Genomic DNA, 115343 nt, shown 5'->3' with positions numbered 1-115343 from the left:
CCTGCTCGGCATATTCTGGATTTTTTTCAATAAATGGCCATAAGCTTGTCATGACCTCTTCGACAGCTTGTAAAAACTCAGGTTGATGCGGATCACGCGCTTGCACGTAATTCAGGAATTCATTCAGGTTGTTATATTTCAATGCACGGTCCTCAGCATAGTAATGAATTAAATTGGTGCAATACATTTTAAAATGCATCATTTAGCAGCAAAATATTAAATCCCTTTCCATCAATTTTAACAATAGTTATTTTAAATTATTTTATTTATCTTAATTATCATAAACTTATTTTTAGAAAAACTGTCTAACAATCAATAATAGTCATTTATCTTTTCACTTTTATTGATCTATTATTGTGCAATATTGGCGACATTTTAGGTCAATCAAAAAGCCAATAAATTCGTTAAAATCCATTGACCTTACTTAGGTTTTTCTTCATTATCGCATCGTTTTAAGCAAGCTATTTTCCTCTATGAATCCATCTATTTCTCTCATACGCGAGATTGATGCGTTACTACCACAAACACAATGTGGTCTGTGTGGGCACCGTGACGGCTGTCTACCTTACGCAAAGTCCATTGCTGAAGGTGAAGAAGCAAATAAATGTGTTCCTGGTGGACAGCCAGTGGCCGATGCACTGGCACAATTATTAAATCGCCCATTATTACCTGCTGAAACGAGTGTCTGGCCTGTACAGGCGGATGGACGCCCACAACGCATGAAGGCAATTATTCGCGAAGATGAATGCATCGGATGTACAAAATGTATTAATGCCTGCCCAGTAGATGCCATTATTGGTAGTGGTAAGCTCATGCATACAATTTTGACTGATCTATGCACAGGTTGTGAGTTATGTATTCCACCCTGCCCAGTTGACTGTATTGATCTAGTCGAAGACACTCAAGCATTGCCAAGCGAACAGCAACGCATTGCGGAGCAAAATGATTTACGACAACGTTATTACGCGCATATTCAACGTGAAGAAAAACGCCGTATTCACCGCAAAGGCCCTGTTGTACGTGCTGAAATCGATACCCAGCTGTTTGCACAGTTCTCTCAAGCACTTGATGATTTACCTTCAATTCAGCTCATCGAGAAGCCAAAAGAAGCGATTGTAAGTGATGCAAAAACCACAATTGAATTAGCGAAAATTCGTACACAAATTAAAAAGTTGGAAAAGCAGCTCAGTGTTCGAGAAGATGCCAAAAAGCGTCTTCAACTTGATGAACTACAACAGCAACTCATTCAATTACAGGAGGTCTGAATGGCCGTCAAAAATATGACGAAAAAGCAGATTCAAATTTTCTTTGAACGCCTTCGTGAACAAAGACCTTCTCCACAGACCGAATTAAATTATTCATCACCATTTGAATTGCTCATTGCCGTTATGTTATCGGCGCAAGCAACCGACGTTAGTGTCAACAAAGCAACTGATAAGCTCTATCCTGTTGCGAACACTGCTGAAAAAATCTATAACTTAGGCGTAGACGGGTTAAAAGAGTACATTAAAACGATTGGTCTTTATAACGCAAAAGCCGAAAATGTTATCAAGACCTGTAAGATTTTAATGGAGCAGTTTAACGGTGAAGTTCCAAGTGACCGAAAAGATTTGGAAGCTTTGCCAGGTGTAGGCCGCAAAACAGCTAATGTGGTTTTAAATACTGCATTCGGTCAACCGACTATGGCTGTCGATACTCATATTTTCCGTGTTGGAAACAGAACGGGCTTAGCAATAGGTAAAAATGTTCTGGAAGTTGAACATCGCCTAGTAAAAGTCATTCCTAAAGAATTTATTTTAGATGCACATCACTGGCTGATATTACATGGTCGTTACTGCTGTATTGCCCGTAAACCAAAATGTTCAGAGTGTGTGGTTGCTGATGTATGCAACTGGCCGGACCGCTTTGAGTTTGGTGCTCAAAAACAAATTGCGGTTAAAAACATTGAGGCAGAATAAAAGTTGGGTATAGCTTATACCCAATTTAGTTACTTTAAACGCTTTTGCTGTTTTCTTTCTTCTTTCGCTTGTTTTTGTACTTTTCTCAGCATTTTGTAGCTTTGATACAGTAAAAATAACAATAGTGCCAGACTCAGCAATACCACCAAAATCAAAATGATTTTCAAATCATTCTCCTGCACTTAATGAAAGAAAAGAGCCCTCACAAAGAGGGCTCGGTATTACAAATAATATTAAATTATTTGTCTAAGATGTTGAACAAATCTTTTTGTACATCTTCAATTGTACGCAAGCCATCAAGCTTGTCATAAGTTGGCGCATTTTCACCAGAAGCAGCACGACCTTGGTAGAAACCAACCAATTGTTCTGTTTCAGTGTGATAAGACGCTAAACGCTTACGGATTGTTTCTTCTTGGTCATCTGGACGTTGAACAAGATCTTCACCAGTTTCATCATCTTTACCTTCCACTTTAGGTGGATTGTATACAACGTGATAAACACGACCAGAAGCTGGATGCTGACGACGACCAGAAAGACGTTTTACGATTTCTTCATCAGGTACATCAATTTCGATTACATGATCAATGCTGATCCCTTCTTTTTCCAAAGCTTCTGCTTGAGGAATAGTGCGTGGGAAGCCGTCGAAAATACAACCATTCACGCAGTCAGGTTGAGCAATACGTTCTTTTACTAAACCGATAATGAGTTCATCTGAAACTAAACCGCCAGATTCCATCACACTTTTAGCTTTTAAACCTAATTCAGTACCTTCACGAATTGCAGCACGGAGCATATCACCGGTTGAAATTTGTGGGATATTGTAGCGCTTACAGATCAACTGAGCCTGAGTACCTTTGCCTGCCCCAGGTGGTCCGAGTAAGATAATGCGCATAAAAAACATCCTCATTTAAAACAATGAATGTGAGGTCCGGCAGATTTAGTTTCATTGATCTTCAATAGATCCTGCCCGACTTCGAATTATAAGAAAGCCACAAACAAATGTATTGTACCAGCAATAAATCCGGTTACCCCACCTAGTACAATAAGAATCCACTCGTCCTCTTGAAATGCTGGACGTAACAAATTCTGAAACTCTTTTGGTGTTAGTTCACGAATACGCTCTTTAAACATTTGAAAAATCTTCTGTGCCCGGCTTGCATTTAGTGCAGGGTCACATACCGGTCCCATCGTAATTTCAATTGAACGATCAATCAAGTCCGTCTTTAACCTTGCATACTCTCTTGGGCCTAAAGAAAGCTGTAAAGATGTTCGAACAAGTGGAGTTTCCATGATTTCGTTAATATGACGCTTAACAATACGACGCGTTTTGTCCTTGCGTGAACCATACATCATTTCTGTCATAATTGATTTTAACGTAATCAGATCTTCTGTCACTACGCTTGAGAAGACTTCTGAAACTTCTTCTTGACGCTTCATGAAAGCCCCTTGAACATTATAAGTACCAATTCGTAAAACAGGTACAATCCAAGGGAACTTACGATCTTTTGTTAATCTAAATATTTGCGGATAACGAATGTAATGCGGTTCAATCGGGTTAAATACCATCCAGATTGCAATCCAGTTAGTTAAAAAGCCCCAAATAGACGCCCAAAACGGTACTGTCCAATGCCAAGGCACCACAAACCAGACCACCATTTGGAAAACACCAAAGAACATCCCGATTAAAGCACTAATATGCCAAATAAAGTTGATTTCTTTTTGTCCAACTTTTAAAAACATACGTACCATTAAACGGCGATCACCTTCCATTTGGCTCACCACCATTTCACGCATATCAACCAGTGACTCAACGTTCATAGTCAGCTCAGTCACTAATTCTCTGAGTACACCTGGTAATTGCTTATGCGCTTGAGCATAAATACGGCGTTTAATCGAATAAGGTAAATTTTCCCAAAGCACTGCATTACGATCGATCATCACTTCATCAATCAAATGCTCAAGTTCAAATCCGACTTGCTCACCAATAATACGCGCCATGTCTTCAGGGTCCATTGCCTCTAAAAACTCACGCAAAGAACCTAACTTGGATAAAGTATTATCGGTAATAATTCCAGAGATACGTCCAGCTTTACGTGGCACAATACCTTGCCAGCCGACTGGTAAAGGACCTAAATGAAATCCCCAAAACTTGATTGGGTAAAACACCATTTTTAAAGCCATCCACACATGTGCCCATGTGACAAAGGCAGTGACCGGAATGATACTCAAAACGGCCCAAAAATCAGGTCTGTGTAAAAAGGTCTGCCACAATCCGCTGACGTACTCTAACATGTAAGACTCTCGTATTTATTTGTGCTCTGCTTATGGCGAGTTAACGATAAACTGCTTTGTTTTATAAACCAAAACTTAGAGAATAAGAAAATTGAATTTGTGGTTTAGTATCTGCAGCAACATCACCATTCTGGTCCGTTAATTTTTCCGCTGCGCCGATACCCACACTAAACGTACTAATTCTTTCTGAATTCAACAATACATATGCCAAATCGACACCAGCACCTAAACGAGATTTATAATCTCCATCAACCGATTTGCTATCAAGATGTCCAGCGTAAAAGCCAATATAGTAACCATTTTTATCTGTTCCAGTAAGGTAGTACGGATAGCGGAATCCGACTTGTCCTCCAGCAGTTTTATCGCCATTTAAAAATGCACCAACTTTTGCGTAAGCAATTCCATAAGGATTTACCCGCTCACCATTGAGATGTAACAATTTTTGTGTAAAACCGGCGCCTACATTCCAGGTAGATGCTTTATGATCTGCTAATTTTGCTTCTGGAAGAAATGAGTAATCTTGAGCATGTGCCCAACTGCTTACTGTCAAAACTGCAAGTAAGGGATAAATTTTTCTCATTATTTTCTCCATTTTCCCTAATCGTATGGTGAGAACAACCCTATTCTATTGAATGAGAGACTTTAACAGAATTATTTTGCTTCTTATATACAAGACTCTACAATTTTGTTGTCTACAAAGTCAAAAAAGCCAATTTGCCTCTTCACTGAAACTTTGAAAAATATGCGATATTTTAAGTGCGCTTGCGTTAGAATAAGCAGCTATTTTTCTCACCCTATGTCATTAAGTCGATCCGTATGAAACAGCACTTTCCTTTAAAAGATATCCAGCAAGAAAAGCGCATTTATCGAGGTCGTATATTTTTTGCCGTAGGGCTTGTGATTATCTGTTTATTGGTACTAGCCAGCCGATACGCTTATCTACAAATTTTTCATTATGATGAGTTCTCGACGGCATCGGATAAAAACCGTATTCGCCTACAACCCCTTCCACCTGCTCGTGGTTATATTTATGACCGCAATGGGGTTTTACTGGCAGATAACTACCCTGTTTTTACCGCAACATTAAGTAAAGCAGATGTTGAGAACGTTGATACCGTTATTGAACAATTACAGCCTATTTTAGAACTCACTCAAGAAGATGTAGATCGTTTTAAAAGCCGCATTAAAACAGCACGTAAAACTGAACGTGTGGCCATTAAACTGAATTTGACCGAGACAAATATTGCCAAGTTTAGTGAAGTTAAATACAAGTTCCCCGGGGTTAGAATTGAAACCCAAATGACGCGCTATTATCCACATGGTGATTTATTTGCTCACGTGATTGGATATGTTGGCCGTATTAACGATAAAGAATTAAAAAGTATTGATAAAGATTTATATGCTGGAACAAACCTGATTGGTAAAATTGGTGTAGAAAAAAGCTATGAAGATTTACTTCATGGAACACCTGGTTATGAGTCTGTAGAAGCAGATGCTCATAGTAATATTTTGCGTCACCTAGGCCGTAAAGACCCAACTCGTGGTAATGATCTCTACTTATCATTAGATTATGGTTTGCAAGTTGTCGCGTCGCAACAACTCGCTGGTCGACGTGGTGCAATTGTTGCGATAGACCCACGCACTGGTGAAATTCTTGCGTTGGTTTCAAGCCCAAGCTTTAACCCTAACTTATTTGTGACGGGTATTAATCATAAAGATTATAGTTCTCTACGTGACAATATAGATCAGCCTCTTTATAACCGTGCAGTACAAGGTGTATACCCTCCTGGTTCAACCATTAAGCCAATGGAAGCGATGGGCGGTTTACATTATGGAATTGTTGATTGGGCTACTGCTATTTCCGACCCTGGCTATTTCCATTTACCGGGTGACTCACACAAATTCCGTGACTGGAAAAAAACCGGTCATGGCATTGTGAACATGCACAAAGCCATTATCATGTCTTGTGATACCTATTTTTATATTTTGGCTAATCAAATGGGCATCGATCAGATGAACCAATGGATGCGCCAATTTGGCTTTGGCCAAAAAACAGGTGTCGATTTACCAAGTGAAAGTGAAGGCTTATATCCAAATCCTGAATGGAAAATGCGTACACGCAAATCCAAATGGATGAAAGGTGAAACGATTTCAGTCAGTATTGGTCAAGGTGCATTTACCGCAACCCCTTTACAACTTGCCATGGCAACTGCCATTACGGCAAACCACGGCTCGCATGTAGTTCCACATGTTTTACGTGCAACCCATGGTGCAAAACCTTTTACCGTACGTAATGCACCTGATGGAAAAATTAATTTCAATGGTACAGATGAAGATTGGGTAAAAATGCGAGAAGCCATGATTGATGTAATTCAATCAGGTACTGGTCGTGGTATCCGTACACCGCTCTATCAAATTGCCGGAAAAACAGGTACAGCACAGGTTAAAAGTATTGCTCAAGGCAAACGTTATAACGAAGCTGCGCTTAGTGAACGCCAACTTGACCATGGTCTTTTTGTTGGCTTTGCTCCGGCTGATAAACCAGAAATCGCTATTGCAGTTATTTGGGAAAATGGCCGTCATGGTGGTTCAGCAGCCCAACTTGCTAAACCCGTGTTTGATTACTGGTTATTAACCCGTAAGAAAAATCCGATTCGACCAGCCAACCATCAGGTTAATGGTGGCTTGATGACTGCTGGGATTAAACCGGGTGAACTCCCAAGTGGTAATGAAAGTGCCAGCTCTACTCCAGCGACCTCTGCTCCGACTTCCGCAGCAGCCTCTACTCCACAGGCAACACCAACTCGTCCTGCTACAAACGAGGTCGATGAATAATGAAAAATCAATTACGCATTATTGGGGGCGAATGGAAAAGACGAGTTTTACCATTCGCCAGTATTGAAGGATTAAGACCAACTCCCGATCGTGTCCGCGAAACTTTATTTAACTGGCTCATGTGGGACATTCAAAACGCTCATGTTCTCGATATCTGTACAGGTTCTGGGGCATTAGGCTTCGAAGCATTATCGCGCGGTGCTGCATCTGTTTATATGATTGAGCCAGATAAGATGCAGGCACGATTTTTAAAAGATAATATTCAATTGCTCAAAGCACAGAATTGCCATTTAATTAATGCAACTGCTCAACAAGCTCTACCACGCCTAAAAGAACAGTTTGATGTCGTTTTTTTAGACCCTCCTTATAGTCTTAATTTATGGCAAGAGCTTGCTCACTTGGCAGACTCACATATTAAAAATAATGGGTACATTTACGTTGAAGCTGACCGAGATTTATCTCAGCTTTACCTTCCTGCAACATGGCAGCAAATTAAATCAACCAAAGCTGGTACAGTCCATGCAGGGCTTTACCAAAAAGTAAGCGAATAAAAAGGTAGCTTAAAGCTACCTTTTCGCTACAAAGTTTTAATTAACTCAAACCAATCACTGCAACAACTGCTGCACAGGCACCTACAATTTTTTTGCCATATGGCACATAACGTGTAAATACTGCACCGAGTGCAAGCCCACCACAATAGATAAGTGCCATACCAGTAACCATACCGGTTACTAACGCCACGATATGCCCTGCATGTGCTAACTCAACACCATGAGCCATGCCATGAAAACTTGCGAGTAATGCCGCAGCAATAGGCAAAATCCGATTTGATTTTGTCCATAGTGCAATCGCCGTAACAATCAAAGATGCAATAATTCCGTATTCAGCCATACTCGCTGGCACCAAGCCTTCAGCACCTACTAAAAAGCCTATAATTAAAGTAATACTTAAAGTAATGACTCCGGCAATTTTCCACTGTTTAGCTGCTGACCATAACAGGACACCAAAACCTAAAGCCATCACCAAATGATCGAGGCCAGTAAAAGGGTGAATAAAACCTGCCATAAACCCTGAATGTGCATGATCATGTCCCGGATGCGCCATGGCTAATGCGGGCAACATGCTAAGGAGCCCAACGTTCCATTTTTTAATGAAGTTCATAGTTACTCCTTAAGCCTTAAACAGCCCTTGCTTCTCAATAAATTGAATAATTTCTTCAAGCCCATCTTGTGTTTTCATGTTTGAAAATAAAAATGGCTTTTCACCACGCATGCGTTTTGCATCTTGGTCCATGACATCAAGGTTTGCTCCCACCATTGGGGCGAGGTCAGTTTTATTAATAATCAGTAAATCTGACTTGGTAATACCTGGTCCACCTTTACGTGGAATTTTTTCACCACCTGCCACATCAATAACATACAAGGTTAAATCAGAAAGCTCAGGGCTAAATGTCGCAGCTAAATTATCACCACCGCTTTCAATAATAATGAGTTCTAAGCCATCAAATTTTTCGCACAGATCATCAATCGCAGCCAAGTTAATTGAGGCATCTTCACGAATTGCTGTATGCGGGCAACCACCTGTTTCCACACCCACAATACGATCTGGTGACATCGCTTCATTACGGGTTAAAAAGTTTGAGTCTTCTTTGGTATAAATATCATTTGTCACCACTGCCATATTATATTTATCACGCAAGGCACGGCATAAATTAAGCGTAAGTGCTGTTTTACCTGAACCGACTGGTCCGCCAATTCCGACTCGTAATGGACTACGTTCTGTCATGATTTTTATCCTTTTTCCTAAACTTAAGACCTGAATAACCGTGAATATTGAGTTTCGTGTTTCATGCTCAGCATGGCATAGCGCGGCAAAGCACTACTCAATTGCTCATCTTTAAGTTTTAAAGCCTTCTCTACAGCTTGTGGTACTCGCCCATGCAAATGCCATAAAATTCTTTGTCCTGCCATTTGGCCCAATGGGACAGTTTTTACTGCGGCTAAAACCTGATTTTCTAAAACGGTAAAGGTATACGCCGTAAGTACATCCACATCTTTAAGTTCTAAACGACCGCAAAGCTGCGCATAGACAGGCACAAAACCAAACTGCTTTTTAACCTCAACTGTTTTCTTTAAAACATCTTTAATCCATGCATTTAAAGAAAATGCGAGTTGCTGAGATTCGGCCAATAGCTCTTTACTTTCTCGGCTTGCCTTATACAAATGTGCCCAAATTAGAAACTGATCTGGATCATCATAATGTTGCATAAGACGTTTGAGTACAGGTAACTCAAAGCGTACTAAAAGCATTTCAAGCACTTCTTCAAAGTAAGCAATTGCCGAGGATTCATCGTGTATTAAGCCAATATCAATGGCGGTTTCCACACCTTGCGAATAGCAATATGCTCCAACTGGCAATGCCGTAGAAGACAATGTCAGCAGTTGCAGTAATTGCGCAGCATTATGAGTGGACATGGTGTAAAGCTTTGATTGGGCTTAAACGATGATCATGGCTATGCTGTGCATAGGCACCGCTTTCAGGTTCAAACGGATGATCGGTTTCTGTCACAGTAAGCCCCAAACCTTCCACCATTTCTGCAAGCACATGATCAGGCTCAAAATATAAAGCCGTTGGTGTCAGCATTAATGGCACATGTCGGTTACCTAAGTGATAAGCCGCTTTAAGCAAGTCAAATTCAGTCTGAGCAGTGACTTTCATTAGCCGTTCAGGCTTGGCATCAACACGTAATACATCACCCTCTTGCGTTGCAATATATGAACCGCTACGCAAAATGCCGGTACGTGGCAAATCCGCACCAATATCTACGCCACTCGCTAAAGCCGCTCGAAAACGTGATTTTTGGCGGGTATCAAACGTTAGCTCAACCGTTTCAAATGCCTGATCAGGAGAAATATCTTCAAGACGTTGGGTGTAAATTTTCATTTAGCTTTTCTCTCCTTACTTATTTCTTTCATATATAAGGTAATGAGGCAAATCACCTCTATAAATTCATTAAAACAAGAAATAACGTTGTGCCATCGGTAATACGTCAGCAGGTTCACACGTTAGTAATTCACCATCGGCCCGCACCTCGTAAGTCTCAGGATGAACCTGCATAACAGGACAATATGTATTGTGTTTCATATCGGCTTTGGTAATTGAACGCGTGTTTTTACACGGACTAATTAACTTTTTAAGGTTTAGCTTCTCAGCAACTTTTTCATCGATTGCCGCTTGAGATAAAAAGGTAATACAGGTGTTATGCACACCACGTGGATAAGCACCAAACATTGGACGATAATGCACTGGTTGAGGTGTAGGAATTGAAGCATTAATATCACCCATAGGTGCCGCTGCAATCATGCCACCTTTAATGATCATGGAGGGTTTCACGCCAAAAAATGCAGGCTTCCATAACACTAAATCAGCAAGTTTTCCGACTTCAACCGAACCAATTTCATGACTTAAACCATGGGTAATTGCCGGGTTAATTGTATATTTGGCAATGTAGCGTTTAACGCGATTGTTATCATGAAACTCATTGTCACCCTCTAATGGGCCACGTTGTACTTTCATTTTGTGGGCAGTTTGCCAAGTTCGTAAAATCACTTCACCCACACGTCCCATTGCCTGAGAATCAGATGACATCATGGCAATTGCGCCTAAGTCTTGTAAAATATCTTCAGCAGCAATGGTTTCACGGCGAATACGACTTTCTGCAAAAGCAATATCTTCAGCAATTGCAGGGTCTAAATGATGGCAAACCATGAGCATATCTAAATGCTCATCAATGGTATTGATCGTATAAGGTCGTGTTGGGTTGGTCGAAGATGGCAACACATTACTTTGCCCAATTGCTTTTAAAATGTCGGGAGCATGCCCGCCGCCCGCACCTTCGGTATGGTAAGTATGAATCGTACGGCCTTTAAATGCCGCTAGCGTTTCTTCTAAAAAACCACCTTCATTTAAAGTATCCGTATGAATTGCGACCTGTACATCATACTCATCTGCAACGCTCAAACAGTTATCAATAGCCGCGGGTGTTGAACCCCAATCTTCGTGTAGTTTTAACCCAATTACTCCTGCTTTAATTTGCTCGCGAATGGGGTCAGGTAAACTTAAATTCCCTTTACCCAATAGACCAATATTCATAGGCAAATCATCAATCGCCTGCAACATGGTCGCAATATGCCAAGGCCCTGGAGTCACTGTCGTTGCCGAAGTACCTGCTGCTGGTCCTGTCCCACCACCCACCATTGTCGTTGTCCCAGACATCAGCGCGGTTTCAACTTGCTGAGGACAGATCCAGTGAATGTGAGTATCAATACCACCAGCTGTTAAAATTTGTCCTTCACCTGCAATTACTTCTGTCGCAGCACCTAAAGGAATAGTAATGTCGGGTTGAATATCAGGGTTTCCAGCTTTCCCTATTTTCCAGATTCGTCCATTCTTTAAGCCCACATCGGCTTTAACAATTCCCCACCAATCTACAATTAAAGCATTGGTTATGACTGTATCAGCAACCTCATCAGCTAAAAGCTGAGATTGCCCCATCCCATCACGAATAACTTTTCCGCCACCAAATTTAACTTCTTCACCATATGTCGTTAAATCTTGCTCAACTTCAATAAAAAGCGCTGTGTCAGCCAAACGAATACGATCACCAACCGTTGGACCAAACATTTCTGCGTATGCACGACGTGACATTTTCATAACTTATTACTCATCTTTTCATTATTGTTGTTATCTTTAATCCAGCTTGCCCATTACCCGACCAGCAAAACCATATACTTCTCGCTTACCAGCTAAAGCAACAAGCTCTACTTCTCGACTTTGTCCCGGTTCAAAACGTATTGCTGTGCCTGCTGCAATATTTAACCGAAAGCCTTTTGCTACCTCACGATCAAACTGTAAGGCATCGTTTGCTTCATAAAAATGGAAATGCGAACCGACCTGAATAGGCCTGTCGCCAAGATTAGCCACCACAACTTTTAAAGTTTCTCGTCCAACATTTAATTCAATGTCAGTTTCTGGAGTAATAACTTCACCGGGAATCATAAGTATTCCTTTTTATACAATGGGCTGATGAACAGTGACTAATTTCGAACCATCAGGAAAAGTTGCTTCAACCTGTACCTCAGCAATCATTTCCGGTACACCATCCATGACATCTTCACGCTTTAATAAAGTCGTTCCAAAGTGCATAAGTTCACTCACCGTCATACCATCCCGTGCACCTTCAAGTAAGGCTGCAGAAATAAATGCAACAGCTTCCGGATAGTTCAACTTTAAGCCTCGTGCTTTACGACGCTCAGCCACTAAGCCTGCAGTAAAAATGAGTAACTTATCTTTTTCTGTTGGATTGAGTTCCATATCTCTTTCCTAAATAGCATCTAATTTTCTTTAAGCAAAATGCGTGCTCAAAAGCAGCATACCGGTTTTAATCGTTTTTAAAATACGCAATTTAACGTAACTTAAGTTTTCCAAATTCTTGGAAATTCTTCATCTAAATCAAACCAATAACGTCTTAATTTAGCCCGTATAGCTGCGAAAGCGTCATGACATCGTCGTACATCATTTCCTAAAAAACGCGCACACAGTACATCTTCTAATAAGGTCAACGTCACGGGAACATCCATACGCATAATAAGTTCACGGATGAGTTCAATATGTTGCTCTAAATAAAATGAAGAACGGAATTTTTCAGGGGGCACGGCCCAAAAACTGGCCATCACCGCCTGATTATTCATTCCTAAACACGAGCTTAACCAGCGATCGCCTCCCTCAAAATATAAAGTATCGGCAACTAATAACTTGTTTTTGCGCCATAATTTAAACTGGTTGTGATAGCTTCCCTGAACAAAATTCTCAGCCCGAGCCTGCCGCCCCAAGACCAACATATCCCATCCAATAAAACTTGCTGTTTGTTCAAGATGGATATCTGTTTCAGAGTGGGCTAAAGCACCGTCAAAAAGCATTGTTTCTTGCGGCATCCACTCTAAAATAGAATCATCTTTTACATTCAAATAAATATGCTGGAAAGCCTGTTTTCCATTTGTTCTATACCACTTACCCGCTCCCGGTGTGGTAATTACAGCATGTGCCTGCCCTTCTGTTTCAATTTGAAAAGTAAGATGATCACCCCCTGCAATTCCAGCCGGTGGATGAACAATAATGGCATGACAAACCCCAGTTTTTTCGGGCCAGAGCATTTTTTGCACCCGAACGGGGCCATAATGCTTTCTGTGACTCATTATGGTGCGAGAGTTTTCATAACAAAACCCCAGTTCTAACTGGGCATACCAAAATGGTGCTGAAGAAGTCTGAAAATTTTGTTGAATTCGATTCATTTTGGCTCATTTTTGATAATGGCTTTTTTGATAAGCAAAATATGCACCAAAAGCAAAAAGTGGCTATTACAAACTTAGAAACAATTTTTTTATTTTAATGAGTCAAAAAATCATCAATGTCTAACATAAAACCACAGTAAAGCATGGAATTATTTATACAATAGCGCCCATCCTCGCTCTTATAAATTTTTCCCATGAAAATCTTTTTCGTGTTAGTACCGTTTGTATTTTTAACTGGGTGTATTTTTGGCCAATCAAGTGAGGTCAAACGTGCAGAAAAACTTTTAAATAACTTTCAATGTAAAAATATTGAAACAAATGAAATTTCTACAAGTTCAATCAACTCTTATTACCAGCAATCTTTAGCGGTGAGTAAGGAAAAAGCGACCTCTTATGTAGAAAGCTATAAAAATGGTGAAGAATTATTCGCGATGCCCTTAGATGAAGTCGTAGAACAGCAATACCAACTTTATAAAGCAGCGTGCGATTCTTTAGGTGGGGTTTCTGCCCAACCATAAATTCTTAAAAGTATCCATTAAATCACTTTAGTGGATACTTTTAATTCTCAACTAAAATATAAAAAAACATAGCCCCAATCTGTGCAATTTTTACTTACTTTACCTTTTGTTAAAATTAAGCTACATACTAGAGCTTTTATTTTCGATTCCTTTTTCCTAGCCTGTCAGTACTTTATATTTATTTTTTTGAGGTTTTATTCATTATGAAAAAATCATTATTAGCAATTGCACTTATGAGTACTCTTCTTGTCGCATGTAATAAACATGAAAATAAAACAGAAACAACCTCTGATGCATCTACTCCTGTACAAACTGCTCAATCAAATAATAATGAAGCGGTAGATACAGCACATACAGCCGAGAATTCTTTAGATTGGGATGGTAAATATAAAGGTACGCTTCCTTGCGCAGACTGTGAAGGCATCAAAACTGAATTAGAATTAAAAGATGATAAAACTTATGAGCTAACAGAAACCTATCTTGGTAAAGGTGATGCAAACCCATTTGAAACCCATGGTAAGTTTACTTTCGATAAAGACAATACTTCTGTTATTACCTTAGATGATAAAGCTCAAAACCGTAAATTCTTTATTGGTGAAAATACCGCGACCGCTTTAGATATGGAAGGTAAAAAAGTTGAAGGTTCTTTAGCTGAACATTATGTTTTGAAAAAAGAAGATTAATCTATTTTTCAATATAAATAAAAAACCCGCTCAAATGAGCGGGTTTTTTATGAAGTCAATTCTTAGTGAGCTGAGAATTGGTTCATTGTGTTTTTAGCATCGTCACCAGCTTTAAGTGCATTTTCACCAGCGAAGATTTCTTTGTGGTCATCACCGATGTCAGAACCAGCCATTGCTTGGTGTTTCACACATGCGATACCGCCACGGATTTCTTTACGTTGTACGCCAGCAACATAAGCTAACATACCTTGGTCACCGAAGTAACCTTGTGCTAATTCATGAGTAGAAAGAGCAGCAGTGTGGTATGTAGGAAGTGTGATCAAGTGATGGAACACACCAGCTTCACGCGCAGCATCTGCTTGGAAAGTACGGATTTTTTCATCAGCTTCAGCAGCTAATTCAGTATTGTCGTACTCAGCGCTCATTAATTTAGCACGGTCGTAAGCAGATACATCTTTACCTTCTGCAACCCAACGATCGTACGCTTGTTGACGGAAGTTTAAAGTCCAGTTGAATGATGGGCTGTTGTTATAAACAAGCTTCGCATTCGGAACTACTTCTTTTACACGGTTAACCATGTGTGCAATTTCTTGTACGTTTGGAGTCGGAGTTTCGATCCAAAGTAAGTCAGCACCGTTTTGAAGGCTAGTGATACAGTCAAGTACAACACGGTCAATCTGAGTGCCTTCACGGAATTGGTATAGACCAGAAGCTAAACGAGTTGGACGATGTAATTTACCATCACGTTTAATTAAGATCTCATCTTCTTGAGCTTCTGAGATATCAATTTCTTGAGTATCTAAGTAGCTAATATATTTAGATGCGATATCACCTGGCTCTTTAACTACAGGGATCTTCTGAGTTAAGTCAGCGCCTTCAGAGTCAGTACGAGCAACAATAACACCGTCTTCAACACCCATTTCTAAGAATGCATAACGAAGTGCATGGATCTTAGCGATGAAGTCTTCATGTGGAACAGTTACTTTACCAGCTTGGTGACCACATTGTTTTGCATCAGATACTTGGTTTTCGATTTGAAGCGCACAAGCACCAGCTTCAATCATTTTCTTAGCAAGTAAGTAAGTTGCTTCTTCGTTACCGAAACCAGCATCGATGTCTGCAATAATTGGCACAACATGAGTTTCGAAGTTGTCGATTTGAGCTGTGATTTCAGCTACTTTCGCAGAGTCACCAGCTTCTTTTGCTTTATTTAAAGCACGGAACAAGTCATTTAATTCTTTTGCATCAGCCTGACGTAAGAAAGTGTAGATTTCTTCGATCAAAGCAGGTACTGAAGTTTTCTCGTGCATAGATTGGTCAGGAAGTGGACCAAATTCTGAACGAAGAGCAGCAACCATCCAACCAGAAAGGTAGATATAACGTTTGCTTGTCGTACCGAAATACTTTTTGTTAGCAATCATTTTTTGTTGAGCGATGAAACCATGCCAGCAACCTAATGATTGAGTATATTTGCTTGAATCAGCATCGTATTCAGCCATATCACGACGCATAATCGCAGCTGTATACTTAGCAATATCTAAACCTGTTTTGAAACGGTTTTGAAGTTGCATACGAGCAGCATCTTCTGGGCTAATGTCTGCCCAAGTGTTGCCGAATTTTGCTTTTAATTCACGTACTGCATCAATCGCTGTTTGATATGTAGTCATGATATTGTCCTGTATTCATTTTAGGATTTCATCGATCGAAGCCTAGAGTCATGTTATGAAAATTCCCTATGACACCAGCTGCTTCTTCATGTACACAGCTTAGACTTAGCCAATCAATTAATCCAATATCCTTCGTTAATCTTCAGTATTTATTTAAAAAATATACCAATAAATCGATATTATAAGTAAAACTAAAAAACATAACACTTTGTTTATAAAAACAAAATCATCCTAAAGGAGTATAGAATTTTGATTAAAAAACACTCCAAGCTTTATTTTTATACAGTTTTTAAAAATTTTCCATTCATTTTTACTATAAAAAGTCAATTGTAAATTAGGTGAATTTTGCCAATGCAAAATGTCAATCAACATGCTAGAACAGTACTAAATATTAAGAAAATATTTTTGTTCAATAATTATAAAAATAAAAACAGATCAACGATAATAGAATCCAGCATTTGAGATACTTTTTGCCCATACTTAATTTCAACAAAAAATGTCGTTTTTCTCATCATTTTTTCACACAATGTTCTTTAAATATGGCATAATTTGAAACAATTTTAGGGTTTTATTTTCGGTATTTTTTTTATGAATCTGGAGCGGGTAGATCTTAATCTATTAATATATCTTGATGTTCTTCTTCGTGAAAAAAACGTTACTCGCGCAGCCGAACAGCTTGGTGTTACTCAACCTGCCATGAGTAATATTTTACGCCGTTTGCGTAATTTATTTAATGACCCCCTCCTGATCCGCTCATCTGAAGGGATGACACCGACAGAACGTGCACTTGAATTACAACCGCGTATTCGTGATGCTCTTTCTGACCTTTCAATGATTTTGGAACCGCGTACCGAATTCCGCCCTTATACCAGTAATCGCGTTTTCCGTATTATGACTTCTGACTATGCAGAAGCCACCCTAGTCCCTCGTCTTGTTAAAGCCCTCCGCTCAGAAGCGCCAAACGTTGTACTCGATTTTCTTACTCCAAGTGATGTGTCATATAGAGACATGGAACAAGGTAAAGTTGATCTCGCTATTAACCGCTTCAATGAAATCCCGCAAAGCTTCCACCAAGTTTTGGTTTGGCGTGATAGCTTTAGCTGTATTTTAAATGACAAACATCCTGCTGTGACTCATTTAAATCTAAAAAGCTATTTAGATGCTCAACATATTTGGGTATCTAAAACAGGTATGGGTGTTGGCTTTGGGGTAAACCCAGATAAACAAGGTGGCTTGGGCTGGATTGATCAAGCATTAGAACGTATTGGTCAACGCCGCAAAATTTCTGTATTTACGCGTCACTATCAGATGCCGGCATTACTTGCTCAAAATGTTGACTTGATCGCTACTCTTCCAACTCGAATGGCGCGTTTACAAGCACAAAATCCAAAATTAGTTATTAAAGATCCACCGTTTTACATTCCTGAGTTTGAACTTAAAATGGCTTGGTGTCCATTATTGCACCATCACCCAGCTCATCGCTGGTTACGCCAACTCATTCTATTTGTTGCTCGCCAAATGATCGAAGAGGAAAATCGTGAATTCCTAACCAATAATTCACAATTTTCCCACTATTAAATAAGTTTTAATTTAATTGTCTCTTTCAAACATTATCTTTAAGCGCTGAGCAATCAATCTGATTACCTCAGCGCTTTTTTGTGTTAAAACATAGTCATAATAATGATGATCCTCGGGTGATTTGTGAGTCTCTTTCAAAATATCATTATCATCGTACTGCTCATCATCGCAGCAGGCTTTTTATCTTTAACTGAAATTGCTCTAGCTGGTGCCAGAAAAGTAAAGTTAAAGATTTTAGCCGAAGCTGGCGAAGAACGTGCTCAAAAAGTACTTGATTTACAAGAACAATCTGCAGACTTTTTTGCAGCGTCCCAAATTGGCTTAAATGCTGTTGCAATCTTAGGCGGTATATTGGGTGAAGCTGCGTTTCGTCCTTTTTTTGTGAACTTAGTTGACCGTTTCCATGAAGGACCTTGGACGCAAACCATTGGATTTGCCCTATCTTTCACATTGGTAACTTCTTTGTTTATTTTATTCGCCGATTTAATGCCAAAACGCTTGGCAATGATCGCACCTGAAAAAATTGCAATTAGTGTAATTAACCCTATTCAGATTTTTATCAAAATCTGTAAGCCTTTAGCATGGGGAATTAATGCAATTGCCAATTTGCTATTCCGCTTGTTTAAAGTAAATACCACACGCGAAGACAATATTACTTTTGATGATATTTCAGCAGTGATGGATGCAGGTGCTCAAGCAGGTGTACTACAAAAACAAGAACATCACTTTATTGAAAACGTATTTGAGCTTGAAGAACGTACAGTCCCCTCAAGTATGACAACACGTGAAAATGTTGTTTATTTTACGCTTAACGAGCATGAAGATAGCATTCGCCAAAAACTGGCAGAATATCCTTATTCCAAATTTCTGGTTTGTAACGAAAATATTGATCAAGTAATTGGCTATGTAGATGCTAAGGATATTCTTGTACGTATTTTAAATAACCAATCTTTAACCCAGCTCAATGAATCGACTATTCGTACGGTTCTAATGATACCTGATACTTTAACACTATCAGAATTACTCGATCGTTTCCGCTCAACAAAAGAAAAGTTTGCTGTTGTAATTAATGAGTATGCGCTTGTCGTTGGGGTAATTACACTAAGTGATATCATGATTACTGTTATGGGGGATTGGGTTACCCCTATGGAAGAAGAACAGCAAATTATTAAACGTGATAATAATTCTTGGCTGATTGATGGTAGTACACCTATTGAAGATCTTAAGCATGCGCTTGAAATGGATGAACTACCTGATGAAGAGAATTATGAAACATTAGCTGGTTTCATGATGTACCGTTTACGCAAAATTCCTCGTCCAGCCGACTTTGTTGAATTTGGTGGTTATAAATTTGAAGTTGTTGACGTAGACCATTTTAAAATTGATCAGCTATTAGTAACACGTGTATTAGAAAAAAATGATTTACCATCTCCACCTGATGAAAATTGATTTATTTTGGTGCAAAATATCCTGCAAATGCAGGATATTTTTTTGATAAATAATTTATTCCTTTTAAGATAATTATTATTTTTAAATAATTTTATATTAAAAGTTAAATTAATTATCCTAATCACAATTTCAAATATATAAATTAACTCATTCATTAAAATAAAAAAATTAAATTGAATTAAAATAAAATTTTGCACATAAAAGATTTACAGATTCACTTTCGTTATGTAACGTAGGGAGTAGAAGCATTGTAAATGGGTATACTTCTCATTTCAGTATTCAAACAGAATATAATTTTTAAAAATACATGATAATTTCAAACATGATAAAGGTTTTATAAGTATATATAATAAGCACTATACATTATAAATAGACTATACCATTATTATATATGTTCAGTATTTCTTCAAAATATACCTTTCCAAGTGAATATATATTAACCAAATAAACTAAATATATTATTTGTCTTTTTAATAAAAATTCATAAGAATAATCGAGGTCAGAGTTTTTGAATAAACTTGTTCAGTAAAACTAAAGGCAAAGGATTGATTGTATGCTGACATTACTTGGTGTTGGTATGATTTTATGCTTCATGTATTTAATCATGTCCAAACGTTTAAGCCCTATTATTGCTTTAATTCTCATCCCATTTATTTTTTCTCTTATTGCCTGGGGCCTTGGTCACTACTTTGAAAGCTTGAGCCATATTGAGCTTAAAGGTCTCAGTGAAATGATGCTAGATGGCATCAAAAAACTTGCGCCTACTGGCGTAATGCTATTATTTGCAATTTTATATTTTGCCTTAATGATCGATGCAGGTCTTTTCGATCCTCCGGTTAAATGGATTTTGAAAAAAGTTAAAGGTGATCCCCTAAAAATTACATTAGGGACCGTTTTTTTAACTACATTAGTCTCTCTTGATGGCGATGGCTCAACCACTTACATGATTTGCGTGGCAGCCATGCTCCCTCTTTATCAACGCCTCGGTATGAATACACTGATCATGACAGCACTTATGTTGTTATGTAGTGGTGTAATGAACCTGACCCCATGGGGTGGCCCTACTGCGCGTGCAGCAAGTGCACTCCAAGTTGACCCAAGCCATATCTTTGTACCAATGATTCTTCCAATGGTGATTAGTATTGGCTGGTTATTCTTCTTGGCATATTTATATGGTCGCTATGAGCAAAAACGTTTAGGCGTGATTGAGCTTGAAAGTCACCATGGTGATAACATTACAGTTTCAAAAGACCCTGAAGCAACTCGTCCACATTTACGTAAAGTAAATATGGTACTCACCATTCTTCTTATGATTGCATTGATCAAAGGTATTTTACCGATGTCAGTGTTATTCATGCTGGCGTTCTGTATTGCAATGCTCATCAACTACCCTGATGTTGATATGCAGAAAAAGCGTATCGCTATGCACGCAGACAGTATCTTGGCTGTTGTAGGTTTAATTTTTGCTGCAGGTATTTTTACAGGTATTTTATCTGGTACAGGCATGGTTGAAGCCATGTCTAAAGAATTTGTTGCAATGATCCCTACAAGTATGGGGCCATATCTAGCGCCAATTACTGCCCTGGTGAGTATGCCATTGACGTTCTTTATGTCAAATGATGCATTCTTCTATGGTGTATTGCCAATTCTTGCTGAAGCAGCTTCACATTATGGTATTAGCCCAGAAGCGATTGCTCGTGCATCAATTGTAGGTCAGCCAGTGCATTTGTTATCACCTCTCGTTCCATCAACCTACTTGTTATGTGGTCTTGCTAAAGTCGACTTTGCAGACCATCAAAAGTTCACTTTTAAGTGGGCATTTATCACTTGTATGGTGTTAATGGGTACAGCATTAGTGATTGGTGTTTTCCCACTTTTTAGTACGATGTAATTTGCTCTACTATAAAAATAAAAGCCCCTATCGGGGCTTTTATTTTTTATTTATTTACATACTCAATCATGGCGTCTAAGAACGCATGAAAGTGCAAGCTAATATCTTCTTGTAAAATTTTATAGGCATTATCAAATTGCACCATTGGAAAGCCTTCTTTCCAAAATGGGAAAATATTATGCAAGTCATGAGTAACTATTGCATCTTCTCGGACAATTGCTTGTGAAATTTGTGCCAAAACTTGCGCTGTCTCTGCGCCATCAATAGCAAGATAATCAATACCACGCGCTTTTAAAATACGAATTCGATCTTTTTTATAGCGAATTTTTTTAGCTTGACCTGCATTTAAACCTAGTGCAAGAGTAACTGCCTCTACAAACTTCTCTTCAAAATTTGTATTTAGTACCACCAAAGCCTGCTTATGTGCTTCCTGACGCCCTGCTTTTCCCCCGTTACGGATGATCTCATTTGCTTCCGTATCTAGCTTATCTTTTTTCATCGACTGTAAAATGTCTAAAATTTCGATATCGCTTAAAGATTCAGGAGATTGCTCAAACATAGGAGTCTCTATACATACAACTAAAGGCGTATTCTCTCATAAAAGCGATACTAAAGCAGAGTAAAATTTTAAATAGCATATTATCTTGACTATTTTTATAGTCCCAATCTCAGAGACTGCACTCATAAAATCAGTTAATTCTTTGGTTATGATTTTACCATTTGCCAAATTAATTTTACCCTGATAATATTATTTTACCCAGATAAAAATATACGGCTAAAATGAATACTAAAATCACCTATACTGCTTTCACTGGAAGCACGCTTATTGCGAGTGACTCTCTTGTTGAACTTGCAAAGAAACTAAAAGCTCTTCCTAAAACAACAGAAAATATTCTGATTTTTAATGATCAAACAGGTCAACAAATTGATCTTGACCTTTCTGGTTCGGAACAAGAACTTCAACAACGTTATGCTGAACCGGAAGAAATTAAAAAAGTTGGACGACCTAAACTTGGAGTAATTTCGCGTGAAATCACTTTACAGAAAAAACATTGGGATTGGTTAGATCAGCAAAGTGCGAGTGCATCAGCAGTGATTCGCAAGTTAATTGATAAAGAGTTAAATAACCCAAATTCTGAAGGCAATATTATGCTAGCCAAACAAGCCATCGACCGCTTTATGTCTGCTATGTTAGGCAATATGCCAAATTACGAGGAAGCAACACGCGCCTTATATCAAGGTGATCGAGATGTATTTTTAAAAATGATTCAGAGCTATCCTAAAGATTTAAGAGAATATTTAACTTTAAAAGCTCAAAATGTTTTCTAAACTCAATAAAAAAACCCGCTTACGCGGGTTTTTAGAACTTATTTTCAATTTATTAAAGACGAACTAATTCCACAATTTTCTCTACTGCTTCTTCTACCGTTTCAGCAGTTATCTCGGTATCTGTACCATCCACAGAAGTTGTGATAATGACAACACCCGTCTCACGTAATAGAACCAATTGCTCAGCTGTTAAGCTTGTTTTCGCGATCGCAACTACACCTTGCTGAATCAATAAACTTTCTAAAGCTTGAGATTTTTCAATTAACTGTGCAGAAACACCAATAACAGCAGGTTTTTGACCTAAACGAGCAGCACGATCTTCAGCAGTAACAGGATTACTATGAGCCGTCCACTCTACCGCGGCTTCTACCATGCCCGCACCAACAGTTACGTTACTTAAACGGTCAATAAAAATAAATGAACCTGTGTAACGTGAATCTTGATAACGGTCAAACACGACTGGAGCATCAAACTCAACCACAACATCTGCAATCGCATTTAACTCAAGCTCTTCTACTTGAGTGTGTTCGAGCGTATTCACATTTACACGGTAGTTAATATTAGTTACTTTTGCTGGAACAGTTTGTGTACCAATCTTAATATTGTACAACTTACCTTTTACAAGTGGGTGTTCATTCATCCATACCACTGAAGCACGAACACTTCTTGAAATTAATGGTTGCTCGCCTGCACGTACTAAGACATTACCGCGACTAATATCAATTTCATCATTTAACGTTAAGGTGACTGCTTGACCCGCAACTGCCTGCTCAAGGTTACCGTCAAAAGTAACAATTTCCTTAACTGTAGAACGCTTACCAGAAGGCAACGCCACAATCTCGTCACCAACTTTAATTTCACCTAATGCAACTGTACCCGCAAAGCCACGGAAGTCGAGATTTGGACGGTTTACATATTGAACAGGGAAACGGAATTCATGTTTACTTGACTCGCGGTTGATTTCCACAGACTCAAGAATACTCATTAAGGTTTGCCCCTTGTACCAAGGAGTATGAGCTGATGGATTTACAACGTTATCGCCATTTAAAGCAGAAATTGGAACAAATAAAATATTGGCTGGACGGCGATCACCCAATTGGCTCACGAACGCATCATATTCAACCTGAATTTCATTAAAACGTTCAGATGAATATTCAACCAAGTCCATTTTATTAATGGCAACAACAATATTTTTAATTCCAAGCAAACTCGCAATAAACGTATGACGACGAGTTTGAGTTTGTACACCATAGCGCGCATCGATCAGGATGATTGCAAGATCAGCAGTCGATGCACCTGTTGCCATGTTACGAGTGTATTGTTCATGGCCCGGTGTATCAGCAATAATAAACTTACGTTTTTCAGTCGAAAAATAGCGATAAGCAACATCAATGGTAATACCCTGCTCACGCTCAGCCTGCAAACCATCTACAAGTAATGCCAAGTCTGGTGCATCACCTGTTGTGCCCACTTTCTTACTGTCACGTGTTACAGCTTGCAATTGATCTTCATAAATCAATTTTGAATCATAAAGTAAACGACCAATTAAGGTACTTTTACCATCATCTACGTTACCACAAGTCAAAAAGCGCAAAAGGTCTTTTTGTTCATGTTGTTTTAAATACGCCAGAATGTCTTGGCTGATTAAGTCTGATTGATGAGACATTGCTCAAACTCCACAAATTTAGAAACTGTCTTAGAAATAGCCTTCTTGCTTTTTCTTTTCCATTGAGCCTGCTTCATCATGGTCAATCATACGACCTTGACGCTCAGAACTTGTTGCCAACAGCATTTCCTGAATAATTTCTGGCAATGTATCAGCTTCAGACTCAACTGCACCTGTTAATGGATAACAGCCAAGCGTACGGAAACGTACAGACTTCATTTGTGGAACTTCACCCTCTTTTAAGCGCATACGTTCATCATCAACCATGATTAGCGTACCACTACGCTCAACCACAGGACGAACAGCAGAGAAATAAAGAGGAACTATTTGAATATTTTCTAAATAGATATATTGCCAGATATCCAACTCTGTCCAGTTTGATAACGGGAATACACGAATACTTTCGCCTTTGTTCACTTTACCATTGTAAAGGTTCCAAAGTTCAGGACGTTGGTTTTTAGGATCCCAACGATGTTTACTATCACGGAATGAATACACACGCTCTTTCGCACGTGATTTTTCTTCGTCACGGCGCGCCCCACCAAAAGCAGCATCGAACTGATATTTATCCAAAGCCTGTTTTAAAGCTTGGGTTTTCATAATATCCGTATATTTCGAACTGCCATGATCAAATGGGTTGATTCCTGCTTCACGGCCTTCTTTATTCTGATGAACAATTAAATCAAAACCATGTGTTTTTGCCATGTTATCGCGAAACGCGATCATGTCTTTAAACTTCCAGCCCGTATCTACATGTAATAAAGGGAAAGGAAGTTTTGCAGGATAAAATGCCTTCAATGCAAGATGGAGCATCACAGCCGAGTCTTTACCAATTGAGTAAAGCATGACTGGATTTTCAAATTCTGCGGCTACTTCACGGATAATATGAATACTCTCAGCTTCAAGTTGCTTGAGATGTGTAAGTCTTGATTCAGTCATGAACACGCCCTTCTCTATCCATTTTGCCCATAAAATCTAGAAGCGGTATTACACCACCACTTAGAAGACCATGTGGAGGAACGAGTGCCATAACAACTCCAATTTTTCGTGATAAATAGTCCAACCACAAGCCTTTATATGGCTTATAGCATTAGTTATGCATTATAGTGATTTAAAACCGATTCCTTTTGCTTGTTTTTTCATATTGATATTCAAATTCATCATATACATGTAATATGCTGATTCACTTATACAACTTTGTAATCCTAGCTTGTGTAGTCGACTTAAGCAAATCATGTTCTAGTCTTTAGATTTCTTTAAAAACCATAAAAAAAGAGAAGCCTCTGTAGCCTCTCTTTCTTATTATAAGGTTAACTAAAAATTAGAAACCAAACATTTTACGCTCTAGAGGAATTTCCACTCCAATTGATGCACCCGCATCATTACCTTCTAAGTCAGAATCACTTACCCAACCATTAATTTTTAATGGAAGATCAGGTTTGATGTAATGTGTCCAAGTTAGATCAAGCGCTTTAATTTCATCATCTTTAGGGAATGCTTTATTAATTGCCAAGTTAGATTGGTTAACTTTAACCACCATAGCACGACCGCTTAAACGGTTCATCACGTCAAAGCGGATATCACCACCCACAGAATACATTTGTCCATCGCCACCCATCGCATGTCCTAATGGGAAGCCATGTTGATAATAACCATCTTTATAAACATAATGATTATAGGAAATACCCTTCACATCATTATTAGTGCGGGTATCAGCCCATTCTGCATAAAGTTGATATGGCATATTATTATAGCTAGAAGAATAGTCGACTCCTGCTAAATACATTTTTTTAGAAGGAAGTAGTCCAGCTTCATCTTCACCAACATATTGACCATAAATACCAACAGGAGCATTTATAAGAGATTGTAGATTTAAACGAGCATCAAAACCTGCAATTTGGTTAGAACGATCTTCATCAGAATCATACACATTGTCATTCCCTTTAATTGCATTCCACAAAGAATCCCAACTTTCAGAACGTCCTTCACCACCCCATTGTAAAGTACGAGAAGCACCTAGTTCTAAATAGGGTAAAGGTCTTGCAGTTAAACGTAAGCCTAATAATTTCGCATGAGGAACAGCTTTATAATCATCTAATTGGCCTGCAAAAGCTTGATATTGCCAAGGTCCAATCCAAGATAACCATTTTGTCTCAAAAGCATTTTGTACAGCTCTTTGTGCCGTCACGCCATACACAGGACGACTTGCATCGCCTCGGATTAAGCTACCATCATGTCCAGGTCCCCACCATGTTGGAATTTGACCTGCAACAAGCCACTGGTTCCAGAGTTTACCAGCGACATATGAACCCTCAACGTTAACGTCATGCCCACTATCAATTTGAGGGTCTTTTTCTGCGTTTACACGGATTTTTGCATCCCAATTTTCACCACCAGCATTAAACTCTAATGAACCTTGGTACTGCGATTTTTGGTTATCACCAAATGCTTGAGGAATATTTTTGATATCAGTTTCAGCAAAAGCACCCACTTTAACTGTATCGTTATCTGCCTTTAATGCATTGAGAACTGAATTAATAACTTTTTGCTGTGCTGGATGAGTCACTTTAGCTTGAGAGAGAGCTCTTTGAATTTCATCACCACTTAATGGCCAAGTAGAAGTGCTGATGTTAATAACACCTTGTTGATTCAACCAGTTTAAGTCGGTACGTAAATCATCATTATTAAGCACTAAACCTTGTGCAAAAACAGCCGATGAAGCAGTTGCTAATAATGCAATCGAAAGTGTTTTTCTTAAAAACATGTCAGCACAATTCTCAAAGTTATTTATGAGCAACACATTAATTTTTTTATCGCAAATTTGCAATTGTTAAACTGTGCAATTACATTTTTTAACGGTGTTTTAAGTTTTCTATAACTTAAGTATTTTTTATATATAAATAGTTAATAAAAAAGGCAGTATAAACTGCCTTTTTCTGTATTGAAGATTAAATTAACCTTCTTTACGACGCATATGCGGGAACAAAATCACATCACGAATACTTGGTGCATCTGCAAAAAGCATAACCAAACGGTCAATACCAATACCTTCACCCGCTGTTGGAGGTAAACCATATTCAAGTGCTTCAACAAACTCTGCATCGTAATGCATTGCTTCATCATCACCAGCATCTTTTTCAGCAACTTGCGCTTGGAAACGTTCAGCCTGATCAATCGGATCATTTAACTCACTAAAGCCGTTTGCCAATTCACGGCCACCAATAAAGAACTCAAAACGATCAGTAATGTGCGGATTATCATCATTACGGCGAGCAAGTGGAGAAGTCTCTGCTGGGTACTCAGTAATAAAAGTAGGCTGACGAAGTTTAGTCTCAACCGTTTCTTCAAATACGATTGTTTGAAGCTTACCTAAACCAAAACCAGGTTTAACTTCTTCTTTTAATTCCTCACGAATAAATTTTGCAAGGAATTCACGATCGCCTACATTTTCAGGCGTGAACTGCGGATTATTCTCCAAAATCGCATCAAACATAGAGATTTTCTTGAATGGCCCTTTAAAGCTAAACACTTCGCCTTGGTAAGGCACATCAGTCGTACCTAAAATATCAATTGCTAGCTTTTCAAGCATGTTTTCAGTCAAAGCCATCAAGTCTTTATAATCAGCATATGCCTGATAAAACTCGATCATGGTAAATTCAGGGTTATGACGTGTTGACACCCCTTCATTACGGAAGTTACGGTTAATTTCGAACACACGCTCAAAACCACCAACAACTAAACGCTTTAAATAAAGCTCCGGTGCGATACGCAAGAATAATGGCATATCTAAAGCATTATGATGCGTTTCAAACGGACGTGCAGATGCGCCACCCGGAATCACATGCATCATTGGCGTTTCAACTTCCATGAAACGTTCATTGGTTAAAAATGCGCGAATACCTGCAACGACTTTGGCACGAATTTCAAAAGTCTTACGCGTTTCTTCATTAACAATTAAATCAAGATAACGCTTACGATATTTAACTTCTGTGTCGTTCAAACCATGAAATTTATCCGGCAATGGACGAAGCGATTTTGTAAGAAGTTCAAAACCTTCAAGGTGTACATATAAGTCACCTTTGCCCGAACGGCCGATATAACCTTCAGCAGCAATAATATCGCCAAGGTCTAAACCTTTAATAGTTTCGAGCGTATCTTTTGGTAAACCCTTACGGTCAACATATAATTGGATACGACCAGTCATGTCTTGAATCACCATGAAAGAACCACGGTTTAACATGACACGGCCAGCAACTTTTACATAAACATGTTCAGCGCTTTCGATTTGTTCTTTAGACTGATCTTTAAATTGTTCTTGTAAATCAGCAGCGTAATGTTCACGTTTGAATGTATTTGGCCAAGGACTCTTTCCAGTTTCCTTTGCAACATCTTGGATTTGCTTTAATTTGGCATGACGCTGTGCAATTAAATCGTTTTCGGAAATAGTTGGTTCAGAAGTCGATTGAGCGTTTTGTTGCGTCATCTCTGCCTCGGTTAAGTAAAAATGAAGTGGCATAGCTTAACAGATTGCTGAGGTTTTTCGAACGATTTCAATCAAACAAAAACGAAAAAAGTCCAAGCCGTCAATCTGAGTGGACATTGAATGATAAAAATTACTTAGACCAATCGCTAAGTTCATTTTTTTTAGGTTTGAGTAAAATATAAAAAAATCCAAATAACCTCGATTTGAAAAGGCCCTATTTGCCTTTTATTTTATCTATGAGATTGTGTAGTAAATAATGAAAATTCTATTTTTACATGGCTTGGATTCTTCTCGTGAATCAACAAAATTTCATGCCATTTTACATCCTGAAAAATTTTGTATTGATGTTGATTATCGCAACCTAAGTTATGCTTCAGTTAAAGACTTTTATCATCAAGCGATTGAAACAATTAAACCTGATTTGTTAGTCGGTCATAGCCTCGGCGGTTATTGGGCTTTGAAAACTGCTGCTCAACATAAATTAGCTGTTATTGTTGCCAACCCAAGCCTTACACCTAATTTTCGTAATGATTACCCTCATCTTTGTGACGAAGATCTTGACCACTCTAACCCTAAAATGGCCTATTTAGAGTTAGGAGACGAGCAACTTGATATGTATCAAGTACAGGAAAAGCTGTCACCATATATGACAATAGAAACTTATGATGGAGGCCATCATCGTCTTGCTTATCCTTCCCGTCTTAATGATCTCATTACCAAAATTCATAAAAAATATTTTGCTTGAATTGAAGTATGACACATAATTTTCAATTACCTTATTATGTAAAAAGATAACAAATCGAATTACAGAAACTTATTTTTCAGCCATTTGTTTTACAGCTTCAAAGCCTTGAACGAAGCCACTTTTTAACATACCGATGTACTCAGGTAAGGTGGCTAATTCTACTTTTACCGTTGTAGTACCCCCATTTTGACTTAAAAAATATTTTTCTAGCGAACCACTCCAGCCTTTCACCTCTTCACTTTCTAAGTCTTCTTTCCCGTCTTTAATCATTCCTAAATGTTTAAAAATTAGTACTTCAGGCTTTTTCATTTCTTCAATGGTCGAAACCATTCCATTTCCTTCTCCATCTAGAAAATATGTTTTACCACCGACTTTCCAATCTGTGCGCATTGAAGAATCTGGAGCAAAGAATTTCGTCCATGCATTATAGGTCTCACTATTCCAGAGTACGTCCCATACTTTTTCTATAGGGGCATTAATTTCTACTTCATATATTAGAGTTTCCATATTCGACTTCCTTATTCTCCGTTAATTAAGTGTTCCATAAACTTTTCTGTTTTATATAAACATTAATTTATTTGTCCATTTATTAACCAGATTACTTTTTTAAGAACTTTATTTATATAAATGCTTTGCTCTTTTTGTAACCCTTCATATCACTCATCGCCTCCTTGCATGAATAAACTTATAAAAACATATGATTTATTATGTGTTTATGTTGAAGTTTTGCCTAAATAACCATTTATTTGTCTCGATATGCCATTCATCTTTGCTTATGAATGATTAAACTCCCTTATATGCTTTACTTTAAATGTAGAACTGCGTAAAAATTTGATATCCGATCAAAGCGACATTAGTTATTATTGAGCGGATCGTAGTTACATTATTAATAGATGGAATAGTTTTACTGAAAGGCAGCTTTGAGCAAACTTATCAGTGCGGAGAGTCTCATGAAAAAATATCAATGTATCGTTTGTGGATGGATTTACGATGAAGCAGAAGGTTGGCCACAAGACGGCATTGCAGCTGGAACAAAATGGGAAGATATTCCTGATGACTGGACTTGCCCTGATTGCGGCGTTTCAAAAGCTGACTTCGAAATGATCGAAATCTAATGTCTTAAATTAAAAGGCCATGATTTACATGGTCTTTTTTATATATCACCAATCACCGTTTTAAATTAAAAATTCTAATTCTGGAGAAAAAAATGCATCCAATCGTCATTATCGGATCAGGCATGGCGGGTTATACCTTAGCACGTGAATTCCGTAAGCTTAACCCAGAGCAAGAACTTGTGATGATTTGTGCGGATGATGCGGTGAACTATGCAAAACCAACCTTATCCAACGCTTTTGCAGGAAAAAAAGCTCCAGAACAGATTCCATTAGGTGATGCTGCAAAAATGAGTGCCCAACTCAATATGCGTATTGAACCTTTTACTTGGGTGAAAGAAATTTTAGCTGAGCGTCATGAACTTGTTCTAGAAAAAGACGGCGTTATTTCTCAGCAACCCTATTCAAAATTAATTTTAGCTGTCGGTGCTAACCCGATTCGCCTTGCTATTGCTGGTGATGGTAGTGATGACATCCATGTGGTGAACTCACTCATTGACTATCGTTCTTTCCGAGAAAATCTAGCTCAGCGCAAAGATAAACGTGTTGTGATTTTGGGTGCAGGTTTAATTGGTTGTGAATTTGCCAATGACTTACTTCATAGCGAATATGATGTAACAGTAATTGATTTAGCGCCTCAACCATTAGGCCGTTTATTACCTTCACACATTGCTTCAGCATTCCAGCAGAATCTTGAAGAAGCGGGTGTTAAATTTGCATTAGGCACAACCGTTGAAAAAGTCAGTAAAATCAATAACGGTGAAGATTACGCGGTTACATTGGCAAATGGTCAGACTTTGGTTGCTGATATTGTGCTTTCAGCGATTGGCTTACAACCGAATATTTCTCTGGCTCAAAGCGCAAATATTCAAACCAGCCGTGGTGTGATTACCAATAGTTTACTTGAAACCAATCAAGCAGATATTTATGCGATTGGTGACTGTGCGGAAGTTAACGGTACCCTGCTTCCATATGTAATGCCAATTATGCAACAAGCCCGTGCTCTAGCAAAAACATTAAGTGGTCAACAAACAAATGTACATTACCCTGCTATGCCAGTTGCGGTAAAAACTCCGGCTGCACCGCTTACAGTTTTACCGGCACCGGTTGATGTAGATGTAAATTGGGAAACTGAAGAATTCGACGATGGTATGCTTGCCAAAGCAATTGACAATGAAGGAACATTGCGTGGTTTCGTATTGTTAGGTGCAACAGCAGGCAAGCAACGTTTAACTTTAACTAAGCTTGTTCCAGATCTTATTCCTGCCCAAGCATAAGGTTTAAATTGGGAATGCTCATGATCTTGAGTATTCCCTCAAGGAATGAATAACATGAATAGCGCCTTACAATTTAGTATTTCACCGTACACTCCATTTATGCAGGAAACCAAAGTCAATTTAGGCAATGGTATCGAGCTACATGTAGAAGTAGGTGGAAAACCAGAACATCCGACTATTTTGCTGATTATGGGTTTAGGTGCCCAAATGCTATTTTGGCCGGACTTTTTCTGCAAATCACTCATTGATCAAGGTTTTCGTGTTATTCGTTTTGATAACCGTGATATTGGCCTTTCTTCAAAAGTCCGCCATCAAGGTAAACGTTTAAATACCATGAAATTGATGGGACGTTTTGCTTTAGGACTAAGAAATCAGGGGGCGCCTTATACGCTCTATGATATGGCAGATGACGTTTCTATGCTTCTCGACCGTTTAGGAGTAAGCAAAGCACATGTGATTGGTGCCTCAATGGGTGGCATGATTGCCCAGATTCTCGCTGCAAAATATCCGGAAAAAGTAGAAAAATTAGGTTTGATGTTTACCAGTAATAATCAACCGTTTCTACCACCCCCATTCCCTAAGCAACTTTTAAGCTTGATTGGCAAGCCAGAATCACGTGATGAAGAAGGAATTGTGAATCACAGTTTAAAATTATTCCAATTGATTGGTTCTCCTGGTTATATTAACCATATTGAAGCCGTTCAAACTGCAAGAAAACTTTATCAACGTAGCTACTATCCTGCCGGTGTACTTCAACAGTTTTTAGCAATATTATGTACAGGTTCCTTACTGCAACTGGACCGTGAAATTAAGCAACCCACTTTAGTCTTGCATGGCTCTCGTGACCGCTTACTTCCACCGAGTCACGGTAAGGCCGTAGCAAAAGCAATTTCCGGTGCTAAGTTTGAATTAATTGATGGAATGGGGCATGATATCCCTGCCCATTTTATTCCACAGCTTAGCGGTTTATTTGCGCATCATTTTAAATCATCATACTAGGACACTATGGCTGCATTACCCTCACTAAGACAGCTATCATATTTAGTTACGTTGTCGGAAACTTTGCATTTTACTGAAGCAGCACGTCGCTCTTTTGTTACCCAATCGACTTTATCGGGCGGCATTATGGAGCTAGAAAGGCTACTAGGTGGCGTTCTGGTTGAGCGTGACCGTCAGAATGTGCGTTTAACGCCATTAGGTGAGCAAGTTGTTGCTCGAGCCCGTGTATTGCTAGCAGATGCTCAGGATTTAATGCGTTTAAGCCGTGAAATGAGTGAACCATTAACAGGTGATCTTCATTTGGGTGTTATTCCAACAATTGCACCTTTTATCCTGACACGGTTACTTGATGAAGTGCATCAACAATTACCGAAGATTCAGTTGCATTTACATGAAGCTCAAAGTGAGAAGATTGTAGAGCGCCTAGAACATGGTAATTTGGACATGATTGTCCTTGCCCTACCTTTTGACACAAGAAGTTTAAAAGTAGCTGAAATTTCAAAAGAAAATTTATATCTTGTTTGTAGTAAACAAGATACAAATGCACTTCAAGCAAACTCACTTGATGACCTTGACTTATCACGTCTTATTTTGCTTGAAGAAGGCCACTGTTTACGTGATCACGTATTAAGTGCCTGTCCAATTGGTGAACGTAAAAACGATAACCGCTTAAAAGCAAGTTCTCTACCAACATTGGTTGAGATGGTTTCTTCCGATTTAGGCTTTACCCTTTTACCAGAAATTGCAATTGAAAATAGTATGATCAAATTTAATGATCAGATTACTGCAAAACCAATTGAAGACGCACCTAGCCGTACTTTAGCACTTGTTACTCGTAAAAGTACGCCGTTGCAAAGTGAGTTTGATGTTCTTCTGCAAATCATGCAGAAAATTACCACAAACTTACATGAATAAAAAAAAGGAGTCTTTGGACTCCTTTTTATTTTACTGTGCTGTTAGGGAAGCCCATTTAAATACCCAAGCCGATCTCAAATCCAAGCTATCATCTGCAATTATTTTTTCTCGAATAATTTGTGCAATTGCGTAGTCATTGGCAGGGTCGACCATGACCCGTATTCCTTTTGTGGTTGGGCTGGTAACAACTTTATACCCTTTAGCCTGTAATTGGGACTGAATCATATTTGCTTTATTTTGATTAGGTGCCAAAGCAACTTGCACCATCCATTTTTTTTCACCGTTTTCTAAAATTTCTTTCGCGACCGCTGCATCAAGTTGCTTTTTCTTCTCAATATTTTTCTTTTCTTCAATTTTTTTTAACTGATTATCGTCAATTTTCTTTTGTGCTAACAATTCCTCTTGAGTAAGTTTTCTTTTCTGGATCACGATTGTCTTATTTTGTATTTCATTCTTCTTATTTTTCTCTCTAGAAGGATGTATAAAATAAGGATATATCATTTGATCATCAAATTTCTGAAATACAATAATATCTCCATAGCACTTCTGATCCGCATAAGCAGTCACTGGCATTAACCCCAAAAATATTCTAATAAATAAACTTTTAATAAAGCCTTGCATATTATTCACTTACCAAAGTTAAGTATATTTAATGCGGCGTATTAAAGTAGATTTCTTGTGATTTGTATATTTTTAAAATTCAATGTTTTATGTAAAGAATCACATATTTTTCAAACATATTGCCTTAATTCAAATTATTGCCGTTTATCCTACAACCATTTAGAAAAATTAATTAAATTATTATGAAATTCAGTTAATTAAAAAGCCGACATGATGTCGGCTTTTTTAAAAATAATTTTTTATTTAAAAGTTTCTAATAATTCTCTTTGAGCATTATGCAATTTTTCGCCTGCGGCAGGCTGGGCACGTACCCATGTACCATCGCCCTGTAATAACCAAGCTTGCTGATTATCTTGTAAATAATTAAGGAGTCCTTGCTGATAAATACGTTTTTTCAAAGCAGGATCTTCAATTGGGAAGCATGCTTCAACACGATTAAATAAGTTACGATCCATCCAGTCCGCACTTGAACAGTAAATACGAGCATCGCCATTATTACTAAAGTAATAAACTCGAGTATGTTCAAGGAAACGGCCTACAATTGAACGTACCCGAATGTTTTCCGATAAATTTGGTAATCCCGGACGTAAACAGCAAATCGAACGAATAATGAGATCTACCTGCACCCCTGCTTGAGAAGCTTCATATAATTTATTAATAAGCTGAACTTCAGTTAAAGCATTCACTTTGACAATAATTTGGGCTTTACGACCAGCCTTTGCATTGGCAATTTCTTCATCAATAAAGTTAATGAGCTGAGCATGCAGAGTAAAAGGTGCATGGAGTAACTTTTTCAGTTTTGCCATTTTACCCATACCCGTAAGCTCTTGGAAAATACGGTGTACGTCTTCACACAAGTCTTTATCGGTGGTCATTAGACCGTAATCCGTATAAATGCGAGCATTCATAGCATGGTAGTTACCCGTTCCTAAATGGACATAACGCACCAGTTTGTTGTTTTCACGGCGTACCACCATAATCATTTTGGCATGGGTTTTATAACCCACAATACCGTAAACAACGACTGCCCCTGCTTCTTGTAAAACATTAGCCACTTCGATATTCGACTCTTCATCGAAACGGGCACGTAATTCAATTACCGCTGTCACTTCTTTACCATTACGCGCAGCTTCTGCTAAAACTTGAACAATTTCCGAGTCTGCACCACTACGATAAAGTGTCTGTTTAATTGCGAGTACTTGCGGGTCACGTGCTGCTTCACGGAGTAACTGAATAACAGGTGCAAAAGACTCAAATGGGTGATGAAGTAAAATATCCTGCTTTTGCATAGCCGAGAAAATACTCTCGGTCTTTTTAAACACTTTTGGTACGACTGGCGTGTGTGAATCGTAACGCAAATGAGGACGTTTAAAGTTCGAAACCAGACGAGCCAAGTTTACAGGACCATCAACTTTATATAATTGTTCTTCGTTTAAGTCGAACTCTTCAAGTAGATATTCATAAATATGCTGTGGACAATTTTGGGTTACTTCTAAGCGTACTGCACGACCAAATCGGCGTGAACTTAACTCACCTTTTAACGCTTTTGCCAAATCTTCAACGTCTTCATTAAGTGCCAAATCGGCATTACGAGTTACACGGAATTGATAGCAACCAGTTGCAGTCATGCCCGGGAACAAGTCTGAAACATGTTCATGAATAATTGCTGACAACATGACGTGATGTTCTTTACCACCCGTTAACTCATCTGGTAATCGTACAACACGTGGCAATGAACGTGGGGCTGGTACAACAGCCAAATCAATTTGTCGCCCGAACGCATCTTTACCTTCTAAAGTCACAATAAAGTTAAGGCTTTTATTGACTAAACGCGGGAATGGATGGGCTGGATCTAAACTGATTGGAGTTAAAACAGGCGCAACCTGTTCCTGAAAATATTTTTTTACCCAAGCTGATTGAGCTGGTGTTAATTCACCACGACGTAAAAAGCAGATATCTTCTTCACGTAACTTAGGTAAAATTTCTTCGTTTAAAATACGATATTGGCGCTCAATTGCAGCATGAGCAGTTTCAGAGATTTTTTGTAAGACTTGTCTTGGCGTTAAACCGTCCGGGCTTCGACTTTCATTGCCTAGAGCGAATTGCTCCATAACACCTGCCACACGAATTTCAAAAAACTCATCTAAATTACGCGAAAAAATGAGTAAGAAGTTCATTCGTTCCAGTAATGGATGTAAAGGGTCGACGGCCTGTTCCAATACGCGCAAATGAAAGTCAAGAATAGACAATTCACGATTAATATAACGGTCATTATAACTATATTCTGTTGGGGTCGTTGCTGTAATCGCTGTATTCATGTCTAACCTAATCTCTTTCCAACCAAAATCTCTGCAAAATAGTATGCTGCAAAATTATGTCAATTTGATAAAAACTAAAAAAATAACACATCTTTAAGACAGTGTTATTCAGGAATCTGGGTGCTATTCATATAACGTAAAATAACGCGTTTTCTATATTGTAGTTTACGATCATTGCGATGATCTTGATAATATTTCGGATCAGGCAATAACGCGGCTAAAAAAGCAGCTTGTTCGCGCGTTAAGCTTTTGGCACTTTTGCCGTAATAATATTGGGCTGCTGCTTCAACGCCATACAAATTTTTGCCAAATTCAACAGAGTTCATATACACCTCAAGAATTCGACGTTTCGACCACATGCGCTCCATCATCCATGTCGCTACAGTTTCTTGGCCTTTACGAATAAATGAACGTTTATTATATAAGAACAAGTTTTTTGCAAGTTGTTGAGATACGGTAGAACCACCAGCAACAACCTCTCCTTGCTCATTGTTACGCTCTAGCGCAAAACGAATACCATCCCAGTCAAAACCATGATGATGAATAAATTTTGCGTCCTCCCCTGCTAAAATTGCATGTTTGAAATTGTCACTAATATCATCATAGTCAAGCCATTCATGAATGATCGGCTCAGATGGATCTGACCAATAATCAATTCGCATAAACATGGTGGTATCAACTTCATGTGTACGCCACCAAACCAAACTTGAGAAAATCCAGAGTTGAATAAGGAGAATTGCCCCAATAAAAATTAACAACACGCGAACAATAAAGGCTTTCATGTTCGTCTTGATCTCCTGTATTCAACTTTTTTCATGTTACGCTGTAAAGCATGTTCATATATAACAAAAGCATAGCATGACTCAATCTCAGCCTCCGCACATTAATCGTAAACTCAATGTACAAGCTTGGTGGCTGACCGCCCTACTGATCTCGATTAATGTAGGTTTATTCATCTGGCAAATTATATCTGGAGTCGACATTAGTGACCCAGCTATAAAAGATGCACTTCGCTGGGGTGCAGATTTTACACCACTTACTTTTTCTGGGCAGCCAGAACGTCTATTTACCAGCGTGTTTTTTCACTTTGGTATTATTCACCTTATGCTCAACATGGGAGCCTTATATATTTTCGGCAATGTTGCTGAAGTTTTGTTTAGCAGGTCATATTTCATTATTCTGTATCTGCTTGCAGGCGTATTTGGCAGCCTTTTGAGTAGTTATATCAATATTCAAAATGGGTATGAATTATTACAACATTTTGATCAGAGCCTGCTTCCCCATGTAAGTGCCGGAGCATCAGGCGCCATTATGGGATTAGGTACTGCATTAACTGTTCTTTCTTTATTTCCACCTCTGCCACATCAAGTACGTATACTCAATAAAAAAGTATATCTGGTAACAATGGCGATTAACCTTATTTTCGGTTTTATCGCAACAGGTATTAATAATGCTGCACATGTCGGCGGTATGATTATGGGTGCCTTACTCGCATTCATTTGGTATTTAAGCTACCGCACTCAATTTAAAAGCCTCCTAAAATTCTTAGGGTTAGTGGGAGGACTTTTCATGACTGTCGGCTTCTATGTTTACTGTAATCAGCTTAACTCACCATTACTTCCACTTTGGCATGAGGTTTTAATTCAGAACCCAGAAATACTCCCCTAACTTAAATCTGGTTCAGCTCACGTAAACTTTGTAGTGGCGGTAAATTACACAGATAACCGAGTCGATATCGGCCAATCAGAGCGCAAAGCAACATCATGGCAAGTGGTAAAATCAACCATATTTCAATATGCCACTGTAAAGCCATATTCATTTTATAACTTGCAATTGCGCTAATTACCTCGGCAAAACAGCAGGCAACAATGCCTGCTAACAAACCTAAAAAACCAATTTCCAGGCTGAGCATCTGCTTCATTTTATTTTTAGAGAGACCAAATGAACGCAACAAAGCCACTTCCCGACGGCGTTCATCCATTAATAGATTTAAACAAGCAATTAAAACAAGTATTCCAGAAAAGCCAACTAAAGCTGCAAGCACAGTCACGATTTTGACTAGAACGTTCATTAAGCGTTTTACTTCATCTAAAATTCGATCAACATCAATAAAAACCGTATTGGAGAATTGCTGAATCATATGGATCATTTTAGGTTGATCTTGCTTAGGTACATAAAAACTGCCCAAGTAGCTACCAGCATTTTCATCTAAAGTTTTAGGTGAAAAAATAAAGAAAAAATTAGGACTAAAGCTTTCCCACTCAACGCTCCGAAAATTTATAACTTTAGCTTGCAAGCTACCTTCTGGCAGACTAAAAGTAAGCCTGTCACCAATCTGGATTCCTAGACTTTCTGCTGTTTTACTCTCAACTGAAACTTGGCCTACTGCATTAAATTCCGCTTGACCTTTTGTAATGACATTGTCATTTGGTAAAGCACTCGACTGAGTTAAATTTAATTCGCGGCGTAGAGCGTTATTTTGTTTTATAGCTTCTTCTGAAAAAGGAACATCATTTTTGGCAACTAATCGCCCACGAATGTTTGGATATAACGGTGTGCTTTGCCAACCATTTTGTTTCAACTGTTGCTCAAAAGCTTTTAAATCAAATGGTGGTAGGCCATAAACAAACTGGTTTGGTGTTCCCTCTGGTAATTGCTGTTGCCAACGCTCTAATAAATCTGTTCTTAATACACTTAACACGGTAATGAGGCTTAAACCCAAAGCCAGTGCTGTAATTTGTAAGGCACTTTGCGATGCTGAACGAATATAAAAAGACAAACGGGTTTTCATCTTTTTTAAAGCACGAAGCAATAGCCAGACAACGGTGTAAAGTAAAATGCAAAGCAGAATAATCGCTGTTAATACCCAAATGCTGAGCATTAAATTTTCACTTAAAACTAAGCTAAAAATAACAAGACTGGTGATGCCTGCAAAAAACATAAAGAATAATGATTTTCGGGATTTTGCCTGTTCCCGAATAACACGGATGGGAGGAGTATTTAACAACTCCCAAATGCTTGGCAAAATGAATCCAAGTAGCACAATTACACTGGTAAAAATGGCAATTGGTAAGGGACCAAGTAAAAAACCAACCACAGAGAAACTTAACTCTAGTTGTGGAATCAGTTGTAGCATGAGCTCAAGCAAGCCATAGCCCATCATTATTCCTAAGAGACTACCGATCGCAATCGAAATTGCACTGACTACACAAAGTAACCCGATATAGGCCCATAAAATTTGAAACTTACTCGCACCTAAACAACGTATTAAAGCAATGTGATCTTGGTTTTGCTGAACATATCTTTGACTCGTTAAAGCAATGGCGATACCACACAATAAAATTGTTAAAATATTGGCCAATTGCAAAAAGGTATCTAGGTTTTCTAACGGACGTAATAATCTGCTATTTGATTCACTGGCATCGCGTAAACGTAACCCTATGGTTTCTTCCTGTTCATTTGCAGGTTGATGCTGTTGCTTAAATTGCCTTGAAAATGACTGAACCTGTTCAGGCTGACCAGACATTAACAGTCGATAATCGATTCTACTACCAGTTTGAATTGCATGAGTTTTAGCAATATCTGCTTGATGAATAATGACAGTAGGCGAAAAACCAGAAAAACCAAGTTCTTGATTTGAATCTCGCACAATCACGCCACTAAAGCGAAATGCCGCATCTGCAATAGATACCATATCGCCTAGTTTAACTTTAAGTAAATCGGCTGCCCTTTGACTCAACCATACTTCACCTGGTTGGATACCACGCGCTATAGGTTCAATCTCAAGCTTTCCTCTTAATGGGAATGCAGGTTCTATTGCTTTTACATTGACCATGACAAACTGATCTTGAGTATGTGCCATTGAACTAAACATGGTCACATTAGTCTGCTTTAAGCCAAGCTGATCTGCCCTTTTTTGCCATTTTGCGTCTATAGGTTCATTATTCGACAGAACCAAATCGGCTGCTAACATTTGCGCTGCTTGTAGACTTACCGCATTTTTAACTTGGTCATTACTAAACTTAAGAGCGGTGGTTGCACTGATCGCAAGTGAAAGCGCAATAATGAGTAAATATAAGCCCCCGGTACGCAAGCTTTGTAGCAAAAGTGGTTTGAGAAGATTACGCATAATTTAACCACCCTGTACCGTCTTTAGTCGGCCATCATCTAACTCGACATGTCGTTGGCAAAGTGCTGCCAAATTACGATCATGTGTGACCAAAATAAGTGTAGTACCAAGCTCCCGATTTAAATCAAAAAGAAGGGTTTCAATTTCTTGGGCGGTTTGACCATCGAGGTTTCCGGTCGGTTCATCGGCAAAAATAATTTGTGGCTCGGCAATGAGAGCCCGAGCAATTGCCACACGTTGTTGCTCTCCACCGGATAAGACCTTAGGCGTTTGTTCAGCTTGACGGCTTAAGCCTACCCGATGCAACCAATCTAAAGCTTTTTTCTCAGCAATTTTATAATCAAAATCTTTACGTAACCGAAGCGGTAACATCACATTTTCAAGTGCACTTAACTGTGGCAAAAGCTGAAAAGACTGAAATACAAAACCAATATGCTGCATTCGAATTTGAGCGCGCTGCTCTTCTGTTAACTTATGAACCGCCTGACCACATAACCACACCTCACCTTCAAAGGGTTGGTCTAAAGTCGCTAAAATACCCAGTAAAGTTGATTTTCCTGAACCAGAACGTCCTGTAATTGCTACCTGCTCCCCTTCATAAATATCTAAATCAATATTTTTTAAAATCGTAAATTGATTTTGGTTAATCTGAATAGTTTGTGTAACTTGATGGGCAGCAATGATAGGTTGTGGCATGATGTGAACAGTCCTATATATTGAGTATTCGGGTCGAAACACAAATGTATAAATCTTATTTGTTTGGTTCTAAAAGTCTCTTGCTCATCTCATTGAGCATGTTGCCCATGTTCGTCTCGGCAAAAACTATTTTAATTTTAGGAGATAGTATTAGTGCCGGTTATGGAATAGACCCTAAACAAGGTTGGGTACAATTACTACAAAAACGTTTAGACCAACAGTATCCCAAACAACATAAAGTGGTCAATGCAAGTGTGAGTGGGGAAACCACTAGTGGCGCTTTGGCACGATTACCAAAACTTTTACAAACGTATAAACCCGAGGTAGTTGTTATTGAATTAGGCGGGAATGATGGCTTACGTGGTCAACCACCACAAATGATTCAAAAAAATCTGTCTCAGCTCATTCAATTAAGCCAGAAGCAAAAAGCCAAGGTTATTCTTTTTGGTATGAAGATTCCGCCCAATTATGGCACGGCTTATAGCAAAGCATTCGAAAATAGCTACAAAACTGTAAGTCAAAAATATCAGGTGAAATTGCTACCCTTTTTTCTTGATGGCGTCGCTGGGCAAAAACAACTAATGCAAAATGATTTGATTCATCCAAATGCCCAAGCACAATCAAAATTACTGAATTTAGCTTATCCATACATAAAAGGTGCCCTGTAGGCACCTTTTAGTTTTAAATATTTTTATTATGATCAGAAGTCAAAGAAAGTAACTTCACCAGTTTCTAGCGAATATTCAGCACCAACGACAATCAACTCACCTTTTGCAATCAGATTCTCTAATACAGCCGAACCATGACGTAATTGGTTTACCGAAGCAAATACGTTTGAACGCACCGCATGACATGAGAGTTTTTTCAAGTCATTTTTTAAATCAGTCTGCATTAAAATCTCAACTGATGGACGAACACGGTTCACAATCGACATTAAGTTAGAAGATGGCGGGTGCTCAGGGTTCATCAACGTATCAATTGTCGCTTGAATCGCGCCGCAATGACTGTGTCCTAATACAACTACAACCGGACAGTCATAACGTTCTGCCGCGAACTCAACACTACCAACTTGTGAAGGTGCAACAACATTACCAGCAACACGGATTACGAATAAGTCACCAAGACCTTGATCGAATACCATTTCTGCTGGTACACGAGAATCTGAACAGCCCAATACAATTGCAAATGGATTTTGATCCTTTGCCATTTCAGCGCGTTCATGATGTGATAAGGTTTTTGCAAGGGAAGTATTTCCATTTACAAATCGTTGATTACCTGCTTTCAAACGATCTAAAACTTCTTGCGCAGTAGGCATTTTATATTTCCATTGTTTTTTCAAGGTTAGAAATCATTTTAATGTGTCAAAATTTGAATGTCACTGACAAAAAATAAATCCTTTTTCAGGAAAATTTTTTAAAACTTTAATTAGTTTTATAAGGAAGATCACCGCACAATTACCTACTGTTTAGTGAAAAAATAGACATACTTTAGTTTATAGATTGACTATAATTTTCTTGATTCCAAACGTTTGGCAAATGACTCATTGGCAAAGTTTTTCAATAATTTTTCAAACTCGCTTAAGCATCAAGGATGAAATCTATGACAAGGCTGTCCGCCCCAATTAAAGCCTCTATGAAAAAAACTGCTACTGCACTGACTTTGGCTTGTAGCTTATTGTCAGTCATGAGCATTTCTCAAGCGCAGGCAGCCGATAATATTGATGTCAGCTTTCAAACAATATTACAGCAAGAACGTAACTGGGCAGGACTGCAAAGCAAAAGCCTAAAGGTGGGTGATATCACTTGGTCATATAGTGAAGGTGGCTCTAGCACAAAGCCAACTTTACTACTCATTCATGGCCTAGCGGGCAGTCGAGATAACTGGAACCGAGTTGCCCATTATCTCACGACAAATTATCACGTTATTATTCCTGACTTACCGGGCAGTGGCGAAACTATCGTCTCGCACGACTTTGATTATTCAGTTCCAAACTTAGCTGAAAAATTACGTCGCTTTGTTGAAGCCGCCAATTTAAAAGGCCCAATTCATATTGCTGGGCACTCACTCGGCGGATCTATTGCCCTACTCTATGCTGGACAATATCCATTTGAAACCAAAAGTCTATTTTTAGTCGATAGCGGTGGTATTTTCCGTTCTGCCAACACAATTTATCTAAAAGATCCAACCTATCTAAAACAACTTTTAGTCTCTAAAAAAGGTGATTTTAATTATTTATTAAAACAAACCATGTTTAATCCTCCGTTTATTCCGAAAGAGTTCCTGCAAGCTCAAGAAAAACTGATGATTAATCAAGCACCTCAAACCCAGAAACTGGTTGATCAATTGATCGCACTCAATAAAGTCTATACCCCAGATTCTTTTGCCGTACTTACTAAAACGATTGACGCCCCTACACTCATTTTATGGGGTAAACAGGATAAAATTATTAATGTAGAAGTAGCAAACGAGCTAAAACGGCTTTTAAAAAATGCCCAGCCTCCAGTTATCTTAGAAAACGTAGGTCATATGCCAATTTTGGAAGCTGAACAGTTAGTTATCCAACAATACGTACCGTTTTTACTGAAAGTAGAAACAAACCAGTCGTCAAAAACGACAACACCTTAAATAAAACTTCCGACTTGTGAGACCTTATGTCTACCCAACCCATGATTGAAAAACTTATTGAAGCTCATCTAGATTTTTTAGATGAGCAATTTGCTCAGACTCAGGTAATCCAACAAGAGTTTGAGCAGTTTTATCATTGGTTAGGGAGTCGACAATTACAACACCTTTGGACGTTTGAACAAGTTCAACAGCTCATTCAAAAGCAGATTTTAGACACACCCGCTTCGGATTTTCTTATTGAACAGATTGCGGAGCATATCCGCTTTGCACTGATTCATCCTGCAAATGACACAACAACTGTTGAAGATGTTATTCCTGTTTTAACCATTGATCGAATTGCACAATACGTAGCAAGTAAAGAAGAGCACCGTAAAAAACTCATTAAAACAATTGTGAATAACCCTGCCTTTTCTGCACTGTTGACTCAATTGATTCAGCAAACAATGCATGATTATTTAGATGAATCTATGTCAAAACGCGTGCCCGGTGTAGGTCGTTTTATGAAGATGGGCAAATCTGTATTAGAAACAGTAACCGACTCCAATCTTGACGATACCATTAACCATTACTTGCAAAAGAATATTTTAAAACTCAGTCAAATGAGTGAACGTGTTTTAAACCAACATTTTGACAATGATAAGCTCTACCATTTTCAGGCAAATGTTTGGCATAAAGTTAAAACCTCGCCACTTTCTGTTTTAAAAAACTATATAGAAGTTCAAGATTTAACAAAAACTGTTGGCCTAGGACATGAAATCTGGGACCACATTCGTCAAACTGATTATCTAAAACAGCAAGTACATGATGGTATCTATACTTGGTATGTACGTAATCAGGAACGTAATTTTGATTTGTTGCTCCGTGATCTTAATATTGACGAAAATTTAGTGAAGCATGAACTCACCGAATTGCTTGTACCCGTACTACAACAATTAGTCACAACAGGACATTTAAGACGTCGTGCCCGTGTGTACTTAGAGAAGTTTTATTATTCTGAAAAAGCATTAGAGATTTTAAATAATAAAGGCGCTTAAAGCGCCTTTATTATTTTATTGATTAAAAAGAATATTTTAAAGATGCGTAATAAGCTCGACCTGGCTCATTATAAGTTTGGCTAATAGAATTGCTGTCTCTTAAAATTTGTTTATCAAACAGATTACTCACACCAACACGCGTACTAATTTGGTCTGAAAACTTATAACCAACATTAATACCAGCGGTACTATAACTTTTTACCGTACTTGGCTTAAGCGCAGAATTCGCACCTCCTGAACCTATACCGGATTCAAGTCTATTCTCTGCAAATTGACGTGATTTTTGACGACCATATTGAGTAAATACAAAATTTACATCCAATTGATCAGTAATGTCATAATCAAAAATTGAGTTAATTGTATAGATTGGAACTAAAGATAATGGATTCCCAGTTTGCTTGTCTTTCGAGTCCATCATGTAGGTAAAGTTATTAGTCCAGCGAATATCACCGAAATCTAATCCCAAACTTCCTTCAAAACCTTGAATTAAGGCTTTAGGCGTATTTTCCCAACGCAAAATATTCCACTTCGTATTGGTCACAGCTCCTGTATTTGCATTTGTACTTGAGCCATCAACTGTTCCAACAACATGAGTACCCGCAACAATCTTATCTTTATAATCATTACGGAACCAAGTTAAGCTCGCATTCACGATATCTTTTTGGAACTGAATACCGAGCTCTTTGTTTACCGATGTTTCAGGTTTTAAATCACCATTACCTTGTAATAAACAACGCGACTCAATATTAGCAGGGCAGCCATTGCCATTTGTACTTAATAAATACCCTTCGGCATTTTGATACATATTTGGTGCTTTATAAGCTTTTGCTACCCCACCTTTTAAAGTGAAATAATCATTGAGTTTTTGAGTAATATTTAAGCTTGGGCTCCAATTAGAACCAGATTTACTATGGTCATCAAAACGTAAACCTAATACAACATCTGTGCTGTCTGTAACTTTCAGGTTATCTTCAATATATGCAGAAGCAATACGTGACTCCATTTTACTACGATCACCTTTCGCTAATTGATCGCCATAACCTGAACCACTGCTGTCTTTACCTTGAGTTGTCGAGACATTATCTTTAAATCTGTCTTCAACCCATTCGGTACCTACAGTTAATACTTGGGGTAAATAGTATTCAAAAGGAATATTAGCCTCGCCGTTAAAGCGAAGAGTTTCTAAACGCGAAGTGGCTTTATCATCAAGATTATTAATTTTTCCTTCTACACTTCCCGCCAAGCCTTCAGGTAGACGTTTGTTATGGGTCTTATCATATTGAGCAACTAACTTACTCTTACCCCAAGACCAATCACCTTCGTGCGTTAATGCATAGCTATCACGATACATGGTATTGGTTTCTTTACCAATCAGCTGTGAAAGAATCGCATCCGCTTCAGCATTTGCATTTAACTGAGAGTCACCAGAATAAATATTACCTTGTTTGCTAGAAGAAATATCGAGCAAGACAGTTTGCTGGTCTGTTGCCTGCCAAGCTAAACGGCCTGAAATATCTTTATTTTTAACACCTTCACGGCCAGCTGCGGTACTACCAATTGATTTATTAATATCAACATCGTCAGCTTCTGTTTTATTATAATTACCATATAAACGATAAGATAAAACGTCCTTAATTAGTGGCCCACTTACGTTAAAACCAACACGATTTGATGAACCTTCTTTGGAGTCTTCAGGCTGTGAAGTATAAAATTCTACTGAACCATGAGTTTCATTAGTCACTTTTTTAGTAATGATGTTAACTACACCACCCGCAGCACCAGAACCATATCGAGCAGCTGCTGGTCCGCGTAAAACTTCAATCGACTCGATGGCTTCTGCTGGTACCCAGTTTGAGTCGCCTCGTGTATCACGCTCTCCTTTCCAGCCATAACGGACTGAATTACGAGAGTTAATTGGCTTACCATCCACTAAAATAAGCGTGTTTTCAGGGCCCATTCCGCGAATATCAATTTGTCTATTATTACCACGCTGCCCAGTAGCACTATTGCCTGTCAGGTTGACACCTGGCATACGACGTACATAGTCAGAAATATCATTACGAACTGGTAGTTTTTCTAAATCTTCTTTGGTAATAACCGATACACCGAGCGATTGCTTCACTTGCTCTTCTGCTGTTACAAAAATTGTTTCCAATTTCACAGGTTCAGCAGGCTTTTCTAATGTTTGTTCAGCTTGTTCTTGCTCATTTTGTGCAGCAAAAGCCATAGACATCATACTTGCCAGTACTGAAACAGAAAGCACTGACTGGATAATACGCTTCGACATAAGTATTCCCAATATATTGATTTATTAAACATCTCTCATTTTCAGTTTCGCATTGTAACAAAGATAAATAAAATTACAAATGATATTGATAATAATTATCATTATTTATATTAAATAATAAAAAAACCTCATTCCGAGGCTTTTTTATTTCACTTTTCAAATAATTTAATTATTTGAAATAAGCACCTTCTGCTTGTGTATGGTCTGTTTGGTCAACCACACGTTGTAGTTCAGGAATGTGTTCTTTCAAAGTTGTTTCAACACCTTGTTTTAAAGTCACATCAATTGCTGAGCAACCTTGGCAACCGCCACCAAATTTCAATACAGCAGTAAGACCATGTTCAGGGTCATCTTGCACTTCAACTAAGCTACAGTTACCGCCGTGTCCTGCAAGACCCGGGTTAATTTCTGCTTGAAGTACATAGGTAATACGCTCTTCAATTGATGCATCAGGCCCTACGCGCGGCACTTTAGAGTTTGGAGCACGGAAAGTTAACTGACCACCAAAACGATCTTTGTTGTAGTCAATAACAGCGTCTAAAAGATAAGGGATAGACGGCGCATCAATATATGCAGGGAAATCAGGATAGTCCTGTTTATAATCCGTTGGCACCACTTCTTCTGGTGCACTATATGCCATACAGCACTCTGCACGTGGTGTACCCGGATGTTCAACAAAAATTCGAACGCCAATTCCCGGAGTATTTTGCTTCGCCAATAATTCGTGCAAATACTCTTGTGCAGATGGTGTAATCAAAAGGTTCGGAATTTCTTCTGCAACAGCAGTGTTGGTGTTCTCAGTCGACATAACAATATTCCTCAAGCTGATGCCTTTATATTAACCGAAGATGAGGTAGATTTAAAAAAAATCAACTAAATTTGTCGGATTTATACACAACAGGGTTTCAAGTTGTGTTTTTAATGGCATTATTGCCATCAGTATTGATCATTTTTAAATATTTCTTATGTTGCATTTGCCGTTTAATCACACCATTACTCTTATTATTATTACGGTCATTGTGTCTTTACTTGCTTTTAGCAATCAAAATGTCATGAACCGTCTGATCTTCTGGCCGCCTGCAATGCAACGTGGACAATTTGATCGATTCATTACTCATGGTTTTATCCATGCAGATGGTACTCATTTGCTCTTTAATATGATTACCCTGTTTTTCTTTGGTAGCATCATCGAAAGTTTTTATCGCCAATATTTTTATGACATGGGTTTTGTGCTGTTCTATTTAGGCGGATTAATTTTTGCGATCTTGCCAAGCTACCTACAACATAAAAATGATGCAAACTGGGCAAGTCTAGGTGCTTCAGGAGCCGTATCTGCTGTTCTGTTTGCCTATATTTTATTTCAGCCGTGGAAGCTGATTTTTGTATTTTTCATCCCTGTGCCAGCTATTATTTTTGCAGTTCTCTATGTTGCTTATAGTATTTGGGCAGGTAAACGTGGCAATACGCATATTAATCATAGTGCCCATTTATGGGGTGCGGCTTACGGCGTAATTGTAACGATTTTGATTGAGCCAAGAGTGATTCCTCATTTCTTAGATCAACTTACTCGCCTACCTTTTTAAATGCATATTTTTGAGAAAAGCCCAATATGGGCTTTTCTTTTTTTCTCATTTATTTATCAAGATAAATTCTCAGATATTTTTCTGATTTTCTTTGATCAATTCCTTGTTTTGATTGCAAAAACCATCTGATTAAACTCAAGCACAATTCTTTTAATAAATCAGATGATACAATGAAGTACAAAGCTCTTTTATCTAGTCTTTCCATTGCTTTATTTAGCTTATCTTTAGCTGGATGTAACGATAATGATTCACAAGAAACTGCGGTAAGTACACCAAAGCAGCCTAATATTTTATTCATTATGGCCGATGACTTAGGCTATTCAGATTTAGGAGCTTTTGGTGGTGAAATTCATACCCCGAACATTGATAGTTTAGCGCAAGAAGGCCGAATTTTAACTGACTATCACACTGCACCTACATGCTCGCCTACTCGTTCACAACTCATTTCTGGTACTGATCACCACTTGGCAGGCATAGGTGCTATGGCAGAGCTTACCCCTGATCATTTAAAAGGACAGCCTGGCTACGAAGGCTATTTAAATGAACGCTCACTATCGATTGCTCAGGTGCTCAAAGATAATGGTTATCGAACTTATATTAGCGGTAAATGGCATTTGGGATTAACACCTGAAACCAATGCACATGCTAAAGGTTTTGATCATTCATTTACCTTATTACAAGGTTTAGACCACCACTTTAAACAAGCTCCAAGTGCGTTTAAGCGAAATTCAACCTATACCGAAGATGGGCAAATTATTCCTGTTTCAGCATTGCCTAATGACTTTTTCTCGACCAATTATTTTACCGACAAATTACTTAGCTATTTAGAGTCAGGCAAAAATAGTGGCAAACCATTTTTTGCCTATGCAGCCTATACAGCACCCCACTGGCCTATACAAGCGCCAGCAGAATACCGTGAAAAATATCGTGGCGTTTATGACGTTGGTTACGATGCTATCCGTAACGCCCGTATTGCACGCCAAAAACAGCTTGGAATTATTCCAGTAAATTTTGAGGCTGCCGAACCAATTGCAACTCAAAATGCACCACAAAAATATGGGAAATGGGATGAATTAACAGCTGAACAAAAAGCGCTTGAAGCTCGCAAAATGGAAATCTACGCAGGCATGGTAGAAAATCTCGATGCCAATGTAGGCCGAATTATTCAATATCTCAAACAAAATAACCTTTATGACAACACCTTAATTTTCTTTGTTTCTGACAATGGCGCAGAAGGTTTTGTTCGCGGAAGCTATGGCAGTGAATCAGGCTTTGATAATTCTGTAGCAAATGTAGGTACCCCTACTTCTTATCATTACATTGGTCCACGTTGGGCCGAGGTCAGTGCAGCACCTTTCCATTTATGGAAAGATACAGCTGGTGAAGGTGCAACTACCGCTCCTGCTATTGTGAAATTACCAAATCAGAAGAAAGCTGAAGAAACCAATCATAGCTTTGCATCGGTACTCGACGTTTTTCCAACATTATTAGATTATGCTCATATTCCAGTACCTCAAGGGCAATATAAAGGCCGAACCATTAATACGCCAAGCGGTTATTCTTGGAAGTCTGTACTTGAAAATAAATCACAAACGATACGCCCTGCCAATTTCAGTTTTGCCGATGAATTGCATGGTAGTAAATATGCAAAACAGGGTGAATGGAAAATCGCACTTCAAGGTCGCCCTGAATTAGGAACAGGTTCTTGGGAGCTCTATAACATTGCTACTGATCGTGGAGAAAATCATAATGTTGCGCAGCTTTACCCTGCAAAAGTTCAAGAGCTATTAGCGGTTTATCAAAAATACACTGAACAAAATGGCGTACAGGAATATAACGCCAAATGAAATTGAAACTGGTTTTAAGTACTACAATCAGCCTGTTGTTCATCACAGGCTGTAGCAAGTCTGAACATAACGCTGACACTAAAACGATTTTACCAAAGCATGCCATTCAAGCGGCTGCTTTGGGTTCCATTGAACAGTGTAAGAGCTATACCGGACTTCCTACAGGCTGGCTTAAAAATACAACCGCAGGCATGGTATTCATTCCAGATGGACATTTTAATTTTGGTTCTGAAAAAGCTTATCCAGATGAACTTAACTTTGGAAAAAAACAACGGGAAGTTAAAGGTTTCTGGATTGATCAAACTGAAGTCACTGTTGCTCAGTTCGCGAGTTTTGTGAAGGCAACTGGTTATATCACCGATGCTGAAAAACAAAAACAAGCTGCTGTTTTTTCTCCAGACCCACATCATCCTCAGCAATGGTGGCAACTTAAGACAGGATATACATGGAAAACACCAAACGGCAAAAATGGTGCTCTTCCTAATCCTCATGAACCTGTACGCTACGTGACTAAGAATGATGCTGAACATTATGCAGTTTGGCTAGGACGTGATTTACCCACAGAACTTGAATGGGAATATGCCGCTAAAGCAAACTCACCAACTGATACTCCTTTACATCAAGCACCTACCGATGAGCACCAGCACCCACAAGCGAATTACTGGCAAGGTGCATTTCCTTTTGAAAATCTGAACCAAGATCATTTTACTGGTATTGCTCCTGTCGGATGTTTTAAACCTAACGGTTTTAAACTATTCGATATGATTGGAAATGTTTGGGAGTGGACATCATCTCCTTATCAAGGTGCGCATGACCAGCACATGGGTAATTATTCTGCTTTAAGACAACAAGAAATGAGCAGTACTCAATATGTGATTAAAGGTGGATCGTTTTTATGTGCTGAAAATTACTGCTCACGTTATCGTAATAGTAGCCGCTATCCCCAAGATTTTGATTTAGCCGCTACCCATGTGGGTTTTAGAACGATTTTACGCTCTCCTTAATTTCTTCTTAATTTAGCTGCTAAAAGATATTTTTTAACCAAAAACTGATCGAAATGTAATCAAAACATTTCTATAGTAAAAGGGAGAATGATAAAAAAGCGAGAACAACATGAAAACTTTACTTCTTTGTGCCGCAGCAATTTTCACAATGTCATTATCAGCCTGTGCAGTACATACACCTGAGGGTAGTATTGTGATTGATCCTGACTCTCCGTATTACGGACACCCAGGAGGTTTTTGCCCACCTGGACAGGCGAAAAAAGGACGTTGTTAGAAGTACTCTTTTAAAGTCATTAGATAGAGACTTCTATTAAATGATGAACTGAATACCGAAATGGAGGGTTCCAGCCCAAAATTAGATGGGATGAAACTAGAAAATTATGGTGTAAAAAATCACCATATCCCCAAGATTTTTAAAAGACAATCTTACGTTGTCTTCTATCTAGTTTCACCCCAATTCTTTCTTATTTCGTTTGACTTTTCTGATCATTTAATAAAAAAGTCTAGTTTTTACTCATCGTTGTATCTTTTTATTGATACATTTTGATCATTTTACCTTCAGGTCAAACCTGATGAATTCGCTCTATACAAAATAACTATTTATGTAACGTAAGTCTATAAAAATGTTCTAAAAATGTGAAAAAAAATGAAGGTAAAATGCGATGTAATTATCATAAAAAATGACTCATCTTATATTCATCACAAAAATATTGAATTTTATTTTGGCAGTTATTGCCACACGTTTCTTTTCGTTGGCATAGATAATGTATACACCTGTATATTAACCTTATCGTACAAGCGAGATATTTTATGTCCAGCCAGAGTTCAGCCGAAGGTCTACAATTTCCGATTCACGCCTCGATCAAAAAGCAAAGCACGTCTCTTACAGGCCAAGAGATTTTGTCAGAAGCTTTATCTATTGTAGATAATAAAACTGCTCAACAGATTTTGGCTGAAAAAAATTGGCGAAAAAATTATCCTATTTACTTTAAGGCACTTGTTAAGCACGGAATTACTAACAGCAATAATCCAATTACCATTGCAAAACAGGGATTGCATAAGGCTCATCATCTTTTTGATTATTACCGCGATGGTAAACACTATCTTTTAAAAGATGCTCTACACATCCCCACTTCTACACCTTTAAATACAGTAAAATTTAAAGGCGAAAGTGAAGCTGCACCAGAATGGTATGTTCCATATAAAGGCCAAAAACTGAGCGGGCAAAGCTTACTTGACCAAATTCAAAAATGGGAAAATGCAGGTATTATTGAACCAAGCCATGCTAAGGCTTTACGTGAAGCTGCTGCTCATCCTGAATGGTTTGATTTATCTGACCGTACGATGGTGTTATTTGGTGCAGCCTCAGAAGCAGGACCATTACCTTGGCTAGCAAAATGGAAAGCGAATATTGTTGCAATAGATTTACCAAACCCACGAGTTTGGGGGAAAATTCTAAATACAATCCAGCAAGGAAACGCAACGCTTATTGCACCAAGTATTGAAAAAATTGACTCTTCGGCAAAAGCTTCAGCATTGAGAGATAAATTGGGTGCCAATTTATTAACGCAAATACCAGAAATTGCCCAGTGGTTAGTTCAATTTCCTCAAAAATTAGACTTGGCTGCTATTGCTTATTTAGACGGCGAAAAACATGTCCGTGTTTCTATGGCAATGGACAGTATTATGCAATATGTGAGTGAACATAAACCTGATACAAGCTTAATGTTTATGTGTACGCCAACCGATGTTTATGCAGTACCTAAAGAAGTTGCAGAAGCTGCTCAAGAGAAATTTAAATCTCGTTCACAACTACAAAAAATGGCTGTGAAAGGTGTTTCTACACTCTCACTCAAACGTTTTTTCCAAGCACCTTATCAAGATTTGATTACTAGCGAAAATGGCAAAACTTATGGTATTGCAGACTGTTTGGTAGTTGAACAAGGGCCAAACTACGCTTTGGCAAAACGTATTCAACAATGGCGTGCGACACTTGCCCGTCATCAAGGTCAACGTGTAAGTATTAATATTGCACCATCTACCACAACTCATTCGGTCACAAAGAATCCACTCCTTAAAGCTGCTTTTAATGGCGCAGAACTTTTTGATGTAGAAGCATTTAGTCCAGAAACCACAAATGCGATTATGGCGGCGTTATGGATTCATGACTTAAGAAATGATTCTTCTGTCGCAAACCCTGAAACCGTACTCGACCATCCTCTAGAGTTGATGATGGAGGGTGCTAACCATGGCGGTTTATGGCGTGTGGCTTATTTGGCACGCACAGCTCTTCCTTTTGCTGCTATCTATGGCTTTGCAGCCGAGAAATTTCCATTTAGGAAATTTTCTAAAAAATAATGAAGTTGAAAGCCCAATTTTAGAATTGGGCTTTTTTGTGCAATTAATTGCTTTGGCTATGCGTTAAATACTTCTGCATTTCATCAGGTGGAACCATTCCTCCTCCTGTCGCCCATACCACATGTGTCGCATGTTGTAACTTTTCAGCTGACAATTGATGCAAGGCCAAATAATCAGGAGTAGTTTGCACATAATATGGCCCCATCATGCCTGCCGCTGCCGAGGGCTCAACTTGAATATTCTCAGTTTGATTTAAAAGCGCAATGAGTTCATATAAACATTCATCATGAATGGTGTAGTAACCGTCAATTAACTGCTGCATAGCACGTCCGACAAAACCAGAAGCACGGCCAACAGCTAATCCATCTGCAGCAGTGATGTTGTCTAAACCAATGTCATTTACTGAAATCTGATCATGCAGGCCTGTATAAACACCAAGTAACATACACGGAGAATGGGTAGGCTCTGCAAATATACAATGTACATGCTCACCAAAAGCAAGTTTTAACCCAAAGCTCACCCCACCAGGACCGCCCCCTACTCCGCATGGCAAATATACAAATAAGGGATGATCTGCATCGACTTTAATTTGCTTTTGTTCAAACTGTTGTTTTAAACGCAAACCTGCAACTGCATAACCTAAAAATAAAGTAGTCGAATTCTCATCATCAATAAAAAAACAAAATGGGTCCTGTTCGGCTGCCTTACGTCCTTCTTCTACAGCAACTCCGTAATCACTGGCATATTCCACCACATTTACACCAAGTGAACGTAGCTTATCTTTCTTCCATTGCCTTGCATCGGCAGACATGTGTACCGACACTCTAAACCCAAGCTTCGCGCTCATAATACCGATTGATAAACCAAGGTTACCGGTAGAACCTACTGCAATTTGATATTTGGAAAAAAATGTTCGAAATGAGTCTTGGTCTAATTTACTGTAATCATCTTCTAACTTGAGAAGTCCCGCCTCTATGGCTAATTTTTCAGCATGTGCCAATACTTCATAAATACCGCCACGTGCCTTGATTGAACCCGAAATAGGTAAATGGCTATCTTTTTTCAGCCAAAGTTTCCCTGTAAGTGTCTTATGCTTTTGTAGCGATAGAGCTTGTTGCATCTCCGCAATTTCTACTAGTGCTGATTCAATTTTTCCATGCTGAGCTTGAGTTTCAGGAAAGACTTTTGCCAAATAAGGTGCGAAACGCGCTAGCCTTGCTTCTGCTTCTTTTACATCCTGTTCTGTAAGACACACTTTCGCTAGTGCTTCGTTTAAAGGATAACGGTGAGGGTTAAACCAAAATGTTTCTTGATAGGCTTGAAGTGTTTCAATAAGTGGAAATTGTTGTTTTAACTGATCTATTTGAACCGCATTCATAATATATCCTGATATAAAAGTTTAAGCCCAACCTATAAAGCTGTTTTGATGGCCTATAACAACTTATTAATTTATAGATGAATGTACATGAAAAATAGTCTCAACTTTAAAAACTAAACAAATAAAAAAGCCACTGTGAACAGTGGCTTTAATTTTTTAAATGCTTTTATACAAACTGTAAGAATAACCAGTACAAACCACCAGACAAACAGATGGTTGCAGGAAGTGTAAATACCCATGCAGAGAGAATTGTTTTTACAGTATTGAAATTCAGGCCTGATTTATTGGCAACCATAGTACCTGCAACAGCACTATTTAAAACGTGTGTTGTTGAAACCGGCATACCTAAACCATCTGCTGCAGCAATTGTACTCATTGCAACAAGTTCAGCAGACATCCCTTGACCATAAGTCATGTGATGCTTACCAATACGCTCACCGACAGTTACCACAATACGTTTCCAGCCAACCATAGTACCAAGTCCAAGCGCTAATGCGACTGCCACTTTCACCCAGTTTGGAATGTATTGTAAGAATGAATCCAAGCTACTACGATAATCTTTCACAAGCTTTTTCTGTGAGTCATCCATTTTTGGTAAAGCATCTGCCTTATCCAAACGCTTAAACGTCGTTGTGCTCAAATACATGTCATTACGGATTTCGCTAATTGCAGCTTCTGGAATATCTTTTAAGTTGCTATAGCTAGAAACACGCTCACCCAAATGGTCAGTCATGCTTGCCAATGCAGGCACAACTTCAGGCGTTTGTTGCTTGGTTTGAATGTATTTAGTTAAAACCGCACGCGCTTTTTCGTCAGTCAATTCTGGTTGATTTTGGTTTAACAAAACCGCAGTTTGAGAAGAAAGCTGATGGAATGATTGAACCTGCTGTGTATCGAGGTTTTTATTTAATGAATAAGCTAATGGCACCAAACCAACCAAAATCAGCATGATAAGACCCATACCTTTTTGGCCATCATTAGAACCATGTGCAAAACTCACACCTGTACAGGTAAAGATAAGAATTGCGCGAATGATTGCTGGTGGTGGCTTATTCCCTTCAGGTGGCTGGAATAATTCTAATTGGCGTTTGAAAATAGTTTTAACCAACAAGAATACAATTGCCGCAAAAGCAAAACCAATTAAAGGAGAAAATAATAATGCCTTACCTACTTTAATCACCTGATCCATATCAACACCACTGGTCGTTACGCCAGTCGATGCACTCAACAGATGATTCATAATACCCACACCTAAGATTGAACCAATCAAGGTATGAGAGCTAGAAGCAGGAATTCCCAAGAACCAAGTGCCAAGATTCCAAAGAATTGCAGCGATCAACAATGCAAAAACCATTGCAAAGCCAGCACCACTGCCCATGTTCATAATAAGTTCAACTGGAAGCAATGCAATAATGCCATACGCAACAGCACCACTTGCGACCATTACCCCAAGGAAATTACAAAAACCTGCCCACATGACTGCAACCGGTGCAGGCAAAGCATTTGTATAAATAACCGTTGCAACTGCATTAGCAGTGTCATGGAAACCGTTTACAAATTCAAAGCCTAGTGCAATCAAGAGTGCAGTAGATAAAAGAATAACTGAATAAAGGCTTAAAGGTGGAACATGCGCTAAATCAGCACTGACCTGAAACCCAATATAAATAAGTGTTGCAATAATAATCGTCAGAAACACCGGCATAAAAAACTTAGGTGTCGGGACATGTACATTCGTCGATTTTGCTTGCAGGTTTGCCGCAAGTTTTGAATCCGAAACAGGGGGTAGATTAGAATTCATGCAGACGGTAAGAGGATAATAAAATCCTCTGTATTCTTAAATTAAATTATGACAATTATATGACAAAGAGGCGCCTGATGAAGTCAATTTTTTATATTTTGACCTCATTTGATGCACCTTTCCCCGACTGTTTTTATTTTTTTCTTAAAATACAATAATTTAAACCATTAATTATGAGCTCCTTTTGTGCTTATTTTTACAGCAAAAAAATAAATAAAATGACCCATGTGTCTATTTTTCATACAAAGCAACTGTAATATTTCGGCATATTGAGCATGAAATATTTCAATATCATGATCATTTGATGAATATTTCATGAAAATTCTTTTGTTTTTGACATAAAGCGATCTCTTTTTTAACTTTTTAGTCAGCTACACCTGACCTTCGTAGATCATCATTTGTGCTGCTATTCTGTTACAATAGCGCCGCATTTTTAAATTCATATAAAGATCGGGGTTTTCTATGTCTACGCTTGCCACCCTAAAAGCGCTTCTTGCTAAACGCATTCTGATTATTGATGGTGCAATGGGAACCATGATCCAGCGCCATAAATTGGAAGAAGCTGACTACCGTGGTGAGCGTTTTGCTGATTGGGCACATGACTTAAAAGGTAACAATGACCTTTTGGTTTTAACACAGCCTCAAATCATTCAAGGTATTCATGAAGCCTACCTCGATGCTGGTGCAGATATTATTGAAACCAACAGCTTTAACGGCACACGTGTTTCAATGTCTGACTATCACATGGAAGAGCTTGTTCCAGAGATTAACCGTGAAGCAGCACGTTTAGCCAAAGCAGCTTGCGAAAAATATTCGACTCCAGACAAACCGCGTTTTGTGGCAGGTGTACTGGGGCCAACATCTCGTACATGTTCAATCTCTCCAGATGTGAATAACCCTGCTTTTCGTAACATTAGCTTTGATGAACTAAAAGAAAATTATATTGAAGCGACTCATGCACTAATTGAAGGTGGTGCAGACATTATCCTGATTGAAACCGTATTTGATACTTTAAACTGTAAAGCAGCGATTTTTGCAGTCAAAGAAGTCTTTAAACAAATTGGTCGCGAATTACCAATTATGATTTCAGGGACCATTACCGATGCATCAGGCCGTACTTTAACAGGTCAGACAGCGGAAGCTTTCTGGAACTCGGTTCGTCATGGCGATTTGCTTTCAATCGGTTTTAACTGTGCCCTTGGTGCAGATGCCATGCGCCCTCACGTAAAAACCATTTCCGATGTAGCAGATACGTTTGTTTCAGCGCACCCAAATGCAGGCTTACCAAACGCATTTGGTGAATATGACGAAACGCCAGAACAAACGGCAGCATTCTTAAAAGAATTTGCAGAAAGCGGCTTAATCAATATTACTGGTGGTTGCTGTGGTACAACACCAGACCATATCCGCGCGATTGCCAATGCGGTAAAAGATATAGCCCCTCGCCAAGTGCCTGAAACTGTACCTGCTTGTCGTTTGAGTGGTTTAGAACCATTTAATATTTATGATGACTCATTGTTCGTTAACGTGGGTGAACGTACTAACGTTACCGGTTCTAAAAAATTCTTACGTCTCATTCGTGAAGAGAACTTTGCCGAAGCTTTAGAAGTTGCACAGCAACAAGTCGAAGCTGGCGCACAGATTATTGACATTAACATGGATGAAGGGATGCTCGATTCGCAAAATGCGATGGTGCATTTCTTAAACCTTGTAGCATCCGAACCTGACATTTCACGTGTACCGATCATGATTGACTCATCAAAATGGGAAATCATTGAAGCCGGCTTAAAATGCGTACAAGGTAAACCGGTTGTTAACTCAATTTCCTTAAAAGAAGGTTATGACGAGTTTGTTGAAAAGGCCCGCCTCTGCCGTCAATATGGTGCTGCAATTATTGTGATGGCCTTTGACGAAGTAGGTCAGGCCGACACTGCTGAACGTAAACGTGAAATCTGTAAGCGCTCTTATGACATTTTAGTAAACGAAGTAGGCTTCCCTGCTGAAGATATTATTTTTGACCCGAACGTATTTGCAGTTGCGACTGGTATTGAAGAACATAACAACTACGCAGTCGATTTTATTGAAGCAACGGGCTGGATTAAACAGAACTTACCGCATGCCATGATTTCTGGCGGTGTGTCTAACGTTTCGTTCTCATTCCGTGGTAATGAGCCAGTTCGTGAAGCCATTCACTCTGTATTCTTGTACCATGCCATCAAACAAGGCATGACCATGGGTATTGTGAACGCAGGTCAAATGGCTATTTATGATGATATTCCTACCGAGCTAAAAGAAGCGGTTGAAGATGTCATTTTAAATCAGAATCAAGGTGAGTCTGGTCAGGCTGCGACTGAAAAATTACTTGAAGTTGCAGAAAAATACCGTGGACAAGGTGGTGCAACAAAAGAAGCCGAAAACCTTGAATGGCGTAATGAGTCAGTTGAAAAACGTCTTGAATATGCCTTGGTTAAAGGTATTACGACTTATATTGACCAAGACACCGAAGAAGCCCGCTTAAAATCAAAACGTCCTTTAGATGTAATTGAAGGGCCACTGATGGACGGCATGAATGTGGTCGGTGACTTGTTCGGTTCAGGCAAAATGTTCTTGCCACAAGTTGTAAAATCTGCCCGAGTCATGAAACAAGCAGTAGCATGGCTCAACCCGTACATCGAAGCTGAAAAGACCGAAGGACAGTCTAAAGGTAAAGTCCTAATGGCAACGGTTAAAGGTGACGTACACGATATTGGTAAAAATATTGTAGGCGTAGTACTTGGCTGTAATGGCTATGACATTGTTGACCTTGGCGTAATGGTCCCTTGCGAGAAAATCTTGCAAACTGCAATTGATGAAAAATGTGACATCATTGGGTTATCTGGTCTGATCACCCCATCTTTAGATGAGATGGTATTTGTTGCTAAAGAAATGCAGCGTAAAGGCTTTAACATTCCTTTATTAATTGGTGGCGCAACCACTTCTAAAGCCCACACAGCAGTAAAAATTGACCCTCAGTATCAAAACGATGCGGTAATTTATGTTGCCGATGCTTCACGTGCTGTTGGTGTAGCGACAACCTTGCTTTCGAAAGAAATGCGTGGTGCATTTATTGAAGAGCATCGTGCTGAATATGCCAAAATTCGTGAGCGTTTAGCCAACAAACAACCAAAAGCGGCCAAACTGACTTATAAAGAGTCGGTTGAAAATGGTTTTAAAATTGATGAAAGCTATGTGCCACCAAAACCAAATCTTTTGGGAACACAAGTTTTAAAGAATTATCCGCTTGCTACACTCGTGGATTATTTTGACTGGACACCATTCTTTATTTCTTGGAGCTTGGCAGGTAAATTCCCGAAAATTTTAGAAGATGAAGTGGTCGGCGAAGCAGCAACTGACTTGTACAACCAAGCTCAAGCAATGTTAAAAGATATTATCGACAACAACCGTTTTGATGCTCGTGCCGTATTCGGTATGTTCCCAGCACAGCGCACTGACGCAGACACCGTCAGCGTATTTGATGAAGCGGGGCAAAATGTTACACATACTTTTGAGCACTTACGTCAGCAATCTGACAAAGTGACAGGCAAACCAAACTTGTCTTTGGCAGATTACATTCGTGCTGACCGCGAGCAGCAAGACTACTTGGGCGGATTTACTGTATCGATTTTTGGTGCAGAAGAACTGGCAAATGAATACAAAGCCAAAGGTGATGACTACTCTGCAATTTTAGTGCAGTCATTAGCTGACCGTTTTGCTGAAGCTTTTGCCGAACACTTACATGAACGCATTCGTAAAGAGTTCTGGGGCTATAAAGCTGACGAACAGCTCAGCAATGAAGAACTGATTAAAGAGAAATATGTCGGTATTCGCCCTGCACCAGGTTACCCTGCTTGCCCTGAGCACTCTGAAAAAGCAGTGTTGTTTGACTGGTTAGGTTCTACCGATAAAATTGGTACTAAACTCACTGAACACTTTGCAATGATGCCACCATCTTCGGTAAGTGGTTTCTATTATTCACATCCACAAAGCGAATACTTTAACGTAGGTAAAATCTCTCAAGACCAACTTGAAGATTATGCGAAACGTAAAGGTTGGACACTGGATGAAGCGAAGCGTTGGTTAGCTCCGAATTTAGATGACTCGATTGTTTAGGTTTTTAAATAACCCTGTTTAAAAATAGGGCGTGAAGGAATTTCCATCACGCCCTTTTCAATTTGAAAGTTTAATCTTTCTACTTCAAATGTGACTTAATCTTCTCTTTAACTGCTTCTGTTGAAATACCATATCGATCATGCAAAGTGGGTAATGCGCCTGCATCTAAAAATGCATCTGGCAAACCAATCATGTCAAAACGAGGATGTTGCCCATTTCTTAGAAGTAGTGAGCCGACAGCTTCACCTAAACCACCAATCACTGAATGATTTTCAGCAGTTAAAACAGGTCGCCCACCTTTAGCGACTTCATCCAAAATAGTTTGTTCATCTAAAGGCTTAATGGTAGGCACATGCAGCACTGAAACCTCAATGCCCTCTTTTTCAAGCTCTTCGGCTGCCTCAAGCGCACGCATAGTCAATAGACCAGTGGAAATAATGAGTAAATCTTTACCCGGTTTAATCACCTGTGCCTTACCCAATTTAAACTGGTAGTTGTATTTATCGAGCACTAACGGAACCTGACCGCGTAATAAACGCATATATACCGGACCATTATGCGCGGCAATCTGAGGAATCGCCTGTTCGATTTCAAAGGCATCACATGGATCAATAACCATCAAGTTCGGCATAGCACGGAAAATTGCAATATCATCTGTCGCCTGATGACTTGGGCCATAACCCGTGGTTAATCCCGGAAGTGCCGCCACAATTTTGACATTCAGATTATCTTCCGCAATTGCCATACAAATAAAGTCATAGGCACGGCGTGATGCAAACACGGCATAGGTGGTCGCAAAAGGAACAAATCCTTCACGAGCAAGTCCTGCTGCTGCACTCATCAAAAGTTGTTCTGCCATGCCCATTTGGAAAAACTTGTCTGGGTTTTCTTTGGCAAAAATATGTAGGTCAGTATATTTTGATAAATCTGCTGACAAACCTACGATATCGTCACGCTCTTTTGCCAAGGCATTCAGTGCATGTCCAAATGGTGCTGGTTTGGTCGGTTGGCCCTCGGCAGCAATAGAAGCAATCATTGCCGAAGTGGTTAGTTTTTTCTTAGGAGGATTAGCTAACTGGCTCATGGTGTATTCCTTACTGTCCGTAGTGGGTCAAAATATTTAAAGCGTCATCCCATTCATGTTCATCAACACGAATGAAGTGTGTTTTTTCGCGGCTTTCCAAGAACGACACGCCTTTACCCATTTTGGTGTCACAAATAATGACACGTGGGCATGCTCCCTCATGGTTGCGTGCTTGATCGAATGCCTCAAGCAAAGCTTCCATATCGTTGCCATCTACGCGCTGCGTGTACCAACCAAAAGACTGCCAACGATCAATAATTGGCTCAAACGCTAAAATTTCGCTGGAATGTCCATCTGCCTGCTGATTATTCACATCAATAATGGCAATCAAGTTATCTAGTTTCCAATGAGAAGCAGACATTACCGCCTCCCATGTTGAGCCTTCATTTAGCTCTCCATCGGACAGTAAGTTATAAACAAAAGCATCCGACTTTTTCTGTTTCAGTCCTAGACATGCACCGACTGCAATTCCAAGACCATGCCCCAATGAGCCACCTGTAATTTCCATACCCGGTGTGTAAGAAGCCATACCCGACATCGGTAAACGACTGTCATCTGCACCATAGGTTTCAAGCTCTTCAAGCGGAATAGTTTTTGCTTCAATTAAGGCTGCATAGAGTGCAATTGCATAGTGCCCAATAGAAAGATAAAAACGGTCACGGCCTTCCCACTCTGGATTTTCCGGTTGATATTTCATGGCATGGAAATAAGATACTGCCAGTAGATCTGCTGCACCCAAGGCTTGTCCAACATAGCCTTGGCCTTGTACTTGCCCCATACGTAAAGCATGTTGGCGAATGTGGTAGGCACGTTGTTGCAACTCGGCAATTTGGCCTACTTTATCAACATTTAACATTGTCATTTACTATTCCTTCTTAACGATTAACCAGTTTTGCCGGAACACGCAGAACCAGACTGGCACCGAAAATTAATACTGTTGTGATTAAGAACATGCCGATTGCATTTGAACCTGTGTTGGTAGTGACCCAACCGATTAAATAAGGTGAGCAAAATCCTGCAAGATTGGCGAAGCTATTCACTGCTGCAATACCTGCCGCCGCGGAAACACCACCCAAAAAGTTGGTCGGTAACATCCAGAATAAAGAGGATGCCGTCAGCACACCTGAGGCTGCGATGCAAAGGCAAATTAAAGAGAGCGTTAGATTTGAAGCGAATAAAGTCGCAAATGTGAGTGCTATAGCACCTGCACACATCGGAATAATTAAGTGCCAGCGGCGTTCTTGGAAATGGTCACCACTACGCCCTGCCAAAATCATGACCACAATCGCACACATATAAGGCAGGCTTGTGAGCAAACCAATATGCCAGTTATCACTAATGCCCGAGTTACGAATGAGAGTTGGCAACCAAAATGTAATGGCGTATTGGCCCATCACTACACAAAAGTAGATACCTGCGAGTAGCCATAAACGTTTATCCGCGATGAATTCTTTAACGCTTGCATGGCCTTCTTTATGCTGGTTATCTTGAGCAAGCTCTTGCTTCACCAAATTTTTTTCGTCTTGGGTTAACCAGTTGGCATCTTGAACAGAGTCTTTTAAAACAGCGAGTACCAATAGGCCAACAAGTACGGTAGGAATGGCTTCAATTACAAACATCCACTGCCAGCCAAACCAGCCATGTACACCGCTCATTCGGTCCATGATTAAGCCTGAAAGTGGTCCACCAATCATTCCTGAAATTGGAATCGCGATAAACCAAAGTACGGTCATGCGCGCGCGGCGGTAAGATGGGAACCAGTAAGTGAGGTAAAGCAATAATCCCGGAGCCAAGCCGGCTTCAGCAACACCAAGCAAAAAACGTAAGGTGTAAAATTGCCATTCGGTTTGAACAAAGGCAAAACAGCCTGACAAAATGCCCCATGTAATCATGATACGGGCAATCCAACGCCGTGCACCTACTTTATGAAGCACAATATTACTTGGTACTTCACAGAGAAAGTAACCAATAAAGAAAATCCCTGCGCCTAACCCATATACAGCTTCACTAAACTGTAAATCGCTCATCATTTGGAGCTTGGCAAAACCCACATTTACCCGATCTAAATAGGCACAAAAATAACAAAGCATTAAAAATGGCATGAGCCGAAATGCAATTTTTCGATACGCCGATTTACGAACCGTTGTATCTACTTCAGATGAAAATACTGTATCCATCATGCGAATCCCTTTACATTTGGCCACAGTATCCTCTTGTGGCCATCATTCTATTTTTATTTAAATGGTGAGCGTTTAATGAATAAGCATGCCACCATTTACATCGAGTGTTACACCAGTCAAATAAGCTGACAGGTCACTTGCCAAAAATAGTGCTGCATTTGCAACGTCTTGTGCTTTACCTAAACGGCCCAGCGGAATACCAGCCAGAATGTCGTGACGACGGTCATCATTCATTAAACCGCCAGTAATATCAGTCTGGATTAGACCTGGAGTAAGAGAATTTACACGAATCTGGTCACCACCAAACTCACGAGCCATCGCTTTTGCCAGACCTAACACGCCTGCCTTTGCAGCGCTATAATGCGGTCCGCCAAAGATACCGCCACCACGTTGTGCTGAAACTGAAGATAGACAGACAATACTTCCACCACCATTTGCTTTCATAGATGGAATAACCGCTTGCGACATAATAAGCGTTCCGCGTAGGCTGACATCTAAAACACGATCATAATCACTGCGTTGAATATCAAGTGTTTTAACTGGCTGAGTAATGCCAGCATTGTTAATTAAAATATCAATCTTTCCGTAGTGCTGTAGTGCTTGTTCAACAGCTGCTTTGACCTGTTCTTCATTTGCAACGTTTGCAGCAAGGCCTAAATGTCCTCCACCAAGCGCCTTTGCAGCGTTTTGGCTTTGAGCAATATCTAAATCAACAATAATGACTTTGGCACCCTGTTGTGCAAAGATTTCTGCGGTTGCTCGCCCAATTCCACGTTCTGATGCTGCACCCGTAATTAATGCCACTTTTCCTTGTAGTAACATGTTGAATCCTCTTTTACGCTTTATTTCCTGAGTTCTGACTTAGAATCCCTTTTTTCACAAAGCCCAGCAATCATGTCGAATTCAACAAGGCATGAAAAAAATTCATGCCTATGCTATTTTCAAATAAGTTTTAGGGATAAAAACGGATCATTTCATGGATAGTAGTGAAAACAATTTCAACCAAATGCCCTCAATTAAAACATTACAGGCTTTTGAACAAACCGCCCGTTTCGGCAATGTTGCTAAGGCAGCAGAGAATTTAAATCTCACCCCTTCGGCAGTGAGCCATCAAATTGCTAAGCTTGAAGAAATGATTGGGCAGAGTTTATTTATTCGTGGTGCCCGTGGTGTGACACTTACTCCTTCAGGTGAACGCTATTTTCAAGATGTCACCACCATTTTGCATAATCTGATGTTAGCCACAGAAAAAGCTGCCGATAAAAGCCCTAAAGACAGTTTATATATTCATTCATCCCCAAGTTTTGGTTTACTTTGGTTACTCCCTCGCCTTGAATCATTTAAAGAAAAGTTCCCCATGATTCAGGTTAACCTATCGTGTTCGTATGAAAATTTGCACTTTACCCGCGATAAGATCGATATTGATATTCGTCATGGTTTACCCAACTGGACAGGGGTAGAAATCAGAACCATTCGTAATGAAAAGCTTGAAGTGCTTGCGTCCCCTAAGCTACTGGAACGTAGTCCTGTGCATAAACCTCAAGATTTATTAAAGAAAGATCTGATTTTATCGCGTTCAACCTTAGTGACTTGGCCCCAATGGTTTGCCCATCAGGGTTTAAGCATTCCTGAATTTCCCTACACTTTGAGTTTTGACCGCTCTTATATGTCACTTGAGGCAGCCACACACGGGCTAGGTTTTGTTTTAGAAAGTAATTTACTCACTCAAAATTACTTAGAATCTGGAAAGTTGGTTAGAGTTTTTGCAGATGAGCTATCGATTCCAATCTCTGCTCATCACTTGGTATATCCACGAACCCACCAATTTATTCCTAAAATTGAGCTATTTTTAAACTGGATTCAAGATGAATTGGCAAGCTGAGAAATCATTTCTTAAATGATCTGAATTTGCTCAACTCGTAAGTGATGCATCATCTCTCGAATAAATACAAAGTAGGTAAAAACATAAACCTGATCTGGAGCTACTTGATTCGTGTAGTAACTCAAACGCTCAATAAAATGATTAAATCCATGCTCAAGCTCAGTACGGCTGATTTGCTTTTTAGCACTAAAAAATAACTCACTGAGTTGTGCCATGGCGGTATCAGCCGTAACGGCTACACCATTTATATTGAGATTTCTGAGTGGCTGCGACTCTATGATTTCTTCAATAAAATAAATCATCTTTTCAATCGCAAGCTCATCAATAACACCATGACCGATACTTTTTGAACCAACAAAACCTAAGCCCTGCTCAAGGTGAATGTGTTGGCTGTCTACATCAAACGAGAGACTATTTATATCAAGCGAAAATTTTAAAATTGAATTAAGATGATTCATAAAAATAGCTTACTGCTGAAGTTTGCTAATAAAATTAATTTGTTTATAACCGTAAATGGTATCGGCTGTTCAGTACTCAGCATTAACTGATCGATTATTATTAACACTATATATAATAAAAACCTCTTTAAAAAGATGAAAAATCAATCTTATATTCATCCAGTCTTACTATTACAAAATAGAGTATAAGCATGAAAAAATTAGCAATTTTAGGTGTTACGGTTTATAGCTTTGCACAACTGGCAAATGCAGCAACGTTAAATGTAAAATCATATGGTACGACTCAAAATGGCCAAAAAGTTGATCTATACACCATGAGTAATAACAATGGAGTCTCGGTATCTTTTATTAGTTTTGGTGGTGTAATTACACAAATCTTGACTCCCGATGCCCAAGGCAAACAAAATAATATCGTTTTGGGCTTTGATGACTTAAAAGGCTATGAAGTCACTGATACCAAGGAAGGTATTCATTTTGGCGGATTAATTGGTCGTTATGCGAACCGGATTGGCAATGCTAAATTTAGCTTAGATGGAAAAACGTATAACCTCGAAAAAAATAATGGTCCGAACTCATTACATAGCGGCAATCCTGGTTTTGATAAACGTGTTTGGCAAGTTAAGCCCCTCGTTTCTAAAGGTGAAACCGTTAAAGCTTCTCTTAAGTTAACCAGCCCAAATGGAGATCAAGGTTTTCCCGGAAAATTAGATGTAGAAGTGATCTACAGTCTTTCAGATCAAAATGAATTCAAGATTGAATATAAAGCCAAAACTGATCAGCCTACAGTCGTCAACCTCACCAACCACAGTTATTTCAACTTATCAGGTGCTGGGAACAATCCTTATGGCGTGCTAGATCATGTGGTACAACTCAATGCAGACCGTATATTGGTAACCGATCAAAACTCTTTACCAACAGGTGAAATTGCTTCAGTTGCAGGTACGCCTTTTGATTTTCGGACGCCTAAAGCAATCGTAAAAGATATTCGAGCAAATAATCAGCAATTGGCCTATGGATATGGCTATGACCAAACTTGGGTAATTAATCAAAAGTCTCAAGGGAAACTCAATCTTGCAGCTATTGTGGTTGATCCAAAATCTAAACGGACCATGCAAGTCTTAACCACTGAACCAAGCGTCCAAATGTATACAGCCAATCATTTATTAGGAAATATTGTTGGCGCAAATGGCGTACTCTATCGACAAGCAGACGCACTAGCATTAGAAACACAGCATTTTCCAGACAGCCCGAATCAACCAACTTTCCCGTCTACACGTTTAAACCCAAATCAAACTTATAACAGTGTTACCGTATTTAAGTTTGGTGTTCAAAAATAGTCTTTCTAATGAGGATATGTTCATATTAAAAAGACTCTCAGCTGAATATGGCTGAGAGTCTTTTCATTTATTTAACTTTTGTGTTTGGTAAAAGTGCCGTTGCAAAACCAAGTAATGGCAACAATGAACATAAACCAAATACCCATTCAATGCCGTTAATATCCGCTAAATGCCCTAGCCCCGCTGCGGCAATACCACTTACCCCAAACATAAGACCAAACATTAAACCTGCAATCATTCCCACACGGCCCGGAACAGCTTCTTGTGCATAAACCACCATCGCTGCAAAAGCAGATGACAACACCAAACCTGCAATAATTGAGAAAACCGTTGTCCAAAACAAGTTTGCATATGGCATCATTAATGCAAACGGCGCCATGCCAACAAATGAAACCCAGATCACAGCTTTACGGCCAATCTTATCGCCAATTGGGCCACCCGCAAATGTACCTACAGCCACAGCTGCCAAAAAGGCAAATAAGTGTAATTGAGCTGTTTGAATACTAATATGGAACTTTTGAATTAAATAAAAAGTAAAATAGTTACTAATGCTGGCAATGTAAGTAAATTTAGCAAACATTAATACACTAATTGTGCCCAAGGCGATAATGAGCTTACGGCCATGCAATTTGGTATGTGCTTGCGTAGCACGTGTAACCACCTGACTTTTAGCATGGTTTACTGTCCAGCGGCTTACACCAAATAAAACCCAAATCGCTAAAAGTGCAAATATCACCAAGCCCGCAACTGCATGCTGTCCAAATGGAACAATTAATAACGCTGCTAATAATGGGCCAATGGCAGTACCTGTGTTTCCGCCCACTTGGAAAGTCGACTGAGCTGTACCGAAGCGCCCACCCGATGCCATACGCGCCACACGTGAAGCTTCTGGATGAAAGGTGGCAGACCCTACCCCAATCAATGCAGATGCACATAACAACACAGCAAAACTTGGTGAAAATGCCAACAAGATAATGCCGCAGAATGTGACGACCATTCCGAGTGGGAGAAGATACGGTTTTGGATGTTTATCGGTATAAAGTCCAATCCAAGGCTGTAGCAGCGAGCCTGTAATTTGATATACAAACGAAATCAGGCCAACCTCCGCAAAACTCAGCGAAAAGTTTGCTTTTAGCATTGGATAGATAGCTGGTAGCACTGCCTGAATTAAATCATTCAGTAAATGCGCAACCGCCACGGCGCCTACAATTTTAATAATCATTCCTTGAGACTGATCATTTGCAACGGTATTGGCAATACCATCTTTCAATTGTATTGAAGACGTCATACCTGAAAAACTCCAATATTTTTAAATGAGATGCTTATTGTAAATTGTCGCTTATAAAGTTATCTTCCAATAATCATCGTATAAGTGACAATTTTTAGGATAATTTATGTCCGATTCTCTTATTCAGTCTGATTTGTCTGAACTTGTGATTGGACTCTCTTCTGAACATTCTTACCGAGAAATTACGCCTACCCACACACATACACGTGCACAGTTTTTATATGCGTCCACTGGCAACATTCAGGTGTTTACACCTAATCATGTGTGGATTGTGCCACCTATGTGTGCGTTATGGATTCCGGCAAATGTAGAGCACAGTGTCATTTCACTGAGTCACGTGAAGTTAAATACGGCGTTGGTTGAAGTAAATGCAGCCGCTCTAATGGGGCAACATTGTTTTATTATTCGAGTAAGCAACCTGTTGCATGAGCTTTTAATACGTTTAAATGAAATTGAACGAGAGGAAACTCCAAATACAGCAACCTCTCAAGAGCTTTCCCGTTCTTTACAAATTTTGATTTTTGAAGAAATACATCGGGCCAATTTGTTGCCTATCCAGATACCGTGGCCGAAAGACAAAAGACTCTTAAAAATTTGCCAAGAGTTATTACATACGCCTGACAGTTCAAAAGATTTAACAGATTGGGCTGATGATATTGGCGCGAGCTCTAGAACTTTAATGCGTATGTTCCAGAAAGAAACAGGGCTATCTTATCGGGCATGGGTACAGCAAATGCATATTGCACTTGCCTTGAGTAAAATTGCGAATGGCGAATCTATTGCTCAAATTTCAGAGTCACTGGGGTATACCAACCCCAGCGCGTTCAGTGCGATGTTTAAGCGACATCTAGGTAAAACACCTCAGCAGTTTAGAAGTGCTGCGATGTCGCTATAAGTCTTTTTTTTAGAGCGGATCTCATGCTTTTCTAATAAATCATCGAAATCATGATAAACATGAAGTTCTCGATCTTTAGCTGTTCTCGCATGATCTAGGCGCTGTTCAGGATCAACCAAAACAAGGGTATGACCATCATCAATGAGACGATCTACCCCTTCTAAGAACATACGTTTACCCACATCATGGATAAGTGAAATTTGGGTTAAATCAATCACGATTGTGCTTTGGTCAGTGGTCTCGTCTTGTAAAATACGCAACAACATTTCAGCTTCGGTAAATTTCAATACCCCTCGAAGCACATACACACTCAATGATGCGTCTTTCCCAGTACGGTAATGACTTTGTACAATGGTCTGTGCAGAAGGCGTACCTTCCATGAGATGTAATCCCATATCACGAGATAATCGCTCTAAAATATCGATTCCTCGAACACTATGACCGTGCTCATCTAGTCGAGGTGAAAAAGCAGCAATACTAACTTGACCCGGCAGCACACCCAAAATACCGCCTGCTACACCACTTTTAGCAGGAATACCGACAGTTGAAAGCCAGTCACCCGCGGCATCATACATACCACAGCTCATCATGACACTGAGCACTTGTCTCACTACAGATCGGTTCAGTAATCGTTTTCCAGTTTTAGGGTCAACCCCACCATTGGCAAGTACACTGCCCATACGTACCAAATCTTTAACTGTAACCATGATCGCACATTGACGAATGTAACCATTCACAATATCGACAGGGTCAGTTTCCAAAATCCCCACCGTGCGCAACATATAACCGATCGAAAGATTACGGTAGGCTGTTTTGACTTCCGAATCATAAACAGACTCATCAAAACTTAATTCGCGACCTGCAAGCTCGCTCATAAAACGGCGTAGAATTTCTGCGCTATGTAAACCATGTTTAACCTGAATTAAGGAATGTGTCGTAATTGCGCCAGAGTTGATCATCGGGTTTTTCGGACGTCCGTCTTTACCTAATGAAATTTCATTGAAGGCTTCTCCCGAAGGCTCTACCCCTACTTTCGCAAGTACCGCATCAATGCCAAGTTGTTGTAAAACATAAGCATACACAAAAGGTTTAGAAATTGATTGTATGGTGAATTCAACATCATCATCGCCGACCGAATAAATTTCACCATCTACCGTAGACATTGCTAGAGCTAATCGATTTGGATTTGCATTGGCCAACTCAGGAATATAATCGGCGAGATGACCGCTGTTATCGATGTCACAGGCTTCTATAACATTTGCCAAATAATCTGGGAGAGGGGTTTTCATGGTCAGTAACCTTAAATGAGGAGATTTACAACATCGCGCAAAATTTCAGCACAACCTGCTGATAATATTAAAATTATATCTTTTGTAATGAGTTAAAAATCACGATATAAATATTTTAATTCCGTTCTCTTATTTATTTCAAGGTCATTATAGGTTTTTCAAAACTTTAAACTGAAGATTAGCTTATTCTTTCTACAAACAAGATTCCATCTAAATGATCGACCTCGTGTTGAACAATACGAGCAGGAAAACCGTGAAAAATTGTTTCAACTGTTTCACCCTGAAGTGTTAAGTATTTCACCTTGACCATTTCTGCACGTTCAACTTGTCCACGCTCATCCGGTACACTTAAGCAGCCTTCTTCACCCAAACACATTTCACTCGAAAATTCTAAAATTTCTGGATTTACCATGACCACAGCATTCATTTCAGGCGCATCCGGATAACGTGGATTTGGTCGAGAAGCCACAATAATAACGCGTTTAGAGATATAAACTTGCGGTGCAGCAATCCCTACTCCATTGCGCTCAAGCATGGTTGCATGCATAGCATCAGCAAGCTGATAAAGCCAATTACTGTTTAACTCATTTGCCGAAACAGGAGCCGCAATTAGTTTTAAAATATCTTCACCACGCTTCGCGACAGGTAAAACCACACTCATCCTTTGAATCTCTTATTAAACTAGCTATGACAAGTTTTATTGTGTCGCTGAACGCCCCAAAAGAAAAGTCATTCCTACATCTGTTTTTGTTTTATCTAAAGTGTTTTTTGTTTTAAAGCTTTTTGATCTGCGTAAGTCCTATCGGCGTTACCCTATAGAACAAATTTCCTCCATTTACTTTTATTTCACTTTTCCATTAATATCCAAACTTCAATTACAACAATTAAGTAAAAAATGGATCAGGAATTAACTTTGCAGGACGCGAACTATCTTAATAAAGAAGATAAACGAACCCTTGCCCTTTCTTCATTGGGTGGAGCTTTAGAGTTTTACGATTTTGTGATTTATGTGTTTTACGCCAAGATCATTTCCGACCTCTTTTTCCCAAGTACGCTTAGTCCGTTTTGGGCCATGCTCAATACTTACGGCATTTTTGCAGCAGGTTATTTTTTTAGGCCCTTAGGCGGGGTTGTCATGGCCCATTTTGGTGATTTGGTGGGGCGTAAAAAACTATTTTCGCTTTCTATTTTGCTGATGGCGCTGCCTACCCTGTTTATCGGGATTTTGCCCACTTTTGAAAATATCGGATATTTGGCACCGCTACTTTTATTACTCATGCGTATGGTGCAAGGTATTGCAATTGGGGGGGAAATTCCAGCCGCGTGGACATTTGTGTCTGAACATGTACCTGAAAGAAAAATCGGACTGGCAAATGGTTTACTCACCGCTGGGCTGTCTTTAGGAATTTTACTAGGCGCACTGATGTCTCTATGGATTTCACTGAATTTTAGTGAAGGACAAATCCATGACTGGGCGTGGCGTATTCCTTTCATTGTGGGTGGTATTTTTGGACTCGTTGCACTTTATTTAAGAACGTATTTGAAAGAAACCCCTGTGTTTAAAGCCATGCAGGCCCGTAAAGAAATTTCTAAAGAAATGCCTGTAAAACAAGTCTTAAAAACGCATAAAACAGCCGTTGCAATTGGCATGTTATTTACATGGTTTTTAACGGGATGTGTGGTGGTGGTGATTTTAGCCATGCCAAATTTGTTGATTGGTTCATTTGGCTTTGAGCGCGCACAGACTTTTGAAATGCAAAGTGCAGCCATTGTCATGCAAATGGTGGGCTGTATTTTAGCAGGCTATTTTGCTGACCGTTTTGGCTGTGGCAAAGTCATGATGGTCGGTGCGCTTGCCGTGGCACTTACAGCGGCAGTTTTTTATAACAGTTTAGGTCATGCGGCACATTCAACTATTTTTGGTTTATATATGTTGTTAGGTCTATGCTCAGGTACTGTCGGCATGGTGTCGAGCAGTATGGTTAAAATGTTCCCCGCGCCTGTTCGCTTCTCGGGCATTTCATTTTCTTATAATTTATCGTATGCAATTGTTGGTGGTATGACGCTACCTTTAGTTCATTGGCTCAGCCAATATAGTGATATTGGTGCGATGTATTATATTTTCGCGCTAACCATTTTGGCCTTTGTAACTGCCTTTGTGTTTTGGAATAAGTTTGAAAAAAACAGGTATTAAAAATTTTCACTTATTAAATAAAAAACCACGCCGATTGCGTGGTTTTTTTAATACTACTTATTTTAGAAAGTAAACCCAATATTAAAGTTAATACGGTATAACCATTTATCACTATTTGGTGAAGTTGCAGAGGTATAACCCGTTGAGTTGGTTGCCCCACCAATAATGTTAGAGTTTTTACCCCACGTATAATCTGCCCAAACCATAAATGGTGAAGCAATAAACATCATCCCTGTGGTATTCATTTGCGAGTCGGACCAATCATCACGTTTTTTATCAAGGTAACTATAGTCATTATAAAACTTAATGGATTTTAGCTTACCCATATTGGTGACAGGCAACGTATAGGCAAGGTTTAAACTGGCAATCGTACCTTCCGAAGCAATGAAATAAGCAGGTGTAAGGCCGTTTGCTCCCATCAAAGTCATATCACTATTTACACCATCTGGATTTTTAGCATCGTACTGATAGTGAATGACCGAGCTTTGTAAATTAAAGCGTTTGTAGTTGTTTTCGGTGTGCAAACCGACTGCATAATATTTGCCGTCTTTATCGGTAATATCATTATGCAACTGAGCAATTGCACCCGATACACCAAACTCTTGTTTACCAAAATCAGTTTCTAACTTGCGAACAATACGGGTATTCACCTGATTGCGTTTTTCATTTTGATAGGCTTTTTGAGATGGAAATGCATTTCCAGCCAAGTCATCATAAGTTGCACTTTCAGGGGAATAACGCAAATTCGTCTCTAACATTTGTGGGTAATAACCCAGTTTTAAATCCCAATCTTTGTCGTGATAATTCCAGTTAATCCCCGGTGCAATATTGTTGCCATAACCTAAAAAGAATGGAATATGGTAAGTCCAACCATTTTGTGGATAGGGATAAATCGTAAAAGGCTTATAAACCAGACCTGCTTCAATGCTGTTATTGGCATCCAGGTTATAGCCAACATATGCTTTTTCAATAGACGTTTTCTGTTGGTCTTGAAACATATAACTGGCATTGATGTAGGCATCATCAAACTTTCCTTTGAGATCTACCCTGAAAATATCAAAATGGAGCTTACCAAAACCACGGTTTGGCCCTTCCCAATCTTCATAGCGTTGATTTAACCGAACCACCCCACCTAACTTTAATGAGTCGGTGCCATCATCACTTTTCCATTCAAGCAATGAATCTTTTGCAAATGCATTGACGCTTACCCCCAGCGTAAGCGGTGCAATGAATGCCATGATCAATGAAGTCTTTTTCATCTCTACATCCTTGATTGAGTTCCAGCATCCTGCTGGAACTTTATTTGTTTTACCTGTAAAACTTCATTTTTATTGTTTTTTAGACAAAAAAAATTATCTAAAAAAAGGATGGCTTAGCAGCTCCCATCGCATATGTACTAAACCATCCAAACTGGTTAATACAGTTTCTTTTGCGGTGGACCCGCGAAGTTTAATGGTCCAATCGAGTTCATATCGAGCTCGATCACGGTTGGCCCTTCAAAAGCGACAGCCTCTTGAATAACCGTTTTAAACTCATCTGCACTACCGACTTTCCAGCTTTTCACACCCATTGATTCGCCAAGGAGTTTGTAGTCTGGTGTATGCAATTCATTGAAATACTGGCGGCCACCAAAGTAGTTATTTTGAATGCCACGCATTACGCCATAACCACCGTCATTCATAATCATTAGGACCATATTAGTGTTTTCTTGCACCATAGTTGCAATCTCACCAATACCAAGCATTAAGCCGCCATCACCGACTAAACCAATTACTTTTTTGTCAGGGTTAGCAATCGAAGCACCGATTGCTGTTGCAAGGCCTAAACCAATTGCACCCGCAAGCGAGTGGATGTTTTGGTTTGGCGCTTGTACCGGGAATAAACGACTGCCCCATGTACTACCCGACATGGTGATGTCACGTACAAAAATGCCGTCTTGAGGTAAAGCTGCACGTAAGTGATCACAAATTAAAGCGTATTGGTCGATTTGTTTACGCAGTGCATCAATCGCAGCTTGTTTAGCAGCTACTACAGCAGCATCGTAATCGGCATCAACTTTTGAAGTTCCTTGAAGCTGTTCTAACACACGTGTTAAGACATCTTTAGCATCGCCACAAATGAAGTTGCGGATTTTGTAATTACGTTGCTGAGCTACTGGGTTTGCATCTACCTGAATAATATTTTCAGGGAATTCAACCGAATAAGTTTTTGTTTCATTACTACGTAAACGAGAACCCACTACCACCATCAGGTCAGCATCTTTTAATAATTGCTCAACACCTGCCGAGTTATGGAAAGCACCTAAGCTACGTGGATGGTCATCTGGCAACACCCCACGAGCATGAGTCGATGAAACAACTGGAATACCTAAATCTGCAATTGCTTTAACTTCGGCAATGCTATTTAAAGTTCCACCACCAATCCAGAAAATCGGGCGTTTTGCTTTTTTGATCTCGCTTACAAGAAGATCAATTTCAGCTTGCTCTGCCTGTGGCAACTCAAGTGCTTTCACTGGCCCAAGATTAAGTGGCAAATCAATCTCTGCTGCTTGTACATCAATGGGTAGCTCAACACTTACCGGTCCCATTGGAACTGTGGTTGCTACACGGATTGCTTCACGTATTACACCAACAGCATTGTCTGGACTGGTAATACGGAACGCCGCTTTGCTCGATGCACGCAAGAATGTAAGTTGGTCTTTGGTTTCATGAATGAAACTCGCATCACGGTCGAGATATTCACGCTCAACTTGACCCGTTAAATGCAATACAGGGCTACCCGCATTCATTGCTTCAATCAGTGAACCTACCGCATTACCTGCACCAGCACCCGTACTGGTTAACGCTACACCTAGGCCTTTAAAGCGTGAGTGTGCATCTGCCATGGTGACCGCACCCGCTTCACCACGGGCTGCAACAAAACGCATTTTTTCACGGCGCCCTACCGCATCGGCAATAGGTAAATTGTGGATGGAAATAACACCATAAATACTATCAACTTGGTGCGCTTCTAAAACTCTTGCAATTGCTTCGCCTACATTTACACGTTCAGTCATGTCTATTCCTCAAAATTTGTTTTCAGTCCTTGAATTTATTAATCGCACCAAGGGTTAGGCTGTTCATTCAGCCCCATATAAATACTCTTTTGTTGCATGTACGATAAAATGCCCAAACGGCCTTTTTCGCGCCCGATACCACTGTCTTTAAAGCCACCAAATGGCGCACTAATCGAGAATTTTTTGTAGGTATTAATCCATACCGTTCCAACTTCTAACGCACGTGCAATACGCCAAGCTTTACGGTAGCTTTCAGTCCAGATACCTGCGGCAAGACCAAAACAACTGTCATTGGCTTGGGCAATTAAATCTTGCTCATTGTCATATTTCATAACGACTAAAACAGGGCCAAAAATTTCTTCCTGACAGGTTTGAGCACTGTTATTTAAGCCCGTAATAATCGTTGGTAAGTAATAGCTTCCTTTGGCATAGTCACCAGTCGTAAGTGCTTCACCACCAATCAGAACTTGACCACCTTCGCTTTTAGCAAGCTGCACATAGCGGTCGACGGACTGCAAATGTTTGTCATTGACCAATGGCCCTAAATGCACACCCGCCTGTTCTGGATGGCCCACACGTAAGCCTTTGGTGATTTCAACCAAACGCGTTAAAAACTGATCGTAAAGACTGCTATGAATAAACAAGCGAGAACCTGCGATACACGCTTGGCCTGCCGAGCTAAAAATACCGTACGCCACACCTTTAGCCGCCAGTTCGACATCTGCATCCGGTAAAACGATGGTTGGTGACTTACCACCTAACTCAAGCGAAGTGGTAATGAGTTTATCTGCGGCAATATGTGCCAAATGACGACCCGTGGTTGTTCCACCTGTAAAAGAAATTTTACGAACCAATGGGTGCTGAGCAATTGCGTCACCAATGATAGAACCACGCCCCACTAACACACTAAGTAAGCCTTTTGGTAAACCAGCCTCTTCAAAAATTTTGGCAAGCTCTAAAGCAATCAGTGAAGTTGCTTCTGCTGGTTTTAACACTACGGCATTTCCTGCTGCCAAAGCAGGAGCAAGCTTTTGAACTTCACTCGCAATTGGAGAGTTCCAAGGGGTAATAGCTGCTACAACACCTACAGGTTCATGCACACTCATGGTCATAAAGTCTGGAGCACGCTGAGTGGTGAGCTCATCGTTTAGCGTTTCACAAGCCGCCGCAACATAACGCGCAGTTGCCGCCGCGCTCATCACTAAACCACGAGTTTCGGTTAAAGGCTTACCATTATCGCGGGTTTGTAGTTTCGCTAATTCATCTACACGCGCTTCAATAATGTCTGCAACTTTGTAGAGAATACGTGCGCGCTCATGCGGCAAGCTGTTTCTCCAGCTCGGTTGACGCCAAGCCTGATCTGCTTTTTCAATTGCCTCATTTACATCTTCAAGCGTTGCTGTTGAAAGCTCAGCGTTTACCGACTGATCTGCCGGAAACAGGCTTTGAATGACTGCACCACGGCCTAATCGCCATTCACCCGCAATATAAATTTCCTTTGCCATGATCAAATCCTTCTTAAATCTGTATTGCTTCTACACTGTTGCGACAAGCACGAATCACGCTAAGCGCAGCCAAAGTTGATGTTTTCGGGTTACTTGGCAGCGGCACACCCACCAGTTCAATGGTCATTTGTCCAAAGCCACCTTCTGCCACAATGGTGTGTTTGTTTTTGTTGATAGTTGGATCAACAGTTAACTCAACCATGGTTTCATCCATTCCAAGCCCTGCAAGTGCAATCGTTGCTGCAACGTTGGCATTGGCCGGAAATTTCATGGCAGCTTCACGGGCAGTTCCAGTAAAAAAGACCGTAGGTTCTGAAACATGGTCTAAATCGACCAATTGCTCTGCATAACTACCCTTCCAGCTTTTTGGACTTTTACAGCCTTTATAAGTGACCTTTTGCAAGCCACCTTCTTTAGCAGCAGAAATACCGTCAATGCCTGCGATAGCCCCTGCCAGTAAATGCAGATGGGCATCATTTTTTTCGGCAGTTTGCTTAAGCTGAACCAAAAATTCACTATCAGCTAAAGTACCCACCGAAATCAGACCAATGGTCCAGCCTTTCGCTAAAACTTTTTGAGCATGCTCTTTCACTGCTGCTTGACCTGCCACCTCAATGACATAGTCTGGTGTACCATCACATTGCTCAATATCTGAAATCACTTGAATGTCAGAAGAGACTTGTGACTGCACTTTTTCAATGCTGCGAGATGGCACTACAATCCACTTGAGTTGCAGATCTTGAGGCAAGTGGGCATACACTTCTGCTGCCATTGCGCCAAAACCAATCATCATCAACTTTTTCATGACAGCACCTGATATTTATAAATGTTTGTTAAAACCACCTGAGACATCTATTGCCGAACCTGTGGTGTAAGATGCCAATGGTGATGCCAAGAAAACTAAAGCACGTGCTGGCTCTTCCGGACGGCCTAAACGCTGCATAGGAATGCCACGATTTTTTGCAATATTGCCTGTCCACTCTTTCCATGACAGATTTAAATCTGAACGGGTTTCATAACGGCGTTTCCACTGCGCAGATTCGACCATTCCGAGTAAAATCGAGTTCACACGAACGCCATATTGAGTAAACTCATGCGCCAACGAATGGGTTAAATTCAACAGTGCAGCGCGTGCAGATGAAGTCGCAATCATGTGTGGTTCCGGTTGCAATGCCAGTAACGAATTCACATTAGTAATTGAGGCATTTGCCGACTGTTTTAAGTCGTCAAGAAAAGCCCGTACCGGATGTAAAACACTGAAATATTTCAGCTCAATCTCTTTCATCCAGTCTTCATCTTGCGTATTTTCAAAATTTGAAACACGGCCTTGTCCAGCATTGTTAATAAGCATGTCCACATTGCCCAAATTGAGTTTGACCTCTTTGGCAAATTGCTGAACTTCTTCTTTTTTCAAAACATTACATGCTTTGGTAAAAATATTGGCATGTGGAAATTTTTCTAAAATATAGTGCTTAGAAGCATTTAAACGTTCTTCATCGCGACCACACCAAGCAACTTTTGCACCCTCTGCAACTAGTATTTCAACAGCAGCCAGCCCAATCCCAGATGAGCCACCGGTAACAACTGCAACTTTTCCTTCAACTTGGAAGCTCATAATCCTTAATCTCTCTTACGATTGTTCCTGAATCGTCAACATAATTTGGTTAAATGCTTGCGGTTGGTCGACATAACTTAAATGTCCTGCATCTTCTATGACGAAGCGCTGTTCCAACTGCAATTCCTGAGCAAGCTCTTGTATACCTAACGCAGGAGTGATTTGATCTTGCTGCCCTGCAATGACTGTGCATGGGACTTTTAAATCGGTTAAATAATTACGTATTTCGTCATATGCCAGTAAGTACGATGCATGTGTGAAACCTTGTAAGGTCAACTGCTGCATCACTTCTGAAACTAAAGCTAAGGCTTGTGGCTCTTGTCTATAAATCAAATGAGGTCCACGACTTTGGGCCATTCCTTTAGCACCGAGTTCTTTCAACATTTTTGGTCTTTTTTCAAAAACCTGAATTTGTGTCTGTTCATCGTGGCGTTGGTAGCCTTGCGCCAAGTTAGCGACCACCAAGTGTTTCACTCGCTCTGGGTAAAGTGCAGCAAATGCACTGCCCTGTAAGGCACCTAAGGAGTGTCCCACTACAATTGCTTTTTCAATTTTTAAAGCATCGAACAACCCTGCCAAACGCTTTGCATAGTCGGTCGCATTCGGTTGATCCGTTAAAAGTTCAGCTGATTTGCCATAGCCCGGTGCGTCCCAGGCAATGACATGAAAATGATGAGACAGCACTTCAAGTTGGTTTACCCATGAAGCAGAACCGGAACTAATGCCATGCAACAGCACAAGGTATTCGCCCTGACCAGCTTCCCGATAGGCTTGTTGCTGGCCTTGAACATTGACCGTTTTCACCGGAAATTCTGCTAACTTTTCAATGAGTGTCATCATTTTTAATTCTTTCCTTTCATTCACTTCATCAAACAATTAACGTTTGATTTGAGACAATGGATGCTCTGGTGGATAGTTAGGAATTGTTGGTTTACCTGTTCCCAACATCACGCACATCAAGGCATCTTCTTGACCTGGGTTAAATAAACCACGGTAGATACCCGGTGGAATTGAAATCAGGTCACGCTCTTTTAAGCGGGTCTGGAATTTCTCGCCGTTATGCTCAATAAACAAATCAATTTCGCCGCGGAGCATAAAGAAAACTTCTTCAACGTCGTGGTGAATGTGCAAAGGACCTTCACACTGTGGTGGTAGCACCATAGTCGAAAACGTAAAGTTCTCTGCAGGTACAGTATTGCTGTCATTTGCAACACCAGTTGCACCCGTACCCATATAGCGCATTTGAGCACGGCGATATTTCGGGTCGTAATCGGCTTGGAACTTCAAAGCCTCAAAGTCATATTTACGAGTCTCAAAGCGAGCAATACGTGTGTTTAACCAATCTTCTAAAGAAGCGCCTTCCGGCTGTTTCCACGATTCGAATTGTTGTGTAGTCATTTTTTAAACTCCTATACAGTGAATTAATAACGTTTTAAAAGAGGAACCAAGAACAACGACCCAATGACAGCGACTGCAGCCAAGAAGGTAATTCCCAAATTAAAACTATGTGTTTGCATCACGATGTAACCGATCAGTACAGGTGCAATTGCACTTGCAAAATTGCCTAAACCGTTAAATATTCCACCCGCTGTCGCACCTACATTTGAGGTGGTTACTCGGGCAAGCAGAGCAAATACCGCAGCTACTCCAAAGCCCCACGCCATAGCACTTAAAGACATAGCAGCAATAATCAATAATGGCTCAGTCATAATGACCATCACATACATGAAGATGCCCGCGAGTAATAAACCGCTAAATACTTGAATTGCGCGTCGGCCTAATTTGTCAGATAAAAACGCACCAACCACTTCGCCAATTAACATGGCAATGAATGGAAAGCTTGAATACACCCCAAACTCCTTGAGGTTGAATCCTTTGTCTTGCATGAGATAAGAAGGAACCCAACTGTTTAGGCCCCACAAATAAGTCATTAAGGCAATATTGAATAAGCACACCAACCAGAACGCGCTATTGCTCACAAGTACTTTGGTGTTGGCGATATGGCCTTTGAAGTTAGTACGTTTACTTTCACCTTCAAGCTCAACAGTTTTCTTGAGTTGCAAGTTACGCAGACCAAAAACAATGCTTAAAATTGCAATGAGTGTGAGCGCAGCCATCACAAAAAAAGTGGTGTGCCAGTCGTGGTGTGCCAGAACGGCTGCCGTAATTGGGAACCCAAGGAATGCACCAATCGGTGTACCCAGTAAGAACATGGTTGAGGCACGTGCCTGCTGACGGTCTGTATAAGTCTGCTTAACAATGGTATATGCCAAAGCAAATAGCGGACCTTCTGCCAAACCGAGTAGAACCCGTAAAATCAACATGCCTGAGTAGCTGGTGGTAAAGCCCATGCAAAGCATGAGTAAACCCCAAGAAGTCACACTCCAGAACAGCATTTTCTTTGGGTTAAAAATGTCGCCTAAAAAGCTTAGAAAGACTGATGAAAAACCATAAGCAAGTAAAAAACTTGTCATGAGCCATCCGAGCTTGGCTTTATCTTCAGCAATTCCCATCGAGCTTTGAAAATGTGGGTCTGAAAATAAAACCGCAATACTGATCTTGTCGAAAAATGCCAGTACTACACACACCATAAGGACAAAAGCAGGTACCCAATGCTTTAATCCACTTTTTTCTTCATTACTCATGTGTCATTCCTTCGATTTGGTAATGAGAACCAGATTTAATGTTTACGGTTTTAACTTCATGACATTAAATTCAGCATCTGCTAATAATTTTGGATCTAAAACGGTATTGGCTTGCATCCAACGCTTTGCCAGCTTGATTAACTTCGAGTCATTAATGGCAATCATATTCAGCAAGCGATTTTCATGGTCCAGATATAAATAGCTCACCTGATCTTCACCACTTTGGCGAATCACCACTTCTTTGGTTTTTTCAGGTTGATACGTACCTAAAATCTGGATATTAAAGTGATATTGATCAGACCAAAGCCAAGGAATATCGGTATATTCAGTTTCAATTCCAAGCATTGATTTCGCAGCTGCAATCGCCTGATTTTGTGCATTTGCCCAAGACTGAATGCAATAGCCCAAGCCCGGATGAATCGCGACATCACCTGCGGCATAAATGTCTTGATCCGAGGTTTGTCCAAAACAATTCACTACAATGCCATCTTTCACATCGAGCCCAGCGTGCACGCCTAACTCTTTCGCAATTTCGGCACCTGCACCCACTACAACACAATCAAATAACTGGCTATGTTGAGGATGGTTCACCACTTCAACTTTTTGATCTGGTGCTTCCACTAAGTGAAGGCTCTTGCTGTCTAAATGAATTTTTGTGCCTTGAGCCTCATGCATATTTTTTAAAAATGCAGAAACTTCCGGACTCACACTTCTTGCACATAAGCGGTCGCCATATTCAAAAATATGAACATCTTTCCCTTGCTTACGTGCAGTTGCAGCGATTTCCAAACCAATCCAGCCACCGCCAATCACAGCAACATTTTTTGCATTCTTTAAAATTTCAGCCAGACGTTCACAGTCACGCACATTTCGTAAAGTCACAACATTAGGAATGAACTGCCATGTATTAACGGGTACACGGGCACGGCTTCCTGTTGCAATCAGCAATTTGTCATAGGGTAAAACCTGTCCACTTTCTAAATGAACCTGCTTTTGCTCGCGATCGACTTTTGTTGCAATTTCCGGTTTGTGCCATTGAATGTTGAACTCTTGAACCTGTTCTGGGGAGAACAGATTCAAACTTTCATAACTTGCTTCTTTTGAAAGTACTTGCTTAGACAGAGGTGGACGCTCATAAAACACCTGATCTTCATTTGAGACCACATGAATTTCACCCACATATCCATTTTGACGTAAGGTACTAACTGCCCAACCTGCAGCCTGCCCCGCCCCTACAATTACAATCTTTTCCATAGCCTTTCTTCCTTGTAAAGCAATGCCTGTTACACAGGCTTTACCTGACGGCGGGTTTTGTCATCAAGACCACCTTCAATCGCCCACTCGGTGAAAAGCTCTAGACGATGTTCTTCTACACGTGGCTGCCATTCTTCGGTCAAATAATCATCGTTGGTGTAATATTCAAATGCACCACCCAATGGTGAGTTGACGTACCAGAAATAAGCAGAAGAAATTGGATGACGTCCCGGTCCAATAAAGGTTGACCACTCTGAACGGTTCATATGTAAACCGCCTCCAATCACCTCATGAATATCACGAACAACAAATGCAACGTGATTTAGGCCCGCAGGTTTATTTGGAACGCTAAGTAAGAATAAATCGTGGTGATAACCTTCACCGCGGCAACGTAAGAATGCACCGCGATTTTTGTAAGCATCAGATAAATGAAAGCCTACTTTTTCAATATAGAAGTTTTCAGTAGTTGCTAAATCCGGTGTGAAAAACACCACATGTCCAATCGCAACAGGTTGACCTTTTTCATAAACAGGACTTGCTGCATTAACACGCTGAATATTGCCGTATTGGTTAATACCTTCCGTTTTAAGTTCTGGTACTTCTTTTACAAAACTTTGTTCAAAACGAATGGTCATGCCATTTGGGTCAAGACACTGAACTGTATTTTCAGTACGTTTAAAACCGTCTACATCGGCCAAACGAGCTGCCAAGTCTTCAAGGTCTTGAAGACTATCAACACCCCAAGTGACTTCACGTAAAGTTGAACCTTGCTCAATAGCAGGCGGCAAACGGTTATCATCACAATTAAATAGATAAATCTTGCTGCCGTTTTGAGTCTGGTATAAATCTGCGCCTTCAATATCCGAAGTACTTTGGCTTAAACCAAAATCTGCCAAAAACTTGTTTGAAGCGGCTCTATCTTCAACTCCAAACTTTAAAATCTCGATCCCTGTAATCATTTGACTACTCCTTAGTTAAAGACAAAACCGCCATTGACCGGAATATTTTGACCTGTCACAAAAGAGGACAAATCCGACAGTAGATACAATGCTGTTCCATTTAAATCTTGTGGAAGTTGCTGGCGTTGAATCGCTCTTCCGTTGACATATAAATCATGACGTTCCTGTGGCACATACTCGGTTGCTTCAACCAGTGTCAGCCCCGGAGACAATGTGTTGACACAAATATTGAACTGCCCCAACTCTCTTGCCATTGAACGCGTCATGGCAACAATTGCACCTTTACTTGCCACATAAGCCATCAAGTTCGGTGCGCCCCAAAGTGCTGTATCGGAAGCAACATTAATAATTTTGCCAGCAGCCGATTGTTTTAAATGTGGAATACACGCTTTTGTAATTAACCATGTGCCTTTTACATTAATATTCATGACCCGATCCCAAAGTTCAGGATCATAATCAATCATATTTTTTCCACCGACATTGGTCGCCAGTGCCGCACAGTTCACAAGTCCGTCTAGTCCTTGTAATACTTCCACGCTTTTTGCAACCGCATTTTCAATAGAGTCTGCATTGGCAAGGTCAACGGTGACAGCATGAACGTTTAGCCCTTGTTGCTGTAACGCTTGGGCTTCTTGTTGCACCAAGTCAGACAAAATATCTGCCATCACAACTTCAGCGCCTGCCTCAGCAATGGCTTGAGCAAAATCTCGACCTAAACCACGTGCAGCACCAGTCACTAAAACTTTTTTGCCTTGCAACAACGCTACATTAGCCATGAGCTTCTTCCTGCATCTCAATACGGTTTGATGCATTTAGTGCAGCAATTTTCTTTAATTGCTTCTCAGCTTCTTTCTTCATTAAACGGCGTAATCGTGCAAGTCCAACATCGTGTTGATATAAGAATTCTCGTGCACGTGCATTTGGCGCAAGGTTTTCTAAAATAATGCGGTCTTGTTCCAATACATCCCAATGCAATTGTTCTAAATGATTACGATATAAGAAGCGCCATACATTACGTTGCCAACCACTCACCTTACGGCAGCGCCAGAAAAATACACGGGTATTGTTGGCATCAATTGGCGTTGCGTAACCCACAATCCAGAATTCACCACCCGGACCAAACTGTTTACGGTAAGGAATTGAAAGACGTAACCAACTTGCACCAGTCGAACCATATTCAACCCAGTCAAAGTTCACACCTGTTTGACCTTCTTTTTCAAAAACAAAACCATTTTCAGTTGTGCGGTGTTTCATCTCTGCGGTACGTTCGCCTTCTGCCATTGAATGTGAAGTACAGTGCAAATATGTACCGTGCATTGGGTCCATGACGTTATCAATGGCATATTGATGGTTTACTTTCCAGTCTGCTTGGCAAAGGAATGAACTCCACTCTTCGCTTGCCAGTTGTTCTGGGAACTCAAGCGGTGCGGGTTGTTCATTTGCATCGATACCAAACCAGATGAAGATTGCACCATGCTGTTCAATGACCGGATAGCTTTTTAAACACTTGGTTCCAGTCATTGGACATTCATGAACGGCTGGCACATCAGCAACCACACCATCAGCACGAACTTCAACACCGTGATACCAGCAAGCAACTCGATCACCCAAGTTCCAGCCGAGTGAAAGACGAGCACCGCGGTGTGGGCAGCGATCTTCAAGCGCATGTACCTGACCTTCGGCATCACGCCAAACCACAATGTTTTCACCTAAACGGGTAATCCCAACCGGATTAGCAGCGACTTCCCAACTTGCTAAAACCGGATGCCATTGGTCACGTAAACCAAGTTCTAAATATTCTTCAGCGCTTTGTGAAGTTGATACGATTGCGTTCATTTTATTCTTCCCTGAATCAATAACCTAAACGTTGCATTTCTTCTGTAAAGCTCTCAGAAGTCCATTCATCACCAGATTCACAGCGGAAACCCTGTTGATTAAGTGCAGAAACAACCTCATCTAATTCTGTTGCGCCCGCAGAAAATGCCTGAATCAAGTTCTTTACAAAGTCTTGTTCGTAGAGAGTCGGTTCTTTATAACGTGTTTGCCAAACCAACAATTCAGATTGACCTGGAACTTGAATATTGTTGATACCTGCTTCGGTTGCCGGCGTTGCATGAATCCAGCTTGCCAACTTTTCATTAAATGTCTTCATTGTTCTGCTTCCTTGTACATGTGAGGACTAGAGTTGAATTTGAATATCCTGTCCTTCAACACGAACTGGGTACGTACATAGGTTTCTACACCCGGGTCCACTTTTTAGCTCACCTGTCTGAATGTCAAAAATTGCTTCGTGCAATGGACATTCAACAGTCTGATCTTCGATAAATCCTTCCGTTAATAAGGCATACGCATGAGGGCAAACATTTTCGATAGCGAAGTAATTTTCATCGACAAAAAAAACACCAATTTTTTTCCCTTCAACTTCGACGGCTTTCGGCTCATCTTCGCTAACGTCACCCTGCTGACAAACTGAGATCCAACTCATACCTTGCGTCCTCATTTTGTTTTATATACAAAACATAATTTGATTTTCAAAACACAAGCTAAGCATAATCCTCTTGATTAATTTTTGTCAAAGTAAAAATAAATATTAAAATCAATTAATTAATAAATTTTAAATAATTTGTTACGTTTCAAGCTGGAAACAATGTTTTAAATATAAAAATTGTTTTATGTAATCTTTATAATTACAATAGTTCTAAAATAAAGCATAATGCCCCAATTCGAACCCTGTTTTATTTATAGGAAAACGACACGAATGAGCCTAGAGATTGAAGAAGATTCGCAAGAATCAGAAACAACAAAAAATGATGATCGGTATTTAGTACCAGGGCTTGTGCGTGGTTTAGCCATCTTGCAAGCATTTAATCAACAAGCACAAGAAATGACGATTACAGAAATTGCCGAAATTTTGGAAGTGAACCGTTCTAGTGCATTTCGGCTTATCTATACACTTGAAGCTTGCGGTTACTTAAGAAAGGCTTCACAAAAAACATATGCGCTTGATTCAAAAGTTATGGAGCTTGGTTTTAACAGTTTATCAAAGCTTTCATTACTTGATTTATCAACGCCTTTAATGAAAGAACTACGTGACCAGACCAAACTTGCAGTACACCTGACCGTTTTAGAAGGTACACACATTGTTTTTGTAAATAACGTTCAATCTATGGGTACGTTTACCAGCAATATTAGTTTAGGTACTCGCTGGCCTGCCCATGCTACAGTTATTGGTCAAATGTTATTGTCAGATTTACCAGAGGCAGAAGTACGACAACGCTATCGCAATTTTAATGACTGGGATAGTTACTCAGAACTTACCCCAACCAGTTTAAAAGCGTTATTGCAAAAATTAAATTATGTAAAAACTCAAAAGTCGATGGTGAGCTGGGGACATTACAACCATGACATGGCTGCTTGTGCTGCTCCTATTTTCAAACAATCAAATGGAAAAATGGTGGCTGTCCTTTCAGTCAGTTGTCCAATTACCACTTATGATGAGAAGACCTTTAAAGAAGATATCGCCGCTCTGGTCATCGCAACGGCAGATAAAATTTCAAAATTTATCTATTAAAAAAAGCGACGTTAAGTCGCTTTTTTTAATACTCTTATTTCTTCAATTAAAAATTACGCTTAAAAGTTTCACCATTCATATCCTGAAAACTCAGTGTTGAATGATTTTCTTTAATATCAAACTTTAAGTACTGCTGTTTAAACTGTACTACGGCATAAAACTCTTCAGCCCCATCATCTAAACCTGTCGCAGAGACTTGGGTCCCTTGTGGAAAGTCCTTGAGCCAAGCAGCGTTATAAAAATCCGCTACTGAATTAAAATCTATATATTTTGCAGGCTCAGCCATAATTTTTGCAGCAATTTGATCAAACTGTTGTTGTTTATAAGCATCTAAACTCAACAACATGCTTATTCTCCCAATTAAAGCTGCCCAGCACCTAAGTTCTGCTTTCTTTTAACCTTTTCCCATTGATACCAACCATAAGCTGCCATTAATACAAAGGCTGCGTATAAGGCTGAAGTTAAAAACAGATCTTTATAGATAAACATGCCGACATAAACAATATCGACAAATACCCAAAGGATCCATGTCGCAATATGCTTTCGGCTGGTCCAGTAAGTTGCAAGCAAACTAAATGCTGCAAGCTGTGAGTCAAGCATTGGCACCGCCGCATCGGTAAAGTTTTTAAGCACCAAACCAAAGAGCAAACCACCTACCGCGGCAATAATCATTTGAATGATAGCTGTTTGAACTGCAATAGGCTCAATTCGAATGTCATGATCTTGCTGCTTTCCTTTGAGCCAATAGTAAAAGCCATAAAAATTTACGACCATAAAAAAGAACTGCAAAATCGTTTCGCCATAAAGCTTAAATTCGTAAAACAAATAGGCATATAGGACAAAAGCAAAGAAATTAAACAGCCAGCACCACATATTACGGATTACCGTTAATCCAACTCCAATGAGGCTAATTAAGACCGCGAAAATTTCTAGAGGAGACATAAGAGAAGCTGCTTATTGAGATCAATTTGACAGCGTATTATGAGAAAAATATAAAGCGAAGCAAACTGCTAATTTAAATAAATCATGGAAAATAACACTGTCTAAGGATTTATCCTGTTCGCATGAAATTGATTTATTTCAATAGTCAGACAAAAGAAATACTGATCGAGTTGCTAACAATTTCTATTTGCTAGTTTTTAAATGATTGTTTAAAAGATAATGAAAGACAAATAAAAGAGCATGAAAATATGTCAAATCAAGAAGGAAAAGTCAGCCGTGAAACTCGCGGACATATTTTTTTAATTGGCTTAGATCGGGCAGCAAAACGTAATGCTTTTGATAGTCACATGATCAAAGACTTATCACTAGCGCTCACTGAATATGAAAATAATGACGCACTGCGCTGTGCGATTGTTTTTGCTCACGGTGACCATTTTACAGCTGGCTTAGATTTGGTTGAGTTACAACCTAAGCTTGCTACAGGTGTTTTTGACTTTAGTGAAAACGAAATTAACCCTTGGGGTACAGTTGGACGAAAACTGAGTAAACCTTTGATAGTGGCAGTGCAGGGTTATTGCTATACCGCTGGTATAGAACTCTTTCTCAATGCTGATATTGCGATTGCGAGTGAAAATACCCAATTTGCTCAAATGGAAGTTCAACGTGGCATCTTACCTTTTGGCGGAGCAACTGCACGTTTTACTCAAGCCGCGGGTTGGGCCAAAGCCATGCGTTATTTGCTCACTGGTGACTCTTTCGATGCCAAAGCTGCTTTTGACATGAACCTTATTACAGAAATATGTCCAGAAGGTACAGAGCTTAAACGTGCCATAGAACTTGCTGAACATATCGCGCAAGCTGCACCACTTGCTGTAAAAGCGACTCTCGCCTCTGCTCGCGAAGCAGTCAATGAAGGTTACGAAGTAGCGTTTAATCAACTGCAAAACCATCTTCAGCCTTTACTCACAACAGAAGATGTTCAAGAAGGTGTTTTTGCCATGCTGCAAAAAAGACCTCCTGTTTTTAAAGGTAAATAAGTCCTACTCAAGCACTGCGCTCTACAGTTTAAAACTTATGGATATACCGAAATTAGCGAAAAAAAAGCCCACATGATGTGGGCTTTCTTCTATAAATGTACTTTATTCAACTCTAATGATTTTACCAAATTCATTATGGTGAACGACCGTAATTTTTTGGCTACGGCCCTGCTCAATTTCTTGCACAGGCAAATCAAAATAGCGCGCATAGTCATCTGTCTGTTTCATGTTAAGTTCACTACCTTCTACACGACGTTCAGGCAATACATGACTCCAGAGTAGCAACCCGACTGCACAAGCAATCAGCGCTGTAATACCATGTTCAATACCTACACCGAATGCACTGAACAGACGATGTACTAAATGAGTTTTTTGCAGCTCAGCCAATACCCAGATAAACACGAATGGACGCCACAACAACAACCAAGCCGCCCACATCATGGCTGTGCTTGTTGTAGAAGCATAGCGTTTATGCCATGGCAATTGACGGCGTAAATCAATAATCAACGAATTTGTCTTCATTTCTCTTTACCTAACGAAGTGCTGTGGTTTTTCCCCAGACATCAATACAGCACGATCTTTAAAATCTCATGACTCTTGCATTTCATCCACGAATGCCCCGATCCGGGCTCACCCAACGCGCACGTTTCTCATCTCCACGTCGTAAGACTTTTGGAAATGCCACAATAGTTGCCGAGATGGTGATTAGCCAAAAGACCAATGGATACCAGATCATCCAGAAATAGTTTTTTCCGAGATGCGGTTCATAACGACTATCCATCCATTTGCTTAAAGCAAACTGAATGAGACAGGTTGCCCCCAATAAAATACCGCTACCATACGGTAAAAATGGAGAGCTCACAACGGCTAATGCAGGGACCGGTAAAATAAAATGTACCAACCACAACAAAGCCATCGCCAGCATTAAATATGACCAGACTAAAGTTAAGCAAAGCTCAAACATTAAAGGCCATAAAAAATTCAATTTTGGTTTAGTGAACACATCAATATTTTTAATTAATACCTGTGCTCCACCCATTGCCCAACGTAAACGTTGTTTCCACAAACCGTTTAAAGTTTCAGGCATTAAAATCCAAACCAAGGCATTCGGTTCAAAACGAATGTCCCAGCCGGCACGTTGCAATTTCCAAGTAATATCGATGTCTTCGGTCAACATATTAGGTGACCAATAGTCCACTTGGTGAACAGCGCTCTTACGAAAAGCCGTAATAACACCAGATACGGTAAATAAACGGCCAAAGGTACGCTGAGCACGTTTAATCATGCCGACAATCGAAGAAAACTCACCAACCTGAATACGACCTAATAAAGTTGAACGGGTACGGATACGTGGGTTACCCGTCACGGCTGCAACAGTCGGATTTTGAAGAAAATGACGAACCATCCACTTTGCTGCATGCGGGTCAAGTAAAGCATCACCATCAATACCAATTAAAAACTCGGCATCGGTCATTAAGCTTCCGGCTTGCAACCCCATGGCTTTACCTTGGTTTTGTGCAAGATGAACAACACGGAGTTTTTCATGTTGTTCAGCTAACCGATCCAGCACTTCACCTGTATTATCCGAACTGCCATCATTAATCGCAATCACTTCAAAATGAGGATAATCCAGTTTTAAAGCATGAGTAATCGTTTCCTCTGCATTATCCCCTTCATTAAAACAAGGAATAAGCACAGCAACTTTAGGATAGCTTTCTAATGGAGCTGGCTGATCATAAGGCGGAGCTTTACGTTCCTTCCAATAGAAAATGATCGCGCCAATCATCCATAAATACGACATGAATAATGGATAATAGAAAACGAATTTTAAGGCATGCGACCATATAGCAGCAAAGATTGTCATGTTTCAGCCTCGCCTATGGCACAAGACGAGATGATTTTTCAGCAAATGCTTTATGCATCACGTTCACGTCCGGATGATCTTTGATTGGGTCATCTGGATAGTATGCAACGTGCATTGCACCTTGCTGATAAAGTGAGTGAATTGTTGCTGCCATTTCTGTTGACGGTACCTTTTCGTTGTTGCGCCAGTTTGTTGCCTGTAGCTCAAAAACTGTTTTCTTAATGCCGTTTGGATATTTTTTCACACGATCAATCATGTCTTTATAAAATTGATCGGCGTTATCGACCTGCTCCATATAAGGCATTGCCATAATAGCCGTAAAATCATAACGTCTTAATGACTCTTCAAGCGATTGTGAATACCAGTTTTCCGCATATGGTTTTAAGGCAACTTGCGCGTATAAGTTACGAGCTGTAAGCAAGAACGGTTCATATTGTCGCACGTCTTCAACAAGTTGCATTGCAAAATCATCTAGATATTTTGTCTTATATGCAGTCCATTTTTGCAAATCTTGATCGTTTTCACGGATTTTTGCCAAATCTGTTGGTAAGCCTTGTTTCGCATAAGCTTTTAATGCATCTGGGCTTGCATCTTCATAATCAGATAATGTGACATCGTCATGGAATAAAATTCCATTGAAAGATGCTGACTTAGCCAAATCTTGATAAATCTCACGAATAGTTTGGCGTGCCTCTGGTGAGAACGGACTTAAACGGATATACCCCATATTTAAGTGTTCACCAGCTTTTGCCTGCTCTGTCACGACTAAATCTTTTGATACCGGATCAGTTTTTGGTAATTCCCAAGCCAATAAAGGCATCCAAGCATAAATACGGCTTACAGGCGTACGGGTTTGAATTTGCCATGCTACACGGTTAAACAAGTCCGCACGCATTGGGATATGACGGTTCGGGAAATATACCATATCGGCAGAACCATTAGCATCCGGATCTGAAAATGCCTGCAAATAAACTGTATTTACACCCATCGCATTAATTCGGTCTAACAAGTGGCCTAAATTTCGTTCTTGTTGTTGCGGATCCGGATCATAAATATAGTCGAGATCAATATGCATGATTTTTTGCGGACGGTTGTTATCCGTTAAGTTTAATTCACGGTTCTTAATCTCTTGAGCCAAATCATTAGTACTCATTCCGCCCTCTACCAAAATACGGCTCATATTTTGTAGAGATTGTTTCGCATGGTCTGCGCCATCATCAAGCGTGATGGTAATTGGCATACCAAGCTTTTTAGCAATTTGGACCGTTTGCATATTATAGCGACCATATGGCCACACCATAATACGTGGTGAACGTATACCATGCTCTTTAAGTAGCTGATTATTCTTTTTTAAATCATTATAAATACGAGCCTGATATTGGCTGTCATTTTCATAAGTTTTAGTTTTTACATCATAAAAACGTGTCGTTGCCGCTGGTTCAGAGTTCCCTTGTGGGTTGCCTGTAATACCGCGGTGTAAATGATAGCTATGGCTTGCGATTTCAACAAAACCGCTATCTTGCATTTCTTTGAGCTCACCCCAGCTTAAGATTTTATCACGTGGAATTTCTTCACCCGAAAAATCGACTTTCTGCCCTGCTTTTGGCTCTAACCATGAACCCACTACGGCAAGTACTACTGGGATTTTTTTAGCCTTAATAACAGGATACGCATTTTGGTAAAAAGACTGATAACCATCATCTACAGTTAATAAAACTGGCTTGGTTGGAAGTGCTGCCTTGCCCTGATGAGCACGGATTAACTGGTCTACGGTAATAAAATGGAAGCCATTTTTTTGCAGCCAATCGACATGCTCAGTAAATTGTTGAGTGGTGACCGCATATTGAGGAATTAAGGCATTTTTAGTATCGGTAATTTCATGATACCCAATGACCGTAAGTGTTGAAGCATCTATTTTAGGTGGGTTAGCTAATGCCATACCTGACAAGCCTGCTAGAGCCAAGCCAAGCGTGAGGTTCAACAAAGGAGATGCAAAGCGGGTAATCATGAAATAGCGTCTCAATAGCAATATAGATTATTTATGTGAAATTTAAACTTAAGAACTAAAATTCACATTTATTTAGTCCTTAAGTTCAAACTGCTCCAACAGAACAGTTTTTCAGTTCACCTTTATAATTAAATAAACTGAAAATAATCTTAAATATTTAAAAAGCTAAAATATAAATATCGAATATATTTATATTTAAAGCTTATAGATAAAGTCGAGCTCTAAACGGTTTGATTTCAATCATCGCGAGTTTTTACATCAAATAATTCAATTTCAAAAATCAAATTTGAGTTTGCCGGAATAATTTTACCCATTTTGCGTTCGCCATAAGCCAAATGAGCAGGAACCATAAGTTTACGTTTTCCGCCAACTTTCATTCCCATAATGCCTTGGTCCCAACCTTTAATCACACGGCCTGTACCAATAACACACTCGAAATAATTTCCGCGGTCAAGGGAAGAGTCGAATTTAGTGCCGTCTTCTAACCAACCTGTATAGTGAGTCGTAATTAAGGCACCTTTAACCGCTTCTTTACCTTCGCCTACTTTTAAATCGATAATTTCTAATTCAGTGATCATAATATTCCCGTTCGTTTAATTTCACAGCTCAGACTTGATCTTTAGTCTAACAAGTGAATTTGTAAAATTTGTTGCGCTTTTCAGTTTTACTGTAATTGGGTCCACACGACATTCGCTTGGCCCTTGTCACTTAACAAAGTCCATTCGTTGTCCATAACATTTAACTGAAGCTGCATGGTACGCTCACAAAGCTGCTCTAACTCTGCTGTACTTTCAGGCGCTAGCTGCCAAACTTGGACATTACTCAATGTTTTAATTTTACTGTTTCTCTTCCACCAATCTTCAACTTGTGAACCATAAGCGACAATTGCCACAGTTTTACAACGAGCACTGGCTTTTTTCACTTTATCTTCAGACGGTAAACCAACTTCAATCCAGGTTTCTAACTGTCCTGTTAAGTCTTTTTGCCAAAGTGCAGGCTCATCGGTTTCAAAAAGGTCTTTGGTAAACTCAAGGCTATCACTTGCGAAACGTGCAAAAGCCATGACACGAACCATTAATCGTTCTAAAGTTTCAGAAGGATGTAAGGCAAGCGTCAGTTGATAATCGCCATAAATATGGTCATCCATATTGGCAATATTCAGATCTGCTTTATAAATTGTTGCTTTAAGCGCCATAGTTAATATGTCCAAAAATTTGGCGCTAAGAATACTCGATTTTAATTAAAAAATTATAGAAAAAACTCAGTAATGTAAAACCTCTTATCCTCTCCATTTGCATCTTATTTCAAAACATCTAACCACTTTCAAAGTTGGCGGGCTTTTTGCTTGAAAGGGGTTGTATTCCTCTCTTGATTTGATGACTTATGTGGCAAAAACTTAAACGTAGTTTATTCCTACAAGTCCTCTGCGCTCTCTTCCTCGGTATTGCAGTAGGTCTTGCTTTTCATGATTTCTCCCTAGCTTTAAAACCTCTTGGTGATGGTTTTATTTCTCTCATTAAAATGTTGATTGCCCCGATTGTATTCTGTGTAGTGGTACTGGGAATCTATGGTGCAAACGATATTAAAAAAATGGGCAAAGTCGGTGCAAAAACGATTCTTTATTTTGAAGTGGTCACGAGTATTGCTTTAATTTTGGGAATTATTGTTGCTTATGTCTTTAAACCGGGCGTCGGTATGAATATCGATATTACTCATTTAGATGCTAAAGATTTAAGTACCTATACCGAACGTGCTCATGACATGCATACAGGTTCGGAGTTTTTACTCAATATTATTCCGAAAACATTTACTGCCGCTTTTGCTAACGGCGATATTTTACAAGTTTTACTCATCGCTATTTTATTTGGCGTTTCCCTACTGTTAATTCCTAAACATTTAGCAGAGTTGGTCCGTCAAGCGCTTGAAGCTTTTTCGGAAGTCTTCTTTAAAATTATGGGACTCATTATTCGCTTGGCACCAATTGGTGTATTTGGTTCAGTTGCTTATACCACTGCAAAATTTGGATTAGATTCACTCCTGCAACTCGGTTATTTAGTTTTACTCTTTTATGCGACTTGCATTTTATTTGTTGTCATTATTTTGGGTTCAATTTTAAAACTCACCGGACTGAATATCTTTAAATTTGTCGGCTATTTTAAAGATGAACTCGCTATTGTTTTAGGGACAGCCTCTTCTGATTCCGTTTTACCCCAAATCATGAAAAAGCTTAAAAACTTGGGAATTAAAGATTCAACAGTCGGTCTGGTGATTCCTACCGGTTACTCTTTTAATTTAGACGGCTTTTCAATTTATTTAACATTAGGCGTGATCTTTATTGCACAGGCCTGCAATATCAATCTCTCCATGCACGACTTGCTGGCTATTTTATTGGTTTCGCTTATTACATCGAAAGGCGCACACGGCATTCCGGGGTCAGCCTTAGTGATTCTTGCTGCAACACTTTCCGTAATTCCAAGTTTACCTGCAATTGGTTTGGTACTTTTACTATCTGTAGACTGGTTTATCGGAATTATCCGTGCCTGCACCAACTTAATTGGTAACTGTGTAGCGACCGTAGTCATTGCCCATTGGGAAAAAGACATCGATCATGCACAAGCGAAACAAGTACTTAATATAAAAAATTAAATCTCTCATAGAGAATATTGAAGTATTTCAATGTTCTCTATTGTTCAATTCTGCAAGCTAATAGTTCAGTTTCAAATGCCAGCCAGTCATGTTCATGTTGGCTAATCATTTCAATGCGGTTATCAATGCCCTCTTCACCAGACTTATAGTTAAACTGCTCAGGATTAAAGTTAAAGGTCTTCCATCCCTGATCTGTATTAAAAATTCCCTTAATACGTAGCCAGTCTTGCTGTGCACACAACACATCGAGCAAAGCATAAAACTCAAATTTCCAACGCTTAGGAAATTTCCAACCCGCGACCATATAACCCTGCGCCGACTCAACATAATGATAAGGCAGTTGGTGAATTTCTTTTGCAACTTCGGCTTCAGTCATTTGCTTTTGCAGCTTGAGTAAAGGCTGTATAGAGCGTGCAGTTAAACGAGCAGACACATCAATTTGCGCCAGTTCAAGTTGACCATGTTCAGTCTTTAGCCATTGCTGCTGATAAGGTTGGTATTCTTCTTTAAGCTCAACAAGTGCTTGTTCATCTTCAAAAGTCATGGTATCGGCATGAGAGACCACCACAATCTGTGCAGCTTTTAATTGGTCTTCATATAAGTTTTGCTTGACCCAATTGGTGTCATGCAAACGACTACCATCAACCACAGTCACTAGTGCACGCATAGCTAAGCTGTTTTGCCAATGCGGTTCAGTTAACTGATCAAATAATTGCGAAGGATGCCCAAGCCCTGTAGGTTCAATAAAGAGTCGGTCTGGCTTTTGTTCACTTAACAAGCGAGCCAAAGCAATATGCATTGGGAGTTGGCTACTACAACATAAACAGCCGCCCAATAGTTCTTTGACTGCATAGCCTTGATCTTGAGGTAGAAGTTGTTGATCGACTCCGATTTGCCCAAATTCATTCATTAAGACAGCCCACACTTCATCTTTCGGTTTCTGACTTAATAAATGTTGCAATAATGTCGTTTTCCCTGCTCCTAAAAACCCTGAAATAATATGGGTAGGAACAGTTTTTTGGGCAATCAGTTTCACAAGCGGCTCAAATCAACAAGGTTTAAAAACTAAGAAAGGTATATCACTGTTTAAGTAGCATGAAAATAATTTTTCACTTTGAAGATATACTTTTCAATTATCAGGCTAAAGCACCAAATATGTGACATGCATCTCATCAATTATCTAAATTAACTTTAGAAAAATAACAATTAAACGAAATATCCTATTTATAGACATTCACAATTCATGCCAAAGTGTTTTGTTTACGTAACTAACTTGCTTTTTTTTTACTCAATACGAAATATTCTTTCACATTTTTAGCGCTCAAGTAGCGCTTTAATTTTACAGTAGACGCACATAAACGGACGTTATATTTCATATTGTTAAGATAGGCGTAATAGATTGTTAAGTTAATTGATGTAATCCCAAGCTCGGCTTAGCATGTGTCCTAGCTTAATCATTCAGCCCTATATGTTCTATGTAGGTCAGAACGATTAGGTTTGATTTATTTTTTAATGAATTTAAGGATGCCATAAAATGAAATTAGCTAAAACTTTACTCGCTACTACACTAGCTTTAACTGCTGCTTCAACTTTCGCTGCTTCTAAGCACGACCAAGCACATAACACTGCTGGTGAAGAAAAAGTTGTTGTTTCAACTCAAGAGCAAGCAAACACTGCAAATGCTGCTTCTGACGCTGTAGGTTCTGCTTCTGAAGCTGCTCCTGCAACTCGTTAATTATCTCTGCACTCTCCTCCAAGCTCAGAGATAATTTTACTGAAACGAAACAGGACGTTAAATTTCGGTGAAGAAAAAGATCGAACCATGCTGCGGTTCGATCTTTTTTTTTAAGAAGTTTTCTTATACATGCTACAAGAAGGGTTATGATTCTCTTGTAGGCGCAACACCTTACGATGTTCAGCTGCTTCAAATCGGCAACGTTTCCACTCGGTATCTAAATTTAATTTAGGCACTTCGCGTGGTTTACCATGCTCATCAACCGCAACCATAGTGAAATAACAGCTATTGGTATGACGAACGGTACGCTTTTGAATATTTTGAGCTTCCACACGGATACCCACTTCCATTGAAGTACGTCCCACATGGTTCACACTCGCTAAAAATGTAACGAGTTCACCCACATAAATAGGTTCTTTAAAATTTACTTTGTCTACAGACAACGTTACGACATAGCTGCCTGAATAACGACTTGCACAAGCATAGGCCACTTGGTCTAGCAACTTTAGAATTGTTCCACCATGAACATTACCTGAAAAATTTGCCATGTCCGGTGTCATTAAAACTGACATGGTTAATTCTGACTGATCATCAGTTACGGTTGTCATTTCATCTAATGTAGGCATGACTCAACTCTGTCTCAAACAAGCTCAGAAAACATTATGGTTGATAATTCACAAAAAAAACATGCTTAAATCCACAACATAGCATCGTATTTTTTAATATTGTTAATTCTTTTTTGAACGAATATTTTTTAAACTATTATTTTTAATTATTTTTTAGTTTTTCTTAAATAAAAAGCTGAGAAGCAACCAAAAATAAACTAAAGATGCTATGCCATTTTGTTCCATTTTAAATGACACAGCATCGTTTTATATGAGGTTCGCTATACTTTATGAATCAGTCCGGTAACGCCATTAATAATCATATCAACAGCAATCGTACCGATTAATAAAGCAGATAAACGCCCGACAATATCGAAATAGCGATCGATATATTTTGCATGTTTGTAACGCAAATGATCATGTGAAAATTTCATCAAGATCAAAATACTGCATGTTAAAAACATGGTAAACCCGATCACAAGTGCCGCAGCACCAATCGACATTTCAATACCTGTCACCACAGCTGCACTAATGGTTCCCGGCCCAATCATAAAAGGCATGGCAATAGTGCCGGCCAAATGTTCAGGTGCGCCGCGCATTTCACCAATGGTATCTGCACCCTGAAACACATAGCGGTAACCAATCACCAAAAAGATAAGACCACCAAAAATCTGGAAAGCCTCAAAGCGTACATTCAGGTATTTACTAAAGATTGCTTCACCGCCCCATGCAAACAGCATAAAGACGATATAAGCAATCAAACTCCCCTGAATTAAAGCTTTGTTAAATACCTTGGTTTCTGAATGGCGGATGAGGCCAATCATATAAATGCTCATTAAAAAAGGATTGAGCAAAGAGAAAAATAAAGCAAAAGAATGCAGATATGGTGAAACCATGCATATTCCCCTTAAGCTTGTGGATCTGGGAATAATGGACGGTTCCCAGGGCTAATACGATTAATATGCAAGAACGTCATATGTCTTTCATATTTATCTAAAATGTCATTAATAACCTGTTCTTTACTGTAACCCACAAGGTCGTTGTCTTGAGAACCTTCATAAAGATAGGTTTCGAGACGGTAATAGAACTGTTTGCCTCGTTTTACACGCTGACTAAAGTTAGGCGCACTATAACGGACAGGCCAAATCTGATAAACGAAGTTTTGCTCTTCTTCCAAATGAATAGTGATATCGAGGTGATATAGCGCCTCTTCATCTTCAAGTGGTGTTTGCTGCACATCTACGTTCATACCTTGCTTAATGAGTTCATCAGCAACAGCTTGAACGGCAGGTTTGCAAACGGTATCGAGCATTCGTCTGGTTTCAGTCGTTCCCGGATGATGCATAACCCGAGTCAAACGCTGTTTCCAATTGAGAATGTCGACATTACCCACCACAGGTGCCGCGTTCATACTTCGACTGGCATGCCTATAGTCTTCAAGCCTGAGCGACTTATAAAGCCCCGCCATGACAAGGAACATCACGAAACTAAACGGCAGTCCCATAATAATGGTTGCATTCTGCAAAGCGGTAATCCCGTTGGTCATCAGCATAGCGAGCGTTAATAACCCAATGGCAATTGCCCAAAACACGCTTAACCAACGCGGCGCATCATTATCAATATGGGTAAGCTTGGTCGTGAAGTTACCTAAAACCAATGCCCCCGAATCGGCAGAAGTCACATAGAATAAAAGGCCCGTTACTGTTGCGACTGAAGCAATAAAGGTAAAACCCGGGTACTGCGCTAACAGGTCATAAAAACCATGTGCCGGATTAGATAATACCGTTGCAGCTAAAGTCTGGTTGCCTTCAAAAATCACACTGTGCAATGCGCTATTACCAAAAATGGATAACCAGGTTAAGGTAAATAACAGAGGAATAATTAAAGTCCCGCACACAAACTCACGAATAGTACGGCCTCTAGAAATACGGGCCAAAAACAAACCTACAAATGGCGACCAAGCAATCCACCATGCCCAGAAGAACAAGGTCCAACTGCTCATCCAATCTTTAGGTTGCTCAAAAGCAAAACTTTGTAAGGCTAAGGTTGGGAAGCGAGTTAAATAATCACCAATATTTTGTACCAGCGCATTGAGTAAAAACTCGGTATTGCCCAAGAACAAAATAAACAGTAAAAGACCAATCGATACATAAATATTGATTTCAGACAAAATCCGAAGGCCTTTATTCACCCCAGATGTCACTGAAATAATACTAATACCGACTGCAATAGCAATGAGTGCAAACTGCATCCAGATATTCTCTGGCAGTCCTAATAAAACATGTAAACCATAGTTCAGCTGTACCACGCCAATCCCGCAGGTGGTCGCAATACCAAAAATTGTTCCGATGACGGCGGCAGTATCTACACTATGGCCAATGGCCCCATTAATCCTATTCCCAAAAATTGGGTAAAGTGCAGAACGAATGGTAAGCGGCAAGTTATAGCGATAACTGAAATAACCAAGTGCCATACCAATCAAGGCATACATACACCATCCGGTCAAACCATAGTGAAACAGCGTCCACACCATACTTTGGCGTGCCGCTTCATAGGTCTGGCCTACGCCGACAGGCGGCTGCATATAATGAGATAATGGCTCAGCCACCGAGAAGAACATTAAATCGATACCAATACCTGCCGAAAACAGCATGGCGGACCAACTCAGTAAACTAAACTCAGGCTTTGAGTGTTTAGGGCCAAGTTTAATCTCACCATACCGTGAGCAGGCAATGAAAATTACAAACACCATATACAGCGTTGCAGCCAGTAAATAGTACCAGCCAAAGGTTGACGTTACCCACGCAAGGACGGTGTTAATGGTTCGATTTGCGAAATCGTTAAATAAAAAAGTAACGAGAGAAAAGATTAAAATGATTAGAGCTGAAATATAAAAAACCACACGGTTAAGCGGGTCTTTTTTAGATTTAGATAATGTTAAATCATCAACTGCTCTTGGATTATCTGTTGCCATACAATCCTCAAGGAATAGAAGAAAAATAAAATATTCAATTTAGTCTTTTCACTATTTAACAATAATGAAAAGACTGCTTTGAACGCAAAAAATATAAATAAATGTGATGAACCAAGGTTATAAAACCTCGGTCACTTTGTTCTGGTCACAATTCGATGGAATAGAAATGTCTTTTGAAATAGCTAACTGCTTTTTCGCAACATTCGGGTCAAAATCATCTTGCTTTAGGGCTTTGGCTAGACCAAACATATAAAGCAAAATAATCACAGAAAATGGTAAACCACATAACACCACTGCACTTTGCATGGAGTTAAAACTACCTGCTAATAATAAGCCGATACTTACAATGGTAATGACCACAGACCAAAAGATGCGTAACCAGATCGGTGAATCACTATCACTGGTGCCCCCTTTCGAGGACAAATTGGCGATCATTAGTGTACCAGACCCAACCGGTGTCAAAAATAAAACGAAACAAATTACAACAACAATCCCGGCAATATACGGATTAAACGGGAGATATTCGAGTAATTTGAATAATGACAACGCAGGGTCACTTAAAACCATATCACCTAAAACTTTCTGTTTTTGATTGAGAATTAAATGAATTGCAGTATTTCCAAAAATCGAAATCCAAGCCAAGGTAAAACCTAATGGAATGAGGCATACACCCAAAACCACTTCTCGAATAGTTCGGCCTTTGGAAATGCGGGCAATAAACATTCCTACAAAAGGTGCCCAAGCAATCCACCACGCCCAATAAAACACAGTCCATGAACCCAACCAGCCACTGGCTTTTTGATTGTATAAATACATATCAAAACTTTTACCCATAAAATTATTAAGGTAATCGCCCGTATTTTGCACAAGACCATTTAACAAATGGTTCGTCGGTCCTGTTAAAAATACAAATAAAAGTAAGGCATAGAGCAAACGTAAATTAATCCGTGATAACCATGCCAAGCCTTTTTCAATCCCGACCACTGTAGTGACTGTTGCCACAAACATCATGATTAAAACTGCAGTAATTAAAGTTGCAGAGTTATCGGGAATTTCAGGAATTAAATAACAAATGCCTGAAACCAACACTAAAGCACCAATACCTAAGTTGGTCACCAAAGAAATTACGGTTGCTAAAATACCAAAGCCATCGACAAAATCGCCTACCAGACCATGAACTCGCTCTCCAAAAATTGGATAGAGTGCCGAGCGTAGTGCGAGTGGTAAATCTTGTCTAAAGGCAAAATAACCTAATGTCACACCCAGCAAGGCATAAAGCACCCAGCCATGAATACCCCAGTGCAAAAAGCTATAGGTCATGGCATTGCGGGCAGCCTGAATAGTGCCTGCCTCACCTTCTGGCGGTCTTAGAAAATGGTCAACAGGTTCAGCAACACCATAATAAAGTAGCGCGATACCAATACCTGCCGAAAACAGCATTGAGGTCCAAGCCAAATAGCCAAACTCAGGTTTGTCGTGGTCTTTTCCTAAAGGAATCTGTCCCACTCTTGAGAAGGCAAGCCAAGCCACAAAGCCTAAACACAGCACAATCACCAACATGTAATACCACCCGAAAAAGTGGTTTACCTGCTCTTGCACATAGGTCAGCCAAAACTGACTTTTTTCTGGAAACAGCACAAATAATAGGCCAAAAATGCCGATACTGACTGCCGAACTCCAAAATACAAAACGATTTAACCGAATATGGTCTGAAGAATATCCATCACTTTTCAACACCATCTTATTGCTCCTTGCAATCGGTGTATTTTTTCCAAAATAACGTGATAAGTACCGGACTTATGCGCATCATCCTATCCGTAAGAACTTCTGATTCTATCTCTTCTGCCCCGAAGTAAGATTCAAAAATTCATTGATTTTTACACATCATACTTGTTATTGATTGAACGTTCAATCAATAACAAGTATGATAAAAAAAGTGCTATGATGCTCTGCAAGTTAACATGCTGAATTTAAAGCACCCGTAAAAGTGCTGATGTGGACAATCATGACAAAACGCAGAGTAAAACCAGAGCATGTGCGCCGTGAAGAGATTATGAACGCTGCACTCGACGTAATTTATGAAGTGGGGTTATCCAATACCACCATTGCACAAATTGCAAAAAAAGCCGAGTTGTCGACCGGTATTGTCAGCCATTACTTTGGCGACAAACAAGGGTTAATAAATACCTGTATGCAAGAAATGCTCAATGTTTTGCGTCGGAAAACCGAACAGTACAGAGCAGAAGCAGATTCGCATCCGGAAAGCCAGATTAAGGCAATTATTGACTCTAACTTTGACATTAGTCAGGTAAATGAAAAAGCAATGCGGGTCTGGTTAGACTTTTGGTCTGCAAGCATGCATGTACCGGACCTGAGCCGTTTGCAAAAGATTAATGATCAACGCCTGTATTCCAACTTGAAGTTTTATTTTCTCAAGTTAATGGATGAACAACAGGCCAGTGTTGCCGCAAGAGGTCTGGCAGCATTGATTGATGGATTATGGCTACGTGGCAGTTTAAGCCGTCACAATGAATTTGACAGCGAACTGGCCCGTTCCATTGCTTATGATTATGTAAAAACGCAATTGCAATTTGCGAACAAGCCTTTGCAGGAGAGACAAAATGAGTGATGTACAAGTTCATCAATTGTATATCCATGGACGCTACGTTGAAGCAACCAGTGGTAAAACATTTAATAGTATTAACCCTGCCAACGGCGAAATTATCGCGACTCTTCAACAGGCATCTGAACAAGATATTGAAGCTGCTGTAAAAAGTGCCCAACAAGGACAAAAAATCTGGGCAGCCATGACCGCTATGGAGCGTTCACGTATTTTACGCCGTGCTGTCGATATTCTCCGTGAACGTAATGATGAGCTTGCCCGTCTTGAAACACTCGACACCGGTAAAGCCTACAGCGAAACATCTACCGTCGATATTGTGACTGGTGCAGATGTACTCGAATACTACGCAGGACTTGCAACAGCTATTCAGGGCGAACAAGTTCCGCTTCGCGAATCAAGTTTCTTTTATACACGCCGTGAACCTTTAGGCGTAGTTGCAGGTATTGGTGCCTGGAACTATCCAATCCAAATCGCTTTATGGAAATCTGCCCCTGCCCTTGCTGCCGGCAATGCCATGATTTTCAAGCCAAGCGAAACAACGCCACTTACTGCATTAAAACTTGCAGAAATCTATACAGAAGCTGGCTTACCAGACGGCGTATTTAACGTGGTACAAGGTGCCGGTCGTGAAATTGGTCAATGGCTCACAGAACATCCTGTGATTGAAAAAATCTCATTCACGGGTGGCGTAGAAACAGGCAAAAAAGTGATGGCAAGCGCTGCTGGCTCTACACTAAAAGAAGTGACTATGGAGCTTGGTGGCAAGTCACCACTCATTATTTGTGAAGATGCTGACCTTAACCGTGCCGCAGACATTGCGGTTATGGCGAACTTCTTTAGCTCAGGTCAAGTATGTACCAACGGTACGCGCGTATTTGTTCCAAAATCACGTTTAGCTGACTTTGAAAAAGCGGTTGTAGAGCGTGTAAAACGTATTCGCATTGGTGATCCAATGGCTGAAGACACAAACTTCGGCCCGCTCACTAGCTTCCCTCATATGGAAAAAGTGTTGTCTTTCATTGAGTCAGGCAAACAACAAGGCGCTAAAGTGTTAATTGGTGGCGGTCGTGCGACAGAAGGCGAGCTTGCCAAAGGCGCTTATGTGCTACCGACTGTATTTAGCGACTGCACTGACCAGATGGCGATTGTTCAAGAAGAAATTTTTGGACCTGTCATGAGCATCTTAAGCTATGAAACCGAAGAAGAAGTGATTCAACGTGCGAACGACACGACCTTTGGTTTAGCTGCCGGTGTGGTCACTCAAGATATTAGCCGCGCTCATCGCATTATTCACCAAATTGAAGCTGGTATTTGCTGGATTAACACTTGGGGTGAATCACCTGCCGAAATGCCAGTTGGTGGCTACAAGCAATCTGGTGTGGGCCGCGAAAATGGCTTAACCACGCTTGGGCACTATACCCGTATCAAATCTATTCAAGTTGAACTTGGCGATTATCAAAGCATTTTTTAATGCCTCAATCGCTCTAAAACCTTCAACCTAAATCACATATGCCGAGCAGTCTTTATAGATTGCTCAGGCAAACTGTTAGTAAAAAAAGGATAGTTATGAATATTAAAGAATATGATTACATTATTATTGGCGCAGGATCTGCCGGAAATGTACTCGCTGCGCGTCTTACTGAAGACAAAGATACCACCGTTTTACTGCTAGAAGCAGGTGGACCAGATTATCGCTTGGATTTCCGTACACAAATGCCGGCAGCTTTGGCCTACCCTCTTCAAGGTCGTCGCTATAACTGGGCTTATTTAACTGACCCAGAGCCACACATGAACAACCGTCGTATGGAGTGTGGTCGTGGTAAAGGCTTAGGTGGCTCATCTTTAATTAATGGTATGTGCTATATCCGTGGTAACGCAATGGATTTAGAACAATGGGCAACCCATAAAGGCCTTGAAAACTGGACTTATGCCGACTGTTTGCCTTACTACAAAAAAGCCGAGACTCGTGACATTGGTGGCAACGACTATCATGGTGATAGCGGCCCTGTATCAGTGGCTACACCAAAAAATGGCAACAACGTGCTGTTCCATGCCATGGTTGAAGCAGGTGTACAGGCAGGTTACCCACGTACTGACGACTTAAATGGTTATCAGCAAGAAGGTTTTGGTCCAATGGACCGTACCGTTACACCTAAAGGCCGTCGTTCAAGTACCGCACGTGGTTATTTGGATATGGCAAAAGGTCGTCCAAACCTGACTATTTTAACTCATGCGACGACCAACAAAATCTTGTTTAATCAAAAGCAAGCAATTGGTGTTGAATATATTATTGGTGCTGATCAAAACAACTTGCAACGTGCCTTGGTTAAACGTGAAGTATTACTGTGTGCAGGCGCAATTGCGTCACCGCAAATTTTACAGCGCTCAGGCGTAGGTCAAAGTACCTTCTTAAAATCAATGGACATTGATGTGGTTCATGATTTGCCGGGCGTGGGTGAAAACTTGCAAGATCACTTGGAAATGTACTTACAGTATAAATGTAAGCAACCCGTTTCTTTATACCCTGCTTTAAAATGGTATAACCAACCTGCCATTGGTGCCGAATGGTTATTCAATGGTACAGGTATTGGTGCAAGTAACCAGTTTGAAGCTGGTGGATTTATCCGTAGTTCGGATGAATTTAAGTGGCCAAACATTCAATACCACTTCTTGCCAGTAGCTATTAACTACAACGGTAGTAATGCAGTAAAAGAACATGGCTTCCAAGCACACGTGGGTTCAATGCGTTCGCCTTCACGCGGGCGTATCAAGCTTAAATCGAAAGACCCGTTTGCGCATCCAAGTATCTTGTTTAACTACATGTCGACTGAACAAGACTGGCGTGAGTTCCGTGATGCAATCCGTATCACGCGTGAAATCATGCATCAACCTGCTCTTGACCCATATCGTGGTGATGAAATTAGCCCGGGCAAACATTTGCAGACAGATGCAGAGCTTGATGACTTTGTTCGTAACCATGCAGAAACAGCTTACCACCCGTCTTGTAGCTGTAAGATGGGCGAAGACGAAATGGCTGTTGTAGATGGTCAAGGCCGTGTACACGGTATGAATGGTTTGCGTGTAGTTGATGCCTCAATTATGCCGCTGATTATTACCGGCAACTTAAATGCAACCACCATTATGATTGCCGAGAAAATTGCAGACCAAATTCGTGGACGCGAAGCGTTACCACGTTCGACTGCACCATTCTATGTAGCATCATAAAATCTTAAAGGGCATATTTCTTATGCAGGAATATGCCCTTAATTTATTATTTATAGCACTCATATTAATAAGAAGTATGTATGACAGAAAATAAGGTCATGCAAGGATATTAATTACATCAATAGGTCATAAATTAAAAATTCACCTATTTTTATCGAAGTATATCCTTCAAATGGCTTAAGTTTAACCAAATTTATTTTATTAATTTATTTTCAACCTCTTACAATTAAATTAAAACTAAAAATAATCTTATAAAAGTTTAATTTGATCAAATATAAATCATATTTATGATTTTAATAGAACCCATTTATTATAAAAATTGTATTGTCAATGCAAAATTAGTCTAAAATATAGAGTGTTTGCGATAATCCCAAGTAATTTTTCTTTTTTTCAAAGTTCTCTGTTTTGGAGAATTTTACTTTCGCATTTATATCCGTTTTGTCTGGATACGCTGTCTAGGTTTCCTCACACCTTAAGTGACTCAAATAACTTATTTTAAGGTCCCCCTTACATGAAAAAGTTTTTGAAATACCTTCTGGTATTAATCATTCTTATTTTAATTGCGGGTATTGTTTTCTTGTTTAGACCGATTGCGTCAAAACAAGTACAAACTGCAAAAGATGAGCCAGTTGTTGATGCTGTTCTTGTTGGCGGCGGCATCATGAGTGCCACTCTCGGTACTTATTTCACTGAGCTTGAACCGAATTGGCAAATTCGTATGTTTGAGCGTCTTGACCAAGTTGCTCAAGAAAGTTCAAACGGCTTTAACAATGCCGGAACAGGCCACTCTGGCTTTATGGAAATGAACTATACCGAAGAGAAAAACGGTAAGATGGAAATTGCCAAAGCTGAAAAAGTTGCTTCTCAGTTTGAAGTTGCTAAACAGTTCTGGTCATATCAGGTAAAACAAGGCGTTTTAGCTGAACCAAAAACATTCATTAACCCAGTTCCACACATTGCTTTCGTTTGGGGCGATAACGTTAAATTCTTAGAAAAACGTTATGCTGCCATGATTCAAAGCCCGCTTTTCAAAGGCATGAAATTTACTGAAGACCCAGCTGTGATTAAACAATGGGCACCTTTAGTCATGACCGATCGTGATCCAACTCAAAAAGTTGCAGCGACTCGTATGGAAGTTGGTTCTGACGTGAACTATGGTTCAATCACTAAACAATTAGTGAATCACCTAAACCAAAACCCTAACTTCAAATTACAGACTTCAACTGAAGTGACTGGCATCAGCCAAAATGATGACAAAACTTGGACGGTGTCTTTCAAAGATTTGAAAACTGGTAAAACAGATCACGTTAAAACACGTTTTGTATTTATCGGTGCAGGCGGTGCAGCGGTTAAATTATTGCAACTTACTGGTTTACCAGAAGCGAAGCAATATGCTGGCTTCCCTGTAGGTGGTGAGTTCTTAATTACTGACAACCCAGCAATTACTGCTCAGCACACAGCGAAAGTTTATGGTCGTGCGGAACTTGGTGCGCCTCCAATGTCTGTACCACATATTGATACACGTTATATCGACGGTAAAAAATATGTATTGTTTGGACCATTTGCAACGTATTCAAACAAGTTCCTGAAAAACGGTTCTCAACTTGACTTACTTGCATCAACAAACAAAAGCAATGTTTTACCAATGACCACTGTTGGCTTGGAAAACCTTGATCTTGTTAAATACTTGGTGAGCCAAGTGATGATGTCAGATGAAGACCGTCTCAATGAACTTCGTAAATACTACCCAGATGCGAAAGCTGAAGACTGGCGTTTAAGCCAAGGTGGTCAACGTGTTCAGATCATCAAAAAAGAACCGGGTAAACCTGCAACACTTCAATTCGGTACAGAAATCTTTGCATCTAAAGATGGCGCTGTAACTGCATTGTTAGGTGCGTCTCCGGGTGCTTCGACCTCTCCATACATCATGCTTAACTTGCTTGAAAAAGCTTTCCCTCAGCAAACTGAAGGTAAGTGGAACCAGAAGCTTCATGAAATTGTGGTTTCTTATAAACAAGACTTAAGCAAAGACCCTGTGTTACTCGACAAAGTTCGTCAGTACACAAGCTCTACACTTGGCTTGAACTATACATCTCCGTTCAAAGCTGCAAACGATGAAACTGCTGCTGCCCCTGTTGCAAAAGCAAACTAAGTTTGATGATGTATAAGTAAAATATCAAAAGGATGAATTTCGATTCGTCCTTTTGTTTTTTTAAGACTTCTGTTGAGATATTTAGACTTGCCATGACGCCTTTAAAATCATCACCTCGCCTCTTACCATTTTGTTTTAAGCTCGTGCTTGTTTTGCTACTGGCTTATCTTTTGTTAAGCGGGTTTTATATGTGGATGATTGGCGGTACAGCTATTTATGTCAGCTCAGCCGTGTTATTTGTCATAACAGCTTATGCATTTAAGCTCGGTAAATATCAAAGACTATGTGCTGTTTTAAATGTGCTCATGAGCGCAGTCGCGTTATATTTCAGCACGGCTCATCTATTTTTCTCCCCTATCCAGTTCTTTATATTTTTACCTGCCTTATTTTTTGTTGTGTTGGCTTTTACTCAAGTAAGTAAAGTTCGTAGTTTATCTAAAGTACTCATATTAATTAGTTTATTGATTTGGTCAGGCGTACATTTTACGCAGCTTGAACAACTTAAAGCGTATTATCAAACACAGCATACTGGTGAAAGCTGGCAGCAATACGGCGCGCTATAAGACTATTTTTAGTCTCTATACTTCATGAATATCTATTTTCTTTTTCACATGAAGTTCATCAGTAAAACTGAACAGCATTTACAGAATTCCTTTTAAGAAAAAATATTCATAACAATCTAATTTATTTTGAAATATATCGAGCATATTAGCGATTGAATAGCATTCATCTACACGCTAGATTAGCTGAATTATTTTTCTCCCTTTACGTTGTAATTTATGAAAATTTTAGATGGCGGTTTAGGCCGTGAATTGGCTCGCCGTGGCGCTCCGTTTCGTCAACCAGAGTGGTCTGCGCTTGCACTCATTGAAGCACCTGAAACAGTAAAAGAAGTCCATCTCGACTTTATCAACGCTGGTGCAGAAGTCATTACAACCAATAACTATGCGGTTGTGCCATTTCATATTGGTCAGGAACGTTTTGAAACTGACGGCGTGCGTTTAATTAAAGTTGCGATTGAACAAGCAAAAAATGCAGTTAAAGAAAGCGGCAAAAATGTCAAAATTGCAGGCTGCTTACCCCCGTTATTTGGTTCTTACCGCGCCGACTTGTTCCAACCGGGACAGGCTAAAAATCTTGCTGAGCCAATTATTAACACATTGGCACCAGAGGTAGATTTCTGGCTCGCTGAAACCCAATCCTGCTTAAAAGAAGTTGAAACAGTCCATGCGTTATTACCACAAGATGGTAAAGACTATTGGGTGTCATTTACGCTGCAAGATGAAATCAAACAAGAACAAGCTTTACTTCGTTCTGGCGAAAACATGCAACAAGTGGCTGACTTTATAAAGCAGTCAAATGCCAAAGCAGTATTGTTTAACTGCTGCCAACCTGAAGTGATCTTGCAAGCGATTAATGAAATTAAAGGACTCATTCCAGAGTCTGTACAAATTGGTGCTTATGCCAACGCTTTCCCACCGCAAGATGAAAGCGCTACTGCTAATGATGGCCTTGATGAAATTCGTAAAGACTTAGATGCTCCAGCTTATTTAGGTTTTGCTAAGCAATGGCAGCAAGCAGGTGCAAGTTTAGTGGGCGGTTGCTGTGGTATTGGACCAGAACACATTGCTGAACTTTCTCAATTTTTTAAAGAATAAATACCATGTCTGCTGCCAAAATCGGATTACTGTCTCTTACAGCGCTGGTATTTAGTTCTATGGTGGGGTCAGGCGTATTTAGCCTCCCCCAAAATATGGCTCAAGTCGCCAACGGCTCTGCCCTTCTTGTTGCATGGCTCATTACCGGAGTCGGCATTATTTTCTTGGCTCTCTCATTGTTGCATTTAACCCGTCAACGACCAGATCTAGATGGCGGTATTTATAACTATGCACGCGAAGGCTTTGGAGACCTCATCGGGTTTTGCTCGGCGTGGGGCTATTGGTTGTGTACTACCATTGGTATTGTCGGTTATGTAGTGATTGCCTTTTCAGGTGTCGGCATGTTTACCGACAGCAAAGACCACGTTATTTTTGGTGAAGGTAATACGCTCTACTCACTGATTGGATCAAGCATTTTTGTATGGCTGGTGCACTGGTTAGTAAGCCGAGGTATTAAGGAAGCTGCGATTGTGAATTTACTGGCAACCATTGCCAAAATTATTCCAATGGTGGTCTTTATCTTCTTTACTTTTATTGCCTTTAAGTTTGATTTGTTCAAACTCAACTTAAATGACTTCTCTTTAAAAGTTCCCCTTTGGCAGCAAGTAAAAGACCTAATGCTCATTACCCTTTGGGTATTTACCGGTATTGAAGGTGCGGTGGTTTTATCATCACGTGCCAAAAACCGTCATGACATTGGCAAAGCGACCATTTTAGGTGTTTTACTGGCATTAAGTTTTTACGTGATGGTGACAGTGTTGGCTTATGGTGTGGTGAGCCGTGAAGCGCTTGCAGGCATGCACAACCCATCTATGGCGACCATTTTGCAGCAACTCATCGGTCTACCGGGTACCATCATTATTACTATCGGCTTGATTATTTCAGTTTCATCGTCTTATTTAAGCTGGACGTTATTTGCCACTGAAATTCCATATTTAGCTGCAAAAAATGGTGCTTTCCCGAAACTATTTTTAAAGAATAACCAAAATAATGTGCCGATTTCATCACTATGGCTAACTACTATTGTGGTGCAAGGTTCTCTGATTGCCGTGTATTTTTTTAATAAAAACTACACTCAGCTTTTACTGATTTCATCGGTGATGATTTTGCTGCCTTATTTTCTGGTATCGGCGTTTTATCTTAAAGAATCCATTCGTCATAAACGCACGCCGCATATTGCCATTGCAAGTGTCGCTTCAATCTATGCACTTTGGCTGCTCTATGCAGCAGGCTTAGACTTACTGCTGTTGTCTGGCGTGTTGTATTTGGTTGGCTTGGTTATTTTTTCAATCAGCTACTTTGAGCATAAAAAATCACTTAAACAAAACCAGCTTAATTAATCATTTCAACCACTGTTGAGCCATTTCAGCAGTGGTTTTCTAAAAACAAAAATTCTATTTTGAAGGCGGCGACTGCTTTAAATGCAATCGTAAAATACGGCGTAATTCTAAAATTGCCTCAGGGCTAGTTTGAATCGAATGCCCACCTTTAATAATCAGCTCCGATTGCTCCCCACCCAAATGTGAACTTTGATAAGGCACAATCCCATCACTCATTTTTGTCTTATCTGTGGTGCCATTTATATTGCCCATAATTGAGTGATAGACCACGTTGGACGATGGCTGAATGGCTTGGGTCAACTGCATAAAATTAGAAGAACGACTTAAATTACTTGCTCCATTTTCAATTAAACCTTTTCTGAGTTTGGTATTTTTCTCATCTCTCATTTCAACGGCAATAAAAAAGTCGGCAGGTAAACGAATAATACGGCGAGCAATTTGGGTAAACCATCGGTCAGCGTAGTCAGTACCATGATGCGGCGCCGAAACAAAAACAACCCGCTTAAAATAGGGTAAATCTTTGAACTGAAAACGCTCACGAATAACCTGATTTTCTTTTAAACGCTTTAGCTGTGCTTCATTCATTTTTTGCATGGCTAAATCAGAAACATCTGCATCGCTTACTAGCAAGCGGCTAATCACTCCGCCCATACTATGCCCAACCAATACGGCATCGTGTGCGGCATAACTGTCTTTAGCAACGTTTTGAAAAGCCTGATTCAGCAAAGAATAAATCTGAAAACGACTTTCAAAAATTGGCATATTGGTTGAATAAAACACCTGCCAAACTTGGTAGTTTTGTCTTAATTCGGCATCACCCATAATGTCGTTGGTTAGGCTCACCCATGCCTCTGGGCTGCTTGCCAAACCATGAATAAACACAATAATTTTTTTATTGGGGTTAAAAGGTTCCAGCATATATAAATGCGGCATAATCAAATTGGCTTCTTTATTAATTAAAGACCAATAGCCTGCTGCACCTAAATTATATTTCGATAACCATAGCCCATAAGGCGCCGAATAGTTAGCAGTGAGTGGATAGTCCACACCTTCAACTTTTACACGGTCCTGTCGGTATGGGTCAAACATGGCAATTTCTAACTCTGCCCCATCAATGACCTGATCGGCTGTGGCCTTTTGTTTTGGGTAAGCAATAGCCGTGACTGGAAAGAAACGTGGTAAATGAATATTGGGATTACTCTGGTGAGCATAAAAAGCGTCGGGATCTAAAATAAAACCATGATTTACATCATGCTCCTTACGTCCCACAATAAATTCCGCACCTAAACCATCCTTACGGTTGACGGTATTAAACCCTGAAAAGTTCATGTTATAGCTAGAGCGAAAGGTATCGACTTCAATGTGTTGTACATCTACCGCATGAACAAAATTGACATGGTACTCATGCCCATCTGCTTTTAGTAAAGGTGGGAAATGAAGCGTATTTAAATGATTAAAATACGTGGTCATGAGCTTCGACAAGGCGACGTTATAAAAAATACGTACCTGATTTTGTCGATGGTCAAATACCCGATCAAAAGGTGACTCTTCAGAATCAAACAAATAGACATAGCTATAGCGCAAGCTTTTATCAAACAATGCCAGCTCTTGCTCAACACAACTGTTACTTTTAAGAGTGACATTACACTGGCTACTACGCCCAACATCTAAAGCTTTTGCCAAATAAATTTCACTCAGCGCCGCATAACGTTCTTCTCGACTGCTATTTTCAGACAACCCCTGAATTTT

At 39.8% G+C, this 115343-nt stretch carries 107 protein-coding genes (2 of these 107 cut by a window edge); 41 read left to right on the top strand and 66 right to left on the bottom strand.

The window, feature by feature from the left end; translation table 11 throughout:
* Positions 1 to 202 carry the beginning of an NADP-specific glutamate dehydrogenase gene (gdhA, locus tag GO593_RS11490; RefSeq protein WP_002098122.1) on the bottom strand. 1202 nt of this gene lie to the left of the window's left edge, so the window shows 202 of its 1404 coding nt (coding positions 1–202); its start codon is at positions 200 to 202; its stop codon lies beyond the left edge, outside the window.
* A 271-nt stretch (positions 203 to 473) separates the two neighbouring features.
* On the opposite strand from gdhA, the gene GO593_RS11485 reads away from it, so the two are divergent.
* Both GO593_RS11485 and nth read left to right on the top strand, forming a co-directional pair.
* Positions 474 to 1265, top strand: coding sequence for an RnfABCDGE type electron transport complex subunit B (locus GO593_RS11485; protein WP_001069886.1), 792 nt, complete (start codon positions 474 to 476; stop codon positions 1263 to 1265).
* Complete coding sequence (gene nth / locus GO593_RS11480) at positions 1266 to 1958, top strand: endonuclease III (RefSeq protein WP_000279334.1); 693 nt, start codon at positions 1266 to 1268, stop codon at positions 1956 to 1958.
* Between the two features lie 29 nt (positions 1959 to 1987).
* Here nth and GO593_RS11475 read toward each other — a convergent pair whose 3' ends face one another.
* From GO593_RS11475 to GO593_RS11460, 4 genes are all read right to left on the bottom strand, one after another.
* Positions 1988 to 2125 carry a hypothetical protein gene (locus GO593_RS11475; RefSeq protein ID WP_000691574.1) on the bottom strand — a complete coding sequence of 46 codons (138 nt, stop codon included), beginning with the start codon at positions 2123 to 2125 and terminating at the stop codon, positions 1988 to 1990.
* Positions 2126 to 2196: 71 nt separating this feature from the next.
* Positions 2197 to 2850, bottom strand: a complete 654-nt coding sequence (gene adk / locus GO593_RS11470) for an adenylate kinase (RefSeq protein WP_001220244.1) — start codon at positions 2848 to 2850, stop codon at positions 2197 to 2199.
* Positions 2851 to 2936: 86 nt separating this feature from the next.
* A complete protein-coding gene (locus GO593_RS11465; RefSeq protein ID WP_000895449.1) occupies positions 2937 to 4250 on the bottom strand; it encodes a membrane protein in 1314 nt (437 codons plus the stop codon).
* Between the two features lie 61 nt (positions 4251 to 4311).
* Positions 4312 to 4830, bottom strand: a complete 519-nt coding sequence (locus GO593_RS11460) for a hypothetical protein (RefSeq protein WP_001227323.1) — start codon at positions 4828 to 4830, stop codon at positions 4312 to 4314.
* Positions 4831 to 5066: 236 nt separating this feature from the next.
* On the opposite strand from GO593_RS11460, the gene mrdA reads away from it, so the two are divergent.
* Complete coding sequence (gene mrdA / locus GO593_RS11455; protein ID WP_000809155.1) at positions 5067 to 7085, top strand: penicillin-binding protein 2; 2019 nt, start codon at positions 5067 to 5069, stop codon at positions 7083 to 7085.
* Complete coding sequence (gene rsmD / locus GO593_RS11450) at positions 7085 to 7636, top strand: 16S rRNA (guanine(966)-N(2))-methyltransferase RsmD (protein ID WP_000795841.1); 552 nt, start codon at positions 7085 to 7087, stop codon at positions 7634 to 7636. Before mrdA ends, rsmD begins: the two co-directional genes overlap by 1 nt.
* A 40-nt stretch (positions 7637 to 7676) precedes the next feature.
* On the opposite strand, the gene GO593_RS11445 is transcribed toward rsmD, so the two are convergent.
* From GO593_RS11445 to GO593_RS11410, 8 genes are all read right to left on the bottom strand, one after another.
* Positions 7677 to 8246: a HupE/UreJ family protein gene (locus GO593_RS11445; RefSeq protein ID WP_001009272.1), complete on the bottom strand. Its 570-nt coding sequence runs from the start codon at positions 8244 to 8246 to the stop codon at positions 7677 to 7679.
* 9 nt (positions 8247 to 8255) lie between these two features.
* Positions 8256 to 8870, bottom strand: coding sequence for an urease accessory protein UreG (gene ureG, locus GO593_RS11440; RefSeq protein WP_000140200.1), 615 nt, complete (start codon positions 8868 to 8870; stop codon positions 8256 to 8258).
* 23 nt (positions 8871 to 8893) lie between these two features.
* A complete protein-coding gene (locus tag GO593_RS11435) occupies positions 8894 to 9559 on the bottom strand; it encodes an urease accessory protein UreF (RefSeq protein ID WP_000103635.1) in 666 nt (221 codons plus the stop codon).
* The gene (ureE, locus tag GO593_RS11430) at positions 9546 to 10028 is read right to left on the bottom strand and encodes an urease accessory protein UreE (RefSeq protein ID WP_000708728.1); all 483 of its coding nucleotides are present in this window, start codon (positions 10026 to 10028) and stop codon (positions 9546 to 9548) included. The genes GO593_RS11435 and ureE overlap by 14 nt, the downstream gene beginning before the upstream one ends.
* Before the next feature lie 69 nt (positions 10029 to 10097).
* Positions 10098 to 11798, bottom strand: a complete 1701-nt coding sequence (ureC, locus tag GO593_RS11425; RefSeq protein WP_000784162.1) for an urease subunit alpha — start codon at positions 11796 to 11798, stop codon at positions 10098 to 10100.
* Between the two features lie 36 nt (positions 11799 to 11834).
* Positions 11835 to 12143, bottom strand: a complete 309-nt coding sequence (locus GO593_RS11420; RefSeq protein ID WP_000612144.1) for an urease subunit beta — start codon at positions 12141 to 12143, stop codon at positions 11835 to 11837.
* 12 nt (positions 12144 to 12155) lie between these two features.
* Positions 12156 to 12458, bottom strand: coding sequence for an urease subunit gamma (gene ureA, locus GO593_RS11415; protein ID WP_000422460.1), 303 nt, complete (start codon positions 12456 to 12458; stop codon positions 12156 to 12158).
* Between the two features lie 101 nt (positions 12459 to 12559).
* The gene (locus GO593_RS11410) at positions 12560 to 13435 is read right to left on the bottom strand and encodes an urease accessory protein UreD (protein ID WP_001984367.1); all 876 of its coding nucleotides are present in this window, start codon (positions 13433 to 13435) and stop codon (positions 12560 to 12562) included.
* A gap of 194 nt (positions 13436 to 13629) precedes the next feature.
* Between GO593_RS11410 and GO593_RS11405 the strand changes: the two genes are divergently transcribed.
* Both GO593_RS11405 and GO593_RS11400 read left to right on the top strand, forming a co-directional pair.
* Entirely contained in the window at positions 13630 to 13953 is a 324-nt protein-coding gene (locus GO593_RS11405) for a hypothetical protein (RefSeq protein WP_000688337.1), read from the top strand.
* 203 nt (positions 13954 to 14156) lie between these two features.
* Positions 14157 to 14636, top strand: coding sequence for a copper resistance protein NlpE (locus GO593_RS11400; RefSeq protein WP_000749178.1), 480 nt, complete (start codon positions 14157 to 14159; stop codon positions 14634 to 14636).
* Positions 14637 to 14698: 62 nt separating this feature from the next.
* Here GO593_RS11400 and GO593_RS11395 read toward each other — a convergent pair whose 3' ends face one another.
* Positions 14699 to 16303 carry an isocitrate lyase gene (locus GO593_RS11395; RefSeq protein WP_000214787.1) on the bottom strand — a complete coding sequence of 535 codons (1605 nt, stop codon included), beginning with the start codon at positions 16301 to 16303 and terminating at the stop codon, positions 14699 to 14701.
* A gap of 588 nt (positions 16304 to 16891) precedes the next feature.
* Between GO593_RS11395 and GO593_RS11390 the strand changes: the two genes are divergently transcribed.
* The 3 genes from GO593_RS11390 to GO593_RS11380 all read left to right on the top strand — a co-directional run bounded on the left by GO593_RS11390 (position 16892) and on the right by GO593_RS11380 (position 21221).
* Positions 16892 to 17881 (top strand): LysR family transcriptional regulator, encoded by a 990-nt coding sequence (locus GO593_RS11390; protein WP_001047619.1) that lies wholly within the window; start codon positions 16892 to 16894, stop codon positions 17879 to 17881.
* 123 nt (positions 17882 to 18004) lie between these two features.
* Positions 18005 to 19330 (top strand): polyamine export protein PaeA, encoded by a 1326-nt coding sequence (locus GO593_RS11385; protein ID WP_000051863.1) that lies wholly within the window; start codon positions 18005 to 18007, stop codon positions 19328 to 19330.
* Between the two features lie 553 nt (positions 19331 to 19883).
* Complete coding sequence (locus tag GO593_RS11380) at positions 19884 to 21221, top strand: CitMHS family transporter (RefSeq protein WP_000956799.1); 1338 nt, start codon at positions 19884 to 19886, stop codon at positions 21219 to 21221.
* A gap of 46 nt (positions 21222 to 21267) precedes the next feature.
* Here GO593_RS11380 and GO593_RS11375 read toward each other — a convergent pair whose 3' ends face one another.
* On the bottom strand, positions 21268 to 21780 hold the full coding sequence (locus GO593_RS11375; RefSeq protein ID WP_000462924.1) for a hypothetical protein: 513 nt from the start codon (positions 21778 to 21780) through the stop codon (positions 21268 to 21270).
* A 221-nt stretch (positions 21781 to 22001) separates the two neighbouring features.
* Between GO593_RS11375 and GO593_RS11370 the strand changes: the two genes are divergently transcribed.
* Positions 22002 to 22550, top strand: a complete 549-nt coding sequence (locus GO593_RS11370) for a DUF2239 family protein (protein ID WP_001092990.1) — start codon at positions 22002 to 22004, stop codon at positions 22548 to 22550.
* Between the two features lie 52 nt (positions 22551 to 22602).
* Here GO593_RS11370 and cysN read toward each other — a convergent pair whose 3' ends face one another.
* From cysN to lysS, 5 genes are all read right to left on the bottom strand, one after another.
* Positions 22603 to 24216: a sulfate adenylyltransferase subunit CysN gene (gene cysN / locus GO593_RS11365; RefSeq protein ID WP_000019504.1), complete on the bottom strand. Its 1614-nt coding sequence runs from the start codon at positions 24214 to 24216 to the stop codon at positions 22603 to 22605.
* Positions 24217 to 24246: 30 nt separating this feature from the next.
* Positions 24247 to 25155: a sulfate adenylyltransferase subunit CysD gene (gene cysD / locus GO593_RS11360; protein ID WP_000140408.1), complete on the bottom strand. Its 909-nt coding sequence runs from the start codon at positions 25153 to 25155 to the stop codon at positions 24247 to 24249.
* Positions 25148 to 25279: a hypothetical protein gene (locus GO593_RS11355; protein ID WP_002011285.1), complete on the bottom strand. Its 132-nt coding sequence runs from the start codon at positions 25277 to 25279 to the stop codon at positions 25148 to 25150. The genes cysD and GO593_RS11355 overlap by 8 nt, the downstream gene beginning before the upstream one ends.
* 258 nt (positions 25280 to 25537) lie before the next feature.
* Entirely contained in the window at positions 25538 to 26980 is a 1443-nt protein-coding gene (locus GO593_RS11350; protein WP_000479765.1) for a capsule assembly Wzi family protein, read from the bottom strand.
* A gap of 189 nt (positions 26981 to 27169) precedes the next feature.
* Positions 27170 to 28699 (bottom strand): lysine--tRNA ligase, encoded by a 1530-nt coding sequence (lysS, locus tag GO593_RS11345; RefSeq protein ID WP_002134311.1) that lies wholly within the window; start codon positions 28697 to 28699, stop codon positions 27170 to 27172.
* Positions 28700 to 28955: 256 nt separating this feature from the next.
* Here lysS and GO593_RS11340 point away from each other — a divergent pair, with 256 nt between their 5' ends.
* On the top strand, positions 28956 to 29444 hold the full coding sequence (locus tag GO593_RS11340; protein ID WP_000697203.1) for a YqiA/YcfP family alpha/beta fold hydrolase: 489 nt from the start codon (positions 28956 to 28958) through the stop codon (positions 29442 to 29444).
* A gap of 69 nt (positions 29445 to 29513) precedes the next feature.
* On the opposite strand, the gene GO593_RS11335 is transcribed toward GO593_RS11340, so the two are convergent.
* Complete coding sequence (locus GO593_RS11335; RefSeq protein WP_000449051.1) at positions 29514 to 29951, bottom strand: SRPBCC family protein; 438 nt, start codon at positions 29949 to 29951, stop codon at positions 29514 to 29516.
* Between the two features lie 443 nt (positions 29952 to 30394).
* Between GO593_RS11335 and rubA the strand changes: the two genes are divergently transcribed.
* The 4 genes from rubA to oxyR all read left to right on the top strand — a co-directional run bounded on the left by rubA (position 30395) and on the right by oxyR (position 33747).
* On the top strand, positions 30395 to 30559 hold the full coding sequence (gene rubA / locus GO593_RS11330) for a rubredoxin RubA (RefSeq protein WP_000760495.1): 165 nt from the start codon (positions 30395 to 30397) through the stop codon (positions 30557 to 30559).
* A gap of 92 nt (positions 30560 to 30651) precedes the next feature.
* Positions 30652 to 31833 (top strand): rubredoxin reductase RubB, encoded by a 1182-nt coding sequence (gene rubB, locus GO593_RS11325; RefSeq protein ID WP_000553407.1) that lies wholly within the window; start codon positions 30652 to 30654, stop codon positions 31831 to 31833.
* A gap of 54 nt (positions 31834 to 31887) precedes the next feature.
* Positions 31888 to 32832 (top strand): esterase EstB, encoded by a 945-nt coding sequence (gene estB, locus GO593_RS11320; protein WP_001083350.1) that lies wholly within the window; start codon positions 31888 to 31890, stop codon positions 32830 to 32832.
* 6 nt (positions 32833 to 32838) lie between these two features.
* Positions 32839 to 33747: a LysR family transcriptional regulator OxyR gene (gene oxyR, locus GO593_RS11315; RefSeq protein ID WP_000729506.1), complete on the top strand. Its 909-nt coding sequence runs from the start codon at positions 32839 to 32841 to the stop codon at positions 33745 to 33747.
* Positions 33748 to 33777: 30 nt separating this feature from the next.
* Here oxyR and GO593_RS11310 read toward each other — a convergent pair whose 3' ends face one another.
* Positions 33778 to 34368, bottom strand: a complete 591-nt coding sequence (locus GO593_RS11310; RefSeq protein WP_001161238.1) for an SPOR domain-containing protein — start codon at positions 34366 to 34368, stop codon at positions 33778 to 33780.
* A 57-nt stretch (positions 34369 to 34425) separates the two neighbouring features.
* On the opposite strand from GO593_RS11310, the gene GO593_RS11305 reads away from it, so the two are divergent.
* Positions 34426 to 34554 (top strand): hypothetical protein, encoded by a 129-nt coding sequence (locus tag GO593_RS11305; RefSeq protein ID WP_085940550.1) that lies wholly within the window; start codon positions 34426 to 34428, stop codon positions 34552 to 34554.
* 53 nt (positions 34555 to 34607) lie between these two features.
* Here the strand turns inward: GO593_RS11305 and ppk1 are convergent, their stop codons facing one another.
* Together ppk1 and mtgA are read right to left on the bottom strand one after the other, a co-directional pair.
* Entirely contained in the window at positions 34608 to 36686 is a 2079-nt protein-coding gene (gene ppk1 / locus GO593_RS11300) for a polyphosphate kinase 1 (RefSeq protein ID WP_001090300.1), read from the bottom strand.
* Positions 36687 to 36790: 104 nt separating this feature from the next.
* Positions 36791 to 37468, bottom strand: a complete 678-nt coding sequence (gene mtgA / locus GO593_RS11295) for a monofunctional biosynthetic peptidoglycan transglycosylase (RefSeq protein ID WP_000642933.1) — start codon at positions 37466 to 37468, stop codon at positions 36791 to 36793.
* Positions 37469 to 37544: 76 nt separating this feature from the next.
* Here mtgA and GO593_RS11290 point away from each other — a divergent pair, with 76 nt between their 5' ends.
* Positions 37545 to 38354: a rhomboid family intramembrane serine protease gene (locus GO593_RS11290; protein ID WP_000194506.1), complete on the top strand. Its 810-nt coding sequence runs from the start codon at positions 37545 to 37547 to the stop codon at positions 38352 to 38354.
* 1 nt (position 38355) lies between these two features.
* On the opposite strand, the gene GO593_RS11285 is transcribed toward GO593_RS11290, so the two are convergent.
* Together GO593_RS11285 and GO593_RS11280 are read right to left on the bottom strand one after the other, a co-directional pair.
* Positions 38356 to 40815 carry an ABC transporter permease gene (locus GO593_RS11285; RefSeq protein WP_001245173.1) on the bottom strand — a complete coding sequence of 820 codons (2460 nt, stop codon included), beginning with the start codon at positions 40813 to 40815 and terminating at the stop codon, positions 38356 to 38358.
* A 3-nt stretch (positions 40816 to 40818) separates the two neighbouring features.
* Positions 40819 to 41511 carry an ABC transporter ATP-binding protein gene (locus GO593_RS11280; RefSeq protein ID WP_001136089.1) on the bottom strand — a complete coding sequence of 231 codons (693 nt, stop codon included), beginning with the start codon at positions 41509 to 41511 and terminating at the stop codon, positions 40819 to 40821.
* Positions 41512 to 41555: 44 nt separating this feature from the next.
* Here GO593_RS11280 and GO593_RS11275 point away from each other — a divergent pair, with 44 nt between their 5' ends.
* Positions 41556 to 42179, top strand: coding sequence for an arylesterase (locus GO593_RS11275; RefSeq protein WP_001984350.1), 624 nt, complete (start codon positions 41556 to 41558; stop codon positions 42177 to 42179).
* A 32-nt stretch (positions 42180 to 42211) separates the two neighbouring features.
* On the opposite strand, the gene GO593_RS11270 is transcribed toward GO593_RS11275, so the two are convergent.
* Complete coding sequence (locus GO593_RS11270) at positions 42212 to 42826, bottom strand: carbonic anhydrase (protein ID WP_001141695.1); 615 nt, start codon at positions 42824 to 42826, stop codon at positions 42212 to 42214.
* Positions 42827 to 43110: 284 nt separating this feature from the next.
* On the opposite strand from GO593_RS11270, the gene GO593_RS11265 reads away from it, so the two are divergent.
* Positions 43111 to 44136, top strand: a complete 1026-nt coding sequence (locus GO593_RS11265) for an alpha/beta fold hydrolase (protein ID WP_000197530.1) — start codon at positions 43111 to 43113, stop codon at positions 44134 to 44136.
* A gap of 26 nt (positions 44137 to 44162) precedes the next feature.
* Positions 44163 to 45170 (top strand): hypothetical protein, encoded by a 1008-nt coding sequence (locus GO593_RS11260; protein WP_000107267.1) that lies wholly within the window; start codon positions 44163 to 44165, stop codon positions 45168 to 45170.
* Positions 45171 to 45192: 22 nt separating this feature from the next.
* Here GO593_RS11260 and GO593_RS11255 read toward each other — a convergent pair whose 3' ends face one another.
* Positions 45193 to 47457 (bottom strand): TonB-dependent siderophore receptor, encoded by a 2265-nt coding sequence (locus tag GO593_RS11255; RefSeq protein ID WP_000044170.1) that lies wholly within the window; start codon positions 47455 to 47457, stop codon positions 45193 to 45195.
* Between the two features lie 169 nt (positions 47458 to 47626).
* Positions 47627 to 48265: a Fe-S biogenesis protein NfuA gene (gene nfuA / locus GO593_RS11250; RefSeq protein ID WP_000102721.1), complete on the bottom strand. Its 639-nt coding sequence runs from the start codon at positions 48263 to 48265 to the stop codon at positions 47627 to 47629.
* A gap of 157 nt (positions 48266 to 48422) precedes the next feature.
* On the opposite strand from nfuA, the gene GO593_RS11245 reads away from it, so the two are divergent.
* From GO593_RS11245 to GO593_RS11225, 5 genes are all read left to right on the top strand, one after another.
* The gene (locus tag GO593_RS11245) at positions 48423 to 49040 is read left to right on the top strand and encodes a rhomboid family intramembrane serine protease (protein ID WP_000902942.1); all 618 of its coding nucleotides are present in this window, start codon (positions 48423 to 48425) and stop codon (positions 49038 to 49040) included.
* Between the two features lie 170 nt (positions 49041 to 49210).
* Positions 49211 to 50887, top strand: a complete 1677-nt coding sequence (locus GO593_RS11240; protein ID WP_000875366.1) for an arylsulfatase — start codon at positions 49211 to 49213, stop codon at positions 50885 to 50887.
* A complete protein-coding gene (locus GO593_RS11235; RefSeq protein ID WP_000769060.1) occupies positions 50884 to 51891 on the top strand; it encodes a formylglycine-generating enzyme family protein in 1008 nt (335 codons plus the stop codon). Before GO593_RS11240 ends, GO593_RS11235 begins: the two co-directional genes overlap by 4 nt.
* A 109-nt stretch (positions 51892 to 52000) precedes the next feature.
* Entirely contained in the window at positions 52001 to 52165 is a 165-nt protein-coding gene (locus GO593_RS11230; RefSeq protein WP_000854552.1) for a hypothetical protein, read from the top strand.
* A 536-nt stretch (positions 52166 to 52701) separates the two neighbouring features.
* On the top strand, positions 52702 to 54249 hold the full coding sequence (locus GO593_RS11225; protein WP_000098370.1) for a hypothetical protein: 1548 nt from the start codon (positions 52702 to 52704) through the stop codon (positions 54247 to 54249).
* Positions 54250 to 54292: 43 nt separating this feature from the next.
* On the opposite strand, the gene GO593_RS11220 is transcribed toward GO593_RS11225, so the two are convergent.
* Positions 54293 to 55627, bottom strand: coding sequence for a D-serine ammonia-lyase (locus GO593_RS11220; RefSeq protein WP_000994872.1), 1335 nt, complete (start codon positions 55625 to 55627; stop codon positions 54293 to 54295).
* Positions 55628 to 55793: 166 nt separating this feature from the next.
* Positions 55794 to 57425 (bottom strand): inorganic phosphate transporter, encoded by a 1632-nt coding sequence (locus GO593_RS11215; protein ID WP_001087641.1) that lies wholly within the window; start codon positions 57423 to 57425, stop codon positions 55794 to 55796.
* Positions 57426 to 57887: 462 nt separating this feature from the next.
* Here GO593_RS11215 and metH point away from each other — a divergent pair, with 462 nt between their 5' ends.
* The gene (gene metH, locus GO593_RS11210; protein ID WP_000105337.1) at positions 57888 to 61574 is read left to right on the top strand and encodes a methionine synthase; all 3687 of its coding nucleotides are present in this window, start codon (positions 57888 to 57890) and stop codon (positions 61572 to 61574) included.
* 79 nt (positions 61575 to 61653) lie between these two features.
* Here the strand turns inward: metH and GO593_RS11205 are convergent, their stop codons facing one another.
* From GO593_RS11205 to GO593_RS11190, 4 genes are all read right to left on the bottom strand, one after another.
* Positions 61654 to 62658: a transketolase family protein gene (locus GO593_RS11205; RefSeq protein WP_000080239.1), complete on the bottom strand. Its 1005-nt coding sequence runs from the start codon at positions 62656 to 62658 to the stop codon at positions 61654 to 61656.
* A 10-nt stretch (positions 62659 to 62668) separates the two neighbouring features.
* A complete protein-coding gene (locus GO593_RS11200) occupies positions 62669 to 63514 on the bottom strand; it encodes a transketolase (RefSeq protein WP_100223364.1) in 846 nt (281 codons plus the stop codon).
* A 19-nt stretch (positions 63515 to 63533) separates the two neighbouring features.
* Positions 63534 to 64835 carry an MFS transporter gene (locus GO593_RS11195; protein WP_000381878.1) on the bottom strand — a complete coding sequence of 434 codons (1302 nt, stop codon included), beginning with the start codon at positions 64833 to 64835 and terminating at the stop codon, positions 63534 to 63536.
* Positions 64836 to 64910: 75 nt separating this feature from the next.
* The gene (locus tag GO593_RS11190) at positions 64911 to 65660 is read right to left on the bottom strand and encodes an SDR family NAD(P)-dependent oxidoreductase (protein WP_000926496.1); all 750 of its coding nucleotides are present in this window, start codon (positions 65658 to 65660) and stop codon (positions 64911 to 64913) included.
* A 184-nt stretch (positions 65661 to 65844) separates the two neighbouring features.
* On the opposite strand from GO593_RS11190, the gene GO593_RS11185 reads away from it, so the two are divergent.
* Complete coding sequence (locus tag GO593_RS11185; protein ID WP_086261823.1) at positions 65845 to 66720, top strand: LysR substrate-binding domain-containing protein; 876 nt, start codon at positions 65845 to 65847, stop codon at positions 66718 to 66720.
* A gap of 11 nt (positions 66721 to 66731) precedes the next feature.
* Here GO593_RS11185 and GO593_RS11180 read toward each other — a convergent pair whose 3' ends face one another.
* Positions 66732 to 67178 (bottom strand): hypothetical protein, encoded by a 447-nt coding sequence (locus tag GO593_RS11180; RefSeq protein WP_001016201.1) that lies wholly within the window; start codon positions 67176 to 67178, stop codon positions 66732 to 66734.
* Positions 67179 to 67369: 191 nt separating this feature from the next.
* Here GO593_RS11180 and GO593_RS11175 point away from each other — a divergent pair, with 191 nt between their 5' ends.
* Positions 67370 to 68515, top strand: coding sequence for an aldose epimerase family protein (locus tag GO593_RS11175; RefSeq protein WP_000731769.1), 1146 nt, complete (start codon positions 67370 to 67372; stop codon positions 68513 to 68515).
* Between the two features lie 67 nt (positions 68516 to 68582).
* Here the strand turns inward: GO593_RS11175 and GO593_RS11170 are convergent, their stop codons facing one another.
* Positions 68583 to 69803, bottom strand: coding sequence for an MFS transporter (locus GO593_RS11170; RefSeq protein ID WP_000204263.1), 1221 nt, complete (start codon positions 69801 to 69803; stop codon positions 68583 to 68585).
* A 106-nt stretch (positions 69804 to 69909) separates the two neighbouring features.
* Between GO593_RS11170 and GO593_RS11165 the strand changes: the two genes are divergently transcribed.
* Positions 69910 to 70698 carry an AraC family transcriptional regulator gene (locus GO593_RS11165; RefSeq protein WP_001285124.1) on the top strand — a complete coding sequence of 263 codons (789 nt, stop codon included), beginning with the start codon at positions 69910 to 69912 and terminating at the stop codon, positions 70696 to 70698.
* On the opposite strand, the gene GO593_RS11160 is transcribed toward GO593_RS11165, so the two are convergent.
* On the bottom strand, positions 70665 to 71987 hold the full coding sequence (locus GO593_RS11160) for a glutaminase (protein ID WP_000856706.1): 1323 nt from the start codon (positions 71985 to 71987) through the stop codon (positions 70665 to 70667). The genes GO593_RS11165 and GO593_RS11160 overlap by 34 nt on opposite strands.
* Before the next feature lie 178 nt (positions 71988 to 72165).
* On the bottom strand, positions 72166 to 72648 hold the full coding sequence (gene def, locus GO593_RS11155) for a peptide deformylase (protein WP_000117816.1): 483 nt from the start codon (positions 72646 to 72648) through the stop codon (positions 72166 to 72168).
* 234 nt (positions 72649 to 72882) lie between these two features.
* On the opposite strand from def, the gene GO593_RS11150 reads away from it, so the two are divergent.
* Positions 72883 to 74181, top strand: a complete 1299-nt coding sequence (locus tag GO593_RS11150; protein ID WP_000371868.1) for an MFS transporter — start codon at positions 72883 to 72885, stop codon at positions 74179 to 74181.
* 62 nt (positions 74182 to 74243) lie between these two features.
* Here the strand turns inward: GO593_RS11150 and GO593_RS11145 are convergent, their stop codons facing one another.
* The 14 genes from GO593_RS11145 to GO593_RS11080 form a co-directional block, all read right to left on the bottom strand.
* Positions 74244 to 75440 carry a hypothetical protein gene (locus tag GO593_RS11145; protein WP_000753763.1) on the bottom strand — a complete coding sequence of 399 codons (1197 nt, stop codon included), beginning with the start codon at positions 75438 to 75440 and terminating at the stop codon, positions 74244 to 74246.
* Between the two features lie 155 nt (positions 75441 to 75595).
* Positions 75596 to 77236 (bottom strand): thiamine pyrophosphate-binding protein, encoded by a 1641-nt coding sequence (locus GO593_RS11140; RefSeq protein ID WP_000140223.1) that lies wholly within the window; start codon positions 77234 to 77236, stop codon positions 75596 to 75598.
* A 38-nt stretch (positions 77237 to 77274) separates the two neighbouring features.
* The gene (locus GO593_RS11135) at positions 77275 to 78741 is read right to left on the bottom strand and encodes an aldehyde dehydrogenase (protein ID WP_001040549.1); all 1467 of its coding nucleotides are present in this window, start codon (positions 78739 to 78741) and stop codon (positions 77275 to 77277) included.
* Positions 78742 to 78754: 13 nt separating this feature from the next.
* Entirely contained in the window at positions 78755 to 79546 is a 792-nt protein-coding gene (locus GO593_RS11130) for an aspartate dehydrogenase (RefSeq protein WP_000735778.1), read from the bottom strand.
* A gap of 15 nt (positions 79547 to 79561) precedes the next feature.
* A complete protein-coding gene (locus tag GO593_RS11125) occupies positions 79562 to 80356 on the bottom strand; it encodes an SDR family oxidoreductase (RefSeq protein ID WP_000009975.1) in 795 nt (264 codons plus the stop codon).
* 15 nt (positions 80357 to 80371) lie between these two features.
* Positions 80372 to 81196: an alpha/beta fold hydrolase gene (locus GO593_RS11120; RefSeq protein WP_000988610.1), complete on the bottom strand. Its 825-nt coding sequence runs from the start codon at positions 81194 to 81196 to the stop codon at positions 80372 to 80374.
* Positions 81197 to 81232: 36 nt separating this feature from the next.
* Positions 81233 to 81754, bottom strand: a complete 522-nt coding sequence (locus GO593_RS11115; protein ID WP_000211626.1) for a cupin domain-containing protein — start codon at positions 81752 to 81754, stop codon at positions 81233 to 81235.
* A gap of 23 nt (positions 81755 to 81777) precedes the next feature.
* Complete coding sequence (locus GO593_RS11110) at positions 81778 to 83001, bottom strand: MFS transporter (RefSeq protein ID WP_000064049.1); 1224 nt, start codon at positions 82999 to 83001, stop codon at positions 81778 to 81780.
* Between the two features lie 42 nt (positions 83002 to 83043).
* Complete coding sequence (locus GO593_RS11105; RefSeq protein ID WP_000411880.1) at positions 83044 to 84255, bottom strand: NAD(P)/FAD-dependent oxidoreductase; 1212 nt, start codon at positions 84253 to 84255, stop codon at positions 83044 to 83046.
* 29 nt (positions 84256 to 84284) lie between these two features.
* On the bottom strand, positions 84285 to 85214 hold the full coding sequence (locus GO593_RS11100) for a VOC family protein (protein WP_000627784.1): 930 nt from the start codon (positions 85212 to 85214) through the stop codon (positions 84285 to 84287).
* Between the two features lie 11 nt (positions 85215 to 85225).
* Positions 85226 to 85990, bottom strand: coding sequence for an SDR family oxidoreductase (locus GO593_RS11095; protein ID WP_000024374.1), 765 nt, complete (start codon positions 85988 to 85990; stop codon positions 85226 to 85228).
* On the bottom strand, positions 85983 to 87050 hold the full coding sequence (locus tag GO593_RS11090; protein WP_000991783.1) for an aromatic ring-hydroxylating oxygenase subunit alpha: 1068 nt from the start codon (positions 87048 to 87050) through the stop codon (positions 85983 to 85985). The genes GO593_RS11095 and GO593_RS11090 overlap by 8 nt, the downstream gene beginning before the upstream one ends.
* Before the next feature lie 16 nt (positions 87051 to 87066).
* Positions 87067 to 87366 (bottom strand): recombinase-like helix-turn-helix domain-containing protein, encoded by a 300-nt coding sequence (locus GO593_RS11085; RefSeq protein ID WP_000847096.1) that lies wholly within the window; start codon positions 87364 to 87366, stop codon positions 87067 to 87069.
* A 27-nt stretch (positions 87367 to 87393) separates the two neighbouring features.
* Complete coding sequence (locus tag GO593_RS11080; RefSeq protein WP_000118514.1) at positions 87394 to 87699, bottom strand: non-heme iron oxygenase ferredoxin subunit; 306 nt, start codon at positions 87697 to 87699, stop codon at positions 87394 to 87396.
* A 273-nt stretch (positions 87700 to 87972) separates the two neighbouring features.
* Between GO593_RS11080 and GO593_RS11075 the strand changes: the two genes are divergently transcribed.
* On the top strand, positions 87973 to 88785 hold the full coding sequence (locus GO593_RS11075) for an IclR family transcriptional regulator (RefSeq protein ID WP_000051057.1): 813 nt from the start codon (positions 87973 to 87975) through the stop codon (positions 88783 to 88785).
* 46 nt (positions 88786 to 88831) lie between these two features.
* Here GO593_RS11075 and GO593_RS11070 read toward each other — a convergent pair whose 3' ends face one another.
* Together GO593_RS11070 and pnuC are read right to left on the bottom strand one after the other, a co-directional pair.
* Positions 88832 to 89131 (bottom strand): hypothetical protein, encoded by a 300-nt coding sequence (locus GO593_RS11070; protein ID WP_000927115.1) that lies wholly within the window; start codon positions 89129 to 89131, stop codon positions 88832 to 88834.
* Between the two features lie 14 nt (positions 89132 to 89145).
* Positions 89146 to 89727, bottom strand: a complete 582-nt coding sequence (gene pnuC / locus GO593_RS11065) for a nicotinamide riboside transporter PnuC (protein WP_000074693.1) — start codon at positions 89725 to 89727, stop codon at positions 89146 to 89148.
* Between the two features lie 248 nt (positions 89728 to 89975).
* On the opposite strand from pnuC, the gene GO593_RS11060 reads away from it, so the two are divergent.
* The gene (locus tag GO593_RS11060) at positions 89976 to 90764 is read left to right on the top strand and encodes a crotonase/enoyl-CoA hydratase family protein (protein ID WP_000070458.1); all 789 of its coding nucleotides are present in this window, start codon (positions 89976 to 89978) and stop codon (positions 90762 to 90764) included.
* Between the two features lie 102 nt (positions 90765 to 90866).
* Here GO593_RS11060 and pgaD read toward each other — a convergent pair whose 3' ends face one another.
* From pgaD to GO593_RS11035, 5 genes are all read right to left on the bottom strand, one after another.
* Entirely contained in the window at positions 90867 to 91286 is a 420-nt protein-coding gene (pgaD, locus tag GO593_RS11055; RefSeq protein ID WP_000856365.1) for a poly-beta-1,6-N-acetyl-D-glucosamine biosynthesis protein PgaD, read from the bottom strand.
* An 82-nt stretch (positions 91287 to 91368) separates the two neighbouring features.
* A complete protein-coding gene (gene pgaC, locus GO593_RS11050; RefSeq protein ID WP_000151613.1) occupies positions 91369 to 92628 on the bottom strand; it encodes a poly-beta-1,6-N-acetyl-D-glucosamine synthase in 1260 nt (419 codons plus the stop codon).
* Positions 92629 to 92641: 13 nt separating this feature from the next.
* Positions 92642 to 94636 carry a poly-beta-1,6-N-acetyl-D-glucosamine N-deacetylase PgaB gene (gene pgaB / locus GO593_RS11045; RefSeq protein WP_000632823.1) on the bottom strand — a complete coding sequence of 665 codons (1995 nt, stop codon included), beginning with the start codon at positions 94634 to 94636 and terminating at the stop codon, positions 92642 to 92644.
* A 236-nt stretch (positions 94637 to 94872) separates the two neighbouring features.
* On the bottom strand, positions 94873 to 95214 hold the full coding sequence (locus tag GO593_RS11040; protein WP_000627259.1) for an FKBP-type peptidyl-prolyl cis-trans isomerase: 342 nt from the start codon (positions 95212 to 95214) through the stop codon (positions 94873 to 94875).
* Between the two features lie 86 nt (positions 95215 to 95300).
* Positions 95301 to 95831 (bottom strand): YaeQ family protein, encoded by a 531-nt coding sequence (locus GO593_RS11035; protein WP_001185269.1) that lies wholly within the window; start codon positions 95829 to 95831, stop codon positions 95301 to 95303.
* Positions 95832 to 96019: 188 nt separating this feature from the next.
* On the opposite strand from GO593_RS11035, the gene dctA reads away from it, so the two are divergent.
* On the top strand, positions 96020 to 97282 hold the full coding sequence (gene dctA / locus GO593_RS11030) for a C4-dicarboxylate transporter DctA (protein WP_000267735.1): 1263 nt from the start codon (positions 96020 to 96022) through the stop codon (positions 97280 to 97282).
* Positions 97283 to 97319: 37 nt separating this feature from the next.
* Here the strand turns inward: dctA and GO593_RS11025 are convergent, their stop codons facing one another.
* Entirely contained in the window at positions 97320 to 98318 is a 999-nt protein-coding gene (locus GO593_RS11025; RefSeq protein WP_000766457.1) for a CobW family GTP-binding protein, read from the bottom strand.
* Between the two features lie 498 nt (positions 98319 to 98816).
* On the opposite strand from GO593_RS11025, the gene GO593_RS11020 reads away from it, so the two are divergent.
* Positions 98817 to 99017, top strand: coding sequence for a hypothetical protein (locus GO593_RS11020; RefSeq protein ID WP_000761577.1), 201 nt, complete (start codon positions 98817 to 98819; stop codon positions 99015 to 99017).
* 110 nt (positions 99018 to 99127) lie between these two features.
* On the opposite strand, the gene GO593_RS11015 is transcribed toward GO593_RS11020, so the two are convergent.
* From GO593_RS11015 to GO593_RS11000, 4 genes are all read right to left on the bottom strand, one after another.
* Entirely contained in the window at positions 99128 to 99643 is a 516-nt protein-coding gene (locus tag GO593_RS11015; protein WP_001142469.1) for an acyl-CoA thioesterase, read from the bottom strand.
* Positions 99644 to 99903: 260 nt separating this feature from the next.
* Positions 99904 to 100518: a MarC family protein gene (locus GO593_RS11010; RefSeq protein WP_000254582.1), complete on the bottom strand. Its 615-nt coding sequence runs from the start codon at positions 100516 to 100518 to the stop codon at positions 99904 to 99906.
* A gap of 11 nt (positions 100519 to 100529) precedes the next feature.
* A complete protein-coding gene (locus GO593_RS11005; RefSeq protein WP_000179784.1) occupies positions 100530 to 102596 on the bottom strand; it encodes a choline transporter in 2067 nt (688 codons plus the stop codon).
* 117 nt (positions 102597 to 102713) lie between these two features.
* Positions 102714 to 104336 (bottom strand): BCCT family transporter, encoded by a 1623-nt coding sequence (locus tag GO593_RS11000; protein ID WP_000243381.1) that lies wholly within the window; start codon positions 104334 to 104336, stop codon positions 102714 to 102716.
* Positions 104337 to 104601: 265 nt separating this feature from the next.
* Here GO593_RS11000 and betI point away from each other — a divergent pair, with 265 nt between their 5' ends.
* From betI to GO593_RS10965, 7 genes are all read left to right on the top strand, one after another.
* Positions 104602 to 105225 (top strand): transcriptional regulator BetI, encoded by a 624-nt coding sequence (betI, locus tag GO593_RS10995; protein ID WP_000166965.1) that lies wholly within the window; start codon positions 104602 to 104604, stop codon positions 105223 to 105225.
* Entirely contained in the window at positions 105218 to 106690 is a 1473-nt protein-coding gene (betB, locus tag GO593_RS10990) for a betaine-aldehyde dehydrogenase (protein ID WP_001286303.1), read from the top strand. Before betI ends, betB begins: the two co-directional genes overlap by 8 nt.
* A gap of 95 nt (positions 106691 to 106785) precedes the next feature.
* The gene (gene betA / locus GO593_RS10985) at positions 106786 to 108444 is read left to right on the top strand and encodes a choline dehydrogenase (RefSeq protein WP_001021934.1); all 1659 of its coding nucleotides are present in this window, start codon (positions 106786 to 106788) and stop codon (positions 108442 to 108444) included.
* A 511-nt stretch (positions 108445 to 108955) separates the two neighbouring features.
* A complete protein-coding gene (mqo, locus tag GO593_RS10980) occupies positions 108956 to 110596 on the top strand; it encodes a malate dehydrogenase (quinone) (RefSeq protein ID WP_000714068.1) in 1641 nt (546 codons plus the stop codon).
* Positions 110597 to 110688: 92 nt separating this feature from the next.
* On the top strand, positions 110689 to 111159 hold the full coding sequence (locus GO593_RS10975) for a hypothetical protein (RefSeq protein ID WP_000188092.1): 471 nt from the start codon (positions 110689 to 110691) through the stop codon (positions 111157 to 111159).
* A gap of 216 nt (positions 111160 to 111375) precedes the next feature.
* Positions 111376 to 112254 carry a homocysteine S-methyltransferase family protein gene (locus GO593_RS10970; RefSeq protein ID WP_000697114.1) on the top strand — a complete coding sequence of 293 codons (879 nt, stop codon included), beginning with the start codon at positions 111376 to 111378 and terminating at the stop codon, positions 112252 to 112254.
* 5 nt (positions 112255 to 112259) lie between these two features.
* Entirely contained in the window at positions 112260 to 113594 is a 1335-nt protein-coding gene (locus GO593_RS10965) for a basic amino acid/polyamine antiporter (RefSeq protein WP_001271336.1), read from the top strand.
* A gap of 54 nt (positions 113595 to 113648) precedes the next feature.
* On the opposite strand, the gene GO593_RS10960 is transcribed toward GO593_RS10965, so the two are convergent.
* Positions 113649 to 115343, bottom strand: the 3' portion of a protein-coding gene (locus tag GO593_RS10960) for a lipase family alpha/beta hydrolase (RefSeq protein WP_000167377.1). It continues 219 nt past the right edge of the window; 1695 of the gene's 1914 nt are visible here — the last part of the coding sequence; the start codon falls outside the window, past its right edge; the stop codon is at positions 113649 to 113651.

It is taken from the genome of Acinetobacter baumannii (assembly GCF_009759685.1).
Taxonomy (GTDB): Bacteria; Pseudomonadota; Gammaproteobacteria; order Pseudomonadales; family Moraxellaceae; genus Acinetobacter; species Acinetobacter baumannii.
The sequence above is the reverse complement of the archived record's forward strand: the minus strand, read 5'-3'. Positions and strand labels throughout refer to the sequence as shown.

What these genes read in the sequence shown, in the direction of transcription:
- GO593_RS11485 (WP_001069886.1), top strand. Translation starts at nt 474, where the DNA reads ATGAATCCATCTATTTCTCTCATACGCGAGATTGATGCGTTACTACCA.
- nth (WP_000279334.1), top strand. Translation starts at nt 1,266, where the DNA reads ATGGCCGTCAAAAATATGACGAAAAAGCAGATTCAAATTTTCTTTGAA.
- adk (WP_001220244.1), bottom strand. Translation starts at nt 2,850, where the DNA reads ATGCGCATTATCTTACTCGGACCACCTGGGGCAGGCAAAGGTACTCAG.
- GO593_RS11465 (WP_000895449.1), bottom strand. Translation starts at nt 4,250, where the DNA reads ATGTTAGAGTACGTCAGCGGATTGTGGCAGACCTTTTTACACAGACCT.
- GO593_RS11460 (WP_001227323.1), bottom strand. Translation starts at nt 4,830, where the DNA reads ATGAGAAAAATTTATCCCTTACTTGCAGTTTTGACAGTAAGCAGTTGG.
- mrdA (WP_000809155.1), top strand. Translation starts at nt 5,067, where the DNA reads ATGAAACAGCACTTTCCTTTAAAAGATATCCAGCAAGAAAAGCGCATT.
- rsmD (WP_000795841.1), top strand. Translation starts at nt 7,085, where the DNA reads ATGAAAAATCAATTACGCATTATTGGGGGCGAATGGAAAAGACGAGTT.
- GO593_RS11445 (WP_001009272.1), bottom strand. Translation starts at nt 8,246, where the DNA reads ATGAACTTCATTAAAAAATGGAACGTTGGGCTCCTTAGCATGTTGCCC.
- ureG (WP_000140200.1), bottom strand. Translation starts at nt 8,870, where the DNA reads ATGACAGAACGTAGTCCATTACGAGTCGGAATTGGCGGACCAGTCGGT.
- GO593_RS11435 (WP_000103635.1), bottom strand. Translation starts at nt 9,559, where the DNA reads ATGTCCACTCATAATGCTGCGCAATTACTGCAACTGCTGACATTGTCT.
- ureE (WP_000708728.1), bottom strand. Translation starts at nt 10,028, where the DNA reads ATGAAAATTTACACCCAACGTCTTGAAGATATTTCTCCTGATCAGGCA.
- ureC (WP_000784162.1), bottom strand. Translation starts at nt 11,798, where the DNA reads ATGAAAATGTCACGTCGTGCATACGCAGAAATGTTTGGTCCAACGGTT.
- GO593_RS11420 (WP_000612144.1), bottom strand. Translation starts at nt 12,143, where the DNA reads ATGATTCCCGGTGAAGTTATTACTCCAGAAACTGACATTGAATTAAAT.
- ureA (WP_000422460.1), bottom strand. Translation starts at nt 12,458, where the DNA reads ATGGAACTCAATCCAACAGAAAAAGATAAGTTACTCATTTTTACTGCA.
- GO593_RS11410 (WP_001984367.1), bottom strand. Translation starts at nt 13,435, where the DNA reads ATGAATCGAATTCAACAAAATTTTCAGACTTCTTCAGCACCATTTTGG.
- GO593_RS11405 (WP_000688337.1), top strand. Translation starts at nt 13,630, where the DNA reads ATGAAAATCTTTTTCGTGTTAGTACCGTTTGTATTTTTAACTGGGTGT.
- GO593_RS11400 (WP_000749178.1), top strand. Translation starts at nt 14,157, where the DNA reads ATGAAAAAATCATTATTAGCAATTGCACTTATGAGTACTCTTCTTGTC.
- GO593_RS11395 (WP_000214787.1), bottom strand. Translation starts at nt 16,303, where the DNA reads ATGACTACATATCAAACAGCGATTGATGCAGTACGTGAATTAAAAGCA.
- GO593_RS11390 (WP_001047619.1), top strand. Translation starts at nt 16,892, where the DNA reads ATGAATCTGGAGCGGGTAGATCTTAATCTATTAATATATCTTGATGTT.
- GO593_RS11380 (WP_000956799.1), top strand. Translation starts at nt 19,884, where the DNA reads ATGCTGACATTACTTGGTGTTGGTATGATTTTATGCTTCATGTATTTA.
- GO593_RS11375 (WP_000462924.1), bottom strand. Translation starts at nt 21,780, where the DNA reads ATGTTTGAGCAATCTCCTGAATCTTTAAGCGATATCGAAATTTTAGAC.
- GO593_RS11370 (WP_001092990.1), top strand. Translation starts at nt 22,002, where the DNA reads ATGAATACTAAAATCACCTATACTGCTTTCACTGGAAGCACGCTTATT.
- cysN (WP_000019504.1), bottom strand. Translation starts at nt 24,216, where the DNA reads ATGTCTCATCAATCAGACTTAATCAGCCAAGACATTCTGGCGTATTTA.
- cysD (WP_000140408.1), bottom strand. Translation starts at nt 25,155, where the DNA reads ATGACTGAATCAAGACTTACACATCTCAAGCAACTTGAAGCTGAGAGT.
- GO593_RS11350 (WP_000479765.1), bottom strand. Translation starts at nt 26,980, where the DNA reads ATGTTTTTAAGAAAAACACTTTCGATTGCATTATTAGCAACTGCTTCA.
- lysS (WP_002134311.1), bottom strand. Translation starts at nt 28,699, where the DNA reads ATGACGCAACAAAACGCTCAATCGACTTCTGAACCAACTATTTCCGAA.
- GO593_RS11340 (WP_000697203.1), top strand. Translation starts at nt 28,956, where the DNA reads ATGAAAATTCTATTTTTACATGGCTTGGATTCTTCTCGTGAATCAACA.
- GO593_RS11335 (WP_000449051.1), bottom strand. Translation starts at nt 29,951, where the DNA reads ATGGAAACTCTAATATATGAAGTAGAAATTAATGCCCCTATAGAAAAA.
- rubA (WP_000760495.1), top strand. Translation starts at nt 30,395, where the DNA reads ATGAAAAAATATCAATGTATCGTTTGTGGATGGATTTACGATGAAGCA.
- rubB (WP_000553407.1), top strand. Translation starts at nt 30,652, where the DNA reads ATGCATCCAATCGTCATTATCGGATCAGGCATGGCGGGTTATACCTTA.
- estB (WP_001083350.1), top strand. Translation starts at nt 31,888, where the DNA reads ATGAATAGCGCCTTACAATTTAGTATTTCACCGTACACTCCATTTATG.
- oxyR (WP_000729506.1), top strand. Translation starts at nt 32,839, where the DNA reads ATGGCTGCATTACCCTCACTAAGACAGCTATCATATTTAGTTACGTTG.
- GO593_RS11310 (WP_001161238.1), bottom strand. Translation starts at nt 34,368, where the DNA reads ATGCAAGGCTTTATTAAAAGTTTATTTATTAGAATATTTTTGGGGTTA.
- ppk1 (WP_001090300.1), bottom strand. Translation starts at nt 36,686, where the DNA reads ATGAATACAGCGATTACAGCAACGACCCCAACAGAATATAGTTATAAT.
- mtgA (WP_000642933.1), bottom strand. Translation starts at nt 37,468, where the DNA reads ATGAAAGCCTTTATTGTTCGCGTGTTGTTAATTTTTATTGGGGCAATT.
- GO593_RS11290 (WP_000194506.1), top strand. Translation starts at nt 37,545, where the DNA reads ATGACTCAATCTCAGCCTCCGCACATTAATCGTAAACTCAATGTACAA.
- GO593_RS11285 (WP_001245173.1), bottom strand. Translation starts at nt 40,815, where the DNA reads ATGCGTAATCTTCTCAAACCACTTTTGCTACAAAGCTTGCGTACCGGG.
- GO593_RS11280 (WP_001136089.1), bottom strand. Translation starts at nt 41,511, where the DNA reads ATGCCACAACCTATCATTGCTGCCCATCAAGTTACACAAACTATTCAG.
- GO593_RS11275 (WP_001984350.1), top strand. Translation starts at nt 41,556, where the DNA reads ATGTATAAATCTTATTTGTTTGGTTCTAAAAGTCTCTTGCTCATCTCA.
- GO593_RS11270 (WP_001141695.1), bottom strand. Translation starts at nt 42,826, where the DNA reads ATGCCTACTGCGCAAGAAGTTTTAGATCGTTTGAAAGCAGGTAATCAA.
- GO593_RS11265 (WP_000197530.1), top strand. Translation starts at nt 43,111, where the DNA reads ATGACAAGGCTGTCCGCCCCAATTAAAGCCTCTATGAAAAAAACTGCT.
- GO593_RS11260 (WP_000107267.1), top strand. Translation starts at nt 44,163, where the DNA reads ATGTCTACCCAACCCATGATTGAAAAACTTATTGAAGCTCATCTAGAT.
- GO593_RS11255 (WP_000044170.1), bottom strand. Translation starts at nt 47,457, where the DNA reads ATGTCGAAGCGTATTATCCAGTCAGTGCTTTCTGTTTCAGTACTGGCA.
- nfuA (WP_000102721.1), bottom strand. Translation starts at nt 48,265, where the DNA reads ATGTCGACTGAGAACACCAACACTGCTGTTGCAGAAGAAATTCCGAAC.
- GO593_RS11245 (WP_000902942.1), top strand. Translation starts at nt 48,423, where the DNA reads ATGTTGCATTTGCCGTTTAATCACACCATTACTCTTATTATTATTACG.
- GO593_RS11240 (WP_000875366.1), top strand. Translation starts at nt 49,211, where the DNA reads ATGAAGTACAAAGCTCTTTTATCTAGTCTTTCCATTGCTTTATTTAGC.
- GO593_RS11235 (WP_000769060.1), top strand. Translation starts at nt 50,884, where the DNA reads ATGAAATTGAAACTGGTTTTAAGTACTACAATCAGCCTGTTGTTCATC.
- GO593_RS11230 (WP_000854552.1), top strand. Translation starts at nt 52,001, where the DNA reads ATGAAAACTTTACTTCTTTGTGCCGCAGCAATTTTCACAATGTCATTA.
- GO593_RS11225 (WP_000098370.1), top strand. Translation starts at nt 52,702, where the DNA reads ATGTCCAGCCAGAGTTCAGCCGAAGGTCTACAATTTCCGATTCACGCC.
- GO593_RS11220 (WP_000994872.1), bottom strand. Translation starts at nt 55,627, where the DNA reads ATGAATGCGGTTCAAATAGATCAGTTAAAACAACAATTTCCACTTATT.
- GO593_RS11215 (WP_001087641.1), bottom strand. Translation starts at nt 57,425, where the DNA reads ATGAATTCTAATCTACCCCCTGTTTCGGATTCAAAACTTGCGGCAAAC.
- metH (WP_000105337.1), top strand. Translation starts at nt 57,888, where the DNA reads ATGTCTACGCTTGCCACCCTAAAAGCGCTTCTTGCTAAACGCATTCTG.
- GO593_RS11205 (WP_000080239.1), bottom strand. Translation starts at nt 62,658, where the DNA reads ATGAGCCAGTTAGCTAATCCTCCTAAGAAAAAACTAACCACTTCGGCA.
- GO593_RS11200 (WP_100223364.1), bottom strand. Translation starts at nt 63,514, where the DNA reads ATGTTAAATGTTGATAAAGTAGGCCAAATTGCCGAGTTGCAACAACGT.
- GO593_RS11195 (WP_000381878.1), bottom strand. Translation starts at nt 64,835, where the DNA reads ATGGATACAGTATTTTCATCTGAAGTAGATACAACGGTTCGTAAATCG.
- GO593_RS11190 (WP_000926496.1), bottom strand. Translation starts at nt 65,660, where the DNA reads ATGTTACTACAAGGAAAAGTGGCATTAATTACGGGTGCAGCATCAGAA.
- GO593_RS11185 (WP_086261823.1), top strand. Translation starts at nt 65,845, where the DNA reads ATGCCCTCAATTAAAACATTACAGGCTTTTGAACAAACCGCCCGTTTC.
- GO593_RS11180 (WP_001016201.1), bottom strand. Translation starts at nt 67,178, where the DNA reads ATGAATCATCTTAATTCAATTTTAAAATTTTCGCTTGATATAAATAGT.
- GO593_RS11175 (WP_000731769.1), top strand. Translation starts at nt 67,370, where the DNA reads ATGAAAAAATTAGCAATTTTAGGTGTTACGGTTTATAGCTTTGCACAA.
- GO593_RS11170 (WP_000204263.1), bottom strand. Translation starts at nt 69,803, where the DNA reads ATGACGTCTTCAATACAATTGAAAGATGGTATTGCCAATACCGTTGCA.
- GO593_RS11165 (WP_001285124.1), top strand. Translation starts at nt 69,910, where the DNA reads ATGTCCGATTCTCTTATTCAGTCTGATTTGTCTGAACTTGTGATTGGA.
- GO593_RS11160 (WP_000856706.1), bottom strand. Translation starts at nt 71,987, where the DNA reads ATGAAAACCCCTCTCCCAGATTATTTGGCAAATGTTATAGAAGCCTGT.
- def (WP_000117816.1), bottom strand. Translation starts at nt 72,648, where the DNA reads ATGAGTGTGGTTTTACCTGTCGCGAAGCGTGGTGAAGATATTTTAAAA.
- GO593_RS11150 (WP_000371868.1), top strand. Translation starts at nt 72,883, where the DNA reads ATGGATCAGGAATTAACTTTGCAGGACGCGAACTATCTTAATAAAGAA.
- GO593_RS11145 (WP_000753763.1), bottom strand. Translation starts at nt 75,440, where the DNA reads ATGAAAAAGACTTCATTGATCATGGCATTCATTGCACCGCTTACGCTG.
- GO593_RS11140 (WP_000140223.1), bottom strand. Translation starts at nt 77,236, where the DNA reads ATGACTGAACGTGTAAATGTAGGCGAAGCAATTGCAAGAGTTTTAGAA.
- GO593_RS11135 (WP_001040549.1), bottom strand. Translation starts at nt 78,741, where the DNA reads ATGGCAAAGGAAATTTATATTGCGGGTGAATGGCGATTAGGCCGTGGT.
- GO593_RS11130 (WP_000735778.1), bottom strand. Translation starts at nt 79,546, where the DNA reads ATGAAAAAGTTGATGATGATTGGTTTTGGCGCAATGGCAGCAGAAGTG.
- GO593_RS11125 (WP_000009975.1), bottom strand. Translation starts at nt 80,356, where the DNA reads ATGAGCTTCCAAGTTGAAGGAAAAGTTGCAGTTGTTACCGGTGGCTCA.
- GO593_RS11120 (WP_000988610.1), bottom strand. Translation starts at nt 81,196, where the DNA reads ATGATGACACTCATTGAAAAGTTAGCAGAATTTCCGGTGAAAACGGTC.
- GO593_RS11115 (WP_000211626.1), bottom strand. Translation starts at nt 81,754, where the DNA reads ATGACTACACAACAATTCGAATCGTGGAAACAGCCGGAAGGCGCTTCT.
- GO593_RS11110 (WP_000064049.1), bottom strand. Translation starts at nt 83,001, where the DNA reads ATGAGTAATGAAGAAAAAAGTGGATTAAAGCATTGGGTACCTGCTTTT.
- GO593_RS11105 (WP_000411880.1), bottom strand. Translation starts at nt 84,255, where the DNA reads ATGGAAAAGATTGTAATTGTAGGGGCGGGGCAGGCTGCAGGTTGGGCA.
- GO593_RS11100 (WP_000627784.1), bottom strand. Translation starts at nt 85,214, where the DNA reads ATGATTACAGGGATCGAGATTTTAAAGTTTGGAGTTGAAGATAGAGCC.
- GO593_RS11095 (WP_000024374.1), bottom strand. Translation starts at nt 85,990, where the DNA reads ATGGCTAATGTAGCGTTGTTGCAAGGCAAAAAAGTTTTAGTGACTGGT.
- GO593_RS11090 (WP_000991783.1), bottom strand. Translation starts at nt 87,050, where the DNA reads ATGAACGCAATCGTATCAACTTCACAAAGCGCTGAAGAATATTTAGAA.
- GO593_RS11085 (WP_000847096.1), bottom strand. Translation starts at nt 87,366, where the DNA reads ATGAAGACATTTAATGAAAAGTTGGCAAGCTGGATTCATGCAACGCCG.
- GO593_RS11080 (WP_000118514.1), bottom strand. Translation starts at nt 87,699, where the DNA reads ATGAGTTGGATCTCAGTTTGTCAGCAGGGTGACGTTAGCGAAGATGAG.
- GO593_RS11075 (WP_000051057.1), top strand. Translation starts at nt 87,973, where the DNA reads ATGAGCCTAGAGATTGAAGAAGATTCGCAAGAATCAGAAACAACAAAA.
- GO593_RS11070 (WP_000927115.1), bottom strand. Translation starts at nt 89,131, where the DNA reads ATGTTGTTGAGTTTAGATGCTTATAAACAACAACAGTTTGATCAAATT.
- pnuC (WP_000074693.1), bottom strand. Translation starts at nt 89,727, where the DNA reads ATGTCTCCTCTAGAAATTTTCGCGGTCTTAATTAGCCTCATTGGAGTT.
- GO593_RS11060 (WP_000070458.1), top strand. Translation starts at nt 89,976, where the DNA reads ATGTCAAATCAAGAAGGAAAAGTCAGCCGTGAAACTCGCGGACATATT.
- pgaD (WP_000856365.1), bottom strand. Translation starts at nt 91,286, where the DNA reads ATGAAGACAAATTCGTTGATTATTGATTTACGCCGTCAATTGCCATGG.
- pgaC (WP_000151613.1), bottom strand. Translation starts at nt 92,628, where the DNA reads ATGACAATCTTTGCTGCTATATGGTCGCATGCCTTAAAATTCGTTTTC.
- pgaB (WP_000632823.1), bottom strand. Translation starts at nt 94,636, where the DNA reads ATGATTACCCGCTTTGCATCTCCTTTGTTGAACCTCACGCTTGGCTTG.
- GO593_RS11040 (WP_000627259.1), bottom strand. Translation starts at nt 95,214, where the DNA reads ATGATCACTGAATTAGAAATTATCGATTTAAAAGTAGGCGAAGGTAAA.
- GO593_RS11035 (WP_001185269.1), bottom strand. Translation starts at nt 95,831, where the DNA reads ATGGCGCTTAAAGCAACAATTTATAAAGCAGATCTGAATATTGCCAAT.
- dctA (WP_000267735.1), top strand. Translation starts at nt 96,020, where the DNA reads ATGTGGCAAAAACTTAAACGTAGTTTATTCCTACAAGTCCTCTGCGCT.
- GO593_RS11020 (WP_000761577.1), top strand. Translation starts at nt 98,817, where the DNA reads ATGAAATTAGCTAAAACTTTACTCGCTACTACACTAGCTTTAACTGCT.
- GO593_RS11015 (WP_001142469.1), bottom strand. Translation starts at nt 99,643, where the DNA reads ATGCCTACATTAGATGAAATGACAACCGTAACTGATGATCAGTCAGAA.
- GO593_RS11010 (WP_000254582.1), bottom strand. Translation starts at nt 100,518, where the DNA reads ATGGTTTCACCATATCTGCATTCTTTTGCTTTATTTTTCTCTTTGCTC.
- GO593_RS11005 (WP_000179784.1), bottom strand. Translation starts at nt 102,596, where the DNA reads ATGGCAACAGATAATCCAAGAGCAGTTGATGATTTAACATTATCTAAA.
- GO593_RS11000 (WP_000243381.1), bottom strand. Translation starts at nt 104,336, where the DNA reads ATGGTGTTGAAAAGTGATGGATATTCTTCAGACCATATTCGGTTAAAT.
- betI (WP_000166965.1), top strand. Translation starts at nt 104,602, where the DNA reads ATGACAAAACGCAGAGTAAAACCAGAGCATGTGCGCCGTGAAGAGATT.
- betB (WP_001286303.1), top strand. Translation starts at nt 105,218, where the DNA reads ATGAGTGATGTACAAGTTCATCAATTGTATATCCATGGACGCTACGTT.
- betA (WP_001021934.1), top strand. Translation starts at nt 106,786, where the DNA reads ATGAATATTAAAGAATATGATTACATTATTATTGGCGCAGGATCTGCC.
- mqo (WP_000714068.1), top strand. Translation starts at nt 108,956, where the DNA reads ATGAAAAAGTTTTTGAAATACCTTCTGGTATTAATCATTCTTATTTTA.
- GO593_RS10975 (WP_000188092.1), top strand. Translation starts at nt 110,689, where the DNA reads ATGACGCCTTTAAAATCATCACCTCGCCTCTTACCATTTTGTTTTAAG.
- GO593_RS10970 (WP_000697114.1), top strand. Translation starts at nt 111,376, where the DNA reads ATGAAAATTTTAGATGGCGGTTTAGGCCGTGAATTGGCTCGCCGTGGC.
- GO593_RS10965 (WP_001271336.1), top strand. Translation starts at nt 112,260, where the DNA reads ATGTCTGCTGCCAAAATCGGATTACTGTCTCTTACAGCGCTGGTATTT.